General features: G+C 37.5%; 109 protein-coding genes, 2 tRNA genes, 1 pseudogene and 4 other annotated features (2 of these 116 running past the window's edge). Of the genes and pseudogenes, 89 read left to right on the top strand and 23 right to left on the bottom strand.

Annotated elements, in window-relative coordinates; all coding sequences use genetic code 11:
• The 3 genes from LRP84_RS03260 to pheT form a co-directional block, all read left to right on the top strand.
• A protein-coding gene (locus LRP84_RS03260; protein WP_230573765.1) for a TrmH family RNA methyltransferase crosses the window boundary here: on the top strand, positions 1-694 show its 3' portion. It extends 104 nt beyond the left edge of the window; the window shows 694 of its 798 coding nt (coding positions 105-798); its start codon lies beyond the left edge, outside the window; it ends in the stop codon at positions 692-694.
• Between the two features lie 192 nt (positions 695-886).
• Positions 887-1,115 (top strand) — a binding site (T-box leader).
• A 44-nt stretch (positions 1,116-1,159) separates the two neighbouring features.
• Entirely contained in the window at positions 1,160-2,194 is a 1,035-nt protein-coding gene (gene pheS / locus LRP84_RS03265) for a phenylalanine--tRNA ligase subunit alpha (protein WP_230573766.1), read from the top strand.
• An 18-nt stretch (positions 2,195-2,212) separates the two neighbouring features.
• The gene (pheT, locus tag LRP84_RS03270; protein ID WP_230573767.1) at positions 2,213-4,633 is read left to right on the top strand and encodes a phenylalanine--tRNA ligase subunit beta; all 2,421 of its coding nucleotides are present in this window, start codon (positions 2,213-2,215) and stop codon (positions 4,631-4,633) included.
• A gap of 120 nt (positions 4,634-4,753) precedes the next feature.
• On the opposite strand, the gene LRP84_RS03275 is transcribed toward pheT, so the two are convergent.
• Positions 4,754-5,467, bottom strand: coding sequence for a hypothetical protein (locus LRP84_RS03275; RefSeq protein WP_230573768.1), 714 nt, complete (start codon positions 5,465-5,467; stop codon positions 4,754-4,756).
• Positions 5,468-5,733: 266 nt separating this feature from the next.
• The gene (locus LRP84_RS03280; protein WP_230573769.1) at positions 5,734-6,303 is read right to left on the bottom strand and encodes a hypothetical protein; all 570 of its coding nucleotides are present in this window, start codon (positions 6,301-6,303) and stop codon (positions 5,734-5,736) included.
• Between the two features lie 253 nt (positions 6,304-6,556).
• Positions 6,557-6,810, top strand: a binding site (T-box leader).
• Positions 6,811-6,860: 50 nt separating this feature from the next.
• Here LRP84_RS03280 and asnS point away from each other — a divergent pair.
• Positions 6,861-8,252: an asparagine--tRNA ligase gene (gene asnS / locus LRP84_RS03285; RefSeq protein ID WP_230573770.1), complete on the top strand. Its 1,392-nt coding sequence runs from the start codon at positions 6,861-6,863 to the stop codon at positions 8,250-8,252.
• 125 nt (positions 8,253-8,377) lie between these two features.
• The gene (locus LRP84_RS03290; protein WP_230573771.1) at positions 8,378-8,854 is read left to right on the top strand and encodes a hypothetical protein; all 477 of its coding nucleotides are present in this window, start codon (positions 8,378-8,380) and stop codon (positions 8,852-8,854) included.
• A gap of 345 nt (positions 8,855-9,199) precedes the next feature.
• On the opposite strand, the gene rnhC is transcribed toward LRP84_RS03290, so the two are convergent.
• Positions 9,200-10,138, bottom strand: coding sequence for a ribonuclease HIII (rnhC, locus tag LRP84_RS03295; RefSeq protein ID WP_230573772.1), 939 nt, complete (start codon positions 10,136-10,138; stop codon positions 9,200-9,202).
• A gap of 272 nt (positions 10,139-10,410) precedes the next feature.
• Between rnhC and zapA the strand changes: the two genes are divergently transcribed.
• From zapA to LRP84_RS03325, 6 genes are all read left to right on the top strand, one after another.
• Positions 10,411-10,680 (top strand): cell division protein ZapA, encoded by a 270-nt coding sequence (zapA, locus tag LRP84_RS03300; protein ID WP_230573773.1) that lies wholly within the window; start codon positions 10,411-10,413, stop codon positions 10,678-10,680.
• Between the two features lies 1 nt (position 10,681).
• Positions 10,682-11,221, top strand: coding sequence for a CvpA family protein (locus LRP84_RS03305; RefSeq protein WP_230573774.1), 540 nt, complete (start codon positions 10,682-10,684; stop codon positions 11,219-11,221).
• Positions 11,222-11,275: 54 nt separating this feature from the next.
• The gene (polX, locus tag LRP84_RS03310; RefSeq protein ID WP_230573775.1) at positions 11,276-12,994 is read left to right on the top strand and encodes a DNA polymerase/3'-5' exonuclease PolX; all 1,719 of its coding nucleotides are present in this window, start codon (positions 11,276-11,278) and stop codon (positions 12,992-12,994) included.
• A 20-nt stretch (positions 12,995-13,014) separates the two neighbouring features.
• Positions 13,015-15,375 (top strand): endonuclease MutS2, encoded by a 2,361-nt coding sequence (locus tag LRP84_RS03315; protein ID WP_230573776.1) that lies wholly within the window; start codon positions 13,015-13,017, stop codon positions 15,373-15,375.
• 239 nt (positions 15,376-15,614) lie between these two features.
• Positions 15,615-16,700: a nitric oxide synthase oxygenase gene (locus LRP84_RS03320; RefSeq protein ID WP_230573777.1), complete on the top strand. Its 1,086-nt coding sequence runs from the start codon at positions 15,615-15,617 to the stop codon at positions 16,698-16,700.
• Between the two features lie 574 nt (positions 16,701-17,274).
• On the top strand, positions 17,275-18,474 hold the full coding sequence (locus LRP84_RS03325) for a class I SAM-dependent rRNA methyltransferase (protein WP_230573778.1): 1,200 nt from the start codon (positions 17,275-17,277) through the stop codon (positions 18,472-18,474).
• A 75-nt stretch (positions 18,475-18,549) separates the two neighbouring features.
• On the opposite strand, the gene LRP84_RS03330 is transcribed toward LRP84_RS03325, so the two are convergent.
• The gene (locus LRP84_RS03330; protein ID WP_230573779.1) at positions 18,550-18,744 is read right to left on the bottom strand and encodes a YwbE family protein; all 195 of its coding nucleotides are present in this window, start codon (positions 18,742-18,744) and stop codon (positions 18,550-18,552) included.
• On the bottom strand, positions 18,745-18,918 hold the full coding sequence (locus LRP84_RS03335) for a hypothetical protein (protein WP_230573780.1): 174 nt from the start codon (positions 18,916-18,918) through the stop codon (positions 18,745-18,747).
• A gap of 169 nt (positions 18,919-19,087) precedes the next feature.
• Here LRP84_RS03335 and LRP84_RS03340 point away from each other — a divergent pair, with 169 nt between their 5' ends.
• The 6 genes from LRP84_RS03340 to LRP84_RS03365 all read left to right on the top strand — a co-directional run bounded on the left by LRP84_RS03340 (position 19,088) and on the right by LRP84_RS03365 (position 23,559).
• Positions 19,088-19,786, top strand: coding sequence for a response regulator transcription factor (locus LRP84_RS03340; protein WP_230573781.1), 699 nt, complete (start codon positions 19,088-19,090; stop codon positions 19,784-19,786).
• Position 19,787: 1 nt separating this feature from the next.
• Positions 19,788-20,723 carry a HAMP domain-containing histidine kinase gene (locus LRP84_RS03345; protein ID WP_230573782.1) on the top strand — a complete coding sequence of 312 codons (936 nt, stop codon included), beginning with the start codon at positions 19,788-19,790 and terminating at the stop codon, positions 20,721-20,723.
• A gap of 126 nt (positions 20,724-20,849) precedes the next feature.
• Positions 20,850-21,773, top strand: coding sequence for an ABC transporter ATP-binding protein (locus LRP84_RS03350; RefSeq protein WP_230573783.1), 924 nt, complete (start codon positions 20,850-20,852; stop codon positions 21,771-21,773).
• Positions 21,766-22,461 (top strand): ABC transporter permease, encoded by a 696-nt coding sequence (locus LRP84_RS03355; RefSeq protein ID WP_230573784.1) that lies wholly within the window; start codon positions 21,766-21,768, stop codon positions 22,459-22,461. The genes LRP84_RS03350 and LRP84_RS03355 overlap by 8 nt, the downstream gene beginning before the upstream one ends.
• Before the next feature lie 32 nt (positions 22,462-22,493).
• Entirely contained in the window at positions 22,494-23,186 is a 693-nt protein-coding gene (locus LRP84_RS03360; protein ID WP_230573785.1) for an ABC transporter permease, read from the top strand.
• 214 nt (positions 23,187-23,400) lie between these two features.
• A complete protein-coding gene (locus LRP84_RS03365) occupies positions 23,401-23,559 on the top strand; it encodes a hypothetical protein (RefSeq protein WP_230573786.1) in 159 nt (52 codons plus the stop codon).
• A 218-nt stretch (positions 23,560-23,777) separates the two neighbouring features.
• Here the strand turns inward: LRP84_RS03365 and LRP84_RS03370 are convergent, their stop codons facing one another.
• Positions 23,778-24,236, bottom strand: coding sequence for an NUDIX hydrolase (locus LRP84_RS03370; RefSeq protein WP_230573787.1), 459 nt, complete (start codon positions 24,234-24,236; stop codon positions 23,778-23,780).
• 157 nt (positions 24,237-24,393) lie between these two features.
• Entirely contained in the window at positions 24,394-24,897 is a 504-nt protein-coding gene (locus LRP84_RS03375) for a DinB family protein (RefSeq protein ID WP_230573788.1), read from the bottom strand.
• Between the two features lie 524 nt (positions 24,898-25,421).
• Here LRP84_RS03375 and LRP84_RS03380 point away from each other — a divergent pair.
• The 15 genes from LRP84_RS03380 to uvrC all read left to right on the top strand — a co-directional run bounded on the left by LRP84_RS03380 (position 25,422) and on the right by uvrC (position 41,466).
• Positions 25,422-27,107 carry a long-chain-fatty-acid--CoA ligase gene (locus LRP84_RS03380; RefSeq protein WP_230573789.1) on the top strand — a complete coding sequence of 562 codons (1,686 nt, stop codon included), beginning with the start codon at positions 25,422-25,424 and terminating at the stop codon, positions 27,105-27,107.
• Positions 27,108-27,215: 108 nt separating this feature from the next.
• Positions 27,216-27,803 (top strand): fatty acid metabolism transcriptional regulator FadR, encoded by a 588-nt coding sequence (gene fadR, locus LRP84_RS03385; RefSeq protein ID WP_437438756.1) that lies wholly within the window; start codon positions 27,216-27,218, stop codon positions 27,801-27,803.
• Positions 27,804-27,819: 16 nt separating this feature from the next.
• Entirely contained in the window at positions 27,820-28,593 is a 774-nt protein-coding gene (locus tag LRP84_RS03390) for an enoyl-CoA hydratase (protein ID WP_230573791.1), read from the top strand.
• 78 nt (positions 28,594-28,671) lie between these two features.
• Positions 28,672-29,445 (top strand): electron transfer flavoprotein subunit beta/FixA family protein, encoded by a 774-nt coding sequence (gene etfB, locus LRP84_RS03395; RefSeq protein ID WP_230573792.1) that lies wholly within the window; start codon positions 28,672-28,674, stop codon positions 29,443-29,445.
• A gap of 31 nt (positions 29,446-29,476) precedes the next feature.
• Positions 29,477-30,454 (top strand): electron transfer flavoprotein subunit alpha/FixB family protein, encoded by a 978-nt coding sequence (locus LRP84_RS03400; RefSeq protein WP_230573793.1) that lies wholly within the window; start codon positions 29,477-29,479, stop codon positions 30,452-30,454.
• Between the two features lie 222 nt (positions 30,455-30,676).
• Positions 30,677-30,991, top strand: a complete 315-nt coding sequence (trxA, locus tag LRP84_RS03405; protein WP_098305183.1) for a thioredoxin — start codon at positions 30,677-30,679, stop codon at positions 30,989-30,991.
• A 170-nt stretch (positions 30,992-31,161) separates the two neighbouring features.
• Positions 31,162-32,334, top strand: coding sequence for a hypothetical protein (locus LRP84_RS03410; protein WP_230573794.1), 1,173 nt, complete (start codon positions 31,162-31,164; stop codon positions 32,332-32,334).
• An 86-nt stretch (positions 32,335-32,420) separates the two neighbouring features.
• The gene (locus tag LRP84_RS03415) at positions 32,421-33,368 is read left to right on the top strand and encodes an SDR family NAD(P)-dependent oxidoreductase (protein ID WP_230573795.1); all 948 of its coding nucleotides are present in this window, start codon (positions 32,421-32,423) and stop codon (positions 33,366-33,368) included.
• 16 nt (positions 33,369-33,384) lie between these two features.
• Positions 33,385-34,263: a lysylphosphatidylglycerol synthase transmembrane domain-containing protein gene (locus LRP84_RS03420; protein WP_302850566.1), complete on the top strand. Its 879-nt coding sequence runs from the start codon at positions 33,385-33,387 to the stop codon at positions 34,261-34,263.
• Positions 34,251-35,726, top strand: a complete 1,476-nt coding sequence (locus LRP84_RS03425; protein WP_230573797.1) for an alkaline phosphatase family protein — start codon at positions 34,251-34,253, stop codon at positions 35,724-35,726. The genes LRP84_RS03420 and LRP84_RS03425 overlap by 13 nt, the downstream gene beginning before the upstream one ends.
• Positions 35,723-36,469 carry a glycosyltransferase family 2 protein gene (locus LRP84_RS03430; RefSeq protein WP_230573798.1) on the top strand — a complete coding sequence of 249 codons (747 nt, stop codon included), beginning with the start codon at positions 35,723-35,725 and terminating at the stop codon, positions 36,467-36,469. The genes LRP84_RS03425 and LRP84_RS03430 overlap by 4 nt, the downstream gene beginning before the upstream one ends.
• A gap of 63 nt (positions 36,470-36,532) precedes the next feature.
• On the top strand, positions 36,533-37,288 hold the full coding sequence (locus LRP84_RS03435) for a hypothetical protein (protein ID WP_230573799.1): 756 nt from the start codon (positions 36,533-36,535) through the stop codon (positions 37,286-37,288).
• 18 nt (positions 37,289-37,306) lie between these two features.
• Positions 37,307-38,212, top strand: coding sequence for an FTR1 family iron permease (locus tag LRP84_RS03440; protein ID WP_230573800.1), 906 nt, complete (start codon positions 37,307-37,309; stop codon positions 38,210-38,212).
• Between the two features lie 47 nt (positions 38,213-38,259).
• The gene (locus tag LRP84_RS03445; protein WP_230573801.1) at positions 38,260-39,669 is read left to right on the top strand and encodes a glycosyltransferase family 39 protein; all 1,410 of its coding nucleotides are present in this window, start codon (positions 38,260-38,262) and stop codon (positions 39,667-39,669) included.
• A 15-nt stretch (positions 39,670-39,684) separates the two neighbouring features.
• Positions 39,685-41,466, top strand: coding sequence for an excinuclease ABC subunit UvrC (gene uvrC, locus LRP84_RS03450; RefSeq protein ID WP_230573802.1), 1,782 nt, complete (start codon positions 39,685-39,687; stop codon positions 41,464-41,466).
• 124 nt (positions 41,467-41,590) lie between these two features.
• Here uvrC and LRP84_RS03455 read toward each other — a convergent pair whose 3' ends face one another.
• The gene (locus LRP84_RS03455; protein WP_301287849.1) at positions 41,591-41,995 is read right to left on the bottom strand and encodes a YslB family protein; all 405 of its coding nucleotides are present in this window, start codon (positions 41,993-41,995) and stop codon (positions 41,591-41,593) included.
• A 346-nt stretch (positions 41,996-42,341) separates the two neighbouring features.
• Between LRP84_RS03455 and LRP84_RS03460 the strand changes: the two genes are divergently transcribed.
• The 4 genes from LRP84_RS03460 (at position 42,342) to LRP84_RS03475 (ending at position 46,169) form a co-directional block, all read left to right on the top strand.
• Complete coding sequence (locus LRP84_RS03460; RefSeq protein ID WP_230573803.1) at positions 42,342-42,968, top strand: succinate dehydrogenase cytochrome b558 subunit; 627 nt, start codon at positions 42,342-42,344, stop codon at positions 42,966-42,968.
• Between the two features lie 13 nt (positions 42,969-42,981).
• The gene (sdhA, locus tag LRP84_RS03465) at positions 42,982-44,775 is read left to right on the top strand and encodes a succinate dehydrogenase flavoprotein subunit (RefSeq protein WP_230573804.1); all 1,794 of its coding nucleotides are present in this window, start codon (positions 42,982-42,984) and stop codon (positions 44,773-44,775) included.
• Positions 44,768-45,529: a succinate dehydrogenase iron-sulfur subunit gene (sdhB, locus tag LRP84_RS03470; RefSeq protein ID WP_098305159.1), complete on the top strand. Its 762-nt coding sequence runs from the start codon at positions 44,768-44,770 to the stop codon at positions 45,527-45,529. The genes sdhA and sdhB overlap by 8 nt, the downstream gene beginning before the upstream one ends.
• A gap of 187 nt (positions 45,530-45,716) precedes the next feature.
• Positions 45,717-46,169, top strand: a complete 453-nt coding sequence (locus LRP84_RS03475) for an acyl-CoA thioesterase (protein ID WP_230573805.1) — start codon at positions 45,717-45,719, stop codon at positions 46,167-46,169.
• Positions 46,170-46,186: 17 nt separating this feature from the next.
• On the opposite strand, the gene LRP84_RS03480 is transcribed toward LRP84_RS03475, so the two are convergent.
• Positions 46,187-46,969 (bottom strand): M15 family metallopeptidase, encoded by a 783-nt coding sequence (locus LRP84_RS03480; RefSeq protein WP_230573871.1) that lies wholly within the window; start codon positions 46,967-46,969, stop codon positions 46,187-46,189.
• A gap of 379 nt (positions 46,970-47,348) precedes the next feature.
• On the opposite strand from LRP84_RS03480, the pseudogene motB reads away from it, so the two are divergent.
• A pseudogene (motB, locus tag LRP84_RS03490) lies at positions 47,349-47,513 on the top strand (flagellar motor protein MotB); the annotation flags it as partial.
• A 23-nt stretch (positions 47,514-47,536) separates the two neighbouring features.
• Here motB and LRP84_RS03495 read toward each other — a convergent pair.
• Positions 47,537-48,352 (bottom strand): 5'-nucleotidase, lipoprotein e(P4) family, encoded by an 816-nt coding sequence (locus LRP84_RS03495; RefSeq protein WP_230573806.1) that lies wholly within the window; start codon positions 48,350-48,352, stop codon positions 47,537-47,539.
• Positions 48,353-48,544: 192 nt separating this feature from the next.
• On the opposite strand from LRP84_RS03495, the gene LRP84_RS03500 reads away from it, so the two are divergent.
• Complete coding sequence (locus tag LRP84_RS03500) at positions 48,545-48,976, top strand: Rrf2 family transcriptional regulator (protein WP_098305153.1); 432 nt, start codon at positions 48,545-48,547, stop codon at positions 48,974-48,976.
• A gap of 131 nt (positions 48,977-49,107) precedes the next feature.
• Here the strand turns inward: LRP84_RS03500 and LRP84_RS03505 are convergent, their stop codons facing one another.
• On the bottom strand, positions 49,108-49,743 hold the full coding sequence (locus LRP84_RS03505) for an NAD(P)-dependent oxidoreductase (RefSeq protein WP_230573807.1): 636 nt from the start codon (positions 49,741-49,743) through the stop codon (positions 49,108-49,110).
• Positions 49,744-49,917: 174 nt separating this feature from the next.
• The gene (locus tag LRP84_RS03510) at positions 49,918-50,883 is read right to left on the bottom strand and encodes a DMT family transporter (protein WP_230573808.1); all 966 of its coding nucleotides are present in this window, start codon (positions 50,881-50,883) and stop codon (positions 49,918-49,920) included.
• Between the two features lie 92 nt (positions 50,884-50,975).
• On the opposite strand from LRP84_RS03510, the gene LRP84_RS03515 reads away from it, so the two are divergent.
• The gene (locus tag LRP84_RS03515; protein ID WP_230573809.1) at positions 50,976-51,551 is read left to right on the top strand and encodes a helix-turn-helix domain-containing protein; all 576 of its coding nucleotides are present in this window, start codon (positions 50,976-50,978) and stop codon (positions 51,549-51,551) included.
• A gap of 199 nt (positions 51,552-51,750) precedes the next feature.
• Entirely contained in the window at positions 51,751-53,202 is a 1,452-nt protein-coding gene (locus LRP84_RS03520; RefSeq protein WP_230573810.1) for an RNA-guided endonuclease InsQ/TnpB family protein, read from the top strand.
• Positions 53,203-53,260: 58 nt separating this feature from the next.
• Here the strand turns inward: LRP84_RS03520 and LRP84_RS03525 are convergent, their stop codons facing one another.
• Entirely contained in the window at positions 53,261-53,449 is a 189-nt protein-coding gene (locus LRP84_RS03525) for a PspC domain-containing protein (RefSeq protein WP_230573811.1), read from the bottom strand.
• 405 nt (positions 53,450-53,854) lie between these two features.
• On the bottom strand, positions 53,855-55,678 hold the full coding sequence (locus LRP84_RS03530) for an APC family permease (protein ID WP_230573812.1): 1,824 nt from the start codon (positions 55,676-55,678) through the stop codon (positions 53,855-53,857).
• A gap of 297 nt (positions 55,679-55,975) precedes the next feature.
• Here LRP84_RS03530 and gerE point away from each other — a divergent pair, with 297 nt between their 5' ends.
• Together gerE and racE are read left to right on the top strand one after the other, a co-directional pair.
• The gene (gerE, locus tag LRP84_RS03535) at positions 55,976-56,200 is read left to right on the top strand and encodes a spore germination transcription factor GerE (protein ID WP_020060005.1); all 225 of its coding nucleotides are present in this window, start codon (positions 55,976-55,978) and stop codon (positions 56,198-56,200) included.
• A gap of 137 nt (positions 56,201-56,337) precedes the next feature.
• Positions 56,338-57,192, top strand: coding sequence for a glutamate racemase (gene racE / locus LRP84_RS03540; RefSeq protein ID WP_367890485.1), 855 nt, complete (start codon positions 56,338-56,340; stop codon positions 57,190-57,192).
• 258 nt (positions 57,193-57,450) lie between these two features.
• On the opposite strand, the gene LRP84_RS03545 is transcribed toward racE, so the two are convergent.
• The 5 genes from LRP84_RS03545 to nirB are packed head-to-tail and all read right to left on the bottom strand — an operon-like array spanning position 57,451 to position 62,819.
• Positions 57,451-57,900, bottom strand: coding sequence for a precorrin-2 dehydrogenase (locus LRP84_RS03545; RefSeq protein WP_230573813.1), 450 nt, complete (start codon positions 57,898-57,900; stop codon positions 57,451-57,453).
• Positions 57,872-58,603: a sirohydrochlorin chelatase gene (locus LRP84_RS03550; RefSeq protein WP_230573814.1), complete on the bottom strand. Its 732-nt coding sequence runs from the start codon at positions 58,601-58,603 to the stop codon at positions 57,872-57,874. Before LRP84_RS03550 ends, LRP84_RS03545 begins: the two co-directional genes overlap by 29 nt.
• Positions 58,600-60,024, bottom strand: a complete 1,425-nt coding sequence (locus LRP84_RS03555; protein WP_230573815.1) for a uroporphyrin-III C-methyltransferase — start codon at positions 60,022-60,024, stop codon at positions 58,600-58,602. Before LRP84_RS03555 ends, LRP84_RS03550 begins: the two co-directional genes overlap by 4 nt.
• A gap of 59 nt (positions 60,025-60,083) precedes the next feature.
• A complete protein-coding gene (gene nirD / locus LRP84_RS03560; protein WP_230573816.1) occupies positions 60,084-60,401 on the bottom strand; it encodes a nitrite reductase small subunit NirD in 318 nt (105 codons plus the stop codon).
• 12 nt (positions 60,402-60,413) lie between these two features.
• Complete coding sequence (gene nirB / locus LRP84_RS03565; RefSeq protein WP_230573817.1) at positions 60,414-62,819, bottom strand: nitrite reductase large subunit NirB; 2,406 nt, start codon at positions 62,817-62,819, stop codon at positions 60,414-60,416.
• 510 nt (positions 62,820-63,329) lie between these two features.
• Between nirB and LRP84_RS03570 the strand changes: the two genes are divergently transcribed.
• The 8 genes from LRP84_RS03570 (at position 63,330) to LRP84_RS03605 (ending at position 68,615) form a co-directional block, all read left to right on the top strand.
• Positions 63,330-64,367: a GerMN domain-containing protein gene (locus LRP84_RS03570; protein WP_230573818.1), complete on the top strand. Its 1,038-nt coding sequence runs from the start codon at positions 63,330-63,332 to the stop codon at positions 64,365-64,367.
• 125 nt (positions 64,368-64,492) lie between these two features.
• A complete protein-coding gene (rph, locus tag LRP84_RS03575) occupies positions 64,493-65,230 on the top strand; it encodes a ribonuclease PH (RefSeq protein ID WP_230573819.1) in 738 nt (245 codons plus the stop codon).
• Positions 65,231-65,240: 10 nt separating this feature from the next.
• On the top strand, positions 65,241-65,852 hold the full coding sequence (locus LRP84_RS03580) for an XTP/dITP diphosphatase (protein WP_098305131.1): 612 nt from the start codon (positions 65,241-65,243) through the stop codon (positions 65,850-65,852).
• 16 nt (positions 65,853-65,868) lie between these two features.
• The gene (locus LRP84_RS03585; protein ID WP_230573820.1) at positions 65,869-66,375 is read left to right on the top strand and encodes a metallophosphoesterase; all 507 of its coding nucleotides are present in this window, start codon (positions 65,869-65,871) and stop codon (positions 66,373-66,375) included.
• A 101-nt stretch (positions 66,376-66,476) separates the two neighbouring features.
• Positions 66,477-66,550: transfer RNA gene (locus LRP84_RS03590), tRNA-Gly, on the top strand.
• A 1-nt stretch (position 66,551) separates the two neighbouring features.
• Positions 66,552-66,625: transfer RNA gene (locus LRP84_RS03595), tRNA-Arg, on the top strand.
• A 124-nt stretch (positions 66,626-66,749) separates the two neighbouring features.
• Complete coding sequence (locus LRP84_RS03600; protein WP_230573821.1) at positions 66,750-67,319, top strand: hypothetical protein; 570 nt, start codon at positions 66,750-66,752, stop codon at positions 67,317-67,319.
• 330 nt (positions 67,320-67,649) lie between these two features.
• On the top strand, positions 67,650-68,615 hold the full coding sequence (locus LRP84_RS03605) for a COG4705 family protein (protein WP_335379610.1): 966 nt from the start codon (positions 67,650-67,652) through the stop codon (positions 68,613-68,615).
• A gap of 517 nt (positions 68,616-69,132) precedes the next feature.
• Here the strand turns inward: LRP84_RS03605 and LRP84_RS03610 are convergent.
• On the bottom strand, positions 69,133-69,747 hold the full coding sequence (locus LRP84_RS03610) for a PH domain-containing protein (protein WP_230573822.1): 615 nt from the start codon (positions 69,745-69,747) through the stop codon (positions 69,133-69,135).
• Between the two features lie 302 nt (positions 69,748-70,049).
• On the opposite strand from LRP84_RS03610, the gene LRP84_RS03615 reads away from it, so the two are divergent.
• From LRP84_RS03615 to yihA, 7 genes are all read left to right on the top strand, one after another.
• Entirely contained in the window at positions 70,050-70,298 is a 249-nt protein-coding gene (locus LRP84_RS03615; protein ID WP_230573823.1) for a hypothetical protein, read from the top strand.
• A 225-nt stretch (positions 70,299-70,523) separates the two neighbouring features.
• Complete coding sequence (locus LRP84_RS03620; protein WP_230573824.1) at positions 70,524-71,528, top strand: protein-tyrosine phosphatase family protein; 1,005 nt, start codon at positions 70,524-70,526, stop codon at positions 71,526-71,528.
• A 328-nt stretch (positions 71,529-71,856) separates the two neighbouring features.
• Positions 71,857-73,140, top strand: a complete 1,284-nt coding sequence (gene tig, locus LRP84_RS03625) for a trigger factor (protein ID WP_230573825.1) — start codon at positions 71,857-71,859, stop codon at positions 73,138-73,140.
• A gap of 265 nt (positions 73,141-73,405) precedes the next feature.
• Positions 73,406-74,671 (top strand): ATP-dependent protease ATP-binding subunit ClpX, encoded by a 1,266-nt coding sequence (clpX, locus tag LRP84_RS03630; protein WP_230573826.1) that lies wholly within the window; start codon positions 73,406-73,408, stop codon positions 74,669-74,671.
• A 250-nt stretch (positions 74,672-74,921) separates the two neighbouring features.
• On the top strand, positions 74,922-76,592 hold the full coding sequence (gene lonB / locus LRP84_RS03635; RefSeq protein WP_230573827.1) for an ATP-dependent protease LonB: 1,671 nt from the start codon (positions 74,922-74,924) through the stop codon (positions 76,590-76,592).
• 208 nt (positions 76,593-76,800) lie between these two features.
• The gene (gene lon, locus LRP84_RS03640; RefSeq protein WP_230573828.1) at positions 76,801-79,131 is read left to right on the top strand and encodes an endopeptidase La; all 2,331 of its coding nucleotides are present in this window, start codon (positions 76,801-76,803) and stop codon (positions 79,129-79,131) included.
• Positions 79,128-79,724 (top strand): ribosome biogenesis GTP-binding protein YihA/YsxC, encoded by a 597-nt coding sequence (gene yihA / locus LRP84_RS03645; RefSeq protein WP_230573829.1) that lies wholly within the window; start codon positions 79,128-79,130, stop codon positions 79,722-79,724. The genes lon and yihA overlap by 4 nt, the downstream gene beginning before the upstream one ends.
• A 24-nt stretch (positions 79,725-79,748) precedes the next feature.
• Here yihA and LRP84_RS03650 read toward each other — a convergent pair whose 3' ends face one another.
• On the bottom strand, positions 79,749-80,165 hold the full coding sequence (locus LRP84_RS03650; RefSeq protein ID WP_230573830.1) for an organic hydroperoxide resistance protein: 417 nt from the start codon (positions 80,163-80,165) through the stop codon (positions 79,749-79,751).
• A gap of 2 nt (positions 80,166-80,167) precedes the next feature.
• Positions 80,168-80,620 carry a MarR family winged helix-turn-helix transcriptional regulator gene (locus tag LRP84_RS03655; protein ID WP_230573831.1) on the bottom strand — a complete coding sequence of 151 codons (453 nt, stop codon included), beginning with the start codon at positions 80,618-80,620 and terminating at the stop codon, positions 80,168-80,170.
• 679 nt (positions 80,621-81,299) lie between these two features.
• Here LRP84_RS03655 and hemA point away from each other — a divergent pair.
• The 8 genes from hemA to ysxE all read left to right on the top strand — a co-directional run bounded on the left by hemA (position 81,300) and on the right by ysxE (position 89,854).
• Positions 81,300-82,637, top strand: coding sequence for a glutamyl-tRNA reductase (hemA, locus tag LRP84_RS03660; RefSeq protein ID WP_230573832.1), 1,338 nt, complete (start codon positions 81,300-81,302; stop codon positions 82,635-82,637).
• Between the two features lie 16 nt (positions 82,638-82,653).
• Positions 82,654-83,487 carry a cytochrome c biogenesis protein gene (locus LRP84_RS03665; protein WP_230573833.1) on the top strand — a complete coding sequence of 278 codons (834 nt, stop codon included), beginning with the start codon at positions 82,654-82,656 and terminating at the stop codon, positions 83,485-83,487.
• Positions 83,488-83,502: 15 nt separating this feature from the next.
• Positions 83,503-84,432 carry a hydroxymethylbilane synthase gene (gene hemC / locus LRP84_RS03670; protein WP_230573834.1) on the top strand — a complete coding sequence of 310 codons (930 nt, stop codon included), beginning with the start codon at positions 83,503-83,505 and terminating at the stop codon, positions 84,430-84,432.
• A 4-nt stretch (positions 84,433-84,436) separates the two neighbouring features.
• A complete protein-coding gene (locus tag LRP84_RS03675) occupies positions 84,437-85,198 on the top strand; it encodes a uroporphyrinogen-III synthase (RefSeq protein ID WP_230573835.1) in 762 nt (253 codons plus the stop codon).
• A 35-nt stretch (positions 85,199-85,233) separates the two neighbouring features.
• Positions 85,234-86,223, top strand: coding sequence for a porphobilinogen synthase (gene hemB, locus LRP84_RS03680; RefSeq protein ID WP_230573836.1), 990 nt, complete (start codon positions 85,234-85,236; stop codon positions 86,221-86,223).
• Complete coding sequence (gene hemL, locus LRP84_RS03685) at positions 86,223-87,512, top strand: glutamate-1-semialdehyde 2,1-aminomutase (RefSeq protein ID WP_230573837.1); 1,290 nt, start codon at positions 86,223-86,225, stop codon at positions 87,510-87,512. Before hemB ends, hemL begins: the two co-directional genes overlap by 1 nt.
• A gap of 134 nt (positions 87,513-87,646) precedes the next feature.
• Positions 87,647-88,615 carry a stage VI sporulation protein D gene (spoVID, locus tag LRP84_RS03690; RefSeq protein ID WP_230573838.1) on the top strand — a complete coding sequence of 323 codons (969 nt, stop codon included), beginning with the start codon at positions 87,647-87,649 and terminating at the stop codon, positions 88,613-88,615.
• A gap of 213 nt (positions 88,616-88,828) precedes the next feature.
• The gene (gene ysxE, locus LRP84_RS03695; RefSeq protein WP_230573873.1) at positions 88,829-89,854 is read left to right on the top strand and encodes a spore coat protein YsxE; all 1,026 of its coding nucleotides are present in this window, start codon (positions 88,829-88,831) and stop codon (positions 89,852-89,854) included.
• Positions 89,855-89,952: 98 nt separating this feature from the next.
• Here ysxE and LRP84_RS03700 read toward each other — a convergent pair whose 3' ends face one another.
• Positions 89,953-90,147, bottom strand: coding sequence for a YszA family small membrane protein (locus tag LRP84_RS03700; RefSeq protein ID WP_230573839.1), 195 nt, complete (start codon positions 90,145-90,147; stop codon positions 89,953-89,955).
• 256 nt (positions 90,148-90,403) lie between these two features.
• Positions 90,404-90,635, top strand: a binding site (T-box leader).
• Positions 90,636-90,673: 38 nt separating this feature from the next.
• Here LRP84_RS03700 and LRP84_RS03705 point away from each other — a divergent pair.
• The 24 genes from LRP84_RS03705 to pheA form a co-directional block, all read left to right on the top strand.
• On the top strand, positions 90,674-93,316 hold the full coding sequence (locus tag LRP84_RS03705; protein WP_230573840.1) for a valine--tRNA ligase: 2,643 nt from the start codon (positions 90,674-90,676) through the stop codon (positions 93,314-93,316).
• Positions 93,317-93,433: 117 nt separating this feature from the next.
• Positions 93,434-94,744 carry a bifunctional folylpolyglutamate synthase/dihydrofolate synthase gene (locus LRP84_RS03710; protein WP_230573841.1) on the top strand — a complete coding sequence of 437 codons (1,311 nt, stop codon included), beginning with the start codon at positions 93,434-93,436 and terminating at the stop codon, positions 94,742-94,744.
• A 156-nt stretch (positions 94,745-94,900) separates the two neighbouring features.
• Positions 94,901-95,866, top strand: coding sequence for a stage II sporulation protein B (locus LRP84_RS03715; RefSeq protein ID WP_230573842.1), 966 nt, complete (start codon positions 94,901-94,903; stop codon positions 95,864-95,866).
• A 312-nt stretch (positions 95,867-96,178) separates the two neighbouring features.
• Positions 96,179-96,739: a Maf family protein gene (locus LRP84_RS03720; protein ID WP_230573843.1), complete on the top strand. Its 561-nt coding sequence runs from the start codon at positions 96,179-96,181 to the stop codon at positions 96,737-96,739.
• A 13-nt stretch (positions 96,740-96,752) separates the two neighbouring features.
• Positions 96,753-97,430, top strand: a complete 678-nt coding sequence (gene radC / locus LRP84_RS03725) for a RadC family protein (protein WP_230573844.1) — start codon at positions 96,753-96,755, stop codon at positions 97,428-97,430.
• A gap of 171 nt (positions 97,431-97,601) precedes the next feature.
• A complete protein-coding gene (gene mreB / locus LRP84_RS03730; protein ID WP_230573845.1) occupies positions 97,602-98,618 on the top strand; it encodes a cell shape-determining protein MreB in 1,017 nt (338 codons plus the stop codon).
• A gap of 48 nt (positions 98,619-98,666) precedes the next feature.
• Positions 98,667-99,521 (top strand): rod shape-determining protein MreC, encoded by an 855-nt coding sequence (gene mreC, locus LRP84_RS03735; protein ID WP_230573846.1) that lies wholly within the window; start codon positions 98,667-98,669, stop codon positions 99,519-99,521.
• 12 nt (positions 99,522-99,533) lie between these two features.
• The gene (mreD, locus tag LRP84_RS03740) at positions 99,534-100,076 is read left to right on the top strand and encodes a rod shape-determining protein MreD (RefSeq protein WP_230573847.1); all 543 of its coding nucleotides are present in this window, start codon (positions 99,534-99,536) and stop codon (positions 100,074-100,076) included.
• Positions 100,077-100,111: 35 nt separating this feature from the next.
• On the top strand, positions 100,112-100,798 hold the full coding sequence (gene minC / locus LRP84_RS03745; RefSeq protein ID WP_098305075.1) for a septum site-determining protein MinC: 687 nt from the start codon (positions 100,112-100,114) through the stop codon (positions 100,796-100,798).
• Between the two features lie 2 nt (positions 100,799-100,800).
• The gene (gene minD / locus LRP84_RS03750; protein WP_230573848.1) at positions 100,801-101,598 is read left to right on the top strand and encodes a septum site-determining protein MinD; all 798 of its coding nucleotides are present in this window, start codon (positions 100,801-100,803) and stop codon (positions 101,596-101,598) included.
• A 249-nt stretch (positions 101,599-101,847) separates the two neighbouring features.
• Positions 101,848-102,588: a M23 family metallopeptidase gene (locus LRP84_RS03755; protein ID WP_230573849.1), complete on the top strand. Its 741-nt coding sequence runs from the start codon at positions 101,848-101,850 to the stop codon at positions 102,586-102,588.
• Positions 102,581-103,441 carry a M50 family metallopeptidase gene (locus tag LRP84_RS03760; RefSeq protein ID WP_230573850.1) on the top strand — a complete coding sequence of 287 codons (861 nt, stop codon included), beginning with the start codon at positions 102,581-102,583 and terminating at the stop codon, positions 103,439-103,441. The genes LRP84_RS03755 and LRP84_RS03760 overlap by 8 nt, the downstream gene beginning before the upstream one ends.
• Positions 103,442-103,503: 62 nt before the next feature.
• Complete coding sequence (locus LRP84_RS03765) at positions 103,504-104,886, top strand: Rne/Rng family ribonuclease (protein ID WP_230573851.1); 1,383 nt, start codon at positions 103,504-103,506, stop codon at positions 104,884-104,886.
• A gap of 77 nt (positions 104,887-104,963) precedes the next feature.
• Positions 104,964-105,041, top strand: a sequence feature (ribosomal protein L21 leader region).
• A 14-nt stretch (positions 105,042-105,055) separates the two neighbouring features.
• Positions 105,056-105,364 (top strand): 50S ribosomal protein L21, encoded by a 309-nt coding sequence (gene rplU / locus LRP84_RS03770; protein ID WP_230573852.1) that lies wholly within the window; start codon positions 105,056-105,058, stop codon positions 105,362-105,364.
• Between the two features lie 11 nt (positions 105,365-105,375).
• Positions 105,376-105,720 carry a ribosomal-processing cysteine protease Prp gene (locus tag LRP84_RS03775; protein ID WP_230573853.1) on the top strand — a complete coding sequence of 115 codons (345 nt, stop codon included), beginning with the start codon at positions 105,376-105,378 and terminating at the stop codon, positions 105,718-105,720.
• Positions 105,721-105,723: 3 nt separating this feature from the next.
• On the top strand, positions 105,724-106,014 hold the full coding sequence (rpmA, locus tag LRP84_RS03780; RefSeq protein WP_017150650.1) for a 50S ribosomal protein L27: 291 nt from the start codon (positions 105,724-105,726) through the stop codon (positions 106,012-106,014).
• Between the two features lie 64 nt (positions 106,015-106,078).
• Positions 106,079-106,627, top strand: a complete 549-nt coding sequence (locus tag LRP84_RS03785) for a sporulation initiation phosphotransferase B (RefSeq protein WP_230573854.1) — start codon at positions 106,079-106,081, stop codon at positions 106,625-106,627.
• Positions 106,627-107,913 (top strand): GTPase ObgE, encoded by a 1,287-nt coding sequence (gene obgE / locus LRP84_RS03790; protein ID WP_230573855.1) that lies wholly within the window; start codon positions 106,627-106,629, stop codon positions 107,911-107,913. The genes LRP84_RS03785 and obgE overlap by 1 nt, the downstream gene beginning before the upstream one ends.
• 149 nt (positions 107,914-108,062) lie before the next feature.
• Positions 108,063-108,770 (top strand): response regulator transcription factor, encoded by a 708-nt coding sequence (locus tag LRP84_RS03795; RefSeq protein ID WP_230573856.1) that lies wholly within the window; start codon positions 108,063-108,065, stop codon positions 108,768-108,770.
• A complete protein-coding gene (locus tag LRP84_RS03800) occupies positions 108,760-109,842 on the top strand; it encodes a sensor histidine kinase (RefSeq protein ID WP_230573857.1) in 1,083 nt (360 codons plus the stop codon). Before LRP84_RS03795 ends, LRP84_RS03800 begins: the two co-directional genes overlap by 11 nt.
• Before the next feature lie 93 nt (positions 109,843-109,935).
• On the top strand, positions 109,936-110,712 hold the full coding sequence (locus tag LRP84_RS03805) for an ABC transporter ATP-binding protein (protein ID WP_230573858.1): 777 nt from the start codon (positions 109,936-109,938) through the stop codon (positions 110,710-110,712).
• A complete protein-coding gene (locus LRP84_RS03810) occupies positions 110,687-112,600 on the top strand; it encodes an FtsX-like permease family protein (RefSeq protein WP_230573859.1) in 1,914 nt (637 codons plus the stop codon). The genes LRP84_RS03805 and LRP84_RS03810 overlap by 26 nt, the downstream gene beginning before the upstream one ends.
• Positions 112,601-112,649: 49 nt before the next feature.
• The gene (locus LRP84_RS03815) at positions 112,650-114,557 is read left to right on the top strand and encodes an ABC transporter permease (protein ID WP_230573860.1); all 1,908 of its coding nucleotides are present in this window, start codon (positions 112,650-112,652) and stop codon (positions 114,555-114,557) included.
• Positions 114,558-114,653: 96 nt separating this feature from the next.
• On the top strand, positions 114,654-115,343 hold the 5' portion of the coding sequence (gene pheA, locus LRP84_RS03820) for a prephenate dehydratase (RefSeq protein WP_230573861.1). It continues 165 nt past the right edge of the window; the window shows 690 of its 855 coding nt (coding positions 1-690); its start codon is at positions 114,654-114,656; its stop codon lies off the right edge, out of view.

The following is a 115,343-nucleotide window of genomic DNA, read 5'->3' on the forward strand; positions in this document are numbered from 1 at the left end:
CGATAAAAAAGGTTTATTTTTTGTAGAAGGCTTTCATTTAGTTGAGGAAGCTTTAAAAGCAGGAGTTGTAACAGAGCTTATCGTTTGGGATCAAACAGATCTTCCGAAAGATTGGACAGTTACCAATGTTGAAATGTACATTGTGCCTGAAGCAATTGTAAAGGTGCTATGTGAAACAGAAACAACGCAAGGCGTATTTGCGGTTTGTGAGAAACAAGAAAAAGAAGTAACTTTGACGAATGGAAAGTTCCTGTTACTTGACGGTTTGCAAGACCCGGGTAACTTAGGAACAATTATTCGCACAGCAGATGCAGTTGGTATTCATGCCGTTGTGCTTGGAGAAGGATGCGTTGATATTTATAACAGTAAAGTACTGCGTTCTACACAAGGCTCTGTATTCCATTTACCGATTGTAAAAGGAAACTTAGAAGAATGGGTAGACAAGCTAAAAGAAAAGAACGTTCCTGTATACGGAACAGCTCTTGAAAACGGGGTTCCATACGGTCAAGTAACGCCGACGGGAAGTTTTGCATTAATTGTAGGAAACGAAGGAAATGGTGTACGCCAAGAGATTCTTTCCAAATGTGATCAAAACTTGTATATTCCGATTTACGGGGGAGCAGAATCATTAAATGTTGCTGTTGCAGCAGGGATTTTAACGTATTATTTACAAACTCCAGTTGCGAATCGATAAAAAACTTCTTATAATAGGTGGAAGTATATGTTCAAAAAGGAGGATAAAGAGAGCCGAGTAGTTCGAGGCACGGAAGCCGCGAGGACACGGAGTGTAGCTGGACTACATGAGTACCGGAGTGGCGACGTAACGAAGAAATACGACAGCTATCTTTACCGGACGTTTTGAACATCCAATAAAAGTGAAATAGTTTAAAAAACGATGATAGAGAAGAGTAGCTTGCAAAATCGCCATATAGGGAGAGAATGCCATAGACTGAAAGCATTCTTATGGTAGACGTGAGTGAATTCACCTCTGGAGTTGGCGCCAGGACCATTTGTATGTAAAGGCGTTCCGGTTTAACAAGCCGTTATAACTAATTGAGTGGGCAGACTCGTTCTGTCAATTTAGGGTGGTACCGCGAATTTACCTCGTCCCTTTTTAGGGAGCGAGGTTTTTTTATTTTTAAAATTAGGAGGGTTCCAAATGGAAGCACGTTTAAAAGAGCTAAAGCAAGAAGCGCTGCAGCTGATTGAAGAAGCGAAAGAGCTAAAGGGCTTAAACGATGTACGCGTAGCGTATTTAGGAAAAAAAGGTCCAATTACAGAAGTACTGCGCGGCATGGGGAAATTATCTCCAGAAGAGCGTCCGCGTATGGGAGCGTTAGTAAATGAAGTGCGCGAAGCAATTCAGACACGTTTAGAAGAAAAAATTAATCATTTAGAAAAAGCAGTAATTGAAGCAAAATTATCATCTGAAACAATTGATGTAACATTACCAGGCCGTCCTGTAAATACAGGCTGCCATCATCCGTTAACAGCAGTTGTTGAGCAAGTTGAAGATTTATTCATCGGTATGGGCTATGAAGTTGCTGAAGGTCCAGAAGTAGAAAAAGATTATTACAACTTCGAAGCGTTAAACTTACCGAAAGACCATCCAGCACGTGATATGCAAGATTCCTTCTACATTACAGAAGAAATGTTGCTTCGTACACATACATCTTCTGTGCAAGCAAGAACGATGGAGAAGAATACAGAAAAAGGCCCAATTAAAATTATTTGCCCTGGTAAAGTATATCGCCGCGATGATGATGATGCGACGCACTCTCATCAGTTCATGCAAATTGAAGGCCTTGTAATTGACAAAAACATTCGTATGAGCGATTTAAAAGGTACATTACAAGCATTTGCGAAGAAGATGTTCGGTGAAGACCGTGAAATTCGCCTTCGTCCAAGTTTCTTCCCATTTACAGAGCCATCTGTTGAAATGGATATTTCTTGTATGATGTGTCATGGAAAAGGTTGCGGCACATGTAAAGGAACTGGCTGGATTGAAATTTTAGGTGCAGGTATGGTTCATCCAAACGTTCTTGAAATGGCTGGTTATGATTCAAAAGAATATCAAGGCTTCGCATTCGGTATGGGTGCAGAGCGTATTGCGATGCTAAAGTACGGCATTGATGACATTCGTCATTTCTATACAAACGATGTACGTTTCTTACAACAATTCAAACGAGCGTAAGGGAAGGAGAGATAAAGAATGTTCGTATCATATCGTTGGTTACAAGAGTATGTAGATATTAAAGATGTAACAGCACAAGAACTAGCTGATAAAATCACAAAAAGCGGTATCGAAGTAGAAGGCGTTGAAGTATTAAATAAAGGCGTAAAAGGTGTTGTAGTTGGTCACGTATTAGAGTGCGAAAAACATCCGGAAGCTGATAAGTTAAGCAAATGCTTAATCGACATCGGTGAAGAAGAGCCAGTTCAAATTATTTGCGGTGCTCCTAACATTGCGAAAGGTTTAAAAGTACCAGTTGCAAAAGTTGGCGCTGTTCTTCCTGGTAACTTCAAAATTAAAAAAGCAAAACTACGCGGTGAAGCTTCTCACGGTATGGTTTGTTCTTTACAAGAGCTTGGCATTGACGGCAAATTAGTTGCAAAAGACTATGCAGAAGGTATTTTCATTTTCTCAAGTGATGTTGAAGTTGGTGCAGACGCACTTGAAATTTTAAACTTACACGATGAAGTACTTGAACTAGGTTTAACACCGAACCGCGCAGATTGCTTAAACATGTTAGGTGTTGCGTACGAAGTAGCAGCAATTTACGGCCGTGAAGTGAAACTTCCAGCAGCAGACTTAAAAGAAGCAGCAGAGAAAACATCTGATTACATTTCTGTAAGTGTAGAAGCAACAGAGCAAAACCCACTATACATTGCGAAAATGGTGAAAAACGTAAAAGTTGGTCCATCACCAATTTGGATGCAAACGCGCCTCATGGCAGCTGGCATTCGTCCAATTAGCAATGTAGTTGATATTACAAACTATATTTTAATTGAATACGGTCAACCGTTACATGCGTTTGATTATGATAAATTAGGATCAAAAGAAATCGTTGTTCGTCTTGCACAAGAAGGCGAGAAAATGACAACATTAGACGATCAAGAGCGTACATTACAAGCGCATCACCTTGTGATTACAAACGGTACAAAAGCGTTAGCTGTTGCTGGTGTAATGGGCGGAGCGGATTCTGAAGTAGATAATGATACAGTAAACGTATTAATTGAGTCTGCATATTTCGCAGGTCAAACAGTTCGCCGCACATCAAAAGACTTAGGTCTTCGCAGTGAATCAAGTGCACGTTTTGAAAAAGGCATCGACCCAACACGTACATTCGAAGCGATTCAACACGCAGCGGCGTTAATGGCAAAATATGCTGGCGGCGAAGCGTTAGAAGGCGTTGTAGAAGTTGATCACTTACAAGTGGAAGAGCGTACAGTATCTGTTACAGTTGAAAAAATTAACCGTGTGTTAGGTACAGACATCTCTGTGAGTGAAGTGAGCACAATCTTCACAAACTTAAAGTTCCCATTCACAGAAGTGGAAGGTGCATTCCATGTGAACGTACCGGCACGTCGCCCTGATATTACAATTCCAGAGGATCTAGTAGAAGAAGTAGGTCGTTTATATGGATACGATTGCATTCCTTCAACATTACCAACTGGTACAATTACACGCGGTAAATTAACAGAAGCACAAATAAAGCGTCGTAAAGTACGCCGTTATTTAGAAGGTGCTGGTTTATATGAAGCGATTACGTATTCATTAACAAGTGCGGAAAAAGCAAAACAATACATGGTGGAATCAAACGAAAAAACACCTGTGAACCTTGCACTTCCAATGAGTGAAGAACGCAGTCAGCTTCGTTTAAGCCTAGTACCGCAATTATTAGAAGCAGTAACATATAACAATGCTCGTAAAGTAGATAACGTTGCATTATACGAAGTAGGTTCTGTATTCTTACCAACAGTAGAAGGTGAACTTCCGAAAGAAGAACAACATCTTGCTGGGGTTATGACAGGGCTTACTCTTCATCATCAATGGCAAGGTGAGAAGAAGGTTGTTGACTTCTTCGTTATGAAAGGTGTATTAGAAGGATTATTTAACGTACTTGGCGTTGCTAAGAACATCACGTATGTACCAGCAAAACGTGAAGGCATGCACCCAGGCCGTACAGCTGACATTTTACTAGACGGTGAAGTTATTGGCTTCATCGGTCAATTACATCCAGAAGCACAAAAACAATTAGATGTAAAAGAAACGTACGTATTCGAATTGTCTCTTGTAAAAATATTTGATGCAGATGTAGAAGAAACATACTACACTACAATTCCACGTTTCCCATCTATGACACGTGATATGGCTGTTGTTGTAGCTACTGAAGTGAAAGCTGGCGAAATGAAGCAAATAATTGCTGAAGCAGGCGGAGCACTTCTAAAAGAAGTAACATTATTCGACTTATATGAAGGCGAAAAAATGGAAGAAGGCAAAAAATCACTTGCATTCTCTATGAACTACTTCGACCCAGAACGTACATTAACAGATGAAGAAGTAACAGAAGCACATAGACGTGTATTAGCAGCGGTAGAAGAGAAATTTGGTGCGGAGTTACGTAAATAATAAAAAAGCGGCCTTGTGGCCGCTTTTTTTTGTTGCGTTTTATACTTGTACAATTTTAACGGATAGTTACACTCTCATCTTAATAAAGAAGATCGGAGAGAGTTTTCGCTAAGAGTTTGATTATGCATACGGTGAAGGAGAGGTTACTTTTTCAGAAAAAGGAACTCCATTTACAGTACCTGAAGCTGTAAGAGTTATATTTCCAGGTCCAAAAGCAGTGACAGTAGTGTTAAAGAATCCGTCTGCATCTGTAAAAACCATGGTTGGAGAAACAGTTGCTGAACCTGCCACTGTGAAAAAAACTGGTATACCTGCAAATCCGATGCCATTGACTAATAAACGATCTGGTGCAGGAGCGTTATCATCTTCGCTTGTCGAACTGAACCCAAGATTTACTTCTATACTAGTAATTACTAATCTTTTAATACAAACTTTGATGATTTTTTTTTCTTTGAATGTAAAGGAAACACGTAATCCATCTATAATTCCGAAATTTTGTTCCTGGGCAGAAACTTCACCAAGAATTGCCACGCCAGTAACTTCAAAAAGGTCACCTTCGTTAGCATCTTCGCGGTCAATGACACATTGAAAAGGAATATCATCGGAAATTTGAAAATCTGGAACTAGAGTACCATCTTCCAAAACTGCAGTGTAAGTTAAAGTTTTATGAATGACCCCGCAAACTACAGCTTTTTCTGGGACTACATTTTCGATTTCAGCCTCAACTGTTTGTGTAAAGGTAACGGTATTTTCAAGTGCTGGGGGGACAAGTTGTGTTGAGCACTCAACAACAACTTGGCAACAAGTTATTGGGTTAATAAAAGGATCAGCCATTAAGTATTCCTCCTTGGTTTTATAGGACATATTTTTTTATATCTCTTGGAATCTTTTACTTCACAAATAGCTGTTTGAATAGGATGCTCTTTTTCTTTATTGTAGATTATGAAATATATAAGGAGCTTGTATAGGAGGATACATGAGGCTAGATTCCTATTTTAATTAATAAAGTAAGCTGTTTCATGTTAGAAAAATTCTGTAACTGCGAATTTAGCAACTGAAATAATCTACTTTTCTATTTGTAGTGAGAAAATATTTGTTTACTAAGCAATCATTTTTATGGAAATTTTTATGATATCTTTCTCTATCAAATTGAAAGCGAGGGTCTGGCCATACAATCGAGAATCATTTGGTTGTCCAAAATTAGCTTCATGAGAGAAAACTTCACTGAGTATTTTTTGCTCGATGATACTAAATTGATTGTTTTCTTTAATCTCTGTTGATTCTATAAGATCCTGGAAGGGAACATCATCTTGGATACTATGGTTTGGAATCTCCTTGTCATGAATTATTGCTGTATAAGTAATGGTTTTACGGATAAAACCAACGATGACAACTACTTCTGAACATACCTTTTCAATGGTAGCAAATATTTGTTTATCAACTTTGGTGGTTCCTTTTTTGGCAGGAGGAACTAACTGAATTTTATGTTCTACAATTTGTCTGCAGCACATAGTTTTCGGTTCAGGAGATGTTGATAATTCTACAGGTTTTTGAATTTTTGGAGATGTTGATAATTCTATAGGTTTGTGAATCGCAGGAAGTTCTGGTGGAACGATATAAGGAAAAAAAGGTGTGCCTGTAACGAAATCTTTTTTATAATCTGGATTCATTTACGCTTCCTCACTTTTTCATTAACATATTATAGAATATGTTTTTTAAATTGCAGATGCTTGTTTTTAATAATGGATTGAAAAAAATGAGCTATTGTCATGCGTAGATAAACTAAGATGGTTTTGTTTTTTTCCTAAGCTACTTTTCAGAACGTACATTACTAGATGACGAAATAATAAAAAGGCTTTTTAGTTTGAGGGACAACTTGCATCTTTCTCTCGAATGTAGTACATTAATTTTAGTTTAACAAAATGAAAGACGATGATAAGGAAAAGTAGTATATACTATAATCCAAAGCGAGTCAGGGACGGTGTGAGCCTGATGAGGCGGTATATGTGAAGAACACCTTGGAGTTGCTAACCGAAATTGAATGGTGTATTCAAGAGTAGACTTAGACGGGAATCCGGCCTGTTACAAACCGGGAAGTATGTGTAATACATACGAGTGAGAGTTGGTCTTTATGACAAATTGGGTGGTACCGCGAAGTTTAACCTTTCGTCCCTTTACGGATGAAGGGTTTTTTTGTATTTAAATATAAGTAAAGGAGAATTTCAATATGGAAAACACATTAGTAAAAAGTCTGTATAGAGAAACTGATAAGTATGTAGATCAAAAAATACAAGTATCCGGTTGGATCCGTAACTTACGTGATTCAAAAGTATTCGGTTTTATCGAATTAAACGATGGTAGCTTCTTCAAAAGCGTTCAAATCGTTTTCGATACAGAACTAGATAACTTTAACGAAATTGCGAAGCTTCCGTTAAGCTCTTCTATTAAAGTAGAAGGAACGCTAATCGCTACGCCAACTGCAAAGCAACCGTTTGAAATTAAAGCGGACAAAATCGAAGTTGAGGGATTATCAGATTCTGATTATCCATTGCAAAAGAAGCGTCACACGTTTGAATACTTACGTACAATCGCTCATTTACGTCCAAGAACGAATGCATTCTCTGCAACATTCCGAGTGCGTTCTATTGCAGCTTATGCAATTCATAAGTTCTTCCAAGAGCGCGGCTTTGTACACGTTCATACACCAATTATTACAGGAAGCGACACAGAAGGTGCAGGCGAAATGTTCCGCGTAACAACGCATGATATGAACAACGTACCAAAAGGTGAAGATGGAAAAGTAGATGATTCAAAAGACTTTTTCGGTAGAGAAACAAACTTAACAGTAAGTGGACAATTGAATGCTGAAGCTTATGCATTAGCGTTCCGCGATGTATACACATTTGGTCCAACATTCCGTGCAGAAAACTCGAACACAACTCGCCATGCAGCTGAGTTCTGGATGGTTGAGCCTGAGATTGCATTCGCTGAATTAGAGGATGTAATGGATCTTACAGAAGATATGCTGAAATATGCAATGAAATACGTGTTAGAACAAGCACCAGAAGAAATGGAATTCTTCAATAGCTTCGTTGATAAAACAGTTCTTGAGCGCATGAATAACGTAATCAACTCTGACTTTGGTCGCATCACATATACAGAAGCAATTGAAGTGCTTCAAAAATCAGGTGCAGATTTCAAATACCCAGTAGAATGGGGTATTGATTTACAGACAGAACACGAAAGATACTTATCAGAACAAATCTTTAAACGCCCTGTATTCGTAACAGACTATCCAAAAGATATTAAAGCATTCTACATGCGTATGAACGATGACGGTAAAACAGTAGCTGCAACGGACTTACTTGTTCCTGGCATCGGCGAATTAATCGGCGGAAGTCAACGTGAAGAAAGAATGGATGTTTTAGTAGACAGAATTAAAGAACTAGGCATGAACGAAGAAGACTACTGGTGGTACTTAGAACTTAGAAAATACGGCGGTACAAAACACGCTGGATTTGGCCTTGGTTTCGAACGTTTCTTAATGTACATCACTGGTATGGCAAATATTCGTGACGTAATTCCATTCCCAAGAACACCAGGTTCTGCGGAGTTTTAATAAAAAATAGGTATATCAACAGCAATCCAGCTGTCTGATATACCTATTTTTTTATTTTTCATTTGAGCAGGGGGAGAGGTGAGATAAGGAGAAACAATTATGAGGAAGAGAAGGGAGCTGAATTTGTGAAAAAAAGAATGATATGTTTCTTAGCGATCATGCTAATCAGTTTAAATGCATGTGGAAAGGAAAAAGAAAAACAAGAAAAAGCAGTTCCTACATCACAAGAGGCAGAGGTTGTTACGTTTCAAGGGAAAGAAATAAAGGAGATTCAGCTTACATCTACGAAAACGAAAGGTACGAAAGTATTGAAAAAAGAAAATGACATAAAACAACTTGTATCCGCGATGGAGCAGGTTGGATTGGCGGAAAACGGGGATGAACCTAAAACACTATTGCTAGATGAAGAAGCTAAATCTGCTATTCGCTACAATATGACTATGGATTATAATGATGGTTCGGTTGAAAATTACTTTGTTTGGGTAGAAGATGACGGGGAAGTTGTAATTGGGCATAAAGATAAGCCAGAGAAAGAACGTGTTGAGTTTTATGATTTGAAAGAAGTCTCAAAAAAGGTTGCAGAGACGTTTAAAACAGAGTAGTAAAAACAAAGGAGCTGACTAAAAAATCCACTTTTTAGTCAGCTCCTTTCACTTTTTGGGATGATCCAGTTCAGCGGCTCGACTACTCGCATGTCGAATATCGTCGGAAGGCCTTTGTATTCTGTCGAAGCGCCGATATATTCTAAAGAACGGTCGATATATTGTGAAAAGCGCCGATATATTCTAAAGAACGGTCGATATATTGTGAAAAGCGCCGATATATTGCAAAGAACGGTCGATATATTGGTGGACACGGAGAAAAGGACTGACCCAAAAGGCACCTATGTGCCTTTTGGGTCAGCTCCTTGTTTAGTCTATACGTATCCTGCCCATACTGAAAAATAGCTATTTCTTCAACAATCGAAACGCCTTTTCCGTATTTGCAAAATGTAATTTCACAAACTCAGGTAATCTGTCTTTTCCAAGCTTTTGAATCAATTTTGCTGCTGCAATATCGACTTGTTTCCCGGCGCCTTTCGGAAGCTTCATACCCGCTTTTTTGCTCAGTTCATCAAACTGTTTGACAAATGAATAACGGGCTAAAATGGAAGCTGCTGCAACGGCGATATGTACACTTTCGCCTTTTGTAGCGAAATATACGTTTTCACGCTGTACGTTTTTCTGTTTTGCTAAATATTTATAATATGTAGCCGGCTGTGTGAACTGATCAATTAATATGCCTTCTGGTTTCGTTGGCGCCATCTTAGCTAATAAGTTTGTAATGGCTTTATTATGAAGCATAGCTTTTAGTTGTCCTTGATTGTAGCCTTTCTCAAACATTTCGTTATATTTTTCGTTGTGAAGAACAAGGGAACTGTAAGGGACAACCGCCAGTAATTGTTTTGCAATTTCACAAATTTGTGCATCATTTAAGTTTTTTGAGTCTTTGACGCCGAGTTCTTTTAACAATGGAATTTGCGCTGCATCGACGTATACTGCAACAACTGTCATCGGTCCCAAATAATCTCCTGTTCCGACTTCATCCGAACCGAGAATAGACATAGTAGCGATGGAAGCTGGCGGTGCATAGGAATGGTCATTTACACTTTTCTTTACAGAAGCTGTCGGCGCTGCAGCATTTGCTTGCCAATGACTAGATTCTTCAGCTGCACGCCCACCCTGAAACATTACCTTTCCTGATTTATAGGCTGTAATTGTGCAAGATGGAACCTTTGCCATGAAGATACCGCCTTGGGGAACTTTTGGCTGCAATGCTTGTGCGTATTTTGTTTTCATGTCCTCTATAACAGCAGAACTTACTTGAATGACAATAGAATTTGACAAAATGATTGCTCCTTTTTCATTATTTACCTCGCGCTTACGGGCAGTAAGACTCCCACCTCAAAATTTTGAGAAATCAAAGAAGATAGGCGGGAGATAACTGCTAGCATGCGCCCGATTGATTCAATTAACCAGCAGTGGGAATAAAGCCTTCTCACTGCTGGAAGTTTCACCTTATATTTTTATCATATCGAATTGTTGTTTCTGTTTCCATATCATGTTTTTTCATGGTATGATAATCTGTAGGATTCTGTACGGGATTGGAGGACAGTAAGTTGTCACAACAAAAAGGAAATCGAAGTCGAATTAATGTAGAAATTTACGGTCAACAATATTCAGTTGTTGGCGATGAAAGTACAAGTCATATACGCATAGTCGCGGCGATTGTGGATGATAAAATGCGCGAACTGAATGCTAAGAGTCCTTCGCTTGACACAAATCGATTGGCGGTGTTGACGGCAGTCAATGTCGTGCACGATTACATAAAATTAAAAGAAGAAAATGAAAAATTGAAAGAAAGAATGAAACAAAAAGGAATTGAATAACATGGTTGATATTATAATCATTGTATTGCTTGTTATGGGTTTTCTTCTTGGTTTAAGAAGAGGACTGGTACTGCAGCTTGTAAAGTTAGCAAGCTTTATTATTGCCTATCTTGTGGCATATTGGTATTGCAAAGATTTAGCACCGGCACTGCAAAAGATTATTCCGTATCCATTTAAGCCAGAAACAAATGTGCCAAATTGGATCGATGCAAATAGTATGGAAACAGTTTTTTACCAAGCAATTGCGTTTATCGCATTATTTATCATTACAAAAATCGCGTTAACGTTACTGGGACAGCTTTTGAATATGTTTACAGAAATCCCTGTTTTGAAACAGGTTAACGCATTAGGCGGAGCAATCTTAGGTTTTTTAGAAGTGTATATTATATTGTTCGTATTAATTGTAATCGGTACGATACTTCCAGTTGAACAAGTACAAACGTCGCTTAATACATCAACAATAAGCAAAGTAATTGTAAATGATACACCGATTCTTTCTGAAAAAGTTAAGGAATTATGGCAGACAGGTAACAAGGTATAACTTCTCTTTTTTAGAAAGAGAAGTTTTTTTCTATGATGGGAAGGCGGGAGAAGAATGAAAGTAAATAAAAAACAAGTGATTCAACTACTTGAGACGATTGCACTTTTCATGGAGCTAAAAGGTGAAAACCCTTTTAAAATATCAGCATTTCGTAAAGCGGCAGCAGCGTTAGAAAGTGATGATCGCAGCCTTTCAGAGATTGAAGATTTTACGAAAATACCAGGCATCGGAAAAGGAACCGCAGCTGTTATTGCAGAATATATTGAACTTGGAACGTCAGAAGTGCTTGCGGAGCTAGAAAAAGAAGTACCGAGCAGCTTATTGCCCCTTTTAAAACTGCCAGGTCTTGGCGGTAAAAAAGTAGCAAAGTTATATAAAGAACTTGGCGTTGTAGATATGGAAACATTAAAGAAAGCTTGTGAGGAGAATCAAATTCAAGCGCTCGCTGGATTCGGTAAGAAAACGGAAGAGAAAATATTAGAAGCAATTGCTCAAGTTGGTTCTCGTCCAGAACGTCTTCCGGTGGCGATGGTGCTTCCTATTGCCGGGGAAATAGAACGGAAATTGTCGAATGTACCAGAAATTATTCGGTATTCCCGTGCTGGTAGTTTGCGCCGTGTTCGCGAAACAGTGAAAGATTTAGATTTTATTATTGCAACAACAGAACCAGAAAAGGTGCGCGAGCATTTACTGCAGTTTGATAATATGATCGAAGTCATTGCAAGCGGAGATACAAAAGTTTCTGTACGCCTTCAGTATGAGTACGATATTTCTATTGATTTCCGTCTTGTTAAGCCGGAAGAATTTATTACAACTCTTCACCATTTCACAGGTTCAAAAGACCATAATGTAAGAATGCGCCAAATTGCGAAAGATAAAGGTGAGAAAATTAGTGAATACGGTGTTGAAGACTTAGAAACGGGTGAAGTGAAGACGTTTGAAACAGAAGAAGCGTTTTTTGCACACTTTGGACTTCCGTTTATTCCGCCAGAAGTGCGTGAAGATGGGAAAGAAATTGACTTGATTGGGCAGTATCCGAATTTAATTCAGTTCTCTCATATTCAGGGTGATTTACATATGCATACGACGTGGAGTGACGGTGCTTTTTCTATTGAGGAAATGGTACAAGCATGCCGCGCTCGTGGATATAAATATATGGCAATTACCGACCATTCACAATACTTAAAAGTGGCGAATGGTTTAACGAAAGAACGTCTTCGTGAGCAAGGAAAAGAAATTGAACGCATTAATGAAAAGTATCCGGATATCACCATTTTACGCGGTATTGAAATGGACATTTTACCGGATGCAACGCTTGATTTTGATGATGAAGTATTAGCGGAGCTTGATTATGTCATTGGTGCTATTCATTCTAGTTTCTCACAAGATCGTGAAACAATTATGAAGCGCCTTCGCATGGCAATTGAAAATCATCATGTGACAATGATTGCGCATCCAACGGGCCGCTTAATTGGTCGACGCGAAGGATATGATGTCGATACAGATTTATTAATTGAGCTTGCGAAAGAAACAAATACTGTACTTGAATTAAATGCAAATCCAAATCGTTTAGATTTAAGTGCGAAACTGTTAAAACAAGCGCAAGATGCAGGCGTGAAAATCGCGATTAACACAGATGCTCATACGCTTGAAATGCTAGAGGATATGGAAATTGGTGTTGCTGCAGCGCGAAAAGGTTGGATTCAAAAAGATACAGTTATTAACACATGGGAAATTGAACGTTTATTAGATTATATTAAGCGTAATAAGTAACACAAGGGGGACAAGCAACTATGTTAGAACGAACGTTGCGGGTATTAGAATATGACAAAATAAAAGAACAATTGCTTGAGCACGTTGCTTCTTCACTTGGCCGTGATAAAGTGAAAGGGCTTATGCCAAGCACGAATTATGAGGAAGTTGTAGAACTTCAAGAAACAACAGATGAAGCAGCGAAAGTAATCCGTTTAAAAGGACATGTGCCGCTTGGCGGGATTTTTGATATTCGTCCAAATGTAAAGCGTGCGAAAATTGGCAGTATGCTAAGTCCGCATGAACTGCTCGATATTGCAAGTACGATGTATGGAAGCCGTCAAATGAAACGGTTTATTGAAGATATGATTGAGAACGGCGTTGAACTGCCGATTTTAGACACGTATGCGGGACGCATTATATCTTTATATGATTTAGAAAAGAAAATTACAAATTGCATTAGTGATGGCGGAGAAGTAGTCGATAGCGCGAGTGAAAAACTACGTGGAATTCGTCAGCAAATTCGTACAGCGGAAAGTCGCATTCGTGAAAAGCTTGAAAACATGACGCGTTCTTCTAATGCACAGAAGATGCTATCGGATACAATTGTGACGATTCGTAACGATCGCTATGTAATTCCTGTTAAACAAGAATATCGCGGTGTATACGGTGGTATCGTTCATGATCAGTCTGCTTCTGGGCAAACGTTATTTATCGAGCCGCAAGTAATCGTTGAATTGAATAACACACTGCAAGAAGCACGGGTAAAAGAAAAACAAGAAGTAGAGCGCATTTTAATGATGTTAACAGAAGAAGTCGCTGCCGAGGCTGATATTATTTTAGAGAACGTTGATATTGTGGCAGAGCTTGATTTTATTTTTGCAAAAGCTTTCTATGCGAAACGATTAAAAGCGACGAAACCGATTTTAAACAATGAGCGTTATATGAATTTACGCCAGGCGCGTCATCCGCTTATCGATCCTAAAGTTGTTGTGCCAAATGATATTGTACTTGGAAAAGATTTTACAACAATCGTTATTACGGGACCGAATACAGGTGGTAAAACCGTTACATTAAAAACGGTAGGGATTTGTATATTAATGGCGCAATCTGGTCTGCAAATTCCTGTTCTTGATGAATCAGAAATTTGTGTGTTTAAACATGTTTTTGCTGATATCGGTGATGAGCAATCCATTGAACAGAGCTTAAGTACATTCTCATCTCACATGGTAAACATTGTTGATATTTTAGAAAAAGCTGACTTTGAAAGTTTAGTACTGTTTGATGAATTAGGAGCAGGAACAGATCCGCAAGAAGGGGCTGCACTTGCGATTTCAATTTTAGATGAAGTATATAACCGCGGTGCGCGCGTTGTCGCAACAACGCACTATCCAGAGCTAAAAGCATACGGATACAATCGTGAACAAGTGATTAACGCAAGTGTTGAGTTTGATGTAAATACATTAAGTCCAACTTATAAATTGTTAATTGGTGTACCAGGACGAAGTAACGCTTTTGAAATTTCAAAACGTCTTGGTTTATCTGACCGCGTAATTGATCGTGCTCGTGGTCATATTAGTACAGAGTCAAATAAAGTAGAAAATATGATTGCTAAGCTGGAAGAAAGTCAAAAGAATGCTGAGCGTGAATGGAATGAAGCAGAAGAGCTTCGCAAGCAATCTGAAAAACTTCATAAAGAATTACAGCGTCAAATTATTGAATTTAACGAAGAACGTGATGAAAGATTATTAAAAGCACAAAAAGAAGGCGAAGAAAAAGTTGAAGCTGCGAAGAAAGAAGCTGAAGGAATTATTCATGAACTGCGTCAGCTGAGAAAAGCAAAGCTTGCTGATATTAAAGATCACGAGTTGATTGAAGCGAAAAGCCGCTTAGCGGGAGCAGCGCCGGAGCTTGTGAAAAAACAAAAAACAAAAGTGAAAAACACAGCGCCAAAACAAGTGCTAAAGCCAGGCGACGAAGTGAAAGTATTAACGTTCGGTCAAAAAGGTCAGCTTCTTAAAAAAGTAAGCGACAACGAATGGAACGTCCAAATTGGAATTCTGAAAATGAAAGTGAAAGAATCCGATATGGAATATATTAATACACCAAATCCTGTTGAGAAAAAAGCGGTGACAGCGGTAAAAGGAAGAGACTATCACGTTTCTTTAGAACTTGATCTTCGCGGTGAACGCTTTGAAGACGCGATGGCACGTGTTGAAAAGTATTTAGATGATGCGCAGCTCGCAAGCTATCCACGTGTTTCGATTATTCATGGAAAAGGAACAGGGGCACTGCGCCAAGGTGTACAAGATTACTTGAAAAACCATCGCGGCGTGAAAAACTTCCGTTATGGTGATATGGGCGAGGGAGGCCTTGGTGTTACCGTTGTGGAACTGAAGTAGGAAAACAAGCAAAGGGGAAACGGCTATGTTTATGGACAAACTTGCAAAAGTATTGTTAGCTTGTTGTGGAACGTTTTTTATTATTGGGGTTATATATTTGCTGTTTTTTGCGAAATAAGGGAGAGAACACCGTTTTGGTGTTCTTTTTCATTGCTTGTTTTCTAGATATTAGAGTATGGGCATGAGTAGAAGTGGTTATGTATAATAGAAGATGTTATACAGGAATAGAAGGAGACGTTATGATTAAAACGAAAAAACTGTTAGAAGAAGCAACTAATTTTATTACAGATTGCTACAATGAGCTAGAAAAATCTCATGAAATACAAGATAGATTATCACAAATTGAATCCGAAATACAGAACACAGGAACATATGATCATACTTTTGAGGAACTTGTTCACGGGGCACGAATGGCGTGGAGAAATAGTAATCGCTGCATCGGTCGTCTCTTTTGGAATAAGCTGCATGTATTAGATGCGCGCGATGTAAATGATACGGAAAGTATATATCAGGCATTACTTCATCATATACAATATGCAACAAACGATGGGAAGATTAGACCTACCATCACCATTTTTAAACAATATCAAGGTGAGCATAATCATATTCAAATTTATAATCACCAATTGATTCGCTATGCTGGATACGAAACAGAACAAGGAATAATCGGTGACTCCCATTCACTTTCATTTTCGGAGTTTTGTCAGGAGTTTGGCTGGAGTGGTGAGGGAACACATTTTGATGTGTTGCCGCTTGTATTCTCAATTGATGGAAATGAACCAGTGTATATACCAATTCCAGAAGAATATGTAAAAGAAGTGCCGTTAGAACATCCAGAATATCCATTCTCCTCTTTGGAAGCGAAGTGGTACGGCGTTCCGATGATCTCTGATATGCGTTTAGAAATTGGCGGTATTTCTTACACAGCCGCCCCCTTTAACGGCTGGTATATGGGAACAGAAATAGGTGCCCGTAATTTAGCTGATCAGGATCGTTATAACCTTCTTCCAGCTGTTGCTGAGATGATGGGATTAGATACGTCAAGAAATAGTACACTCTGGAAAGATAAAGCCTTAATAGAATTAAATATAGCTGTTTTACATTCTTTCAAAAAGCAAGGAGTAACCATTGTAGATCACCATACAGCGGCTCAGCAGTTTAGTCAATTTGAAAAGCAAGAAGCGGCATGCGGTCGTATGGTGACAGGGAACTGGGTATGGTTAATTCCGCCTGTATCTCCTGCAGCAACACATATTTATCATAAGCCTTATCCAAATCAAATACTTACACCTAATTTTTTTCATAAAAAGGGTAAGAATTTGTAAAGATTTGAGCTTGTTGTGTGGAGAAAGTGAAACTTCCATAAGTGGGAGTCTTACTGTCCACGAATAGCGGGATAAAAGAATAACGTGGTATAGTTAGAAGGGCCTGTTTATGGGCGATACTTATATAAAGTGAAACTTCCATCAGTGGGGGTTTTTTTCATCCCCCACTGATGGAAAGCTCTCACCAATCGGGCTCTTAGGGGCAGTTATCCTCCACCTATCTTCTTCGCTTTCTCCAAATCTTGAGGTGGGGGTTTTACTGCCCCTTAGTGCGGGATAAACAGCCCTATTTCATTTTGTGAATATATATGCTTCTAATATAGAGTGGTTTCATACATAAGACAAGTTGTGATAAAGTGAAACTTTCATCAGCGGGGGGCTTTATCCCCGACTGATGGAAAGCTCTCACCAATCGGGCATTAACGGACAGTTATCCCACACCGATCTTCTTCGTTTCTCTCTGAATCTTGAGGTGGGGGTCTTACTGCCCGTTAATGCGGGACAAAACTTCTGACTTCGTATAGGGCCTTTCTTAATAGCTAGAAAGCATTGGAATTGAAAGGTAGGATATGTGATGAAAACAGAAGTTGTTTTAAAGGTTAAGACGAAATACGCAAACGAATTAAAAAGTGGCTATCCACTTATTCTGAAAGAAGCGATTATAAATTTACATGATGTAAATGTAGAAGGTACAATCGTAAAACTTGTAGACGACAAAAATAAGTTTATCGGTAAAGGATATTACGGTAAGCAAAATAAAGGATATGGCTGGGTTCTAACAGGAAAAGAACAAGAACAAATCGACCAAGCCTTTTTTGAAAAAAAGCTGAAATCAGCATTAAATAAGCGTAAAAACTTCTATGAAGATTCGGATACAACAGCATTTCGAGTGTTCAATGGTGAAGGCGATGGAATTGGCGGCTTAATCATTGATTATTATGATGGGTATTACGTAATTAGCTGGTATAGTGAAGGAATTTATCAATTTAATAAAGAGATTATCGAGTCTTTGCAGAATGTTACAGAATTTAAAGCGATCTATCAGAAGAAGCGCTTTGATATGAAAGGTCAATATATTGAAGAAGATGATTTCGTAACAGGAGAACGCGGAGAATTTCCGATTATCGTTAAAGAGAATGGTGTAAACTTTGCAGTCTATTTAAACGACGGGGCAATGGTCGGTGTGTTTTTAGATCAACGCAATGTAAGAAAGCAAATTCGCGACAAGTATGCAGACGGTAAAACAGTCTTGAATATGTTCTCCTATACAGGTGCGTTTTCTGTCTTTGCAGCACTGGGCGGAGCGGCAAAAACGACAAGTGTTGACCTTGCGAACCGAAGCTTAAGTAAAACGATTGAGCAATTTAGCGTGAACGGTGTTGATTACGAAGCGCAAGATATTATCGTAGAGGATGTATTTCACTATTTCAAATATGCGGTAAAGAAAGCACTGAAATTTGATATGGTTATTCTAGATCCGCCAAGCTTTGCACGTTCAAAGAAATATACATTTAGTGCTGCTAAAGATTATAAAAACTTACTAAAAGAAGCAATTGCGATTACAGAAAATAACGGTATTATTGTAGCTTCTACAAATTGCAGTGCCTTCGGTATGAAAAAGTTTAAAGGTTTTATTGATACAGCATTTAAAGAGATGAATGGCAAGTATAAAGTATTAGAAGAACATTCATTACCAGAGGACTTCCAGACTATTTCACAGTTTCCAGAAGGAGATTACTTAAAAGTTGTATTCATCAAAAAAATCAAAGGCTAAATGTACAATATATCGACTATTCAACGAAAAGTCACATAAGAAAAGGAGCTCATATTCAAAAATGAGCTCCTTTTTTTATGAAATAATATTTTTCACACGACCAACTTGTCCATCTTGAAGTCGGACTTTAATACCATGTGGATGTGAAGGAGAATTTGTTAAAATATCCTTCACAATACCTCTTGTTAATTTTCCTGTACGCTGATCTTGCTTTAATACAATATCAACCTCAAGCCCGGGTGAAATATTTGCTCGCTGTTGTCCGTTCATTTATACACCTGTGCGTCTGCGTTGATTGTTTGGTTTCTTCGTTTGTTGATTTTGCAATTTCTTCGTTGCTTGGCTTTGATTTTTAGCAGTTGATCCATTTTCATTTCCTTGCTTTTTCTTCGCAAGTTGCTGTTGCATCAATTCAGCTAAGCTTACTTTTTTATTTTCTGACATATTAAATCTCCTTTTATATACAGTGAATTGTAAACATTCATAGTGAACTCAATCATATCATTGTTGAGGGAAGAAATGAAGTTACAGTATAGAGAAATATCTCGTTTACCAAATTAAACCATCAAGTTACAATGTAGATATAAATTCTTCTAGAAATTGGGTGATGGGCGTGCAACATAATATTTTATTAGTGGAAGATGATTTATCAATCCGTGAAATGGTGGAAAGCTATTTAACAAAAGAGGGTTTTACTGTAGCGACAGCTTCTGATGGAGAAGAAGGGCTTGCAAAGTTTTTGAGTGGTGGTCAGTTTGATTTAATCATTCTAGATCTCATGATGCCAAAAGTTGATGGTTTAGAGGTCATGCGGACGATTCGTGAAACAAGTGCGGTTCCGATTTTAATTATGTCAGCAAAAGACACGGATGTTGATAAAGCATTAGGACTTGGGCTTGGCGCGGATGATTATATTTGTAAGCCGTTTTCTATGATTGAATTGTCTGCACGGGTGAAGGCAGGTATTCGTCGTTCGACAAAATATTCTGCTCCGCAAAAGAAAGAAGATGAAATGATTGTAATAGGTGATTTGAAAATTGATACGACGAATTTTACCGTTCAAAAAAAGAGCAAAGATCTTAAACTCACTTCTAAAGAATTTGAGCTTTTAAAGCTATTTGCGACAAATCGAAATCGTGTGTTTACAAAGGCGCAAATTTATAACTTAATTTGGAATGAAGAATATTACGGTGATGAAAATGTCATTAATGTTCATATGAGAAGGCTGCGGGAGAAAATTGAGGACGATCCATCTCAGCCGCAGTACATTAAGACACTATGGGGCATCGGTTATAAGCTGGAAGTGATATAGAATGGTTTTATTTTTAACGGCTATTATTTTTATATTAATTGGTGTTATTTATTTTCAATATCGCACGGGGAAAAATCGAAGTGCAAATTTACGTTATACATATGAAAAGTTGCAGGATATTGTAGAGAAGCAAACGAGTGAAAACTTATTAGTGGTAACAGATGATAAAGAATTGAAATCATTATTAGTAGCAATTAATTATTTGCTAGATGAAAAGAAAAAAACAATTGCGAAGCATTCAAAACTGGAAATATCGATGAGGAAGATGCTTTCTAACATATCACATGATTTAAAGACGCCGCTTACTGTGATTCTCGGTTATGTTGAAATTTTAAGTATAGATGAAACGATTAGTGAAGAAGAGCGAAAGATATTACTAGAAAAGGTTCATATGAAAACGTTAGAAGTGTTAGATCTCATTCATAAGTTTTTCGATCTCGCAAAACTAGAATCCGGTGATAAAGATATTGCAATGACGCGGATTCATATGAATGAAATTTGTCAGGAACACATGTTATCGTTTTATGATTTATTAACAACGCAAGGATTTGACGTTCATATCGATATACCAGAAACACCAATATATGCGCACGGAAATACAGAAGTCATCGGAAGAATTATGAATAACTTAATTTCAAACGCAATTGCCTATGGGGGAGACGGAAAAACATTAGGGATTACACTGCGAAGTGATGATAAGCTTGTGTACGTTGACATATGGGATAAAGGAAAAGGAATCTCTGAATCTCATATTGATAAAGTATTTGAACGTATGTACACATTAGAAGATTCACGAAATCGTTTGTATCAAGGCAGTGGACTTGGGCTTACGATTACAAAGCGCCTTGTAGAAGCGTTAGGGGGAGAAATTCATCTGTCTAGTACGCCATATGAGAAAACAGTGTTTACGGTTATGTTAAGAAGAATCAATTTTTAGCTTGTAGAAAGAGCAATTCTACAAGCTTTTTTTCAACTTAAGAAATTTGTAAGAATGCAGTAAGAAAAAAGAGAACTTCGTTGCTTACAATGCAAATATGGAGCAATTGCGAAAGGGGAATGACCAATGACATATGTATTGAAAACGAATCAATTAACAAAAGTGTTTCATGGTAAAGAAGTTATTTCTAATGTGAATATGCATGTGAAGCAGGGTGAAATATATGGATTTTTAGGGCCAAACGGTGCTGGTAAAACAACAATTATGAAAATGATAACGAATTTAATCAAACCGACAAGTGGTGAAATTGAGATTTTCGGTGAGAAATTAACAAGTACATCATATGAAGTGTTAAAGCGAATGGGGACGATTATTGAATACCCAATCTTTTATGAAAAACTAACAGCGAGAGAGAATTTGTATTTACATTGTGAGTACATGGGCTATTATGACAAGAAAGCAATTGACCGAGCATTAGACCTTGTAAACTTACACAATGTGGACGACAAGAAGGTAAAAGACTTTTCACTTGGGATGAAACAGCGATTAGGGATTGCAAGAGCTATTACGACAAAACCAGAGCTATTAATTTTAGATGAACCAATTAATGGTTTAGATCCAATCGGCATTAAAGAATTACGAGAATTATTTAAAATGCTTTGTAAGGAATATGGGATTACTCTATTAGTTTCCAGCCACATTTTAGCGGAAATGGAGCAAATGGCAGATACAATTGGTGTCATTCAAAATGGGAAACTTATAAAAGAAGTTTCGATGAAAAGTATTAACGGTAAGCAAACAGAGTATATTGAGGTTACAGTTCAGGATGTAAACAAAGCAACTTACGTTTTAGAAAATAAACTACGCCTTACAAACTTTAAAGTGATGAATGAAACTATGATTCGAATTTATGAAACGACAATAGCACAGCAGGAAATCTCGAAAATGCTCATTATGAATGATGTCGTAATTGAAGGAATTAATAAGAAACATAGTTCACTGGAAGATTATTTCTTAAACCTTATGAATGGAGAGGGAATTCATGCTTAATCTGATGAGATTAGAATTGATAAAAAGCAAACTGGGTTCTTCCATTAGAGGAGCATTTATTGCGGCGTTTGTAATTTTTGGTTTTCTTCTACTAGTTGGATATATTTCAAAATCAGAAGGAGAAATTATTTTTACAAATTATAATGAATTATTTTCTGTCATAGATACTTTAGTACGGGCAACGTTTATTATTTTTGGAGCGAGTTTACTGGCAAAAATCATCGTTCAAGAATTTACAGATAAGACGATAACAGTGCTATTCATGTATCCAGTCAATCGACAAAAACTTATTATCGCTAAGCTACTCATTGTGATTGCATTTACTTTTTTCTCAATGATTATTTCGGAAACGATTGTGTTTAGTTTGTTTTATGTTGCTAATGCGTATAATCCAGTGCTTTCGGAAGCATTAACATTACCGATTGTTACACATAATGCAGCGAAATTAGTGATGAATGCAATCGCAGCAACGGGCATGAGCTTAATCCCGCTTTTCTTTGGAATGAGAAAGTATTCCGTTCGTACGACTATTATCTCTTCTATTATAATCGTGTCTCTCGTATGTTCGAATAATGGTGGAACTTCATTAAATGATATTATTATCATTCCGATTATATTAGCTTGTATTGGAGCAGTAATTGCTTATATGACAGTGCGAAAAGTTGAGCAGGCGGACTTGTTTAAATAAGCGAAGTAGATGAAATAGGAGGCGAGGCCATTATGCTACAGCTCATGAAGCTAGAAATGAAAAAGTTTAAATTTGGTTGGTATGTAAAAGGTGCGTTGATCGCCAACATCATTATTACAGCCTTATTCATTTCTATGAACTATATCCAGGAAGTGGAAAAGGATGTAATTATGACGAATTCTGAGGAGGCTTTTTTATTGATAGGGGCAATGGTGCGGGCAACATTTATTGTGTTTGCAGCAGTATTACTTGCGCAATTAGTTATTGAAGAATATAAAAATAAGACAATAATGCTTATGTTTTCTTATCCGATCAAGCGGAAGAAAATCATTGCCAGTAAATTAGCCATTATAGCCATACTGACATTTATAACAATTTGGTTATCTAATATAGTTATTACAGGTGCTGTCTTTCTTTTACAAGGATACTTCTCGTTTATATCATACTCTATAACATTTACTGAATGGATGCAGCAAGCTATCACCATGATTCCATTTGCAGTCGCTGCTGCAGGTACAAGTTTAATTCCACTATATTTCGGGATGCGTAAGCATTCTGTTCCCATCACAATTGTATCATCGTTGCTTGTCGTTTCATTCGCTTGTTCTTATAATCCAGCATTCTCAGTAGTTACCATTATTCCCATTCAGCTCGTCCTTGCAGCTGTTGGAATTATAATTGCCTACTTAGCAATTCGAGACATTGAGAAAGAGGATGCGATTTAGTTTTTATCATTGAAATTGGATTTGGATGACTTTAATTTTAATAGGACTCTTTAGCTTAAGAAATTTGTAAGGAATAGGTAAGAAAAAAGAGAATTTCATTTCTTATTATATAGATATAGAACGGGAGCGAAATGGGAATGAAATACGAAGTGCTGTTTTGATAGGAATGGCACTAGTATTCAGCATAATAAAAGTTAATTAGGGAGGAATGATTATGGATTTACTGGTACTTAATCTAGTAGGTGGGCTTATAGCACTTTTAATAGGAGTAATCTTATATTACAGAAATCCAGAGCAGAAGTTTTCTTTACTTTTAATGGTGATAGGGATAGTAGGCGTAAGTATAAATGGGATTAGAATGTTTTTTGAATAGGTGACGAATTGCAAAAATGTATCCCGCTATTCGAGGGCAGTAATACCCCCACCTCAAGATTTAGAGAAAAGCAAAGAAGATAGGTGGGGGGATAACTGCTGGCATGTGCCTGAGTGGGCGGGCTTTCCATCAGTGGGGGATGAAGAAAAACTCCGCTGATGGAAGTTTCACTTTATCATTGAAATTGAACTTGTATAACTCTAATCTACTAGAAAAAATTAATTCTTTATTTTCATAAACTCCAATAGATCTTCAAAAGCTGCTTGTTGGTCGCTCCATAATTCAGGCAATTCGTCTAAGGGGAAAAATTTTAGCTGTAAGCTTTCATCGTTATAAGTATGTAAATTTCCGTGGAAGTCTCTACAAATATAAGCTAACTTCACTAAGGCAAGTTGATCTCCGTTAGATAGCGTTTTTTCGTATTCTTTTCCAGAATACACATTAAAGAATTCAAGTTTTCCTAATTTTAAACCCGTTTCTTCTAACACTTCTCTTCTTACTGTATCTTCAACTGTCTCACCAATTTCCATAAATCCGCCAGGCTGTCCCCATTGTCCATTATCAGATCGTAATTGCAGAAGTACTTCATTTTTTTCATTAAATATAAAACAGCCTGCGGCCACCATGATTACTTTTTCATGCCCAACCATATTTCGTAAATAGCTTATATAATCCATACGTTTCAGCTCCAATATTAATTTACATCTATTATAAATGATTCCAGGGAAGTTCATTTTGTCCTTTTTTAAAAGAATAGAATAAAAGGATGGTGTATATAAAAAAACAAGGTTCCTCAAAAAAAGAGGGACCTCATTTTCATTTAGAAAGCGAATGTTACATCTTCGGAGCTTCCATCCCAGCTAGAGCCCACTCTTCTTTTGCAGGGCCGTAAATACCAGGAACCTTTAATCCGGCTTGACGCATGAGTACTGTCATTTGCCCGCGATGGTGGTTTTGATGGTTGATGACAGTCATTAAAAATATTGAATTTGGCATTGGTTTTCCGAAAAAATCATTTATCGTTGCTAAATCTTTATCTGTCCATTGTGTTTGTATTGCCTCAGTAAATGCCTCATTCATTTGACGGTAGCTGTTTGCGATATGCTGAGCTGACGTTGGGACAGGATGATCCTTTGTTTCTCCTCCAAACTTTAATCCTGTACCGGATGTAATGACAGGAATAGCAGTGACAATATGCCACGCAATGCGTCCTAACGTCCAGTTGTCCGGTGTAATTTCTTGTGTCAGTGATTTATCAGTTAGCATATCTAATACTTTTTGTGTTGATTCTGCTTCGTATTTCCAAGATGTTAAAAAGCCTTCAATTGTTTGGAACATAGAAAAAACCTCCTATGATTAGATTCAAATGGTAAATTCGTGAAAGTTTTATGGTTTCCTTCTAGTATGAAGAAAAATAAAGGAGTTGCATTGTTATTAGATTACTATGTCAATCCTTTCTCGCAACATTATAACAGTAAAAAAGAATAACTCAGAACATTTTGTTTCGCATAGCTGTAAGATTTTATATGTGTAGAGTTTAATGGTAAGGAGGAAGCTGGAGTTCTGAGTATATAGTTGCGGGTATTGTGGCATTTGGTATAGGGATATGGAAAAGGAAAGTTGTGTTTTCATTATTAACTGGAGTGATTACACTTGTTTGTTGGAGAATGCTTGTGGGATGGTAATAGTTATAAAGTAGTCTGAATATTATGATTGTAACGTGATAATCCCTATAATATAATAAAAATAATCAACATGAATACACATTCAGTTTTCCTTGTTTTAGAGGAAAGCAGACCGTTAGTATAGGAGAATGATACGCTGATGGTAGTTTTATAATGTAGAGAAGGGGGAGTTTTAATATGGAAAGGCCCTGGCTAAAAAGTTATCCAAAGGAAATTCCGCATACAATTTCCTACGATATGCAGCCTCTTCATGTGTATTTACAGCAAACAGCTTCACAATACCCAGATAAGAAAGCGCTTCACTTCCTTGGGAAAGATATTACATTCTCAGAACTAGATCGTAAAGTTAGGCAATTCGCCAACTATCTTCGTAAACTAGGGATAGAAAAAGGGGATCGAGTTGCCATTATGCTGCCAAACTGCCCGCAAGGTGTTATCGGTTATTATGGAACACTATTAGCTGGCGGTATTGTCGTGCAAACGAATCCGCTTTATACAGAAAGAGAGCTTGAATATCAGCTTCATGATTCAGGAGCGAAAGTCATTCTGTGCCTCGATTTAGTGTTTCCGAAAGTCAGCAATGTACAGTCCTCAACTGATATTGAGCATGTCATCATAACACGCATCGCAGATTTTTTACCATTTCCGAAAAATTTATTATATCCATTTGTGCAAAAGAAACAAACGAATCTTGTGGTGAATGTAAGAGAAAGTGAGAATATCCACGTTTGGAAGTCCATTGAACGTGCAGAGGATGAAGCAGTAGACGTTCCATGTGCTCCTGAAGAAGATGTAGCACTTCTACAATATACAGGCGGGACGACAGGATTTCCAAAGGGTGTAATGCTCACACATAAAAATCTTGTATCAAATACAATTATGGGCATGTATTGGCTGTATAATTGCAGAAAAGGAGAAGAAGTCATTCTTGGCGTACTTCCATTTTTTCATGTATATGGTATGACGGCAGTAATGAATTTATCAATTATGCAAGCGTATAAGATGGTGCTCGTTCCGAAATTTGATATTAAAATGGTATTAGAGGCAATTAAAAAACATCGTGTGACGTTATTTCCTGGAGCCCCGACCATTTATATTGCGCTATTAAACTATCCTGAACTTCATAAATATGATATTTCTTCCATTAGTGCATGTATTAGTGGATCAGCACCGCTTCCGGTAGAAGTGCAAGAACAATTTGAAAGTGTAACAGGTGGAAAGCTTGTAGAAGGATACGGCTTAACAGAATCATCCCCGGTTACACATGGTAACTTTTTATGGGCAAGGCGAGTGCCGGGAAGTATTGGGGTGCCGTGGCCTGATACGGATGCGCGCATTATTTCGTTAGAGACAGGTGAAGCATTGCCAATAGGAGAGGTTGGAGAAATTGTTGTGAAGGGTCCGCAAGTGATGAAGGGTTATTGGAATAAACCAGAGGAAACAGCAGCAGTTTTGCAAGATGGCTGGCTTTATACGGGTGATGTTGGATATATGGACGAAAACGGCTTTTTTTATGTGAAAGATCGTAAGAAAGATATGATTGTTGCCAGTGGATTTAACGTATATCCACGCGAAGTAGAAGAAGTATTGTATGAGCACGAAAAAGTGCAAGAAGTTGTCGTTCTTGGTGTGCCTGATCCGTACCGCGGTGAAACGGTGAAAGCTTTCGTTGTTATTAAAGATGGTGTAACATGTTCAGAAGAAGAATTAAATGAGTTTGCTCGTAAATATTTAGCAGCATATAAAGTTCCTAAAATATATGAGTTTCGGAAAGATTTGCCGAAAACAACTGTTGGGAAAATTTTACGTCGTGTACTTGTTGAAGAAGAGCTGCGAAAACAAGAAGATGAGCAGACGGGCTAAACGCCCTTTCTTTTTTGGATGAGTAGCATTGACAATATTTTAAATAGTCAGTATTATTAAAATGTGAATGAATCATCATTCAGTCATCTTCTTGAAGGGGATAGTACTGTGAAAAAGAATCGACCAAAATATAACCAAATTATTGATGCAGCGGTGATTGTCATCGCAGAAAATGGATATCATCAAGCGCAAGTTTCCAAAATTGCAAAGCAAGCTGGTGTTGCCGATGGAACTATTTATTTATATTTCAAAAATAAAGAAGATATATTGATATCTCTATTTCAGGAGAAGATGGGAGAATTTATTGAAACAATTCGGCAAAAAACAGCAGGAATTGAAAGCGCTGTAGAGAAGTTATTTATGTTGGTAGAAACGCACTTCTCTTTACTGTCGAAAAATGATCCTCTTGCTATTGTTACGCAACTAGAACTTCGTCAATCTAACCAAGAATTACGCATCAAAATTAATGAAGTGCTGAAAGGGTATTTGCAAGTCATGGATGAAATTTTAAAAACCGGCATACAACAGGGAGAATTTCGCACGGATTTAAATATACGCGTGGCAAGACAAATGATTTTCGGAACAGTAGATGAAGTTGTAACCAACTGGGTAATGAGCGATCATAAATATGATTTGGTCGCAATTTCAAAAACGGTGCATGAGCTATTAGTAGCAGCTTGTGGTTACCGCAATTAATGGGGAGGGAGTACATTTGAATTTCCTATCTTTAACGGTGGAAGATTACGTAGCGATTGTAAAGATCAATCATCCGCCGGCAAATGCGATGTCTTCACAAGTCATTAGTGAAGTTGGTGAACTTCTTGATGTAGTGGAAACGGACGAAAATGTGCGCGTTGTACTTGTTCATGGAGAAGGTCGCTTTTTTTCAGCGGGAGCGGATATTAAAGAATTCACTTCTGTTGAAGAAGCGAGAGAGGCGACGAAATTATCACAACATGGGCAAGTCATTTTTGAACGTGTTGAAAAGTTTTCAAAGCCAATTATTGCGGCTATTCACGGTGCAGCGCTTGGCGGCGGGTTAGAATTTGCAATGTCTTGCCATATGCGTTTTGTAAGTGAAACTGCAAAAATCGGTTTGCCGGAGCTAACGCTAGGGTTAATCCCGGGTTTTGCGGGGACGCAGCGCTTACCGCGTTATGTGGGGAAAGCAAAAGCTTGTGAAATGATGCTAACAAGCGATCCGATTTCAGGTGTGGAAGCAGTTGAATATGGACTTGCAAACCGAGCATTCCCTGAAGAAGCATTGCTGGAAGAGACGCTAAAACTAGCGAAAAAGATTGCTGGAAAAAGCTCAGCATCTACTCGCGCTGTGTTAGAGTTATTGCAAACAACAAAATCCTCTTCTTATTATGAAGGAGTGCAACGCGAGGCACAGTTATTTGGTGAAGTGTTTACAAGTGGGGATGGAAGAGAAGGCGTTGCTGCTTTCTTAGAAAAACGTAAACCTTCTTTTAGTGGCAGGTAGTTCTATATTTTTTTAATATAAATTAACGGAATATTGTAATTAACAAAATTTTTATAAAAAAACAAGGGGGTAAATAGAATGAACATCTACGTACTCATGAAACGAACATTTGATACTGAAGAAAAAATCGCAATTAAGAACGGTGCAATTTACGATGGCGAAGCGGAATTCATCATCAACCCTTACGATGAATATGCGATTGAAGAAGCAATTCAAGTAAGAGATGCACAAGGCGGTGAAATTACAGTCGTTACAGTTGGCGGTGAAGATAGTGAAAAAGAACTTCGCACGGCACTAGCGATGGGCTGTGATAAGGCAGTATTGATTAATATTGAAGATGATGTTGAAAATGGCGATCAATATACAACAGCAAAAATACTTACTGAATACTTAAAAGAGAAGGATGTCGATTTAATTTTAGCTGGTAACGTAGCGATTGACGGCGCATCTGGACAAGTTGGACCACGTGTCGCTGAAGCGCTTAATATCCCATATGTAACAACAATTACAAAGCTTGAAATTGACGGTACAAACGTAAAAATCGAGCGTGATGTAGAAGGAGATACAGAAGTAATTGAAACGACATTGCCACTTTTAGTAACAGCGCAGCAAGGATTAAATGAACCGCGTTATCCATCGCTTCCAGGTATTATGAAAGCGAAGAAAAAGCCGCTGGAAACATTGGAATTAGATGATTTAGATTTAGAGGAAGATGATGTAGAAGCGAAAACAAAAACAATTGAAATCTATTTACCTCCTAAGAAAGATGCTGGAAAAGTGTTACAAGGCGAACTGCAAGATCAAGTAAAAGAACTTGTATCGTTGTTGCATACAGAAGCGAAAGTAGTTTAAAAAATACTAGGATATCCAGGAGGGAAAACATATGGCTCGTAAAGTATTAGTAATGGGAGAAGTTCGTGACGGATCTTTACGTAACGTTTCATTTGAGGCTGTAGCAGCAGCAAAAACAATTGCAGAGGGCGGTGAAGTCGTCGGTCTTTTACTAGGTGAAAGCGTCGCTTCATTTGCGAAAGAACTGATTCATTACGGTGCAGATCGCGTTGTGACAGTTGAAAGCGATAAGTTAAGCTCATATACATCTGATGGATATGCACAAGCATTTCTAGCGGTGTATGAAGAAGAAAAGCCAGAAGGAATTGTCTTTGGACATACGGCGCTTGGGAAAGATTTATCACCAAAACTTGCAGCGAAATTACATGCAGGTCTTGTCTCTGACGTAACAGCGTTAGAAGTGGCTGGTGGAAACGTTGTGTTCACACGCCCGATTTACTCTGGTAAAGCATTTGAGAAAAAGATTGTAACAGACGGTGTATTATTTGCGACAATTCGTCCAAATAACATTGCGCCGCTTGAGAAAGATGAAGCACGTGAAGGCGATGTTTCTTCTGTGACAGTCGACGTAAAAGATTTGCGTACAGTTATCAAAGAAGTTGTTCGTAAAACAGCAGAAGGTGTAGACCTTTCTGAAGCAAAAGTTATTATCGCAGGCGGACGCGGTGTGAAGAGTGAAGAAGGTTTCAAGCCGTTAAAAGAATTGGCAGATGTGCTTGGCGGAGCAGTTGGCGCTTCTCGCGGAGCATGTGATGCAGAATACTGCGATTATTCACTGCAAATTGGACAAACAGGTAAGGTTGTAACGCCAGATTTATATATTGCATGTGGTATTTCTGGTGCGATTCAACATTTAGCTGGTATGTCTAACTCAAAGATTATTGTAGCAATTAATAAAGATCCTGAAGCGAACATTTTTAAAGTAGCTGACTATGGCATCGTTGGCGACTTATTTGAAGTGTTACCGCTTCTAACAGAAGAATTCAAAAAGTTAAAAGTACATTCTTGAGTCTTACGTTACGCATAATGGGTTCCCATTAAGTAATTACCCCTATATAAATAAAGGAAGGCGAGAGGTCCCCTGCCTCTCGCTTTTTCGTATGAAAAGCGATACTTTCTTATAGTATAAAGGCATGATTATTTGATACAATACTTAACGATACATATTATTCGCCACGTATATAAGATAATGATATACTTTGGTTAGAAAGTTCATAAAGGAGGAAATAAAATGGCAATTGTAAACGCAACTGACCAAACTTTCGCAGCTGAAACAAGCGAAGGTGTTGTATTAGTAGATTTCTGGGCACCTTGGTGTGGCCCTTGTAAAATGATCGCTCCTGTATTAGAAGAAATCGATGCAGAATTAGGCGATAAAGTAAAGGTAGTAAAAGTAGATGTTGATGAAAACCAAGAAACAGCTCGTAAATTCGAAGTAATGAGCATTCCATCTCTTTTCGTAGTAAAAGATGGTCAAGTGGTTGATCAAGCATTAGGTTACAAGCCGAAAGAAGCGTTAGTTGAATTAGTATCTAAACACTTCTAATTGATAAAAAGTCCAGCATACGATGCTGGACTTTTTATTTTGGTTATAATTCCCTTGTATCGATATGACAACGAATACAAAAATATTGTTGACACTCGTCTCTCCTACTTTTATAATCAATTTATCAAGAATGAAAATCAATATCAGTAGGGTGTAGGGGGACGTAATCCATGGCGTTAAAGTTAAAAGTATTATCTGCAGCAGCAGTAGCATCTTTACTTTTTGCAGGTTGTGCGAAAGAGGAACCGAAAAAGTCTGAAGCACAAGAGAAAAAGACAGAACAAACTGCAAAAAAAGAAGAAACAAAACAACAAGAAGTAGATTTTGTACAAGCTTACAAAGATGGAGTAGCTGAGCTTGAAAAAGCGAAAGACGGCAAAGAGGTTGACTTTGATAAAGTAACAAAGTTATACAAAGAAAAATTACAACCTCTTGTTCAACAACGCGATGGTGAATTTAGCGAGCAAATTGATCCAACTATTACAGCTGCATTAGAAGCAGGTAAAAATAAAGAAATGGAACCAATGGTTGTAAAGCAACTATTTGATAAATTAATGCAAAAAGAATTCTTCCAATCTATGCGCCATGATTTTAAAGAAGTAGATGAAAAATGGGGCAACAAAGATGATGTGAAAGAAGAAATGGAAGAAGCACTTGCGTTTTATAAAGGTTTAGAAGGTACAGTTGTAAAGCGTGATACGGCATACGGTACACAAATGGCCTCTACAATTAAAGGCGGCTTTGATGAAATGAATGCAGCAATTGATAAAGGCGACAAACTTGCATTTTCTCTTGGCAAGCAAGTTGTAGATAAAACGTTAATGAAAACATTCTACTTTGCAACAGGAGCTACGCCAAACGGCTATGCTACAAAAATGGTAGAAGAAGCAAAGAAAGATGAGAAAAATGCAAAAGTTGAGCAAGCTGAAGGCTGGGCATTTTACCAAGCTATCTATCCATATTTGAAAAAAGCAGCTCCTGAAGAAGCAGACTTTATTTTGAAGCAATTTGATTTAAAAACAGATGTGAAAACAGTTGATCCAAAAGCTGTAAATCAAGCGTTTGTACGTGGATTTGCAAAAGTTGCATTAGGTGAGTATAAAGAAAGCCAAGAAAACTTCGGAAAAGATAAAGGTCCTGTTACAGCATTAGAAGGTGCTCTATTCATTAACATGATTGAAAATGATTTAAAAACAGTACTTGGCGAGCAGCAAACAGCAGATTTAACAAAAACAGCACAATCTTATTTAGACGCAGTAAAAGCGAAGAACAAAGAAGAGGCAGACAAGTTATTACCACAAATTGAATCCACATTAAATAAAGTGGTTGAAACAGCGAAATAAAATTAAAACGTCTATATTCTTTGGAAGAAACCTTGTCTTGACAAGGTTTCTTCTTTTGCATAGGGTTGTAGAAGGTGGTGAAAGAAATGAAAGTATTAATTACTGGCGGAGCGGGTTTTATCGGAAGTCATCTTGCGTTGAAATTATTAGAGCAAGGTAAACAAGTTGTGCTTCTTGATAAATTTCATTCTTACTATGCAAAGTCTAGAAAGCTTTTTCAATTAGAGCGAGTGCAGAAAGCTGGAAAGATTCCATTTTATGAATGTGATATTTTGCAAAAAGATGATGTGAAAGCTGTTATGCAGCAAGAAAATGTCGATGCGGTCATTCATTTAGCGGGCTTTCCAGGTGTAAGACCATCGCTTGAAATACCAGGTGCTTACGTTGATATTAATATAAAAGGGACAAGCAACGTCTTAACATGTGCCGGAGAAGAAAATGTGAAACATGTTATTTTTGCATCATCATCTTCTGTATACGGGGAGCAGGCGGGGATGCCTCTGCAAGAAAACATGGCAAACGGCCGCGTTCTTTCACCGTATGCTGCATCAAAATACGGAGCAGAATCTCTTTGTCATGCGTATCAATATATGTACGGATTCCAAATGAATATTTTACGGTTCTTTACTGTATACGGACCGTGGGGACGTCCCGATATGGCAATTGCAAGCTTCATTCGAAAGCTATTAAAAGAGGAAGAAATTGTTGTGTACGGAACAGGAACAGGGCGTGATTATACGTACATCGATGATATTACAGAAGGAATCTCTCTTACATTGCAATCCAATCACAGTGATGTATATAATCTTGGGTCCAATGCTCCCGTGTTAATGACAGAATTACTGGCACAGTTAGAAAAGCATTTCCCGCTTATGCGTGTAAGGAAAGAAGCACACCGGAAAGGTGATGTAACATCAACTTGGGCGGATATTTCAAAAGCGAAAGAACAGCTTGGGTACATGCCGCGTATATCTTTTGCAGAAGGGTTGGAGCGAACCATTGCTTGGGCGAAAGAATATCCGAATATTGTTTAATGTTTTCGGTGTTTTCTTGCTATGCATCTTTTTTCTTTTGTCATGGCGGTCGTTTGAAGCATCTTCATTATTGAAACATCTTCAAACCTTATGGGAACAACCATACATGGTTATGTTTCTCATTATGATGTACGGTATTGCTTTTTTGTTACGTGCATACGCATGGAAACTATACCTTCATCATCGTATTACAATAAAAGAAGCGTTATATGGACTGTTGTATAGTTTGTTCATTAACCATGTTTCTCCGCTAAAAGTTGGAGATGCTGTTCGCATTGCTGTGATTACAAAAGAGAAGAAAGTAACATTAGGAGAAGCAACGCAATCTGTCATCGTTCTTCGTATATTAGACTTACTTATTCTTGGTATGTTTGGAGCAGTGGGTATGTTTCTATTATGGAGAAATATCTTACTCAATGTTCCGGTCATTCTTACTTGTATATGTATAGGAAGCGTGATGGGATTGCTTATCTACAAGAAAGCGCCACAATTTGTAGATAAGCAGTGGAAGCAATTGAAAGGGGCGCTATTTACAGCAAAAGGCGGAATCATTCTGCTCCTTATTGCGCTGAGCTGGATTTGTGAAGCATTTGTCATTTATGAAATTGCTAAGCCGCTCTCATTTGTGCAAGCAGTTTGGGTAAATAGTGTGACCATTGCTGGACAAGTGTTTCAACTAACGCCAGGCGGGATCGGTACGTATGAGACCGTTATGACATTTGCATTGCAAGCAGTAGGAGCTGGGCAATCTGATGCATATCAATGGTCGTTAATGAGTCATGGTTTTAAATTTATATTTTCTTATGGTGTGGGCGTAATGCTATTATTCGTGTATCCTATGGAATTACGCTCATTTTTCAGTCAGAAGGGAGAAGGTATCCGTTGGAAGAAGTAAAGAAAGCGTCGAAATTTGAAAAAGTAGCGGCGCGCTGTTGGAATCTACTAAATGAAGGGAAACCATTTACACCGATTTTTGTATTCGGTACATTTTTGTTGTTTTCTATTTCACAGTTTGGGAATCCAAATTTTGTGTCTGCTTTTTTTAGTAGCTTTTTATTCATTGTTCCGCTACTCGTTTTATATTATTTGTTTGATTTTCCATTGTTTTTGCGAAATTATTTATGGTTGCCGTTCGTTGCCTATTTAATCGTATTTAAAACGGTGCATGTACCGTTATTATTATTTGCATTAGGATTATATTTTTTCTTTACGATCCTATTTTGGGGAACGTTATATTATCATTTGCGTATTGGAACGTCTTGGTTAAACTTTACACGTTTTTGGAAACTCGTGCTAAAGAACAGTGATTCTACAAGCGGAAATGCACAGGAGCAAATGCCGAAGTTTTTACTGTTGTTATCACTTTGGTATTATTACTACCATTTCTTCCAAGAAGGTGGTACGCTCGGTGCAGTAGATTGGAAAACACTGCTTATGTTTTATGGTGCTCTTGCACTATACACAATCATCTTACATCGTAATTTATTTGACTGGCAGCCAAAAGCAATTTCAACTTATACGAATAATATGCCGGAAAATAAAGAGGCACTGAATGAAAAAGTAGTTGTAATTGTTATTGATGGTATGCGTAAAGATCGCTTTGAAACAGCACATACACCGTATTTAGATTCTCTTCGAAAAAAAGGGACGGAGTTTTTAAATATGGAAACGGTATATCCAGCTCGAACCGTTGTATGTTTCTCTTCTATGTTTACAGGAACATATTCATTTGAGCACGGCATTAAATCGAACATGGTTTGGAAGCACGGTGTGAATGTAGAAAGTATTTTTGATTCCCTTCGAAAAGTAGACAAAACAGGGAAAATGCTAGCCGTTGCGCATTTAGTTGACGCGTTTGGTGAAGATGTGGAAACATTTACAGCTGTTATGAAAAATGATGTTGTGGATGGGAAGATTATGGAGAAAGCGAAACAAATAATGGATGAACAAGACCCAGATCTCTTTATTGTACAGCTCATTTCAACAGATCAAACGGGACATAGTCGTGGTGTGTTATATGATGAGTATTTACAAAAAATTCATGAGGCAGACCAGCATGTAAAACATTTTATCGAGCACTTAGAGAAAACAGGAAAAACAGAGAATACGACGTTTATCATTTGTGCTGATCATGGACAGGCAGATGGGATTGGTGGTCATGGCCATTTAGATGAAGGAGAACGATTCGTACCATTTTTTATGTACGGCCCTCATATTAAACAAGGTGTTAAGGTAGAAGAAAGGAAAAGTCTTGTCTCTATGGCGCCGACACTTGCTTATTTACTAGGTGCACCGTATCCATCTCATAGCCGTGGTCCTGTGTTAGTGGAAGCGTTAAAGGAGCAGGAAAAGAAATGAAAGTAATTGTGTTTATACCAGCCCTAAATGAAGAAGACTCCATTGCACATGTTATTCGAAAAGTGCCGCGTCATTTTCATCCGAGTGTAACGGTAGAGGTTCTTGTGATTGATGACGGTTCAACAGACAGAACGGTGGAAGTTGCAAAAGAAGCTGGGGCGGATCATATCGTTTCATTTTCAAAAAATGGTGGTCTTGGTGCAGCCGTTCGAGCAGGACTAAAGAAGAGCTATCACCTTGGGGCAGATATTAGTGTAATGATTGATGCAGATGATGAATATCCAGCAGATGAAATTCCAAATGTATTGCAGCCAATTTTGGAAGGGAAAGCTGATTATACAATGGGGTCTCGTTTTCGCGGAACCATTAGCGGCATGAAGCTGTACAGACGCCTTGGAAACTATTGTTTTACAATGCTGCAATGTATATTGCTACGTAAATGGATTCGTGACGGACAATCAGGGATGCGTGCTTTTTCGAGACAAGCGATGGAACACGGAGAAATTATTCATGATTACAATTATGCACAAGTAATTACATTAAATTTAGTACGAAAAGGCTTTCGAGTTCTGGAAGTACCCATTACGTATAAAGTGCGTGAAACAGGGGATTCTTTCATTTCATTTCGTAAATATATGACGAATGTTCTTCCTGCAATTTGGAAAGAGATGAAACGTCCGGTGGAGAAAGTTACGATTGATTATGATGCGCATGTAGTAGTAGAAGATAAGAAATGCTCGTAGCGAGCATTTCTTATCTTGACAATGAAAGTGATAATTATTATCATTTTTTTAGGAGGAGCGTTTATGAAAAAAATAATTACTTCATTATGTGTTAGTATTTTTTTAATATTCTCGATACATACGAGTGCATTTGCTTATTCGTACGGAAATCCGAACGAAGAAAAGGTTGCAGAGGCGTATAAGCAAATGGTCGCAAAGCTAGATGAAAATCCAGCAAACTTTACAGAAGCAAAGAAAGCATATGAAAATGTGCAAGAAGAAATTGATCAGCACATGGGAAAAGAACCTTCTAAAGCAATTATGAAAGACTTTGATAAGAAAAATAAAGAAGCTATTATTACAGATATGCAAAAAATTCTTGCCCTTAATATTAATCGTCGTTTAACGAATGTCGATGAACAATTTAATGACTATGATACAAGTAAACGTCTATTAGCAAAAGCATTTGCAACATATGATGCATTATCGCCAGTTATTGCAGAACATAATAAAGAATTAGATGCAAAATTAAAAGATGAGTTTAACAAGGCGTTGGAATCACTTGGAAACCCTGGATTATTTGGAGTAGGACAAAAGGAACCAAATCATGATGCTTTCAAGGAAAGTAAAGATGTCATTTTAACAAGTTTGCAAAAAGAATTGAAAATTAAAGATTTTAGAGTTGGTCATTTTGATGTTAGTGGAAAAGAAGAAGCTTCAGCGAACAAAGGCCAAACAGAGTGGACAGATTTAAGCAGCTTAAAAAACTGGGCTCCAATTGCGATAATTGTACTTGTACTTGTTGGAGTCATTGTATATGCAGTAAGAAAACGCAAGTAAAGATGAGGAGGAAGAGCGATGCAACTGCAGGCATTTCTCATTACATTTCGTGAAGTATTAGAAGCATTGCTCATTGTTGGAATTATTACTACGTATTTAAAACGTACGGATAATAAGCAATTTGTGAAATATGTTTGGATAGGAGCAGGCCTTGCGGTTGTAGCAAGTTATATTGTCGCTCTTGTCTTCCAAGTTGTGTTTACTGGCTTTGCCGCAATGGGAAGTGAGATGTATTTAAAGATATCGATTATGTTCATTTCCGTTATTTTGCTTACACAAATGGTATTTTGGATGGCAGAACATAGCAAAAATATAAAAGGCAATGTGGAAAGTAAAATGAGTCATTATATTACGACTGGAAACGTAATTGGAATGGTCGTACACTCCTTTCTTGTTGTGCTGCGAGAAGGCGTTGAAACAGTGTTCTTCTTTGCAGCGATTACAGGTGGAAATATTGAAGCGGCAATGCAAGGCTGGGGAGCAATTTCAGGAGTTCTTGTTGCAGCTCTTGTCGCCTACTTATTCTTTAAAGGAACGATGCGTATTTCACTAAAAGTATTCTTTAAAGTAACGGGAGTATTTATTGTCTTCATCGCAGCCGGGCTTCTTGTGCAAGGTATTTCCATGCTGCAAGATTTAAAAATAATTGGTAGCGTAATGCCGCACGTATACGATATTACGTGGCTACTTCCGGAGCATCCGATTGATTATGCTCACTACTTGCGTGATCATGGTACTGCACCAATTTTTTCCGGTGATATCGGTGTTTTCTTAAAGGCATTTTTAGGATATTCTTCAATGCCATCGCTTGAAGAGGTGCTTGCATATATCGGTTATTTTGTTGTCATTTATATGTTAATTGTCTTTAAAAAACCTGCGAAAAAAAAGGAAACAGTAGTCGAAGTAAATAAATCAGTAAGCTAAAAGTACAAGGAAGATTCCTTGTACTTTTTTTACAGAAAGGAAATCAGATGAAACAAGTATTACGTATATGGGCAATCATTCTTTTTTCTAGTGCGATTCTCATTCGTTTTTTTTATGCAAGCCCGTTTGCTGCAACGTGGGATGAAGTAGATTTTTCGCTTGCGTTAAAGCAATATGACATATTAACGATGCAGCCTCATTTCCCGGGTTATCCTTTTTTTATTTTAGGGGGAATGACGACACATCTTTTTATAGAAAATCCTGTGCAATCGTTAGGGATTTTTAATGCAATTATGGCACTTACCGCTGCTTTTCCGATGTATTGGATTGCACGCCGTTATGTAAGTAAAACGAGTGCTCTTATTGTTGTAGCTGTATTGCAAACGAGCGGTTATTTTTCCATTTTAGTGACGCAGCCGATGTCAGAGGGAGCGGCGATAGCTGTACTGTGGTGGTATATGTGGAGCGTAGATCGAGCATTTCGGACAAATGAATTTCGTGCTCAGTTTTTGCCGGTAATCTTATTTGCTCTATTAATGGGAATCCGTTTATCGTATGCGCCGTTTGGGATAGCTCTTATTTTATTAGTATGGCAGCAGTGGCATGAAGAAAAATGGCGGTTTATTATTATATGCTGCACAGCTGTTCTTTCGCAGCTCGTATGGGTCGGGGCGCTTATTTGGAATATCGGCGGCTTAGCGGGATTATGGAAAATTTCTTTCGGATTTGTAAAAGGGCATTTTACAGAATGGGGCGGTGCGGTTACAGAAACAAGTGAACCGATTATATCACGTCTGTTTCGTTTACTTTCCGAGAATATTGTATTTGCAGGGATTGGTGTTCATTCATATGTTCTTGTAGGTTTCTTTCTTTTCTTTTTGTTTCTTTTTGTTTTACAATGGAAGAACATACGTTGCTATCCGAAATTATTTATAGCGCTTGGCAGTGTATATTTTCTTTGGAATTTACTTGGACAAAATATCGATAAGCCACGTCATTCTTATCCAATTGTAGCAATAGTACTTTTCGTACTGGCTATTTCATGGTTACAAAAACATAGCGGAATCTTACTGCTGTTATTTGCAACACTTCAACTTGTTGTCAGCATACCGCTTATGCAGGAACAAAAAGAAGCTGTGCCCGCAACGTACCAGCTAGCGTCATATTTAGAAGAAAAACAGCAGCCGTTTATCGTATATACATGGGAAGAGACACGCGTTATGGAATACTTACATGTACCATATGAACATAAACGTTTTTACACATATGACTATTTTTTACAAGATAAAAAATATCATAAGAATGATACAATATACGTTACGAATCACCTTATTGAAGGATTTCAAAAACAAGGGATTGATATAAAAGGACAGGTGGAAGAAGTTGCCGCCTTTCATTCTAATCCGTTATTTGATCCTGTTTATTCTAAAATAGTGTTATATAAGTGGAAAAAGTAAGAGAGGAGAAAGCGAGTGCACGAGTATTTAAAAGAAAAACTAGCGATTTTACCGGATCAACCGGGCTGTTATTTAATGAAAGATAAGCAAGGAACAGTTATATATGTTGGGAAGGCAAAGGTGTTAAAAAATCGTGTGCGCTCGTACTTCACTGGTTCACACGATGGGAAAACACTACGCCTTGTCGGAGAAATTGTTGACTTTGAGTATATTGTGACCTCCTCGAATCTGGAGGCTCTTATTTTAGAATTAAATTTAATTAAAAAATATGATCCAAAATATAATATCCAATTAAAAGATGATAAAACATACCCATTTATTAAAATTACAGCTGAAAAACAGCCGCGTTTGCTTATTACGAGAAATGTGAAAAAGGATAAAGGGAAATATTTTGGCCCGTATCCAAATTCGCAGTCAGCTCATGAAACAAAAAAATTGTTAGATCGTATGTATCCGCTTCGGAAATGTACAAATATACCAGATAAAGTTTGTTTATATTATCATATGGGACAATGTTTAGCTCCTTGTGTGAAAGAAGTAACGGATGAACAAAATAAAGAAATTGTAGAGGGGATTATTAAGTTTTTAAATGGTGGACATAAAGAAATTCGTTCAGAATTGGAAGCGAAAATGTATGAAGCGTCGGAAAAATTAGAGTTCGAACGAGCGAAAGAATTGCGAGATCAAATTGCTCATATGGATGCGATTATGGAAAAGCAGAAGATGATTATGAGCGATCTAGTTGACCGTGATATTTTTGGTTATGCGGTAGATAAAGGCTGGATGTGTGTGCAAGTTTTCTTTGTTCGAAAAGGAAAGCTAATCGAGCGAGATGTTTCGATGTTTCCCATTTATGATGATCCAGAAGAAGGTTTCCTGACATTTATCGGGCAATTTTATGAACAAAATAATCACTTTAAGCCGAAAGAAATTGTTGTACCAAGCAGCATTGATAATGAATTGATCGAAAAATTTTTAGAAGTAGAAGCGACGCAGCCAAAACGCGGTAAGAAAAAAGAACTCGTTGATTTAGCGAGTAAGAATGCTAAAATTGCGCTGAATGAAAAATTTTATTTAATTGAACGTGACGAAGAACGTTCAATTAAGGCTGTAGAAAACTTAGGAGAACATCTTGGAATTGAAACACCGCACAGAATTGAAGCATTTGATAACTCTAACATTCAAGGGATAAATCCGGTTTCCGCCATGATTGTCTTTATTGATGGAAAACCTGGGAAAAAAGAGTATCGAAAATATAAAATTAAAACGGTGCAAGGACCGGATGATTATGAATCGATGCGCGAAGTTGTGCGCCGCCGTTATACACGTGCTTTAAAAGAAAATTTGCCTCTTCCCGATTTAATTGTAATCGATGGCGGAAAAGGTCATTTAGCTGCAGTATGTGATGTGTTAGAAAATGAACTCGGTCTTTCTATTCCAACAGCAGGACTTGTTAAAGATGATAAGCACCGTACGTCACATTTAATTATCGGTGAACCTCCTGAACCTGTTATGTTAGAGCGTAATAGTCAAGAGTTTTACTTATTGCAGCGTATTCAAGATGAGGTGCACCGCTTTGCAATTACGTTCCATCGTCAAATTCATGGGAAATCTGTCATTCAATCGGCATTGGATGATATACCAGGAGTCGGAGAAAAACGGAAGAAAACACTTTTAAAACATTTTGGTTCTCTCAAGAAAATGAAAGAAGCGTCTGTTACAGACATTATAGAAGCAGGAATGCCGCAAAAAATAGCAGAGACGATTCATTCGTATTTAACGGGGAAGACATTGTAGTTTACAGTGTCTTTTCTTTTTTGTTATAATTTCAGAAGATTTAAAATAATAAAAACGAATGTTTATACATAAATAAAAAAGTCAACTGGACATTTTTATGTCTAGTTGACTTATAAAATAAGCATTACACTTCGACAGGATCTTTTACATCCCATTTTACGAGAAACATAATAGAGTCAGAACGCTTCTTTTGTTCTTCGTAGGATTCAGCAACTACACCACGCTGTTTTTGAATTTGCTCTGCAATAAACCCAGCTTCTAATTGGTAAGAAGAGTGTCTATTTTGTTGTTGGCGTTCCTTAATAAGAGCACCTGTTAGTTTAAATTCCATTTCACGGCGTTTATGTTCAATGATGGTTAAGTCACCCCATCCAGCTTTTACGAAAAATTGAATCACTTCATCAATTGTTTCTAAAGGATATTTTCGTGCTAAGTTTCTGCCAGCCCAATATAGAATAGCATCTAATTCTTTCCCTATTAAGTCTGGGAGTAATTCTTCACGCAGCAATTCGTAGGCAAAAGCACTCATTGAAATATTTTGTAAAGATTCGCTCTCGATTTTTTTTGTACTCACAATATTCCCCACTTTCTATACTGCCAATATTATATACCATTTTATATATATAAACCCAGCTATTTCTTGGCAAAAAATCTGAATTAGAGAATGAAAAAAGAATATAAAAATTATATACAGATTATGTATACGTTTTCTTGACGCTTCGACAAAAATAGGAGTAAAATGAACTTGGTATCAAATTATGCTGAAATATTGCGAATAATTTTTTCAGTTTTTCTTATAGCAATAGTGGAAAAATGCTATTGTTATAAAGTAACGTGACAAACAGTAGTCAAACATTCGAGGGGGTAATGGGGACATGAAAGGCCGCGAGTATACGTTTCGCAAGTGGCATTCATTAATGGGTGTCATTCCAATTGGTGTCTTTGTGACACAACACTTAGTAGTAAACCACTTTGCAACACAAGGGGCAGAGGCTTTCAATAGCGCTGCTCATTTTATGGAAATGCTTCCATTTCGGTATGCATTGGAAATCTTCGTGATTTTCTTGCCGTTGTTGTATCATGCTGTGTACGGTTTATATATCGCTTTTACAGCAACGAACAATACAACATCTTATAGCTATTTCCGTAACTGGATGTTCGCTCTGCAACGATTCACAGGAGTGTTTACGCTAATTTTCTTAGCTTGGCACGTTTGGCAAACGCGCCTTCAAGCTGCAATGGGACAAACGGTAGACTATGATATGATGGCAAATATTTTAAGCAATCCGTTTATGTTTGGTTTCTATTTAGTAGGGGTTGTATCGGCTATTTTCCACTTTGCAAATGGATTATGGACATTCTGTATTAGCTGGGGTATCACGGTATCACCACGTTCGCAGCGTATTTCTACGTATGTAACATTAGCAATTTTCTTAGCGTTATCTTACGTAGGGGTGAGCGCATTACTTGCGTTCATTAATCCGAATCTAGCAAACATGTAAGGAGTGGGAGAGCATGAAAGGGAAACTTATTGTAGTTGGCGGTGGATTAGCCGGCTTAATGGCAACGATTAAAGCAGCGGAAGCAGGCGTGAATGTAGAACTATTCTCTTTAGTACCGGTGAAACGTTCTCACTCTGTATGTGCACAAGGCGGCATTAACGGTGCTGTAAATACAAAAGGTGAAGGGGATTCTCCGTGGATCCACTTTGACGATACAATTTATGGAGGGGACTTCTTAGCGAACCAACCTCCTGTAAAAGCGATGTGCGATGCAGCGCCTGGTATTATTCATTTAATGGATCGCATGGGTGTTATGTTTAACCGTACGGAAGAAGGTTTACTAGATTTCCGTCGCTTTGGTGGAACACAGCATCACCGCACAGCATTTGCTGGTGCGACAACAGGACAACAATTATTATATGCATTAGATGAGCAAGTGCGCCGTCATGAAGTAGCAGGTCTTGTTACGAAATATGAGGGTTGGGATTTCTTACGCGCTGTTGTGGATGACGAAGGCGTATGCCGCGGAATCGTAGCGCAAGACTTACAATCTATGGAGATTAAAAGTTTTCCAGCAGATGCTGTAATTATGGCAACAGGGGGCCCTGGTATCATATTTGGAAAATCTACTAACTCCATTATTAATACAGGTACAGCAGCATCTGCTGTGTATCAGCAAGGTGCATATTATGCAAATGGTGAGTTTATTCAAATTCACCCAACAGCAATTCCGGGTGATGATAAATTACGTCTAATGAGTGAATCTGCACGTGGTGAAGGTGGCCGCGTTTGGACATATAAAGACGGTAAACCATGGTATTTCCTTGAAGAGAAATATCCAGCATACGGAAACCTTGTACCTCGTGATATTGCAACGCGTGAAATTTTTGATGTGTGCGTTGAGCAAAAGCTTGGTATTAATGGTGAAAACATGGTATATCTTGATCTTTCTCATAAAGATCCGAAAGAGCTTGATATTAAACTAGGTGGTATTATTGAAATCTATGAAAAATTCATGGGTGATGATCCACGTAAAGTACCGATGAAAATCTTCCCTGCTGTTCACTATTCAATGGGCGGTCTATGGGTTGATTATAAACAAATGACAAATATTCCAGGATTATTTGCAGCAGGTGAGTGTGATTACTCTATGCACGGTGGTAACCGACTAGGTGCTAACTCATTATTATCAGCGATTTACGGCGGTATGGTAGCGGGACCAAATGCAATTGAATATATGAAAGGTCTTTCAAAATCATCAGATGCTGTTTCATCTGCTTTATATGAGCAAAATGAATTAATCGAAACGGAAAAATTTAACAATATTTTAACGTTAGATGGTAATGAAAATGCCTATGTTCTTCATAAAGAGCTTGGAGAATGGATGACAGATAACGTAACAGTAGTTCGTGAAAATAAAAAATTATTAGAAACAGATGCGAAAATCCAAGAGTTAATGGAGCGTTATAAACGCATTAACATTAACGATACAGCGAAATGGAGTAACCAAGGTGCTTCGTTTACACGTCAACTGGCAAATATGTTTGAATTAGCTCGTGTTATTACAATTGGTGCATATAACCGTAATGAAAGTCGCGGTGCACATTATAAACCAGAATTCCCAGATCGTGATGATGAGAACTTCTTAAAAACAACAATGGCGAAGTTTGAGGGAGCAGGAAATGCACCAGCATTCCATTACGCAGACGTTGATATTTCATTAATCGAACCACGTAAGCGTGATTATTCTTCAAAACATGAAGTAGCTGCTAAGGGAGAAGAGAAGGGGGATAAACAGCATGTCTGAGAAAACAATCCGCCTTATTATTACAAGACAAGATGGTCCGAACTCACAGGAGTATGATCAAGAATTTGAAATTCCATATCGCCCAAATATGAATATCATTTCGGCATTAATGGAAATTCGCCGTAACCCTGTTGATGCAAAAGGGAATCATACAACACCTATTGCTTGGGATATGAACTGTTTAGAAGAAGTGTGCGGAGCATGTTCTATGGTGATCAACGGAAAACCACGTCAATCATGTACAGCACTTATTGATCAACTTGAACAACCAATTCGCTTAAAACCGATGAAAACATTCCCGGTTGTTCGCGACCTGCAAGTGGATCGCAGCCGTATGTTTAATGCGTTAAAGCGCGTTAAAGCATGGATTCCGATTGATGGTACGTATGACTTAGGTCCAGGTCCAAGAATGCCAGAGAAAAAGCGTCAGTGGGCATATGAATTATCAAAATGTATGACTTGTGGTGTATGTTTAGAATCATGTCCAAACGTAAATAGCAAATCTGACTTTATCGGTCCGGCACCGCTTTCACAAGCACGTTTATTTAATGCACATCCAACAGGTGAAATGCATAAAGCGGACCGTTTACGTGCAATCATGGGTGATGGAGGACTTGCAAACTGCGGTAACTCACAAAACTGCGTACAATCTTGTCCAAAAGGAATTCCATTAACGACATCGATTGCGGCTTTAAACCGTGATACAACGATTCAATCATTTAAAGACTTCTTTGGTAGTGACAATAACTATTAATCTAATCTATATTGCCTCTTCAGTTTGAAGAGGCAATATTTATATCATTCTTATTTAAGTTACTTAATTATATGTTTACATCTGAGTATACTTATTCTTACTTTAATAGATCGTAATTTTATAGGTTTTTAATTCAGAAAAATCAAATAATATAAAATGAGAGAAATTTTAAAGGAGATGAATAGTTGTGAAGAAGATTCATTATATTGAACACTTTGAGCAATGGGAAAGTACATTTTCATTCTACATCCCTATAAAGGTTCGTTTTCGTGAAACAGATATGTTTGGACATATGAATAACGGTGTTGCGTTTACTTATTTTGAAGAAGCTCGTATTGAGTTTTTTAAAGAGCTTGGCTTTATGCAAGAGTGGGTACATGAAGCATCGGAAACAATGATTGTAGTGGCGGACTTACAATGTAATTTTTTGAAGCAAGTGTTCTTTGATGAGAACTTGAAAGTGTATGTAAAAGCTGAGAACGTCGGAAATTCTTCTTTGGATTTGCATTATATGGTAAGGAACGAAGCGGGAGAGATTTGTTTGATGGGGCGAGGGGCACTGGTGCAAGCTTCTAAAAAAACAGGAAAAGGAGTACCTTGGCCAGCGGAATGGAAACAACGGTTATTAGACAAAAAATAAGAGGGCGCGTCGCCCTCTTATTTTTTGTCTCCCATTGCTTCTTCTAATGTCAGATGATGCTCGTATAAATATGTAGCCTGCGGATTGCCGACAAAACGAAGATGCCACGGTTCATAATCATATCCTGTAATGTCTGTTTTATCTTCTGGATAGCGAATGACAAATCCGAATTCGTGAGCATGCTCTGCTACCCACTTTCCTTCAGGTGTTTCTCCAAATATCGGCTCCAATTGAAATTTTGCTGATTTAGAGCTAATATCCATGGCAAGTCCAGTTTGATGTTCGCTTGTCCCTGGAATGGCGCTTAATGCATCAGCAGCCTTTTTTCCTTGACGATTTACATATGTATTATGCAATGACTCTTGTCGTTTGTAAGAGCGAAATCCAGATACTGCAGTAAGTTCAATCCCTTGCTGTTTTGCAGCTTTAAACATTTCTTCTAGGGCATCCGCTGCCGGTTTACGAAGTAATGTTTTTTCTTTATCTTCCAGACTGAGAAATGGAACATTTGGTTTTGTTAAATCGCGTGGTGTGTAGGAATCTGGGAGTTTGCGATGTTTGTTTACTAAAACGAGTAATGAATCAGTGTTATTTACAAGTGCGTATTGTTCATCGGTTTTTTTAGCTGTTGCACTTGCTTTTGGAAATGGAGGAATCTCCTCTTTTGGATGTTTAGCCTGCTTATTTGTTTCAACTGCTTCTGCTTGATTATGTATATTTCCTGTAAAAGCTTTGGAACCAAAATTTATTAAAGAAATAACAATGAGCATCATAATTGAAATTAAAATTGTTCTTTTTATAGTTGTTTTTTTCATAATTTTCAACCAGTTTATTCCTTTCTAAAATACTAGTACTTTATTATCTTTTTATATTATAAGTCTATCGTATATGAAAAGAAATAAAGGAGTTCCGATGTAACGAAATTGAAAAAAATTTGTAAAAAATAGTCGTTTTTTATGTTTTTTTAAAATTAACATATTTACAATCTTTCATAATTTTTCTTTTTATGTAATATATATTCATAGGACGATGTAACGATTATCTTGTGATATGTAGCTTGTTATTGTATCGAACAATCTAGGAGGGAACAATAATGGATTTGGCATCAATCATTGGAATTATCCTTGCGATAATTGCTGTTGTAGTAGGAATGGTTTTGAAAGGAGCTGCACTTAATGCGCTGTTAATTTTATGAAAGTATTGCTCCAAAATAAACAATTACTTCCGGAAAAATTTAGTGCAATTGGCTACGGAGAATATCGTCCTGTCGCACCGAATGATACACCGGAAGGAAGAGCGAAAAATAGACGAGTAGAAATATTTATTTTACCTCTTATAAAAAATAAAGGGTGGCGTAGTGCCGTCCTTTATTCTTTTACTTCGAATAATTTTAAGTTGTCCCTGCGAATTTTATCTTTTTCTGCATCTGATTTTTTTAAGTCATAGTTATATAAAGCGCCTTCCCAATCGCCGTACATTGGATTTGGGAAAATAATGAATTTCTCGCCAAATTGATCTTTCGTTTCTTCTACTGCTTTATTACGATCTTGTACGGATTTTGCATCAAATCCACTGAAATCTGATAAATTGTCACCAAATAATAAGACGATATCATGCGTTGTTGAAACGAGTTCTCTACGCTTTTCTTTTCCTTCTTCTTTCGGTTCTTGTAGTAAAATGTGCTCTGTCTTTGCTTGCGGGGCACCAATGCGTTCTAAATTTTTAACGGTTGCATCGAGTTGGTTTGTTTTACGATTTGAAATGTAGTAAATGTCCACACCTTTTGATTCTGCATATTTTAAGAAATCAAGTGCACCAGGAAGAGCTGCTGCATCTGCTTGATTAACCCATTCATCCCATTTATAAGGATAGCCTTTTCCTGTTTTTATTGTCATTGCTTGGTATGGACTATTATCTAAAACGGTTTCGTCTAAGTCTAGTACAACAGCTGGTTTCTTGCTTGTCCCTTTTGCAAGAGCAGCATCTAGCTTAAGTGTGCCGATGTTGTAGCCTTGATGGTATAATGCTTTTGCTTCACCAGCTGTTTGATACCATAAATTAGCCATTATTTGTTGATCTGTTAATTTGACTGTTGCTTCTTTTGCTGTAACCTCGTAAGTTGTCAAGGATGTTGATAATAATACAACAGATAGTAGAGTTGCAAACTTTCGTTTGTTTTGCATATGTATCCTCCTAGGTGTGTATGTGGAATATATTCAAGGGACTTCAAATATATTTTTCTGTTACAATTATGAGTCTATACATAGTATGTATAATGTTTTTTACTTTATATGATGAAGGAAAATAGTATATAATAAAGGATACGTTATTTTTAAATAGATGAGAGAGAATGAACATAAAGGAGGGGGATACAAGTGGGGATTAGTAGTCGTTTTACAGTAGCTGTTCATATGTTAACATTGCTAGAAGTCGATAAAAAATCTCGATGTACATCTGAATGGATTGCTGGCAGTGTCAATACAAACCCAGTCGTTATTCGCCGAATTACAGGAATGTTAAAAAAAGCGGGATTAGTTGATGTACAAGCTGGAAAAGGTGGTACTTCCTTAGCTCGTGATTTAAATGAAGTTACGTTACTTGATGTATATAAAGCGGTTGAAGTTGTAGAAGAAGGGCATTTATTTTCTTTTCACGATAATCCAAATGTGGAATGCCCAGTTGGAGCTAATATTCAAACTGTGTTAGAAATTATATTGTTGCAAGCGCAAGACGCGATGGAAAATGTCCTTGCAAATGTAAAGGTAAAACAGCTCGTTACAAATTTAGAAGAGAAGATACAACAATAAAAGAACCTAGCCTTGTATTGATGGAAGGCTAGGTTCTTTTTTATCCCACTATTCGTGGGCCAGTAAGGTCCTCTCAAGATTCAGAGAGAAGAAAAGAAGAGAGGAGGATAACTGCTGGAAGTTTCACTTTATTAGGCGTTACGTACTGTAAAACGTTGACGAGAAAATTGTGGGTTTTCTACTTCGTCTAATAAAGCAACAGCGTAGTTTGGAATTGTAATTCGGCTCTCACCGTTTTCGTCTGTTAATAGTTGATCTGTTCCTGTGACATATTTGCCTGTACGCTCACCAGGTTCAATCATCGCAGCAGGACTTAAATTCGTCCAGTTGAAATCGGATTGTTTATACACCTGTAATGCATCGCGGTGTGCTAATGCGATTGGTTTCCACTCTGCTGGGAAGTCTGGTGTATCAACAACTTGTAAACCAGGTGCTACTTCTAAGCTACCTGCACCCCCAACTGCTACAAGACGAGAAACGCCAGCTTGTTTTGCTGCTTGTAATAAAGAGTGTGTTGCTTCTACAAGTTTCTCATCCTCACCATGTTTAGGACCAAATGCACTAATTAAAACATCATGATTTACTGCTTCTTTTGCAATACTGTCTGCATTGAAAATATCACCTGTTACAACATGTAAATTTTCATGTGCTGTTTCTACGCGAGATGCATCGCGAACAATCGCTGTTACCTCGTGTCCACGTGTTAAAGCTTCTTCAATAATTTGTTTTCCGATATTACCAGTTGCGCCTACTACTGCAAGTTTCATAATCATTCTCCTTTTCTACTTTGTTTTATATAAAAATGTATTTACTTTCAATTTAGTTGTAATACGTTTGGTTACAACTTCATGTAACCATTATAGTTACAACCTTAATTCTTTGTCAACATAAAAAACAAGTTGCTTTTTATATGGAGTAAAAGCAACTTGCAGAAAAGAAAATTATGCTGTTTTCTTTTGTTTTGTAACAGGGACAGAGCGGTTTAAAATGCTGTTTGCTATCATTCCAAGTATGATAATGATCATCCCAATTAAAGATAATCCAACAGGCCAAGAACCGTTTAAAAATAGAATTTCACCGAGAACAGTAAATATCATTGTTCCTGCTTGTGTCGCCTCTACCGCTCCTAACAAGGCAAAATTGTTTTTTGCAAGGTCAGTAGCAAAGAAGAATGTCATTGTGGCAATAACGCCAGAACATAGTGCCAATAAGAAACCTTGCATGATTTGTCCAGATGTTGGTATGCCAGTTGTAGACCATCCGTAAATTGCCAATATAATACTGACGGGAAGACTGCCGATTGCCATACCTAACACACGTTGAAATGTATCTAAGCGTCCCTCGACAACCTCCATCATTTTTCTGTTACCGAAAGGATATAAGAATGCAGCGATAACTACAGGTAGGAAACCGGATAAAAATTGAGAAACAGTAATATGCCCAGCTTCTGTTGCTTGCATGCAAATGACACCTACTAAAATAAATAAGGAAATGAGCAAGCTTCGTATTGGGATTTTACCGCGAACTCGTTTTGTTCCTGATTTCGTTTCAACTGTAATAAAAAATAGCGGAGACAATAATAAGCCAGCTAGGACTGTTATTTGCCATGTACCTGCAACGAGCCATGCAGGACTAAATACAGCGGCGAAGCTTAATAAGGAATAAAATCCAACGCCGGCTAATGTGCCGAAACTAATCCATGCCAAAGGGTGTCTTCGCATTTCTGTCCATAATGAACGAAGGTTTTTGCGAAATAAGACGATAAAGAATAAAATAGGTAAAGCAAATAAAAATCGGAAAGAAGCGGTCCAAGCCCAGCTTGTGCCCGATACGTTCATAGTCCGGTTTATAATAAATGTAGCGGAAAAAAAGGCAGATGACAAAATGCCTAATAAAATAGCGCGCATTACGTTCGCTCCTTTTTATAAGAATGCATACTATACTATACTTTATTAACGAAAAAGTAAACTATATTTTATTAGGTGGTGTGAATATACATATGCGAGAACAAGAAGATATACAGACGAAAGAAGTTATTCAGCAAGTTGGTCAGTTGTTGAGACAAATACGAAATGAACAAAAATTAAGTTTAGAAGAATTAGCGAAAAAAACTGGTGTTAGTAAATTAACATTAGGAAAAATTGAAAGGGGGGAAACAAACCCTACATTAGGCGTGATTTGGAAGATTACAAAGGGATTATCCATTCCGTTGTCACGGCTTATGGTTGTAGGAGATACAATAAATGTTTCACGCTGTGGAGAAGGGTTTACTGTAGAGGAAGAAAATCCAACGTGGCGATTAGAGACTATATTTCGCTATGCAAAAGAAACAGGGGTGGAAATGCATCGTGCCTGTTTGCAGCCGAATAGCATATATGAAACAGATCCTCATCATGAAGGAGCCATTGAATTTGTAACAGTAATGAAAGGGAAAGTTTCCATTCAAGTTGAACAAGAAGTATATAAATTAAACGAATTTGATTCTATTCAATTTGAAGCAAATCGAAAGCATAGCTATGAAAATAAGGGAAATGAAGTGGCAGTTTTACATTTAACAATGAAATATTCATCGTAAAATAATAAAAAGGCACCGATGGCTTATCGGAAAATGGGCAAGAAAACCCCACCTTCAAAACACGCAGGGCATAGCCCGGTTTAAGGTGGGAATGAATTGCCCCAGCATTCGTAAAAAATTTTTGGTATCGATACGAATGTATGTTCTTTTTTGCTGTTTTGTAGTATCATGAAGGTGAGAAGAGAGGGAGGTGAAAATCATGACAAAAGAAAAAGAATATGCAACCTATCAAGTTTGGATTAAGAAAGGTCATAAGTTATACTCTTACTTCCTAGAAATGTGTCAAAACGCAAAAAATCTCTACAATACAACAAACTTCTATATTCGCCAAGTGTATACGGCCTTACGTACGGATCAACCATTACAGCCCCTTCAACAAGAAGTGCTTCGTACATTACAAGCGCATATTGAAATCATGAATGAAAATCAACTTCATGCGTATCAAAAACGTGTACAAAAACAAAAAGAAAAACCTGCTAAAGAACAGAAAGATATAAAATGTAACTTGTTTACATTCCCGACAAAAGAAAAATCATTCCTATCGTATCATTTCTTAGATTGCTTGTTTAAAGCAATGAAACAACAAGATTATATAAATTTGCCAGCGCAAACGAATCAAGCGATCATGAAAAAACTCTATCAAAACTGGAAATCATTCTTCGCTTCCATCAAGGCATACCAAAAACATCCTTCCACTTTTACTGGCAGACCTCGCATTCCAAAGTATATCAAATCTTCTATGACAGAAGTTGTATTCACCAATCAAGTATGTAAACTTCAAGAGAAGTACATTCGTTTTCCAAAAACAAGTATAAAGTTAAATGTTGGTAAATTGTTTGGGTGGATTGGCAATCTCAAAGAGGTACGTGTTTCTCCTACTTACGGAAAGTTTAAAGTAGAAATTGTGACAGAAAAATCTGAGCCAGCATCTGAGTATGTAGACAACCATCGCTACATGAGTATTGATTTAGGAATCAATAACATTGCAACTATCATAACGAATACAGGGGCTACTCCTGTGTTAGTAAAGGGCAATGTGATCAAAAGCATCAATCAATACTACAACAAACAAAAGGCTCATTTACTGGGGATTCTTCGTCATGGAAAAGAACCAAAAGAAGGACCACATACATCAAAGCGTTTAGAGAGGCTTCATGAGAAACGGTTTCTCAAAATAAAAGATTTCTTTCACAAAATCAGTTACCACATTGTTCATTTCGCTGTTCAATATGAGATTTCTATGATTGTGATTGGGAAAAATACATCATGGAAACAAAACAGTGATATGGGAAAACGACAGAATCAATCCTTTTGCCATATCCCACATAATCTACTCATTGGAATGATCAAGTACAAGGCGGATCGGCAGGGAATTACGATACAAGTTGCGGAAGAATCGTATACAAGTAAAGCATCCTTTTTAGACAATGATGATATCCCAACATTTGGTGAAGAAGACATTCCTGTATTTAGTGGTAAACGAATCACGCGTGGCTTGTATCGAACGAAAGAAAACAAATTATTAAACGCAGATGTGAATGGTTCCTATAACATCTTAAAAAAAGCAGTTCCAAAGGCGTTTGTCGATGGAATAGAGGGGTTGTGCCATCAGGCAGCTGTGTCAACTCCACTCGTGTTAAGCATCTTTTGAAGGTGATACACGAGAAACCCCCACTTCAAGATCCTAAGGAGATAAGTGGCGGGAGTTTTCATTCATAAGATTGTGGCATAATTAACATAAGAATAAAATAAGCTAAAAAGCCTGTTCCGAAAAATAAAATTGCAATCAGCCAAAGAATACGGATCATATTTGTGTCCACACCGAAGTATTCCCCTAAGCCACCACAAACACCGATAAACACTTTATCTGTTGAAGATTTACATAATTTTTTATCCATGATGAAATCCTCCCCTTTTCGCGATTCAACATTTTCCTATGTAGTAGTGAATATCTATGTTTTTATCCTATATGAAAAGAAATATAGGAACTATCGAATTATATTACGTTTTTTGGGGAAAGATTACAGTTTTATCTCGCATTAACGGGCAGTAAGCCCCCCTACCTCAAGATTGAGAGAAGGGAAGAAGATAAGTGGGGGATAACTGCCTGTAAAATCTCGATTGGTTCAACTAACCATCAGTGGAGGATGAAAAACCCCCACTGATGGAAGTTTCACTTTATATGATTACTGTTTTTTATTATTTCGTGTGTTTGCATGGGAAATATAAACATAAATAATAAACCAAAAGCAATGATCTATTTTTAATCATTGCTTTTGGCCTTCTATAAGGATAAAGCATCTTTATTTCTTAAATCGATACGGGACAGTTGAAACAATAACATTCTTTTTATACAAAAGATATATCCTTAGTAAAACACTCGATTGGTTATGCAAAAAGTTATGCCAATTTTTTTTCGTAATAAATTGCGGAATGAGAACGGTAACTGCATAATGTTCCTCTTGTGCTTTATCTTGAATTGTAGTTACTAATTTTTTTATGGGTCTCATCAAGCTTCGATAAGAAGAAACTATTGTAACAAGACGAATGTTGGGTTTCCACGCCTTCCATTTCTCCTGCATTTTAATCTCGCTTTCTTTGTCGAAGGCCACGTAAACAGCGATAACAGTATCTCCAATAGATTCAGCGTAATTGAGCGATTGTTCCACTACCTTTGTAATTCCAGCAATAGGTACGATGACGACGTTTCCCTCGATTTTTTGAGGTGATTCATTAGGGTTTATACGTAGTTGTTCACCTACTGCGTCATAATGTTTATAAATGCGATGGAAGATAAACACAATAATGGGTAAAAATATAAAAATAGCCCAAACTTGCATAAATTTTGTAACAAAGAAAATGAGCAGTACGGTTAAGGAAATAAGTGCTCCTAATAAGTTAGTGAGTAATTTTGGTAACCACCCTTCTGGTTTTTCCCGAATCCATTTTATAATCATACCTGTTTGTGACAAGGTGAAAGGGAGAAATACACCCACTGCGTACAATGGAATTAAATGTTCGGTTTTCCCTTGAAACGTAACAATTAAAATAATGGAAGCAAAACTGAGTGTGATAATACCGTTTGAATACCCTAAGCGATCACCACGCATCAAATACATGCGAGGCATATATTTATCTGACGCTAAGTTGTAAGCTAATAACGGAAATGCTGAGAATCCGGTATTGGCAGCTAACACTAAAATAAGAGCAGTTGCTCCTTGAATAAAGTAGTAAACAAAGTTTCTTCCAAATACATTGGAAGCGATTTGAGAAACAACAGTTTCAGCATGTTTAGGAGCAATGCCGTACCAATATGCTAAAAAGGTAATGCCAGTGAATAAAACGGCAAGAATTGCTCCCATCATGACTAATGTATTGGCAGCATTTTTAGCAGCTGGTTCTTTAAAGTTTGGAATGGCGTTGGAAATTGCTTCAACACCTGTTAATGCAGAACACCCGGATGAGAATGCCTTTAATAAGAAGAATAATGTAATTCCAGGTACTGCCGTACCAATAGGTATGTGCAAAGTGGCCGGTGCTTGTCCAGATGTAATTTTAAATACCCCAACAATAATTAAAATAACGAGCGCTAGCACAAAGAGATAGACAGGATAAGCTAATACAGAGGCAGATTCCGTTACTCCTCTAAGGTTGAGAATTGTAATAAGAATAACGAGTATAACAGCGATGGGAATGGTGTACCGATGTAAAGTCGGAAACGCAGATGTAATGGCATCCGTTCCTGCTGATACACTTACTGCTACGGTAAGGATATAATCTACCAACAATGACCCACCGGCGATGAGGCCTGCATTTACGCCTAGATTTGTTTTAGAAACTACATAAGCTCCGCCCCCGTGTGGGTAAGAATAGATAATCTGTCGGTATGATAAAATAAGTGCTGCCAATAGAACTAAAACACCGACAGCGATAGGAATGGAGTACCAAAATGCAACTGCTCCAATTGTTGCAAGAACAATTAATATTTGTTCTGTTCCATACGCAACAGAGGAAAGCGCATCAGAAGACAGGATAGCCAGCGCTTTTAATTTATTTAACTTCTGCTCTCCTAATGCTGTTGATTTTAAAGGTCGCCCAATTAAAAATCTTTTGACTGTTGAAAACATATTTACACCACCAATATGTAGAATTTCCAGGGACAGATACTATGTAGTATGAGCGTCTTGTAGCTAAATATTTAGTAAGGAAAGAGGTAATAAGTGGGTAATTTTTATTTAATGAAACATTGTGTAGAACAGAGAAAAACAAAAATGAAATCCAAACAACTTTTTTATAATTAATATATGGAATTTCTCTTTGTTTTTATTCACCACCACTTGCCTCTATTCATACAATATCATGACTAAATAAACACCCAACTTACACATATACAGCTCTGGCTTAAGCAAGGAGGGTTATACCAATTGAAGGAAAAAGAATATCAATCCAAACCGTTGCTCACAAAAAGAGAAAGAGAAGTGTTTGAGTTACTTGTTCAAGATAAAACAACAAAAGAAATTGCAAGTGAACTTTTTATTAGTGAAAAAACCGTACGTAACCATATCTCAAATGCAATGCAAAAGCTAGGGGTTAAGGGACGTTCACAAGCGGTTGTTGAGCTCCTTCGTATGGGAGAGCTTGAATTATAGGGATGAAGCCGGCTTTTATATAAGGAAAAGCCGGTTATTTTTGTATCTTGCAAATTACTAGAAAAAGGAGGAGAATAAAAAGGTCTAACATGTACATAAAGTAAACCTTCTATTAGTCTATGTATGTTGTACTGATGATGAGTGCACAATTTTGGAATGTACGCTTAGATTATGAAAGAGAAAACGGGGCGATTGTTTTGAATAGAGCGATTGGTGTAATTGATTCAGGTGTTGGTGGATTAACAGTAGCGAAAGAGTTAATTCGGCAATTACCGAAAGAGCGAATTATATATTTAGGAGATACAGCACGTTGCCCGTACGGTCCGCGATCGCGTGAAGAAGTAAGACAATTCACATGGGAAATGACAGAGTATTTATTGGCGCAGGATATTAAAATGCTTGTCATTGCTTGTAATACTGCAGCAGCAGTTGTACTTGAAGAAATGCAAAAGAAATTGTCTATCCCAGTGGTAGGGGTAATCCACCCCGGTGCGCGCACTGCACTTAAAATGACAAATACGTACCATGTTGGTGTAATAGGCACGATTGGAACAGTGAAAAGTGGTGCGTACGAAGAGGCGCTAAAATCGATTAACAACCGCGTATTTGTAGAGAGTTTAGCTTGCCCACCGTTCGTTGAGCTTGTAGAAAGCGGGAATTTTGAGAGTGAAATGGCGTATGAAGTGGTGAGAGAAACGCTGCAACCACTGAAGCAAACTGAAATCGATACGCTGATTTTAGGATGTACGCATTATCCGATTTTGGGGCCGGTTATTAAACGGGTCATGGGCGATTCTGTGCAATTGATTAGTTCAGGTGATGAAACAGCTCGTGAAGTGAGCACCATTTTATATCATAGTAAGATGCTGCATGATAGAGAAGAGCAAAGTGATCACCTTTTTTTAACAACAGGAGAAATTGATGTGTTTAAAGAAATTGCTTCCAAATGGTTTGGGCAACCAATTGAAAATGTGAAGCATATTGTTTTATAAAGAGGCTGTCTCTGTAGCTATCAAGTTAAGAAAATATATATATATAAAGGCCATTCTTATTCAGTGTGTATCTGAAAATCAAAAGAATGGTCTTTGATTTTACTGAATTGTACCCTGAATAGTAGCCGCTTTGAGGGGGAAATCATTATTTGGACTGTAGTGTAGTTCAAGGGTGAATGAAAGTTACTGCTCATAAGAGCCCAATTGGTTCAACTAACCATAAGTGGGGGATGAAGAAAACCCCCACTTATGGAAGTTTCACTTTATAAGTTGTGAAAGTACAGCTGTTAGTTTTTGTTTGATTTGTTTTGCAAATGCTGGATCTTTACCTGAAGTAGATATACTTACAATATACTCGTTATTTCGAATAATTGCGGGCGTGTGAAAAGATGATTGCGTGACATCACTTACGATATTAACCCACTGAAAATCATGCGCTGCTTGCTTGACCATCATATTTACATCGTGATGATTTGTTGCAGCATAAATGAGATGAGCATCTTTTATATCTTCCTCTGTAAATGCTTTTTGCTTCCATGTAATATAGGAGAGCTTCTTCATTTCTTCGCAAATGTCTGGGCTCACAACAGTGACAATGGCTCCTGTATCTTTTAATCCAACCGCTTTTCGGCATGCAATTTTGCCACCGCCGATGATGACAACGGTTTTTCCTTGTAGATTAAATATAAGAGGATATAGGTTGCACATCTACATATTCCTCCATTCGTTCTAATAATGCGGACTTCATATAGGGATCAAATTGAAGACAGTTACATGTTGTAACGTTCGTATATGTGTGTGCATGGCGCTCAATTTTCCGAAGTAGTAATCCAGTAAAGAGAAGGTATGGCATGACATATACATGTTGAGCTGATGATGCTATACCATTGAGTTCTTCGGTAAAAGAAGGTGCTCCTTTTGTTAAAAAAGAGCAGGAAACGGGCATGCCAATTTTTCGCTCAACTGCTGCTCCGAGTTGCTGCAATTCATGTATAGGCTGAGAATCACTACTGCCTCGACCGACGAGTAGAATTTCGCTACCTTGTGTGGGCATCGCTTCATGTATTCTTTTGATTACAAGTTCAATCATGAGCGGGTGTGTACTAAAAGGTGGTACAACTGAAAATGTAATATGCGGATAGCGCTTTTGTATTTGCTCAATTTCAAAAGGAATGTCACGTTTATAATGAGCAGCTGCAAATAATAGAACAGGGACAAGTAAAACTTCAGTTGCTCCGTCTAGAATCGCTTCTGTAATCGCATCCTGGACATTTGGTGTTATGAGTTCAAGAAAGCCAATTTTTTGGATATTTTCACTCCGCTTCTTTATAACGGACTGGACAAAGTGAATGAATTGTTCATTTCCTTCTTGTAATCGGCTACCGTGCCCAATATAAACAATCCCTTTCATTGTGCCGCCACTTCTTTCTCATTAAAAATAGCTTGTAATTCATAATCAATGTTCTGTAATCCGACTTTATTTGCATACTGCAAAGTGAGTTCATCTGTATACGAGAATGGTAAATTGAAAATATCGATGAAACCAAGGCGTTTGACCTCTGCTATAAATGTATCAATTGCGGCACGCCCTTCAAATACAATGCTATCCCATGTAAATTCAGAGAGCATACGTGTATGAATTTCATCAAAACGATGATCTATTTTATATTCATGTGTCATTATATAAGAACCGGGGCCAATTTTTTCTTGAATAACGGCAATTCGATTGATGTTTCGCCCTAAATATACAGTTGATTCTGTAGAAAGTTTTGCTGGTTCACTGAAGAGTCCATATTGCATGAGTGCCTCTTGAGCGCCGTTATTCATATACTGCAGTTCCCCCTGCAAGGAACGAATATCTTTACGATGCTGTGCACATGATTGCAACAAAATTGCTACGCTTTCGGCTGAACAAAAAACAAGACGTTCAGCGTCAAATATTTCACGGAGCTGTTCATGTGTTAATGTGTATTCTTGTTTTTTGAAAGTTGGAATTTGATATGTTTCTGCTCCGGCTTCTTGTAATTTTTGCTCTGCTTTACTTGTTTTATTTGATGAAGAGGCAAGCAAAATTTTTTTTCCGTGTAATGGCTTATGTTCTTTCCAAGCAATTTGCTTTCGCAAGGATACGACATCCCCAACAATTGTCATTGAAGGATTTGAAATATGTTCCTTTTTGATGCTATCAACAATTGTGGATAGAGTACCTGTAACGACTCGCTGTCTTCCTGTTGTACCCCATTCAATGACTGCTACTGGTGTATCTTTTTTCTTTCCTGTTTGTAATAAGTTTTCACAAATGATTGGTAAATTTTTGATGCCCATGTAAAAGGCAACAGTATCACTATTTAAGAGTGAATTGTAGTTTACATGATCCTGAATCGGTCCCTTTGTATGACCAGTTAGTAATGTCACGCTATTACTATAGTCACGATGGGTGAGAGGGATGCCGGCATACGCACTAGCGGCAATGCTAGATGTAATACCTGGTACAATCTCATATGGAATGTTTTCTGCTGCTAAAGCGGTTGCTTCTTCACCGACGCGGCCAAAGATAGAGGGGTCTCCGCCTTTTAAACGGACAACGGTCTTACCTTCTTTGGCACATTGAAGTAAATGAGCGTTAATCATTTCTTGGCGCATAATATGATTTGTTGGCATTTTTCCGCAATAGACAAGTTCACATGTTGGCTTTGTATAGCGAAGTAAATTTTGATTTAATAAGCGGTCATATAAAACAATATCTGCTTTTTGTAAACATTCTATCGCTTTTTTTGTAATAAGCCCTTCATCACCAGGTCCTGCACCGACTAAATATACGTATCCGTTCATCTCTACACCTCATCTATTTTTACTTGAAAGGAAGCCAAGAAGAGGCTTCCTTGTGTAAGTTACATGTATATATAAATATCACCATCAATAACTTGTACTTCATACGTTTGAATACAACCATCATCGGGTTTTTGTACTTCACCTGTTAGTAATGAAATTTTCCAATCGTGCAGCGGACAAAAGACAAATTCACCGGAAACAATTCCTTCCGCTAAAGGTCCATTTTTATGAGGGCACCGATTTTCTACAGCACGAATGTTGCCGTTTGCAAGGCGAAATAAGGCAATAGACATGTCCTTTATTCGCACTTCCTTACCGATTTGTACGGGAAGATCTATAGCACGCATAATTTTTATTTTTTCTTTCGTTTGTAACATATGAATCGCTCCTTACTTTACAATCTCTACTTCATACATCGTTTTTAATGATTGAGTTTCTAGCGCTTGTCCCCAAGCTTCTTCATATGTGCTACGTGCTTTTTGAAAACGTTCATTTAGCATAGCGACCATACTTTCATCTTGCAGCACTTCTTTTATGTGATGTAAGCCCATCCGTTCTACCCAAGGAGCTGTACGTTCACCGTAAATACCAGTTTCACGATAGTGTTGTACGTAAGCTATGGCAATGCGAAGTACATCTTCCTCCGAAGGGACAATCATTACAAAATCAGCTTCACGTACTTCCGTACCGCCATTACCACCGATGTAAAGTTGGAAGCCATTTTCAACACAAACGACGCCGAAGTCTTTCGTTAATGCTTCTGCACAGTTACGTGGGCAACCTGTTACACCCATTTTCATTTTATGTGGTGTGTCCACCATTTCTAATGACTGTTCAAGTAACATGCCGAGTCCTAATGAATCTTTTGTACCGAAGCGACAGAAGCGAGATCCGACGCATGATTTTACATTGCGAAGGGATTTTGAGTAGGCATAGCCAGAGTTCATGCCAAGGTCGGCCCACACTTTTGGTAAATCTTCTTTTTTAACACCATATAAACCGATACGGCTTGCACCTGTTATTTTCACGAGTGGAACGTCGTATTTCTTCGCGACTTCTGCAATTTTCATTAAATCCTCTGCTGTTGTAACGCCGCCGTACATGCGTGGAATAACAGAAAATGTCCCGTCATGTTGAATATTTCCATTCATTCTTTCGTTAACGAAGCGGGATGCTTTATCATCGGCATACTCTTCCGGGCAGGCCATGCGTAAATAGTAATTTAATGCAGGGCGGCATTTTGAACAGCCTTCTTCGTGCGCGAATTCAAGGACATTTCGCACTTCTTTCGGTGATTTTAGACCTTTCTCATGAATTGCTGCTACAACTTCATCGCGAGATAATGTTGTACACCCGCACATACCTGCAGCCTGAGCAGAAGCATCAAAACTATCTCCAAGTGTATGAGATAATATTTGTTCAACAACTGGGCGACATTTCCCGCAGGATCCTGCAGCTTTTGTACATCCTTTTACTTCTTCAAATGTCGTTAAGTCTTGTTCTAAAATAGCGTGAACAATGGCTCCTTTTGTGACACCGTTGCACCCGCAAACAGTTTCATCAGCACTCATACTTGCAATATCAAGTCCGCTATCTTCACCAGCTTTGTGAAGAAGAGAAGCTGGTGTATATTCTTGTATATCTTCTTCTTTTTTTAACATGCTGAAGAGGCGTGTGCCGTCAGCTGTATCACCATATAAAACAACACCAACGACCTTATTGTCGCGGATTAGTACTTTTTTATAGGAACGTGTACATTCGTCAAATATGGAGATTGCTTTCGTGACATCATCTTCATAAATTTGACCTGCAGAGAATAAATCGCATCCCGCAACTTTCAGTTGTGTACCAACGAAGCTGCCTGTATATCCATCTGTTTGTGTATTTGTAATCTGTTTTGCTAATACAGCACCTTGCTCATAGAGTGGTGCAACAAGACCATAGGCAATTCCTTTATGTTCTGCACATTCACCGATCGCATAGATTGATTGATCATTTGTTTGCATATAGTCATTGACTACAATGCCGCGGTTCACAAGTAAACCAGCGTCTTTTGCTAACTGTGTATTTGGCCGTATACCAACCGCCATGACGATTAAATCACAATTTACAATATCGCCATCTGCAAATTGAATGCCCTCAACGTGGTCTGTACCAAGAATTTTTACCGTTTTCTTTTCCATAAGGAACTTCATACCTTGTGATTCTAAGTCTTCACGCAGTAATGAAGCTGCCTTAGCATCGAGTTGTTGCTCCATTAAGTGTGGCATTAAATGAACAACATGCACGTCCATCCCTAAGTCAATAAGCCCTCGTGCGGCTTCTAAACCAAGTAATCCACCGCCAATGACAACTGCTTTTTTATATTGCTTAGCCGTATCCATCATAAATTGTGTATCTTCGATTGTGCGAAATCCTGTTACACCAGGGAGATTTGAACCTTCCACAGGTAAGATAAAAGCACTGGAGCCTGTTGCGATAATGAGCTTGTCGTACATAATAAGACGATTCTTTTCTGTAACAATGACTTGTTCTTCCCGATCAATATGAAGTACTTTTTCATTTGTATACAACGTAATATCATTTTCTTCGTACCAACTGTATTCGTTCATAATGATATCTTGCATATTTGTTTTTCCTTGTAGGACGTGGGAGAGCATAATACGATTGTAGTTCGGGTGCGGTTCATCTCCAAAAATGGTAATGTCGTATAACGTATTGTTTTGTTTTAAAATTTCTTCGATGCAGCGTATTCCAGCCATACCATTCCCAATCATGACTAAACGTGTTTTCATATTCATGTCCCTTCTTATATGTGAAATGTTTAACAAACTTTTATACTTGTATTATAAAAGTTTTAGAAAATAAGGAGATGTGATATTTATCACAACTTTGGAGGATTCATAAATTGTTCAAATTTGTATGTAATTTGCAGAAATCTCCTTTTACATTTAATAATTTTATCTTGCTAGTCGTAGGTAGTAAGACCCCACTTCAAGATTCAGAGAGAAGCAAAGAAGATAGGTGGGGGAACTGCCCGTAAAAGCCCGATTGGTTCAACTAACCATCAGTGGGGGATAAAACCCCCACTGATGGAAGTTTCACTTTATCGCGAAATAATAATACGGAGACGTTAGTAAAGAGACTGAAAATATTCCAATAGAGGTAAGGAGTAAGTTTTTGATCATGATATAAAACTTTGTGCAGGTATTTTTTAGAAGAGATAAGTTGTCATCGCTTGTTCTAAAGTGAGGGTCGGGCTCGTATACATGTAGTACAAACTTAGATTTTTAGGAGGAAAGCGTATGCCTAAATCGACTTTCAAATGGCTTGTTTTTGCTACATTAAGTACAGTTTTATTAGCAGGATGCGGTTTGTTTGGTAAGGAAAAAGGAACAGAGCAAATTGATCCGCCTAAGAAAGTTACCTATACAGACGGTGAGAAGAAAGAAACAGCGAAGCAAGGGGAAACGGTAAAACAAGATTTATATCTCGTAGATAAAAATGGTTATGTTGTGCCGCAAACGGTGCAGTTACCTGCTCCGAAAAATAATGCGGTCATTAAGCAATCATTACAATATTTAGTGAAAGATGGACCAGTAACAAATTTATTGCCAAATGGATTTCAAGCTGTACTTCCCGCAGATACTGAAATGACAGTTGATGTGAAAAACGGGACAGCAGTTGTTGATTTTTCTAAAGAACTGAAAAATTATAAAAAAGAAGAAGAACGCCGCATTGTAGAAGCAGTTACTTGGACATTAACGCAGTTTAAAGAAGTGAAGAATGTGAAGTTTCGTATGAATGGGCAAGATTTAGCGAAGATGCCTGTTGGCGGTATACCAATTGGTGATGGTTTAAGCCGAGCGAATGGCATTAACTTTGATGATGAGCAAGTTGCTGATATTACAAACACAAAGCCAGTTACGCTGTATTTCTTAGCACAAAATAATAAACAAAATTATTATGTACCAGTAACGCGCCGCGTTGCAGAAGGAAAAGAAAATGAAGTCGCGACAATTGTAAATGAACTTGTAAAAGGACCAGCGCACCAATCAGCGTTAACATACGACTTTAATCCAGATGTGAAGCTAATCAATGAGCCGAAACTTGAAAAAGGAACGGTGACGCTAAACTTTAATGAAAATATTTATGGGAATAAAGGTAAAAGTATGATTTCTGACTATGTACTCCAGTCTCTTGTATTGACTTTAACGGAAAAACAAGGAGTAGAAAATGTGTTAATTCAAGTGAATGGAAAAGCGAATCTTGTTACAGAAAAAGGCGATAAATTAATAAAACCAGTCGCTCGTCCACAAAACGTGAACACAGGTAGTTTTTAAACAGAAATAATTTGATATACTTAATTTATGAAAAGAAGGGGAATCCCCCTTCTTTTATTGTCATACATAACATAATTTTTAAATGGGCTATACTAACATGTAGCAGTTACAAGGGGGTTATTTTTATGCGAGTAGATGGTAGACAAGCATCAGAGCTACGCCGTATACATATTCATACGAATTATTTAAAACATCCAGAAGGATCAGTACTAATTGAAGTTGGTGATACGAAAGTTATTTGTACAGCAACGATTGAAGAAAGGGTTCCTCCGTTTATGAGAGGCGAAGGAAAAGGATGGGTTACAGCTGAGTATTCCATGATTCCTCGTGCAACAGAGCAGCGTACAATTCGTGAATCGAGTAAAGGGAAAGTAACGGGACGCACAATGGAAATTCAACGTTTAATAGGACGAGCATTACGTGCTGTTGTTGATTTAGAAGCGCTCGGTGAAAAGACGGTTTGGATTGACTGTGATGTCATCCAAGCTGACGGCGGAACGAGAACTGCTTCTATTACCGGTGCTTATGTTGCGATGGTATTAGCGTTTGAGAAGCTTGTAGCAGCAGGGAAAGTATCAAAAATTCCAGTGAAGGATTACTTGGCAGCAACGTCTGTTGGAATCGTTGATGAGCATGGTGTTGTGTTAGATTTAAATTATGCAGAAGATTCTAAGGCGAATGTCGATATGAATGTCATTATGACAGGAAAAGGGCATTTTGTTGAAGTGCAAGGTACAGGAGAAGAAGCGACATTTAGCCGCGGTGAATTGAATGAATTGCTTGATGCAGCGGAACATGGAATTTTACAGCTTATTGAAATGCAAAAAGAAGCGTTAGGCGATATTGTAACTCATATGGAATAGAGGTAAAAATATGAAACAAGTTGTAGTAGCGACAAAGAATGCAGGGAAAGTACGTGAATTTGCGGAGCTATTTGAAAAGTTTGATTTAGAAGTAAAATCACTTTATGATTTTCCTCATATTGAAGAAGTAGAAGAAACTGGTGAAACGTTTGAAGAGAATGCCATTTTAAAAGCGGAACATCTGTGTAAACAGCTAGATGAAATTGTTATTGCGGATGATTCAGGTTTAATTGTAGATGCCCTGCAGGGGAAACCAGGGGTTCGCTCGGCTCGTTATGCAGGAGAGGAAAAGGATGATCAAGCTAACATTCAAAAGGTTCTAGAAGAATTAAAGGATATTTCAATGGAGAAACGGACAGCACGTTTTTATTGCGCATTAGCCGTTGCGTTTCCACAAGAAGATAAAAAACCATTGATTGTAAACGGAACGTGTGAAGGGAAGATTTTAGAACAACAGCGCGGGGAAAATGGCTTTGGTTATGATCCAATCTTTTATGTAGAAGAATACAAAAGCGCAATGGCAGAATTGTCATCCGATGAGAAAAATAAAATTAGTCATCGCGGGCGTGCTCTTCGTAAATTAGAAGAAAAAATTCCAGTATGGTTTTTAGGAGAAGAATAATAAGGGAGCGAAACCGATGAAGGCGTTAATTGTGAGCGACAGTCACGGTTCTGTGAAAGAGCTAAAGCAATTAAAAGAGCGGTATGAGGGAAACGTAGATGTGATGATTCATTGCGGTGATTCTGAATTAACATCTCATCATTCCGAACTAGAAGGGTTTCATGTGGTGAAAGGAAATTGTGATTTTGCTGGTGATTTTCCAAATGACATCATCACAGATGTGCAAAGCACACGTTTTCTTGTAACGCATGGCCATTTATACAATATTAAAATGACGCTGCAAACACTTTTATATCGTGCGAAAGAAGCTGAGGCAAATATTGTTTGCTTCGGTCATTCGCATATATTAGGAGTAGAAATCATAGACGATATATTGTTTATCAATCCAGGAAGTATTCTCTTGCCGCGCTCGCGAAGAGAAAAAACATTTGCTTTATTAGAAATACAAGAAAGCGAAATAGAGATTCGTTTTCTTACGTTAGACGGTGCAATTGTAGCCCAAAAAACGTTTCAAATAGAGTGAAGAATTTTTCTTCACTCTATTTGAAAAAAATGTTGACTTTAGTTATTGGTAATAATATAATAAAGACTGTCGATGAGACATTAGAAAAAATTTCATATCATGCGGGTGTAGTTTAGTGGTAAAACAAGAGCCTTCCAAGCTCTGGTCGAGAGTTCGATTCTCTTCACCCGCTCCATGTCCCAGTAGCTCAGCAGGATAGAGCAACGGCCTTCTAAGCCGTCGGTCGGGAGTTCGAATCTCTCCTGGGACGCTAAAAAAACCTTGTTATCTTTTGATAACAAGGTTTTTTATTTGTTTTAAACGCATTCTTTTTTGCGTGAGACAGTAGAATGGTAATAATACGAGTATAGGGATGGTTAAAAGGGGGATTTGAAATGAACCGATTTATAATGCTTTTAGGCTTTATAGCGTTTTTTACTCTTTTGACAGCTTGCTCGTCTAAACCATCTTTAGAACTTGTAAATTCAAAAGTTGATATAATTACCGATAAAAATAAGGTTGGTGCCATAGGTATAACAGAAGGTGATAAGAAAGGGCAGGAGCTTGTACCAACGACATTATATTATGAGTTTAAAATTAAAAATAATGGGAAGCAAAAAATTGGAGGGATTGGTGATAAAGGTTTACAAGTGAAAATTGAGCCTAATGATAAATTAGTGGATACCTCCAAAGAAATAGTAGGTTTTAATATTTTTGACCCCTCTGCATATGAAGGAACGGGTGTAGGTTTTGGAAGTTCCTTTGACGGAGAAATCAAACCTGATAAAAATGGGGAATATATTTTAACTTTCGATTTAGGTGTAAGCGAAGAAAACTCTCAAGTTCCACTAAGAGTTCCACCAAAAGAAACATTGAAAAAACTTGAGAATTATGCTTTATATGCTTCTCTATTAGTGATGTTAGATGGTAAAGAAATAGCTCGATTTGACTTAAATAAGAAATAGTAATTGTGTTATTTAATATAATAAAAAAGTAAAAGCATAGGTGATAAAACCGATGCTTTTTTTAGTGTTAAATGATTGTTATTTTATTTGTTTTTATAACTCCCTTAGAAGAGAACTTGTTATAAAGAATGCTTTCCTTTTTTATGATGCTACAGTAATTTTTAATAAATTTCTCATTTAGATTTAATTAGATTTTCAGACGAATTTCATTAAAAGATATTAAAGTAGGGACTAGGTCTTGTGATAATCATTAAATGAATAAACGAGAATCATGAAATGGTTTGAGACATTGATTATCGGCTTAAATGCAATAAAAAGGAGATGAGTTCATTGGCAAAAAATTTATCCTTTTCTGATGAAGTCGCTGCCGCCCCGTCACTAGACCGGCAGATGTTGAATAAGGTTCCAGAAGTCACGATCTTCTTCTGGATAATCAAAGTTTTATGCACAACTGTCGGTGAAACATTTGCTGATTTCCTAAATTTCAACCTTGGATTTGGTTTAACTTTCACTACCATAATTATGGGAATAGCGTTTTTCGTTGTATTGTATCTTCAATTCAGAGCAACTAAATATGTTCCAGGCATTTATTGGCTAACTGTTGTTCTTATAAGCGTATTTGGAACGTTGGTAACTGATAATTTGACAGACAGTATGGGAGTACCTCTTGAGTTTAGTACGGTAGTTTTCTCCGTGCTGCTAGGTTTAACTTTTCTTTTTTGGTATCTCAGTGAAAAAACACTCTCGATACACTCGATTTATACAAGGAAAAGAGAAGTTTTCTATTGGCTGACCATTCTTTTCACATTTGCACTTGGAACAGCAGTCGGAGATTTATATTCCGAACAACTCGGTCTTGGTTATCTTTACACAGGAATAATAGTCGTTATTATAATTGGTTGTGTATTTTTGGCATGGAAATTTTTGAAACTTGATGGGGTATTAGCGTTTTGGATTGCGTATATTCTTACTCGTCCACTCGGAGCGTCATTAGGAGATTACCTATCTCAACCAAAAATGAATGGCGGGTTAGGTTTGGGGACAACAGTTACTAGTGTAATTTTTCTTATAGCTATTTTAGCGATAATCGTTTTTCTTGCTGTTACAAAAATTGATACAAAGGCAAAAAGTGATACAGCAGAAACAAACCAAGCAAATGGAAACAAGAAAAATGTTTTGACACAAACCATTGTGGCACTGTGCATTTTCTTAGTTGTTGGCATAGGCGGTTATGTTTGGCTCAGTAATAATATAGCACCGCAAACCGATTCTGCACAAACTACATTAGTTGGATAATTAACAGATTTTGTTAAAATTGAAAGTGATATGCTAAACCATGTAAACTCAAATGACTTTACTTCGGCGAAAAAAGAGGCTGACGATTTGGAACATGAAAGGGACGCGTCGGAGTCTAAACTTAGGAAAATAGATGGCACAACATGGACTAAAGTTGATGGAACTATTGACGTTGTATTAGCAGCAGTTCGTTCATCGAACCCTGATGCCAACAAGTGCAAATCTGCACTTAACAATTCGCTTAGTGTCATAAACGGAGCAAATAAATAAAAATTTTAGGAATCGCAAATCTGAACTGCACCCCAATTGTTAGACACAATGAACAATTGGAGATGCAGTTTTTTTTATGACCAAATATTCTTTGGAAACGAAATTAGATGCTATCCATGCCTATCTTAACGGTGTAGAATCCTTTCATGGATACTCCATGAAAGGATGGCTATTTTTATGTTTTCAATGAATTTTACAGAAAAACTGTAGTTATTAGAAAAAGAATTAAAAGCAAAATTAGTTTAGGTTAATTGTTAATAAACTTCTCAAATACAAAGCCAAAATCTTTTACATTATATTGTTTCTTTGTATCAACAAGCCAATTGAACGCAATTTGATTAATTTCTTTAAACTGTGCTGCTACATCTACTTCGGCATTTCTTACGTTGCCTAATGTAGAGGATGCCATTTCCAGGCTCTTATGTGCGTATTGCGTTGCGATATCATTTTCATGAGTGATTTCTGCGATCTTCAGAAGCGCCTTATATAAATCTTTTACTTCTTCAATATGTTTTTTATGTATGTCGATGGAGTAATGCTCTCCGCCCATATTAAATTTAATCTCAATATCTAAGTCTACTGTCCCTGCTGTTTCAAGCAGAACGTTAGAAATTTTATGAGTGTTGTAATTATAACGGCGAAGTGTACGTTTCTTACTTACCGCACTTGTTCCGTCAACATGAATAAGAGCTGTATTTGTAAAGCAATACTCATCTGTTTTTGATTTGATTAAAAAATAAATTTTTTCGTTTTCTTCATGCATGACATAATCATCAGCATCTACTTTATCATAATCAGCAGGGGTAATAACGGACCCAATATCACTTAAACCAAGCATATCAGCTGCTACTTTTTTAAACATTGTATATCGCCCTTTCGTTTTGAAATTTCTGAATCATTTCGAGTTTATTATAACATGAGAGAAGTGTTTTTTGAGAAATCTTACAATTATGTAAGGTATATGTAAGAAAATTCGATGGTAACTATTTCTAAAAATTTTATAATAAAGGCAACATAGACGAAGCGAGGGGAAGAAATAGTGAAAGGTTTAGCTATAACAGCCTTATCAATTGCTTTTGGAGTTGTTGCCTATGATAAATTGATGGATATGATTAATGTGATAAAACAATTAATTGCATAAATAAAGATTTAAGGGGATAAGGGATGGAATGGTTACTTGGTATTATTGGAATTTGTAGTGTTGTTTTATTATTTATGTTTCCAATTGGATTATTAAGTTCAAGCATAAGTGTATTTTTTATGTGTTTGATCATCAGTACGATAATGATTATTATAGTATTAATGAAACGTAGTAAGTCTATTTTCTTTTTTAGCATTATTGTGATGACAATTATTGTTCTTCAAATGATAACCCTCTTTATATACCCTATTATTATAAAAGCTTTCCATTAAAACTCTTCGCGCCGGTAGCTGAGAGTTTTTTATTTTCTCTTGTAGAATCCTCATTTGCTATAAAAGTTTTATTTTCGTATTTCTAGGCAATATATTCGATTTTTATATAGCAAAAATCGGTATTTTCTCAGTAAAAACGAACAGATTCCAAAGATTGTGTTCTGAACTATCATTTGTTATATTAACTTTGAAGTGTATTGAAAATCTAAAAAAAGAGGCGAGCGTATGGATAAAAAAGAAAGTACGGTCGTATTATTTCCGCAGTTGTCAGCGCGATTTATCGACGAAGGATTTATTGCATTGCGTGAACGTCGGTTTGAAGAAGCGTTAACATGCTTCGAAATGTTGCGCCAGTACGGGGCACAGACAGAACAATCAGAATTGGCTTCAGTTATTTGTTTACTAGAATTAAAGGAAACGAAAGAAGCGAAAGAGCGATGCGAGGAATTGCTTGAAACAGGGGGACTCTTATTTCAAGATATTCTCGAGACATATGTTACGATTTTAGTGCAAACAAATGATTATGAAGGCATTATTGAAACGGTACATTCCGTTTTACAAACGAAAGAAATAACAGAAGAGCAAAAAGAGAAATTAGCACAACTTGCATTGTTTGCAAAGAGCATGCTAGATGGTGAAGAAGTAGTAGAAATAGACAATGATGTATTTTTTGATGAATCTGCGTTTGCAGACGATTTGCTTACAGGTGATTATGGAAAGCAATTGCGGGCGATAAATGGGCTTGCGAATAGAAATGTCGAAAGCGCGTTGCCGGCGCTGCGTACATTTTTACTAGATGAAACGAAACACCCGTATATTAAAACTTCTATCTTATACATATTAATGGAAAATCGAATACAAGAAAGCATAGATGTGGAGAAATTCGGTGAGACAATAACGGTCATACCGGCTAATTTATCTTATAATCCATATGATACAGAAGAAGTGTTACATATATTGTCTGATCGCTTAGAGCATGATAATCCAACGATGTATGAGGCGATTGTTGCATATTGGAAAGAAATGCAAACAAGCATCTTTCCGTTTCCTTTCTTAATAGAGAAAGACAAGTTATGGGCAGCTGTTTTAGAGAGAGTTGGAAGAAAACGATTTGGAATGCCGATTCATGAGGATGAGCTTCTTCGAGAGTATGATATTACACTTGAAGAATATCATGTTGCATATCAGTGGTTTTTACGTATTGAGAAAGAAGGATTTATGCCAGTATAATGAAAAAGAATGTTTCGGTTATTGAAACGAGAGTATTCTATGTTATAATGTAAGGGTTGCAAAAGGCTGAAATCTGCCTTTTTATAAGAGAATAGAAACAAATATTCTCTTACTTATATGTTTCATATTATTCTCGAACAAAATATACCGTATTTGTCTTTTTGGCAAATAGTAGATTGAGAATGATACGTCCGAAGTTTTCATAACGGATGGAAAAGCTGAATACATCAGCTTTTCAGAGTGTTTGTTGTTTCTTTATTAGAAATGATAAATGCCTCGATCTTTAAAGGTATGTGCATACATTATTATAGTTGGAGGGAAAGAATAAATGGCTGCAAAATGGGAAAAATTAGAAGGTAACGTTGGCGTTTTAACAATCGAAGTTGATGCGAAAGAAGTAAACAACTCTTTAGACGATGCGTTCAAAAAAGTTGTAAAAACAATTAATGTACCGGGCTTCCGTAAAGGAAAAATGCCTCGTCCTCTATTCGAACAACGCTTCGGTGTAGAATCTTTATACCAAGATGCTTTAGATATCATCTTACCAAAAGCATACGGAGAAGCAATTGATGAAACTGGTATCTTCCCAGTTGCTCACCCTGAAATCGACATCGAGAAATTCGAAAAAGGGGAAAACTTAATTTTCACTGCAAAAGTTACTGTAAAACCTGAAGTGAAATTAGGCGAGTACAAAGGCTTAACAGTAGAAAAAGTTGATACTACTGTAGCTGATGAAGATGTAGAGAATGAATTAAAATCTTTACAAGAGCGTCAAGCTGAGCTTGTAGTTAAAGAAGATGGCACTGTAGAAAACGGTGATACAGCTGTAATCGACTTCGAAGGTTTCGTTGATGGCGAAGCATTCGAAGGTGGAAAAGGCGAGAACTACTCTTTAGCAATCGGTTCTAGTACATTCATCCCAGGATTTGAAGAGCAATTAGTTGGTCTAAAAGCTGGCGAACAAAAAGAAGTGGAAGTATCATTCCCAGAAGAATACCATGCAGCAGAACTAGCTGGTAAACCAGCAACATTTAAAGTGACAGTTCATGAAATTAAGGTGAAAGAACTTCCTGCTTTAGATGATGAGTTCGCGAAAGATGCAAACGAAGAAGTAGCAACTCTTGACGAGTTAAAAGCAAAACTTCGTGAAAACTTAGAAGAGAACAAAAAACAAGAAGCTGATAACAAACTTCGTGACGAAGTAGTAGAAAAAGCTGCTGCAAATGCAGAAATTGACATTCCAGAAGCAATGATCGAAACTGAGTTAGATCGCATGGTTCGCGAATTCGAGCAACGCTTAAGCTACCAAGGCATGAACTTAGAGCTTTACTACCAATTCACAGGTACTGATGAAGCAAAATTAAAAGAACAAATGCAAGAAGACGCAGCAAAACGCGTAACAACTAACCTTGTTCTTGAAGCAATCATCAAAGCTGAAAACATTGAAGTAACAGAAGAAGAAGTAAATGCAGAAGTTGAAAAAATGGCTGAAATGTACAACATGCCAGTAGACGCTGTGAAACAAGCTCTTGGTAACGTTGAGGGTGTAAAAGAAGACCTTCAAGTTCGTAAAGCAGTAGATTTCTTAGTAGATAACAGCAAGACTGCATAATAAAATAACAAGGCGCGACATTGCTCGTGCCTTGTTTTATAAATATATATATATTTGTAAATCATTTTTATTATGAAGAAGGAAAAGATTCTTCGAAAGTCGAATATACATATTTCAAAAGTTTCAAAATTTTTTCAATTGTACATAACTAACCGTATTATTTGTATTTCTCGCCACGTAGTGACATAATATGTATTTACATACGATACATTTATCGTGTACATACGAAGGCAAGGTATTAGCACTTTGTAAGGGGTGTGAAAATATGTTTAAATTTAATGATGAAAAAGGGCAATTAAAATGTTCTTTCTGTGGTAAAACACAAACGCAAGTTCGAAAGCTTGTTGCAGGTCCTGGTGTTTACATTTGTGATGAATGTATAGAACTTTGCACAGAAATCGTGCAAGAGGAGCTTGCAAAAGATGAAGAAGTAGAATTCAAAGATGTACCGAAACCAGTAGAGATTCGTGAAATTTTGGATGAATATGTAATCGGACAAGATCAAGCGAAAAAGGCTTTAGCGGTAGCGGTATATAACCATTACAAGCGCATTAATTCTAACAGCAAAATTGATGATGTAGAATTAGCGAAAAGTAATATTGCTTTAATTGGACCAACTGGTAGCGGTAAAACGTTACTGGCACAAACGTTAGCACGTATTTTAAATGTTCCATTTGCAATTGCTGACGCAACATCTTTAACAGAAGCTGGATACGTTGGGGAAGATGTAGAAAACATCCTACTAAAACTTATTCAAGCAGCTGATTATGATGTAGAGAAAGCGGAAAAAGGGATCATTTACATTGACGAGATTGATAAAGTGGCACGTAAGTCAGAAAATCCGTCAATTACACGTGACGTATCTGGTGAGGGTGTGCAACAGGCACTTCTTAAAATTTTAGAAGGTACTGTAGCAAGCGTTCCTCCGCAGGGTGGTCGTAAGCATCCACATCAAGAGTTTATTCAAATTGATACAACAAACATTTTATTCATTTGTGGCGGTGCATTTGATGGCATTGAACCAATTATTAAACGCCGTCTTGGTGAAAAAGTGATTGGTTTCGGTTCTGAGAAGAAAAATGCTGATGTAACAGAAAAGCATGTTTTATCGCATGTATTGCCAGAAGATTTATTAAAATTTGGATTAATTCCAGAATTTATTGGTCGTCTTCCGGTTATTGCGAATTTAGAGCCGCTTGATGAAGGTGCACTTGTTGATATCTTAACAAAACCAAAAAATGCGCTTGTGAAACAGTTCCAAAAGTTATTGGAACTTGATGATGTTGAATTAGAGTTTGAAGAGGGTGCCCTTGTTGAAATTGCGAAAAAAGCAATTGAACGTAAAACGGGTGCGCGTGGACTTCGTTCAATCATTGAAGGTCTTATGCTTGATGTGATGTTCGAACTCCCATCTCGTAAGGATATTGAGAAATGTGTGATTTCAAAAGAAACAGTAGCAGAGAATGCCACGCCAAAATTAGTGCTTCAAGATGGTACTGTACTTGAACAAGATACAAAAACATCTGCATAAAGTGAAACCTTAATCAGTGGGGATTTCATCCCTGCTGATTATGAGTGGAACGAATCGGATATATACCAGTAATTGATCCCCACCTAACTTTTTTGCTTTTTGCTGAATTTCGAGGTGGGGATATTGCTGTCCGTGAATAGCAGCATAAACGATAAGAAACAGCAATTGTATAATTGCTGTTTCTTATTATGTTTAGCGTGTTTCCTCCCAGGGGATACTGATAAGTAAAACATAGCGGGAGGAAATGAGTATGAGCTGGACAAATATTTTTTTAATCGTTCAACTTGTCTTTGGTGTAATTGTCGGATTATATTTTTGGCATTTACTCAAAAACCAGCGAACACAAAAAGTTTCAATTGATAGAGAATCAAAGAAAGAGCTAGAGCAACTTCGAAAAATGCGGGAAATTTCTTTAACAGAACCCCTTGCTGAAAAAGTTCGTCCGGCGTCTTTTGCTGATATTGTTGGACAAGAAGACGGTATTAAATCATTAAAAGCTGCGCTATGTGGCCCAAATCCGCAACATGTCATTATATATGGACCGCCAGGAGTTGGGAAAACAGCAGCGGCTCGACTCGTATTAGAAGAAGCAAAGAAAAACTCGAAATCTCCATTTCGAATGACTGCAACATTTATTGAGCTGGATGCCACAACGGCTCGGTTTGATGAGCGGGGGATTGCTGATCCGTTAATTGGTTCTGTTCATGATCCGATTTATCAAGGTGCTGGAGCGATGGGACAAGCAGGTATTCCGCAACCGAAAAAAGGAGCGGTCACAGATGCGCATGGAGGTATTTTATTTATTGATGAGATTGGGGAGTTGCATCCAATTCAAATGAATAAAATGTTAAAAGTGTTGGAGGATCGTAAAGTATTTTTGGAAAGTGCATATTATAGTGAAGAGAATTCTCTCATTCCAACGTATATTCACGATATTTTCCAAAAGGGATTACCAGCTGATTTTCGCCTTGTTGGCGCAACAACACGTTCTCCAGATGAAATTCCTCCGGCTATTCGGTCACGCTGTTTAGAAGTCTTTTTTCGTGAACTAGATACAGGAGAAATCGAAGCAGTAGCTAAAAATGCTGCTGAAAAGGTGGATATGGAGCTAGGTGAACAGGGTATAGAAATGATTGGAATGTACGCACGGAATGGAAGAGAAGCCATTAATCTTGTGCAAATTTCTGCTGGAATGGCAATTAATGAAGGGCGATCTTTTATAAAGGATGAGGATATTGAATGGGTCATTCATTCAAGTCAACTGACGCCGAAATACGAAAAGCGGGTATATCCAATTCCGAAAATTGGTCTTGTAAATGGCCTGGCTGTATATGGGCCAAATACAGGAGCACTACTCGAAATAGAAGTAACAGCAATTCCAGCAAAAGAGAATGGATCCGTTGTGGTAACAGGGATTGTTGAAGAAGAAAGTATCGGTAATCAAACGAAATCAATTCGCCGTAAAAGTATGGCAAAAGGTTCTGTTGATAATGTTGTAACTGTCCTTCGTTCGCTGGATTTGTTACCAGAAGGATATGATATACATATTAACTTTCCAGGCGGTATTCCAATTGATGGACCATCTGCCGGCATTGCGATTGCAACAGGCGTATATTCTGCTGTTCATCGCATGTATATCAATAATGAAGTAGCGATGACTGGAGAAATTAGTATTCACGGAGAAGTAAAACCAGTTGGTGGCGTTTATGCGAAAGTAAAAGCAGCGAAAAAAGCTGGGTCAAAGAAAGTGCTAATCCCAGCAGAAAATATGCAGCCTTTTCTTTACACAATCAAAGGTATTGAAATCGTTCCTGTGAGAAAATTAAAAGAAGTATTTGCATTAGCATTTGTAAAAGAGAAAATTGAGCCAAAAGGCGATACATTGCTTTCCTTAGATGAAGGTGACGTGCAATCGATGTAAAGGGTTAGATGAACCAATCGGGCTCATATGGGAGAGACGCTAACTTTACTGCCTGTTAGAGCAGGATATCCTAGACTTCGTTTAAGTTGTTATATGCTTAAGCGAAGTCCCTTTTTCTTTAACGAGTAATAGAGTATCGAGTCTCTGAGATTGCATAAGGCTTTATTGTAATATAAAATAGGGAAACAAAGATATTTATGGAGGTGCTATGTCTAATATGAATGCGAACGAAAGAATCGTGCCCCTCCTACCATTAAGAGGCGTTCTCGTATATCCGACGATGGTTCTGCATCTTGATGTAGGACGTGATAAATCGATACAAGCGCTCGAGCAGGCAGCTGTAGATGAAAATATAATTTTTTTAGCGATGCAAAAAGACGTGAATATCGATGATCCGAAAGAAGATGATATTTATAAAGTAGGTACGTTAGCAAAAATAAAGCAAATGCTCAAATTGCCAAACGGGACGATGCGTATCCTTGTGGAAGGTTTACATAGAGTAGAAATGACAGAGTTCATCGAAGAAGATGATGTAATTACAGCTAATGTCTGTACGTTAATGGAAGAAGAAGAGGGCGATTTAGAAGAAAAAGCACTCATGCGTACATTAATTGAGTATTTTGAGCAATATATTAAGCTGTCTAAGAAGGTTTCAGATGAAACTTTTGCAACAGTTGTTGATGTTGATGAACCAGGTCGATTAGCTGATCTCGTATCATCTCATTTGCCTCTCAAAATGAAGCAAAAGCAACAGATTTTAGAAATCACTGCGGTGAAAGAACGATTACATACACTTATTTCTTTTATTCAAGATGAAAAAGAGTTATTGAGCTTAGAAAAGAAAATTGGTCAGCAAGTGAAGCGTTCTATGGAGCGTACACAAAAAGAGTACTTCTTACGTGAGCAAATGAAAGCTATTCAAAAAGAACTTGGCGATAAAGAAGGAAAAGGCGGCGAAGTAGAAGAGCTTCGTGAAAAGATTGAAGAATCGGGAATGCCAGAAGAAACGCAGCAGGCAGCTTTAAAAGAGCTAGATCGTTATGAGAAATTGCCGGCAAGTTCAGCAGAGAGCGGTGTGATTCGCAATTATATTGATTGGTTATTATCTCTTCCTTGGACTGTGGCAACAGAAGATCGTATAGATCTTATGCGCGCTGAAAAAATTTTAAATGAAGAGCATTATGGACTTGAAAAAGTAAAAGAGCGAGTACTTGAATATTTAGCAGTGCAAAAGCTGACGAATTCATTAAAGGGACCTATTCTTTGTTTAGTCGGTCCTCCAGGGGTTGGGAAAACATCGTTAGCTAAATCGATTGCGACATCATTAAATCGTAATTTTGTTCGTGTCTCACTTGGCGGTGTCCGTGATGAATCTGAGATTCGTGGCCATCGTCGTACGTATGTCGGTGCGATGCCGGGTCGTATTATTCAAGGAATGAAAAAAGCAAAGACAATCAATCCGGTCTTTTTATTAGATGAGATTGATAAAATGTCGAATGATTTTCGAGGAGATCCTTCAGCAGCATTATTAGAGGTATTAGATCCAGAACAAAATCATAACTTTAGTGATCATTACATCGAAGAGCCATACGATTTATCGAAAGTTATGTTTATTGCAACAGCTAATACGCTGGCAAGCATTCCAGGTCCTCTTCTTGATCGTATGGAGATTATTTCAATTGCTGGTTATACAGAACTTGAAAAAGTACATATTGCCCGTGAACATTTGCTTCCGAAACAATTGCAGGAACATGGTTTGAAAAAAGGGAATTTACAAGTGCGTGATGAAGCGCTTCTTGAAATTATCCGTTACTATACACGTGAAGCGGGTGTTCGTACGTTAGAGCGTCAGCTTGCGAAGCTTTGCCGAAAAGCAGCGAAGATTGTTGTAACAGAAGAGCGTAAGCGCGTTGTTGTAACGGAAAAGAATATTACAGAGTTGCTTGGAAAGCGTGTATACCGTTATGGTCAAGCTGAAACGAAAGATCAAGTAGGTATGGCAACAGGTTTGGCATATACAGCAGCTGGAGGAGATACGCTTGCAATTGAGGTATCTGTATCTCCAGGAAAAGGGAAATTAATTTTAACAGGAAAACTTGGAGATGTGATGAAAGAATCTGCACAAGCGGCATTTAGTTATATTCGTTCACGTGCAGAAGAATTGTATATTGATCCTGATTTCCATGAAAAACATGATATTCATATTCATGTTCCTGAAGGTGCTGTGCCAAAAGATGGGCCATCTGCGGGGATTACGATAGCAACAGCTCTTATTTCAGCATTAACAGGAATTCCTGTTAGTAAAGAAGTAGGGATGACGGGTGAAATTACACTTCGTGGTCGTGTATTACCGATTGGTGGATTGAAAGAGAAAACGTTAAGTGCGCATCGTGCAGGTTTAACGAAAATTATTTTACCAGCAGAAAATGAAAAAGATTTGGAAGATATTCCAGAAAGCGTAAAGGAAAACCTTACGTTTGTGCTGGCCTCTCATTTAGATGAGGTACTAGAGCACGCATTAGTAGGAGTGAAAAAATGAAAGTAACAAAAGCGGAGATTGTCATTAGCGCAGTTAAACCAGAACAATACCCTGAGGGTGATTTACCAGAAATCGCATTAGCCGGTCGTTCCAATGTTGGAAAGTCATCCTTTATTAATAAAATTTTAAATCGAAAAAAATTAGTACGTATTTCTTCTAAACCAGGAAAAACGCAAACACTAAACTTTTTCATTATTAATGATATGATGCATTTCGTGGATGTACCAGGTTATGGATATGCGAAAGTATCGAAGTCAGAACGAGCAGCATGGGGCAAGATGATTGAAACGTATTTCACAACGAGAAAGCAGCTAGATGCAGCTGTTCTTGTTATTGATTTACGTCACAAGCCGACAAGTGACGATGTGATGATGTATAATTTCTTAAAGCATTATGAAATTCCAACAATCATTATTGCAACAAAAGCCGATAAAATTCCAAAAGGAAAATGGCAAAAGCACTTAAAAGTTGTGAAAGAAACGCTTGATGTAGAACCAGAAGATGAAGTTGTATTATTCTCTTCAGAAACAGGTCTTGGGAAAGAAGAAGCGTGGAAAGCGATTCATAAGTTTACAAATACAAAAAACGTGTGACATTCGTCACACGTTTTTTATGTATTATAGTACGTTTAATGTCACTTTCATATTTCCTCTTGTTGCTTTAGAGTATGGACATACCCCGTGTGCAGCTTCTACTAATTGTGTTGCTTCTTCGTGAGATACACCAGCTACACGTACATCTAATGTCGTAGCTAACCTAAATCCACCATCTGTATCTTTGCCAATTGATACGTGAGCCGTTACTTCCGTACTTTCTATTTTTACGCGTTTCGTACGAATGACAAGCTGTAATGCACTATCAAAGCAAGCTGCATAACCTGCTGCAAATAATTGTTCAGGGTTTGTTGCTTCCCCGCCCATACCGCCTAATGCTTTGGGCATTTTTACATCAAGGTTTAATACACCATCTTCAGAGATTACTTTTCCGTTTCGTCCACCTATTGCTTTTACAGTAGCAGTATATAATGTTTCCATGTTTATTCCTCTTTTCTATCATTTATTGTTTTCATTGTTTCAATTAATTTGTTTAATTGAATTAATAAAGTTGTATAATCTTCAGTTGTAATTCCTAAATGTGATGCCATTGTTTGTGGCAATGAACATGCTTTTTTCTTTAAAGCAGATCCTTGCCCTGTTAGTTCAATACATACTTTTCGTTCATCTTTCTTTGAACGAACACGCTTAACAAGTTGTAACCCTTCCATTCTTTTTAACATAGGCGTTAATGTTCCGGAATCTAAAAATAATCGTTCACCAATTTCTTTTACTGTTATTCCGTCTTGTTCCCACAATACTAACAAAGTAATGTACTGCGGATACGTAATGCCCATTTCTTCTAAATAAGGACGATAAAAACGTGTGACTTCTCTAGAACAAGCGTAAATAGAAAAACAAAGTTGATTATCTAGATGTAAAGGATTCTCGTGCATGAGTATCCCCTCCTTTTTAAATTGTTCACAATTTAATTTTGTAAAATTAATATAAAATAAAACCAATAAGATGTCAAACAAAAAGAAAATCAATCATTTGGAATGATCATACATATTTTCTTTCAATTGAAAGAAGCTAGTAAAAGATATTCTTTCAGCATGTATGGAATAGTTTCCATTACTTGATTCCGACAATTTTTTTTGATAACGTACAGATAGAGTTATTATTTTATAATTATTTTAAAGTGAAATATCTCTTCTCTAGATGAGGGAGGATTTTTTACTGTCCTTTTGAACGGAAAATAGGATTTTTGTATTCTTCACCGATGGTTAGTTGTATACATCGGCTTTTATGAAAAGTTTTTCTCACCTTTTTTCCTTTCATTCTTTACTTATTCCAGTGAATGTCTTACTGTCAGTTAAGGAAGGGATAAAGTGAAACTTCTCTTTTAGGAGTGTTTTTCTCCTAAAAGGGTTAGTTGAACCAATCGGGCTTTTACGGGCAGTTATCCCCTACCTATCTTCCTCGTTTCTCTCTAAATCTTGAGGTGGTGGGGCTTACTGCCCGTTAATGCGGGATAAAATGAGACGATGTTCACATGATTGTCAGATTTAAAAGAGGAAAGTTGTATTATGATAGTAGATAAGATGAAAAATCGGTTGAAGGGGGACATGCTGCGTGCATATTCTTGTTGTTGGTGTTAACTATCGAACAGCCCCTGTAGAAATTCGTGAGAAACTAACGTTCCAGGCAGCAGAGTTAGAGCAAGCAATGACAACGTTACAAAAACAAAAAAGTGTATTAGAAAATGTCATTGTATCAACATGCAATCGAACGGAAATCTATGCTGTGGTAGATCAGTTACACACAGGACGCTATTATATTAAGAAATTTATGGCTGATTGGTTTCAGCTTGAAATAGAAGAAATTTCACCATATTTGTCTATATTTGAACAAGATGGTGCTACCGATCACTTATTCCGCGTAACATGTGGGTTAGATTCAATGGTAGTTGGAGAAACACAAATTTTAGGTCAAATTCGTAATAGCTTTTTACTAGCACAAGAAGTAAAAACGACAGGAACGATATTTAATGAATTGTTTAAACAAGTCGTTACACTAGCAAAACGTGCCCATTCTGAAACAACAATTGGCGGCAACGCCATGTCAGTAAGTTATGCGGCTGTTGAACTTGGAAAGAAAATTTTTGGTGATTTGAAAGATTGCCATGTTCTTATTCTAGGTGCGGGGAAAATGGGCGAATTAGCATTGCAAAATTTATACGGAAGCGGTGCTCATAAAGTGACTGTTATGAATCGTACGTTTACAAAAGCGGAAACGATGGCAGAAAAATATATGGGACGTGCAAAGCCATTAAATCAGTTACAATGTGCATTGTTAGAAGCTGATATTGTAATTAGTTCAACAGGTGCTTCTCAATATGTGATTACGAAAGAAATGATGTCCAAAGTAGAGAGTATGCGCTCTGGTCGTCCGCTCTTTATGGTAGATATTGCGGTGCCGCGGGATATTGACCCAGCAATTGATGCGTTAGAAAGTGTTTTTTTATATGATATTGATGATTTACAAGGCGTTGTGGAAGCGAATCGTGCCGAGCGATTAAAAGAAGCTGAAAAAATTCAAATTATGATTGAAGAAGAAATGATGCTATTTAAATCATGGCTGAATACGCTTGGTGTCGTGCCGTTAATTTCGGAGCTTCGTGATAAGGCATTAGCGATTCAAAGTGAAACAATGCAAAGCATTGAACGAAAAATTCCAACGTTAACAGAGCGTGAGCGAAAAGTGATTAGTAAGCATACGAAAAGTATTATTAATCAATTGTTAAAAGATCCAATTTTAATTGCGAAAGAGTTGGCAGCTGAAGAAGATGCACAAGCAAAACTTGCTCTATTTGCGAAAATTTTTGATTTAAATGCGAAAGAAGTAGTAGAAGAAAACGCAGCAGAATGGAAACAGACAGAGAAGTGGACAGTATCCGCTCCATCTTTGTAATGGAAAGGATAATCGGATGAGTGTTTTAAACAATAGCATTATTTATCATATTGCCATTATTTTATATGCCTGCAGCGTGAGTTTATATTTCATAGATTATTTTCAAAGTAACCGAAAGGCAAATCGGATTGCCTTTTGGTTACTTTCGGTTGTATGGGTATTATATTCTATATTTATGTTACTTCGAGCAACAGAAGCAAAAATCAATCCTCTTTTAACGTTGCTATCGGGTATTTATTTTTATGTATGGCTATTAATTACATTATCATTAGTTATTAACCGATTTATGCGTATTGATTTTTTAGTCTTTTTTACAAATATGATTGCATTTGGTGTAAGCGCTGTTTCTATTTTTACTCCGCTTGGAAAAATGTCGCCGGTGTTGGCCGATCAATTGGTATCGGAGCTTGTCTATGTGCATGTTGGTATGGCGATTATTTCCTATGCAACATTTACAGTTTCCTTTATTTTTTCCATTATGTATTTAATTCAATATCGTTTATTAAAACAAAAAAAATGGAATGCAAGATTAAGGCGTTTAGGAAATTTACCAAAGCTTGATTCTATGTCATACGGTTTGAATTTATTTTCTATACCATTCTTTTTATTAGCTATTTTGCTTGGGTGTATATGGGGATATACGAAGTTAGATAATTTTCATTGGTATGATACAAAGGTAATCGGATCTTTCGTTGTTTTATTTGTGTACTGTGCGGGTATTTATTTGCGCGGATCAGATACATTGCAGGGGAAGAAAATTGCAAGTTGGAACATCGGGGCATTTCTCGTCATGTTAATTAATATTTTTCTATTTAGCAGTTTATCGAATTTCCATTTTTGGTACTTATAATGAGGAGAGAAAAATATGCGCAAAATTATTGTAGGCTCAAGAAAAAGTAAATTGGCATTAACACAAACACATTGGTTTATCGATCAATTGAAAGCACTAGGGTTGCCATATGAATTTGAAGTGAAAGAAATTGTAACGAAAGGTGACGTTATTTTAGATGTGACACTTTCGAAAGTAGGCGGAAAAGGATTGTTCGTAAAAGAGATTGAACATGCGCTGCTTACAAAAGAAATTGATATGGCTGTTCATAGCATGAAAGATATGCCGGCAGTACTTCCTGAGGGATTAACAATTGGATGTATTCCAAAACGTGTGGATCCACGTGATGCGTTTATTTCCAAAAATGGTGAATCGTTTGATGAGTTACCAGAAGGAGCCGTTATCGGTACAAGCAGTTTACGTCGTAGTGCGCAGTTGTTAGCAGCGCGCCCGGATTTACAAATAAAATGGATTCGTGGAAATATTGATACAAGGCTTCGTAAGCTAAAAGAAGAAAATTACGATGCTATTATTTTAGCAGCAGCAGGACTAAAGCGAATGGGCTGGGCGGATGATGTGATTACAGGATACTTAGATGAAATGGTATGTGTACCAGCTGTTGGACAAGGTGCGTTATCCATTGAATGCCGAGAGGATGATGCTGATTTATTACAATTACTAAGTCATCTGAATGATAGTGTAACTGCGAAAACAGTTGAAGCAGAACGAGTATTTCTTCATAAGTTAGAAGGCGGCTGCCAAGTGCCGATTGCTGGATATGCAACGCTGAAAGAAGATGACCAAATTGAATTAACAGCTCTCGTTGGATCTGCAGATGGAACTGTCTTATTGAAAGAAGTTGTGATTGGTGAAAGTTCCCAAGGAGTTGGAGAACAAGCAGCAGACTTGTTAATCGGACAAGGAGCGAAGGAACTTATTGCTTTAGCAAATCAGGGGCAAAACTAGCACTATGACTTCTCTTTGTGGAAAAACAGTGCTAATTACGAGAGCTAAGCAACAGGCGAAGCAAATGAGTGTAGAAGTGCAAAAGCAGGGCGGAATTCCATTAGAAATTCCGCTTTTGCATATAACAGCAGCCGCGCATGAACAATTTCAACAAGTGCGTGATGAATTAATCACGTATGACTGGATTGTTTTCACAAGTAAAAATGGTGTGAATTTCTTTTTAGATGGTATGAAGCAACCGTTACCACATCCCCTTAAAATTGCTGCAGTTGGTGTGAAAACAAAGAAAGAATTAGAGAAACGCGGCTATACTGTCCATTTTGTACCAACAGCATTCGTAGCTGAAGCATTTGCGGAGGAATTTGTGAGTCATATAGGAAGCGGGACGCGTGTATTACTGCCAAAAGGAAATCTTGCAAGAGATGTGATACCGGATGCATTACGAGATCATGGTGCTATTGTACGTGAGCTTGTTGTATATGAAACTGCCGTCTATGTACAAAAGCGCGGGCAACTTATTGATGCACTGCAATCAAGAGGAATTGATGTGATTACCTTTACAAGTCCATCGACTGTGCAGAGTTTTATCGCATTGCTTGAGGGTGAAAACTGGAGAGAATGGATAAAAGAATGTACAATTGCTTGTATAGGCCCCGTTACAGAACGAGAAGCGCGTAAACATTTTCAAAATCTTCTCATTCCGAAAGAATATACAATTGAAGCTATGTTACAATGCATTTCAGAATATTATTATAAAAATGTATAATAAAGTGAAACTTTAAGAATTGGAGATGGAAAGTTATGAATCCTTTACAATTTAACCGTCATCGTCGTTTACGACAAAGTGCAAGTATGCGTGCTCTTGTGCGTGAAACACATTTACATACAGAAGATTTCATTTATCCAATTTTTGTTTTAGAAGGAGAAAACAAGCGTAATGAAGTTTCCTCTATGCCGGGTGTATATCAAATTTCTTTAGACCATCTGCAAGCAGAAATGCAAGAAGTTGTCGATTTAGGTATTCGTTCAGTCATCGTATTCGGTTTACCTGCTGAAAAAGATGAAGTTGGTTCTTCTGCGTATTGTGAACATGGTATTGTACAGCGAGCAATTATGCAAATTAAAGAGAAATTCCCAGAATTAGTTGTAATCGCAGATACATGTTTATGCCAATATACGAGTCATGGCCATTGCGGTGTAATTGAAAACGGAATTATTTTAAATGATGAATCGTTAGAGGTTCTTGCAAAAACAGCAGTAAGTCAAGCAAAAGCAGGTGCGGATATTATTGCACCATCTAATATGATGGATGGATTTGTAGCGGCTATTCGTCATGCGTTAGATGAAAACGGCTTTGCGCATATTCCAGTTATGTCATACGCAGTAAAATATGCGTCTGCCTTTTATGGGCCGTTTCGCGATGCTGCACATGGTGCGCCGCAATTTGGTGATCGTAAAACGTATCAAATGGACCCGGCGAATCGCTTAGAAGCGTTCCGCGAAGCTGAGTCAGATGTGATGGAAGGGGCAGACTTCTTAATTGTGAAGCCAGCACTTTCTTATTTAGATATTATTCGTGATGTGAAAAGTAACTTTAATCTTCCAGTTGTTGCGTATAATGTGAGTGGTGAATACTCAATGATTAAAGCGGCAGCGCAAAATGGCTGGATCAATGAAAAAGACATTGTTCTTGAAAAATTATTAAGTATGAAACGTGCCGGAGCAGACTTAATACTTACATATCATGCAAAAGATGCAGCGAGATGGTTACAAGAAGGGAGCGCACGATAATGAAAAGTTTTGATAAATCGATTGAAGCGTTTGAAACGGCAAAAGATTTAATGCCAGGCGGTGTAAATAGCCCAGTGCGTGCATTTAAATCTGTCGGTATGAATCCATTATTTATGGATCGTGGAAAAGGCTCTAAAGTTTATGATATTGATGGAAATGAATACATTGATTACGTATTGTCATGGGGCCCTCTTATTCATGGCCATTCCAACGACCGGGTTGTTGAGGCGTTAAAAGCGGTAGTAGAAAAAGGGACGAGCTTCGGTGCGCCAACAGAAATTGAAAATAAATTAGCGCAGCTTGTAATCGACCGTGTACCGTCTATTGAAATTGTACGTATGGTTAACTCTGGAACAGAAGCGACAATGAGTGCACTTCGATTAGCACGCGGTTACACAGGGCGTAATAAAATTTTGAAATTTGAAGGTTGCTATCATGGGCATGGCGATTCTCTTTTAATTAAAGCTGGTTCTGGCGTTGCTACGCTTGGTTTACCAGATAGCCCTGGTGTGCCAGAAGGTGTTGCGAAAAATACGATTACTGTTGCGTATAACGATTTAGAGAGTGTGAAATATGCTTTTGAACAGTTCGGTGATGATATTGCGTGCATCATTGTAGAGCCGGTAGCTGGAAATATGGGCGTTGTACCGCCGCTCCCAGGATTTTTACAAGGACTTCGTGATGTTACAACAGAATACGGTGCACTTCTTATTTTTGATGAAGTTATGACGGGCTTCCGCGTAGCTTATAATTGCGGGCAAGGATATTTTGGTGTAACACCTGATTTAACATGTTTAGGTAAAGTAATTGGCGGGGGACTTCCTGTTGGGGCTTATGGTGGTAAAGCTGAAATTATGAAGCAAGTAGCACCAAGTGGACCGATTTATCAAGCTGGTACACTATCTGGTAACCCATTAGCGATGACAGCTGGATATGAAACGCTTATCCAATTAACACCAGAAAGTTACAAAGAATTTGAACGTAAAGCGGAAATGCTTGAAAAAGGTTTACATGAAGCCGCGGTAAAATATGATATTCCACATTGTATTAATCGTGCTGGATCCATGGTTGGTATTTTCTTTACAAGCGAAAAAGTTACGAACTATGAAACGGCAAAAACATCTAATTTAGAATATTTTGCAGCATATTACCGTGAAATGGTAGAACAAGGTGTATTCTTACCACCTTCTCAGTTTGAAGGACTGTTCTTATCAACAGCACATAGTGATGCTGATATTGAAGCAACAATTGCTGCTGCAGAAATGGCTATGTCTAAATTAAAGGGATAATTTGTTAGCTCTTTTATTCTTTTAAATAGGTGGTACTAAAATCGCTCTCAAGTGAGAGCGATTTTTTTATTCATAAAGTCCCTATTCCTCACATAAATCTGTAATGACATATAGTTTGAGAGGGGGAATACGAAGTGGCAGCAGATCACCAAACTTCATTGCGGTTTTCGTTAAAAGAATCTGTCTGGTTTCAAAAAGGACAGGAAGTCAATGAGTTACTTTCTATTTCGTTAGATCCTGATGTTGTTATAGAAGAACGTGAGTATGAAATTGTTGTATGCGGACAGCTTGATTTAACAGGGGAATATATTGCTAAGGAAGAAACAGAGGTTTTCTCATTGCGAGAATTATCACCAGTCCGCACTATAGATTATGTGGAAACACGCGAAGATGGTATAAATGAATTAGTACATTCGTTTCCATTGGAGATTTCTATTCCAAGAGGACGCGTGAAGCAAGTCGAAGATTTATATGTGGATATTGAAGAATTTGATTATGAATTGTTGGACAATGGCTGTTTGCAGCTTTTAGCAGATATTTCAATTCATGGATTGTGTAATGAAGAGCGTGAAGAGGAAGAAATATACGAAGAGGAAGAAATACAAGAAGAGGAAGAGGGAGAAGGAGAAGAAATAAGAGAAGAGGACGAAGAAGAAGAAGCGGTAGAGACTGATGAGTGGGAAGATTATGCTTTTGAGCCATTTCAGTTAGAAGCTCGTCAAGAACCAGAACTTGATCTAGAAGAGGAAGCAGTCGAGGAAGAGGAGGAAAAACAAGAAGAAGTCGCACCGCAGCTGTTTTTTGGACGTAAGGAAACGAAAGTAAAACAGGAAGCTGCCAATGAAGAGGCGCAAGAAGAAATTTCATACTCACAGCGAGATGAAAATGCGTTATATTTAACAAAATTATTTGCAAAGCAGCCGGAAGATGAATTTACAAAGCTGCGATTGTACTTTGTACAAGAAGGCGATACGATTGAATCCGTTGCAGAGCGCTATGATACTTCCGTACAACATTTACACCGTGTAAATCAAACGGATGATATTTATTTAACAGCAGGACAAATTTTGTATATACCAGTGCCAAAAGTGAAAACAAAGTGAGTGAAGAGAAATCTTCCTCACCTCTTTTCTTTTTTATCCCGCTATTTTTGGGCAGTAAAATCCCCACCTCAAGGTTCAGAGAGAAGCGAAGGAGATACGCGGGAGATAACTGTCCGTAAAAGCCCGATTAGTTCAACTAATCATCAGTGGGGGATGAAGCCCCCGCTGATGGAAGTTTCACTTTATGCTCTTGGAGAAAGGGTCGTTGTTCGTATGGACATGGAATTGCGAGACCGTTATGCTTCTATTTTGCAGCTATATCAATTAGCTCCTGAACATATTGAGGAATATGGGAATGTAACAAAAATTTATACGAACCAAGGTCCATATGCGTTAAAAAAATTACCATCTCGGAAATTAGAACGAAGTAATCTTATGTATCATGTTCAATTTTTACGGGAAAAGGGCTTTACGAATTTTGCACCGATTTATCATGCGAAAGATGGAAGTCACGTGTTAAATGCTGGTGAACATAGTTATTATTTAATGCCTTGGCTAGGAAGTGCAGAAGGACAAGGTGAAGAGAATGATCAGTATCATAAAATGTTTCAAACACTTGCCTTGATGCACAAAAAAACGGTGCGAGAGGAAGAATTGAAGGAAGAAGCGCTTCAAGAACATTTTGATACTATTTCAAACCGCTGGGAACAAGATGGGGTCTTATTAGAGCAGTTTTTAGTTGAATCTGAAGCAAAGTGGTATATGTCTCCGTTTGAATTGCAGTATTGTACGTACTTTCATCAAGCGCTGCGTGCTCATGAATTTGCGAAGAAACAGTTTACAGAATGGCATGAAGCGATGAAAGAAAAAGAAAAAACACGTATTTCATGTATTCATGGCAATATTTCCATGAATCACTTTTTATTTGACTATCAGCGGAACGGCTATTTTATTAGTTTAGAAGATGCGCAGTTTGCTACCCCAGTTCAAGATATCGTTCAGTTTTATTCACGTTCCTTTAACACATATCCAATTGCAAGAAATGATCGATATGAATGGTACCAAATCTATCAAAAGAATTTTACGTTTACAAAGGAAGAAAAGTTACTTATGTTTGCATATTTAGCTTATCCAAAAACATTTATAAAGCAAGTGCATTCATATACAAATGCTCGAAATGCCCGTAATGAAACAAAGGAGCTAAATGATGTGAAAATGCTTCAACAAGCGCATTGGCTTATAAGTAATATTGAGTATTTTGTTGCACAGCTTCAAGCTGCTGAGCAACAAGCGCAGTGAAATTGGCTGAAGGATTTGGAATAAAGTAAAACTTCCATCAGTGGGGTCTTGCTGCCCGCGAATAGCGGGATAAAATTAGCCGTAACCTCAAGAAGAGGTTACGGCTGAAAATGTAAGCGAATCGTTACTGCTATGAAAATAACAAGTATGACGAAATCTAAAAACGTAGGCAGAAGTAAAGTGCGAATGCCTTGGAAAATCGTGAGCGGGATTGCAAAGTCAGCAAACATCGTTTGTAAATTTCTTAGCCATGAAGGGGCTGAAAAGTTGTACGTGCGTCGAAAGCGTCGCATAATGGTCCTCCGTATTAGAAACTCCTCTAGTATGGAATTATAAGAGAAGAATAAATGTGATATTACATTATGCAGGATAAGCGTCTAATGTGCTTGTGCTGCACTTTTTTCATTTTCTTTGCATATGTGATAAAAAACTTGGTTAAGCTGATTGAAAATAGAACGTAATAATTGTAGATGTAAGTCGAAAAAAATTTTTATCTTGACGAATGTAGTTTCGTTTTTTACACTATTGTATATAATAAATAGCAATCATATAAATGCGTTGAAGGGGAAGAGTATAACATTAAACGTCTGCAGAGAGGAGAATTATTAGCTGTGAGATTCTCTAGATAGTCATGTTAGAAGGTAGCCCTGGAGCATCTTTTCTGAACGGAGTCATTCTTATTAGGAAAAGACGGATCTGTCCGTTATCAAATTAAGAGTATAAGCAAATTTTGAATTTGTTTGTAAATAAAGGTGGTACCACGATGTCCCTCGTCCTTTTTGGATGAGGGACATTTTTTATTTTGAAGGAGGGAAAATAATGTCAAACACGGAAAAAAATTTACCAACTAAATATGATCACATGTCCGTTGAAGAAGGCCGTTATAAATGGTGGCTTGACGGCAAATATTTCGAAGCAAAAGGAGATGCGGAAAAACAACCGTATACAATTGTAATCCCGCCTCCAAACGTAACAGGTAAACTACATCTAGGTCACGCTTGGGATACAACGCTTCAAGATATTTTAACTCGTACAAAGCGTATGCAAGGTTACGATGTATTATACCTTCCTGGTATGGACCATGCAGGTATTGCAACGCAAGCAAAAGTAGAAGCGAAACTTCGTGAAGAAGGTATTTCACGTTATGATCTTGGCCGTGAGAAATTCCTTGAAAAAGCATGGGAATGGAAAGAGGAGTATGCTTCTCACATTCGTCAGCAATGGGGGAAAGTTGGTTTAGGATTAGATTACTCTCGTGAGCGCTTTACATTAGATGAAGGTTTATCTGATGCGGTTAATAAAGTATTCGTTCAATTGTACGAAAAAGGTTTAATTTACCGCGGTGAATATATTATTAACTGGGACCCAGCAACGCGCACTGCCCTTTCTGACATTGAAGTAATTCATAAAGATGTTCAAGGTGCATTCTACCATATGAACTATCCGTTAACAGACGGTTCTGGTCACATTCGTCTTGCAACAACTCGTCCGGAAACAATGCTTGGTGATACAGCTGTAGCTGTTCATCCAGAAGATGATCGTTACAAACACTTAATCGGAAAAACAGTTACACTTCCAATCGTAGGCCGTGAAATTCCAATTATTGCTGACGAGTACGTAGAAAAAGATTTCGGTACAGGTGTTGTAAAAATTACACCAGCTCATGATCCGAATGACTTTGAAGTAGGTAACCGCCATGACTTACCACGCATTCTAGTAATGAATGAAGATGGTACAATGAATGAAAAAGCTGGTAAATATAACGGTATGGATCGCTTTGAATGCCGTAAGCAATTAGTAAAAGACTTGCAAGAAGCAGGTGTACTAGTAGAAATCGAGCCTCATATGCATGCAGTTGGTCATAGTGAGCGCAGCGGAGCAGTTGTTGAGCCTTATTTATCAACACAATGGTTCGTAAAAATGGCACCACTTGCAGAAGAAGCAGTTGCATTACAACAAAAAGAAGAAAAAGTAACGTTTGTACCAGAGCGTTTCGAGAACACATACTTACGCTGGATGGAAAATATTCATGACTGGTGTATTTCTCGTCAATTATGGTGGGGACACCGCATCCCAGCTTGGTATCATAAAGAAACTGGTGAAGTATACGTAGGTACAGAAGCACCAGCAGATATCGAAAACTGGAACCAAGACAATGACGTACTTGATACATGGTTTAGTTCAGCATTATGGCCGTTCTCAACACTTGGTTGGCCAAATGAAGATGCTGAAGACTTCAAGCGTTACTATTCAACAGACGTTCTTGTAACTGGCTATGATATTATCTTCTTCTGGGTATCTCGTATGATTTTCCAAGGTTTAGAGTTTACAGGAGAGCGTCCATTTAAAGACGTATTAATTCACGGTCTTGTTCGTGACGAGCAAGGACGTAAAATGAGTAAGTCTCTTGGTAACGGTATTGATCCAATGGATGTTATCGAGAAGTATGGTGCAGATGCAATGCGCTTCTTCTTATCAACAGGAGGTGCACCAGGTCAAGATTTACGCTTCAGCATGGAGAAAGTAGAATCGACTTGGAACTTCATTAATAAAATTTGGAATGCGTCTCGTTTCGTATTAATGAACATGGAAGACATGAAATATGAAGATATCGATTTAACTGGTGAAAAATCAGTTGCAGATAAGTGGATTTTAACTCGTTTAAATGAAACAATTGAAAGTGTAACACGTAATATTGATAAGTATGAACTAGGTGAAGTTGGCCGTGCATTATACAACTTCATTTGGGATGATTTCTGTGACTGGTACATTGAAATGGCGAAGCTTCCACTATACGGTGAAGATGAAGCGGCGAAGAAAACAACTCGTTCTGTTTTAGCATATGTACTTGATCAAACGATGCGCCTATTGCATCCATTCATGCCATTCGTAACAGAAACGATTTGGCAGCACTTACCTCATGAAGGTGAATCTATTACAGTAGCAGCATGGCCGACAGTTCGTGAAGATTTACAAGACAAAGAAGCAGCAGCAGAAATGCACCTTCTAGTTGATATCATTCGCTCTGTTCGTAACATTCGTGCCGAAGTAAATACGCCAATGAGCAAAAAAGTTCAATTGCAAATTAAAGCAAAAGACGAAGCAGTACTAGCGCAGCTTACGAAAAATAGCTCTTACATCGAACGTTTCTGTAATCCAAGTGAATTAACAATTCAAACGGATTTACAAGCACCGGAAAAAGCGATGACTGCAATCGTATCAGGTGCAGAGTTATTCTTACCATTAGCTGACCTTATTAACCTTGAAGAAGAAAAAGCACGTCTTGAAAAAGAACTTGAGAAGTTTGACAAAGAAGTAGAGCGTGTACAAAAGAAACTTTCAAATCAAGGATTCGTAGCAAAAGCTCCAGCAGCGGTTATTGAGGGAGAACGCGCAAAAGAGCAAGATTACCTAGAAAAACGCGAAGCAGTTCGCCAACGTTTAGCTGATCTTCAAAAATAAAGTCATTCGAAAGAGACTCACTATATTGGTGAGTCTCTTTTATTTGCGTATAATAGAGCTGAGACAATCTGTTGTCTTGGTTCGTTTTTTTGTTGATTTGAAAGGGGAATAGCATACATGATACATACATATGAGGAAGCAATTGACTGGATTCATAGTCGTTTAAAATTTGGCATTAAGCCTGGATTAGAACGCATGCAATGGATGTTAGGGGAACTTGGAAATCCAGAACGTCATATAAAATGTGTTCATCTTGCAGGGACGAATGGGAAAGGTTCTACCTTAACATATATGCGTTATATGTTACAGGCGGCAGAGTATAAAGTGGGAACATTTACTTCACCGTATATCGAAACGTTTAATGAACGGATTAGCACGAATGGAATGCCAATTACAGATCAAGAAATTGCAGATCTCGTAAATATAGTCAAACCTATTGTGGAGAATTTAGATAAAACGGATTTAGGCGAAACGACAGAATTTGAAATCATTACTGTTATGGCGCTTTATTATTTTGGAAAGATAAATCCGTGTGACATCGTTTTATTTGAGACAGGTCTTGGAGGGCGTTTTGATTCAACAAATGTTATTCACCCTGTACTTAGTATCATTACAAATATTGGTCATGATCATATGCATATTTTAGGAGATACGCTAGAAGATATCGCATTTGAAAAAGCGGGAATTATTAAATCAGGTGTTCCTGTTATAACAGGTGTGCAGCAAGGCGGCGCGTTAGAAGTAATCCGTACTATCACGAATGAAAAACGTTCTAACATATATGAACTTGGGAATCAATTTAAAGTGGAACATCTTTCTGCAGATAAGCAAGGTGAACAATTTACATTCTCGTCTCCATTCCATACATATGAAGACCTTCTCATTTCCATGAAAGGCCAGCATCAAGTGCAAAATGCTGCACTTGCGCTTATGGCGATTACGTACTTAAAAGTGTATCAGGCGTTCTTAATTGATGAGGAGCATATTCGAAAAGGATTAGCTGAGGCATACTGGATTGGACGTTTTGAACAACTATCTACTCACCCACATGTCATTATTGATGGCGCTCACAATCCAGAAGGAGTGCATAGCCTTGTAGAAACTGTTCGTGCCCACTATAGTGAAAAGCGAATTATTGTTTTATTTACAGCGCTTGGGGATAAACAATTGGATGAAATGGTTGGACAGCTAGAAACAATTGCAGATGAAATGATCTTTACGACGTTTACGTTTGATCGTGCAATTTCAGCTGAAGCTCTTGCTGCTTATTCAAAACGAGAATCGAAACATATTTTTGAGAATTGGCAGGAAGCGATTGATACAACAATAGCTTCTCTGCAAGAAGATGATGTTTTCTTACTAACAGGTTCTCTTTATTTCATATCAGAAGCTCGTAAATACGTTATTCAAAAAACTAGACAGAAATAAACTGTCTAGTTTTTTAGTTCTACAAATAAAGACGTAAGCATACATATAAGATAACAATATAGGATAATTTGACGAATCTCTTTGACAAATATCTCGTTCTTTTTTGAAACGAGTATGATACGATGCTGGCAATGATAAGAAGTAAGGAGTGGGGGTATGGACAAGCAATCGCGAACAATTTCAATTAAAGTGAATGGAACGGAAGCAAATTATGTAGAAAAGAAAGAACATGAGCAAAAGAAAGAAGAGTTTGAGTGGATGCTGCCAGAGAATACAGTGACAAATAATGTTGTGCCGTTTCAAAAAAATGTATTATCTTCCATGCAAAAAGGGAAAAAAGGATGGAGTAATACCTTCATTTTGACAGTATCCACAGCGATTGTAATTGGGACAGGATTTGGAATGGGAATGCTCCACCTGTTAACAGGTCAAGAAACAGTTCGTGAAACTACAGCCCCAGTAGCGAATGTTACAGAGGAAAATGAAACAAAACAATCAACAAATGAGAAAAAAGAAGAAAAGAAAGCATCAGCAGCTTTATCACCGCTTACTATTTATTTTGTGCAGGGCGGGGTATTTTCTACGAAAGAAAAGGGACAGGCATCTTTAAAGGAGTTACAAGAAAAAGGGATCCCTGGAGCAGTTATGCAGTCAGGAGATAAATATTTACTCGTTCTTGGAATGGCACATGATGAACAATCTGTTATGCAGATGATGGAGCAATATAAACAAAAAGATATATCAGTGATGAAAAAGAAATGGGAGATTGCGGATCAAGCACTTCTAAAACAGGACCAAGACTACGGATCGTTTTTTGAAAAGCTACAATCATTGTATGGGAAATTGCTGCAACAAGCAGCTGCGATGCAGTCTGGGAATAAAATAAATAAAACAAATATAGAACAAATTGAAAATGAGTGGAAGGCAATAAAAAAAGAGGAAACGGCATTGAAGCGGGATGATATAAAAAAAATGTTTACGTATGCATCAGTGGCTGTGCAGACAATACAAGAGGGAAAACAAGATGTGACAACAATGACAAAATTGCAGCAAGTTTTAGTAGATAGCTTTCTTTCTTATGAAAAAATAGTTTCGCAAAAAACAAAAACGTATAATAATTAGATAAGGTTTAACTCATTATCCCGCTATTTGCGGGCAGTAAGACCCTCACCTCAAGATTCAGAGAGAAGCGAAGAAGATAGGTGGGGGATGAAAAAATCCCCCACCTATGGAAGTTTCACTTTATCAGAAGATGGTTTTATTTTTTCTTATCATCTGTTTGAGTCGAAGAAAGGGAAGGAGAGTTTAAGCTTCTTTCCTTTCTTTTATATTTTTTTTAAGAAAAACGATATTTTCAAAATTTGAGGAGAATATATACATTTAGTATGGTTATGTTGTATCTTCCTGCTAATTTGGAAAACGAAAGGAGAACGTATGAATAAACTTATTTTAGCGTCCGGTTCACCGCGACGTAAAGAATTACTTGAGCTAGTAGATGTGCCGTTTGACGTTGTAGTTAGCGATGTAGAAGAAATAATTGGAGCATATTCATCACCGCATGATATCGTGATGTCGCTTGCATTGCAAAAAGCATCTGCTGTAGCAAAGAATTACGAAGACTGTGTTGTACTTGGTGCTGATACAATTGTTACGTACGAGTCGCGTATTTTGGGAAAACCAGTAGATGAGAATGAAGCGAAAGAAATGCTGCAGCTTTTATCAGGGAAAACACATGAAGTCTATACAGGAGTCGCTCTTATTTTAAAAGAAAAAACAGTGACATTTTATGAGCGTGCAGAAGTAACGTTTTGGGAATTAACAGAAGAAGAAATTAAGGCATATGTACGAACGAAAGAGCCACTTGATAAAGCTGGTAGCTATGGTATACAAGGAAAAGGCGCTATTTTTGTTCATCATATACAAGGTGATTATTATGCGATTGTCGGCCTGCCAATTGCACGTGTTGTGCGTGAATTAAAACAATTTAATATATAAAGGAGGCTGAGGTATGAGCTGCATTCGTGACGTTGTGAAAGAAGATCAACCACGGGAACGTTTATTGCTAGAAGGAGCAAGCAGCTTATCAAACACAGAACTTCTCGCTATATTACTTCGAACGGGTTCAAAAGAGGAGTCGGTTTTAACATTAGCGAATCGAATTTTGCATCATTTTGATGGATTACGAATGTTAAAAGATGCAACAATCGAAGAAATGACAAGCATTCACGGCGTTGGGATGGCAAAAGCATCCCAACTTATTGCTGCTTTTGAACTTGGACGAAGAATGGTACGATTAGAGTATCAGAATAGATATAACATTCGTAATCCAGAAGATTGCGCACGCTACATGATGGAGGAGATGCGTTTTTTACAACAAGAACATTTTGTGTGTCTATATTTAAATACGAAAAATCAAGTGATGCATCGGCAAACGGTATTTATTGGAAGTTTGAATGCCTCAATTGTGCATCCGCGCGAGGTTTTCAAGGAAGCTTTCCGCCGCGCTGCTGCCTCTATTATATGCCTTCATAATCATCCTTCAGGCGATCCTGCACCAAGCCGAGAAGATATTGAAGTAACGAAACGACTTGTAGAATGCGGGAAGATTATCGGGATTGAAATTCTCGATCATATTATTATTGGTGACCATAAATTTGTTAGTTTAAAAGATAAAGGTCATATTTAAGACTATTTTTTTTCTTTATTTTGTTTTATAATGTGAGTTATGGGTTTTTTGTAGGCTTTCGTCTACACTATAACAAAGAACATGTAAAAACGTTATGTTTTATATAAATATAATAGTATTTAAAAGAACAAATAAAGTACTTTTGTTAAATTAGAAAGGAAGATACATGATATGTTTGGAATTGGTGGTTTTACTCGTGACCTTGGAATAGACTTAGGAACAGCGAATACGCTTGTATACGTAAAAGGGAAAGGTGTCGTTGTACGCGAGCCATCTGTTGTGGCTTTGCAAACAGATACAAAACAAATTGTTGCAGTTGGTAACGATGCAAAACAAATGATTGGTCGTACACCTGGAAATGTTGTAGCACTTCGTCCGATGAAAGACGGTGTTATCGCTGATTATGAAACAACAGCAACAATGATGAAATATTATATTCAACAAGCACAAAAATCAAACGGCTTCTTCTCTCGCAAGCCTTATGTAATGGTATGTGTGCCATCTGGTATTACAGCTGTTGAAAAACGTGCAGTAATTGATGCGACTCGTCAAGCAGGCGCACGTGATGCATATCCAATTGAAGAGCCATTTGCAGCAGCAATTGGTGCGAACTTACCTGTTTGGGAACCAACAGGAAGTATGGTTGTTGATATTGGTGGTGGTACAACAGAAGTTGCAATTATCTCGCTAGGTGGTATTGTAACAAGCCAATCTGTTCGTGTTGCTGGTGATGAAATGGATGATGCAATTATTCAATATGTTAAGAAAAGCTACAACGTAATGATTGGGGAACGAACAGCAGAAGCATTAAAATTAGAAATCGGCTCTGCTGGTGAAGTAGAAGATGTTGAACCAATGGACATTCGCGGTCGTGACTTAGTGACAGGATTACCAAAAACGGTATCAATTCGCCCAGAAGAAATTGCATCAGCTTTAAAAGATACAGTAGATGCGATTCTTGAGTCTGTGAAAAATACATTAGAAAAAACTCCGCCAGAATTAGCGGCAGATATTATGGACCGCGGAATTGTTTTAACAGGTGGTGGTGCTTTGCTTCGTAACTTAGATAAAGTAATTAGCGAAGAAACAAATATGCCAGTTCTTGTTGCAGAAAATCCATTAGATTGCGTAGCAATTGGAACAGGTAAAGCGTTAGACAACATCCATCTTTTCAAAACTGCTCGATAAAATCCATTATTTCAGCATAAAAATTAGTAAATTTAAGAGGGTGTGAACGTGCCACAGTTTTTCTTAAACAAAAGATTAATTGTTTTGTTAGTTAGTATTATTCTTCTCGTGGCATTGATCGGAATCTCATTGAAAGAACGGAAAAATTTAACATGGCCAGAGCAGTTTGTAAAAGATACCGTAGGAGTTGTAGAACGTGTATTTCAAAAGCCAGCGAACTATGTTGCCGGATTCTTTGAGAACGTAGAAGATGTAAAGCGCACGTATGAAGAAAATAAAGAATTAAAAGCAAACTTGGACAAGTATGCAGAATTGTCCGTAAAGGTGAAAGACTTAGAGAAAGAAAATGCAGAGCTTCGTGAAATTGTTGGAAAAAAAGATTCGCTTCGTGATTATAATCCAATTCAAGCAACTGTCATTTCTCGCAATCCAGATAAATGGTATGACCTAATTGCAATTGATAAAGGGGCACAACAAGGTATTCAAAAAGATGCGGCTGTTATTACATCAAAAGGTTTAGTCGGAAAAGTAAAAAGCGTTTCACAATTCACTTCAACAGTTGAGTTAGTAAGCTCATTAAATAGAACAAATCGTATTTCAGCTGTTGTACAAGGGGATAAACGCGTTTTCGGGTTAATTGAAGGATACGATAAAGAGAAGCAACAGCTTATCTTTACAAAAATCCCATCTGGTGTACCAGTAGAGAAGGATCAAATGGTTGTAACTTCTGGCTACGGTGGGGTGTTCCCGGAAGGACTGGTTATTGGACAAATCGTCGATGTGACATCAGATGAATACGGATTAACACAAACAGCTTATGTAAAACCTGCGGCGGATTTAAATGATGTAGATAATGTTATGGTCGCACAACGAGTTATGCCGTCAGTGGATCTAGGGAAATAGGAGGGGGAAGAGATGGAGATTATAAAAAAAGCAATTCTTCCTCTTCTACTTCTTTTCGTATTTGTACTTGAGAATATGTTTTCCACCATTGTGCCAACAAGTCTTTTTTGGAAGAATACAATTGCAGCTCCGCATTTTTTTCTGATTGTTTTATGCTTTGTTACAATTTACTTTAATTCTGTACAAGGTATTTACTATGGACTATTATTTGGATTTTTGTTTGATATGGTGCATACAGAGCTAGTTGGTGTGTATATATTTGCTTATCCGATTTTAGCTTATCTTGTATATCATGCAATGCGAATTTTACAACTTAACCTTTTTATTGTGTTCTGTATTGTATTAGCGAGCATCGCCGCGCTGGAATATTATGTGTATGGATTTTTGACGCTAATTGGTCGTGTTCATATGCCAGCGCATATCTTTTTCACAGATCGTCTTCTTCCAACGTTGTTATTAAACGGAATTTTTTTACTACTGTTTTGTTTCCCACTGAGACGATATATTTTACGTCTTTCAGAAGCCATGGAAGAAAAAGAAAAAAGGATTTTCTGATTTTATGTCGAATTGAATCGGTGGGGTGAGCATTGGTGACAGAAAAAAAGCAACAATATGTGACTATAAAAGGAACGAAAGATGGTTTAGCATTACATCTTGATGATTCCTGTTCATTTCGCGAATTGCTGCAAGAACTTGACGAAAAGCTTTCAACCCATTATTACGAGGGGGATGGACGCTCGTTAATTGAAGTACAGGTCAAAGTTGGGAATCGTTATGTGACAGAAGGACAGCAGGAAGAATTGCGTACATTAATTCGCAATAAAAAGAATTTAGTTGTAGATTCTATTGAGAGTGATGTTGTAACGAAAGAACAAGCATTGGCATGGAAAGAAGAAACAGAAATTGTTTCTGTTTCAAAGATTGTTCGTTCAGGTCAAATATTGCATGTAAAAGGCGATTTATTATTAATTGGAGATGTAAATCCAGGCGGGACGGTTATCGCTGGAGGAAATATTTTTATTATTGGAGCATTACGAGGTATTGCACATGCTGGATATTATGGGGATGCAGAAGCTGTTATTACAGCTTCTGTTATGAATCCAATGCAGCTTCGGATTAGCGACGTAACAACGCGCGCTCCTGAAGAGAAAGAAGACGGGGCGGAAGGGGCAGAATGTGCCTACATTAATGAGAACAATTACATTGTTGTCGATCGCATTCAACTTCTCACTCATCTTAGACCTAATTTAACAAGGTTAGAAAGGGGAATTGTATAGCTGTGGGAGAGGCAATAGTTATTACATCTGGAAAAGGCGGAGTAGGAAAAACTACAACGTCTGCAAACATTGGAACAGCCTTGGCGTTATCTGGGAAAAAAATATGTTTAATTGATACAGATATCGGTCTGCGAAATTTAGACGTAGTAATGGGGCTGGAAAACCGCATTATATATGATCTTGTTGATGTTGTTGAAGGGCGTTGTCGTTTACCCCAAGCTCTTATTAGAGATAAGCGTTTTGATGAACTCTATTTATTACCTGCAGCGCAAACGAGCGACAAATCAGCGGTAACACCTGAACAAATGGAAGAATTAATACAGCAATTACGTCAAGACTATGACTACATATTAATTGACTGCCCAGCTGGCATTGAACAAGGTTTTAAAAATGCTGTGGCAGGTGCCGATAAAGCGATTGTTGTTACAACACCAGAGGTATCTTCAATGCGTGATGCCGATCGGATTATCGGACTATTGGAAAAAGAAGATATCGAGCCACCGAAGTTAATTATTAACCGTGTGCGTAGTCATATGCTACATGAACAGGATATGTTGGATGTAGATGAAATTGTGCGTACTCTTTCAATCGAGTTACTCGGTGTTGTAGAAGATGATGATGCAGTTATTCGAGCAACGAATACAGGAGAGCCTGTAGCATTGCAACCAAATGGAAAAGCATCAATTGCTTATCGAAATATTGCAAGACGTTTACTTGGGGAAAATGTACCATTACAGCCGCTTGAAAATGAAAAAGAATCGGTCTTCACGAAAATGAAAAAATTCTTCGGAATACGTTAAGAGCACTTCGCATATATGCGGAGTGCTTTCTTTTTGTCCCGCTATTTTTGGGCAGTCTCCACCTCAAGATTTAGAGAGAAGCGAGGAAGAAAAGAGGGGGACAACTGCTGTGTGCCCGATTGGTTCAACTAACCATCAGTAGGGGATGAAAAAAACCCCACTGATGGAAGTTTCACTTCATTCCCATGAATATCTTCCCCGGACAACTCATACATATGTACAAATTGATTGAAAGAGGAAGGGGACAGAATGAGAAATAAACGAGTAGAAGAAATTAAAAAACGCATTGCTAAGAGGAAAGCACAGCAGGAAAGAAAAGAAGAAGATGAGTTATTTTCATATGAAGAGCAAGGGTATACACCGCTTCTTATTGAAGAAGGAGAAGAAACACACCCGATTTTTCGAAAAGAGGTATTTCTCTTTAAGTTACTACTATCTGCAATTCTTGTTCTTGCCGTAGCGATCTTATTTAAAAATACAACGAGTTCTCTTGAAGGAACGCGTACAACTGTCAAACAAGCGATGGAAAAAGAATTTCAGTTTGCATCTGTTTCTAAGTGGTATGAATCGCAATTTGGAAAGCCTCTGTCTTTTTTACCTTCTAGTGAAAAGAAAACGGTTCAGAAAGAAAAGGATTATGCTGTTCCTGCCTCAGGGAAAGTGATGCAAAGTTTTCACGCAAACGGACAAGGTGTATTTGTACAAACAGCAGCAAATGCAATTGTGGAATCAGTGAATGAGGGAATTGTTGTTTTTGTTGGTCAAAAAGAAGAATTTGGAAATATCGTTCAAGTTCAACACGCAGATGGTACGGAATCATGGTATGGAAATTTAGGAGAAACATCAGTTAAGTTATATGATTATGTAGCGAAAAAACAAAAAATTGGAACAGTTGCGAATGAAACAACTGGGAAAAATGGGAAATTTTATTTTGCTTTTAAAAAGAATGAAAAATTTATTGATCCAATTCAGGTGATTTCATTTGAGTAAATACAGTGAGGTTTTATCAAAAATTACCATTCATCCATTGTTTTGGGGAATTATGGCGATTGCAATTTTTACAGCTCGTTTTAAAGAATTATTAATTTTATTTTTCATTGTCTTTATTCATGAGTTAGGTCATGCGATAGCGGCGGCCCATTATAAATGGCGTATTAAACAAATTCAGTTATTGCCATTTGGCGGGGTGGCTGAGCTTGATGAGCATGGAAATAAGCCGTTAAAAGAAGAATTGATTGTCATTATAGCGGGGCCTATTCAACATGTATGGATGTTAGCCGCTGCTTATTTGTTGTATAAAGTAGGTTGGATGGGAGAAGACTTCTATCATTTTTTTATGTGGAATAACATGATTATTTTGTGCTTCAATTTATTGCCGATTTGGCCTCTTGATGGAGGGAAGATTGTGCTGAATATATTGTCATATCGCTTTCCATTTTTACAGGCACATAACATCATGATGAAAATATCAATTGCTTGTTTTAGTGCTGTATTAGGACTGCAACTTTTCTGGAATAGCAAGAATGTAATGATGTGGACATTACTTCTTTTTTTAGTATTCTCTTTATTTCAAGAATGGAAACAACGCCGTTATGCATTTATGAGATTCTTATTAGAGCGCTACTACGGGAAAAAACGAGAAATTGCAAAAGTTACAGCTATTACAGTTGAAAAAGAAACGAGTCTATATCATATTTTCACACAGTTTCGAAGAGGATATAAACATTCGATTATCATACAAGCAGATCATAAAAATCAATATACACTAGATGAAAATGAATTGCTTTACGCATATTTTACAGAAAAAAGAACAACATCATCTATAGAAGAGTTAATTGGTTAGTGTTGACGATAACACTAACCTTTTATTATGGTATAAAAAAAGGATAAAGAGAGGAATATACTTTGAAGAAGTTATACATAAACTACATCGGTTCGGAAAAACGAGTTGCTGTTGAAGAAGAGAAAGAGATTGTAGAACTTTTATGGCAACGAAATGAACAAGAACAAATTGTTGGAAATATATATATTGGGCGTGTTATGCGAACGATAGCTGGTATGAATGCTGCCTTTGTTAATATTGGTTTGGAGAAGCAGGCTTATTTGTCGTATGAAAACGTGCCATCATCTACGCGGTTACATGAAGGACAAGCGCTTCTCGTGCAGGTTGTGAAAGAAGCAATTGATACGAAAGGGCCAAAAATAACAGCGAATATAGAATTTACCGGGAAATATGTCGTGTATATGCCCTATGACACAGTTTTTGCCGTTTCCCGGAAAATAAAAGATACGAAGAAACGAGAACAACTTCTTGCGCTTGAAGAAAAAGGAGGATTTATTTTCCGTTCTGCATGTGAGAAAGTGCAAATAGAAGAAGTACAGGCGGAGATGCGCCATCTCCAATCTCAATTTGAACTTGTGAAAAAGCAAGAACAAAAAGGAAAAGCACCGCTTCTTGTTCATTCTCCTTCTAGTTTTTTAGATCGTATCCTTCAAGAGATACCAGTAGAGACTGTTTCAGAAGTGATTGTAGATCAGCGCAGTATGATACAAGAATTCGAAGAGAAAATAGGTGCGGAGAAAGTCACTCTTTTTAATGAGAAGACACCCTTATTTTCCCGCTATGGAATTGATCGTGAAATTGAAAAAGCACTGCAAAAGGTTGTGTGGCTTCCAAATGGAGCCTATTTACTCATTGAACAAATGGAAACGATGACTGTAATCGATGTGAATACGGGTAAATTCACTGGGAAACAGAATTTACAAGATACAGTACTGCGTACAAATGAAATGGCAGCGAAAGAAATTGCACGGCAACTGCGACTTCGCGATATTGGCGGGATGATTTTAATAGATTTTATTAATATGAAGCGCCGCGAAGAAAAAGAAAAAATAAGAGAAATCGTAAAGTCACACTTAGAAAAAGACCATACTTATACGAGAGTATTGGGATTTACAGAGCTTGGTATTTTAGAAATGACACGAAAACGAAAAAAACAATCGCTTCGTGATGTGTTATTAGCAGATTGTACGATTTGTCAAAATAGCGGTTATGTTTTATCGCATGAAACAGTAGCATACGAGCTAGAGAGAGAACTGATTGCTTATAATGGAACAGATGACGAAGCCGTTCTTATCGCTGCTCATCCTAATGTACAAAAAATCTTTTTTGAGAAGGAATTGCAACGTAATGTATCGTTTCAAATTTATTTTATTGATGAAGAAGCAGTGCGTTACACAATTCAACGCTTTGGAACACAGGAAGAGATACGTGCACGGAAAAAATAGTTAGTAGAACATTCATTGACAATAGGCGGTGTTTCGTGATAACATCTCTATGTTATAGTTTATAGCACCTAAACGGCTATATGCTACAACCGCACAGGACAGGTTACAAAATGACATTGTATGTCTACCTCGTTTTGGCGAGTCTTAGTAATTATGAGGAGGTGCAATTATGTACGCAATTATCGAAACAGGTGGAAAACAAATTAAAGTTGAAGCTGGTCAAGCAATCTACGTAGAGAAATTAGACGTAGAAGCTGGTGAAACTGTTACTTTTGACAAAGTTCTTTTCGTTGGTGGCGAAGCTGTTAAAGTTGGTAGCCCAGTTGTAGCAGGTGCAACGGTTACTGCGAAAGTTGAAAAACAAGGTCGCGCTAAGAAAATCATCGTTTTCAAATACAAAGCGAAAAAGAACAATCGTAAAAAACAAGGTCATCGTCAACCATACACGAAATTAGTGATTGAAGCAATCAACGCTTAATTCGGGTTGTCATGATTAAAATTACGATTAACCGCACGAAATTAGGAAGTATCCAATCATTTAAAATGACCGGACATGCCAATTTTGCGCCGCATGGACAAGATCTTGTCTGTGCTGGAACGACGGCGGTTGTGTTTGGTGTGATAAATGCTGTGGAATCACTTTGTAATGTGCAAGCAACTATTGAACTTGGAAAAGATGGCGGATTCTTGATGTATGAATTGCCTAGTGATCTAGATGATTCTACAAGGGAAAAAGCTTGTTTTCTATTAGAGGGCATGGTTGTTTCGCTTAAGACGATCGAACTTGATTACGGAAAATATATCCGATTAATAGAAAAAGTGCAGGAGGTGTAACGTATGTTAAGATTAGATCTTCAGTTTTTCGCATCTAAGAAAGGTGTGGGTAGTACAAAGAACGGTCGTGACTCTCAGTCAAAACGTCTTGGTGCTAAACGCGCAGATGGTCAAATGGTTTCAGGTGGTTCAATTCTTTACCGTCAACGCGGTACAAAAATTTATCCAGGTGTTAACGTTGGTCGTGGTGGCGATGACACATTATACGCGAAAGTTGACGGCGTAGTACGCTTCGAGCGTCTTGGCCGTGACCGCAAACAAGTGAGCGTATATCCTGTTGCTCAAGAAGCATAAGAAACTCACGGAAAGCTCTAACCTGGGTGCAGGTTAGAGTTTTTCTATATTAAGGGGTATATGGATGAAGGAAAAATGGACAATTATAGATGCGCTGCGTCACTCGAGACATGATTGGCTCAATCGTATGCAGATGATTAAAGGAAATCTTTCGCTTGGAAGAGTGGAAGAAATTCATGAGCTCATCAATCGTTTTGTCCAAGAAGCGAGACAAGAATCGAATCTGATGGGGCTTTCTATGCCCAAGTTTTCAGAATGGATTTTAACATATAATTGGAAACAGCACCCGTGCTTGTTGGAGTACGAAGTATTAGGAAAGATACATAATTTATCACATCTAGATGAGAGCGTTTCTATATGGACGGCTCAATTTTTCCAAATGCTTGAGCATAGTTTAGACGTTTATGTTGAAAATTATGTTTGTATCACAGTTGAATGTGAAGATGAGGATGCTCGTTTCTTTTTTGATTTTCGTGGCAAGCTAACAGATGTACAAGAAATACAAGAATGGCTTGCTCATCAACATAATAAATGGTTTTCCATTTCTTATACAGTACGAGATGAAGAAATCTCGGTTATATTACAACTACTAGAAAAAAGTGTGGTGAGATAATGTTTGTAGATCAGGTCAAGATATATGTAAAAGGCGGCGATGGCGGAAACGGAATGGTTGCGTACCGTCGTGAGAAGTATGTTCCAAAAGGTGGCCCGGCAGGCGGTGACGGTGGTAAAGGTGCCGATGTTGTTTTCGTTGTAGACGAAGGATTACGTACATTAATGGATTTTCGCTATCAGCGTCATTTTAAAGCAGATCGCGGTCAACATGGAATGAGTAAAAACCAACATGGCCGCAAAGCGGATGATTTAATTGTAAAGGTTCCACCGGGAACAGTTGTAAAAGATGAAGCTACTGGTCAAATTCTTGCGGATTTAGTAACGCATGAGCAATCAGCCGTTATCGCAAGAGGTGGCCGCGGTGGTCGTGGTAACTCACGTTTTGCGACGCCAACGAACCCAGCTCCAGAAATCGCTGAGAACGGGGAGCCAGGTCAAGAGCGTGAAGTAGTACTAGAATTGAAAGTGTTAGCTGATGTTGGACTTGTTGGTTTCCCAAGTGTTGGTAAATCAACATTATTATCCGTTGTATCATCAGCACGCCCGAAAATTGCCGAATATCACTTCACAACAATTGTTCCAAACCTTGGAGTAGTTGAAACAGGTGATGGACGCAGCTTCGTTATGGCAGATCTTCCAGGATTGATTGAAGGTGCACACGCAGGTGTTGGACTTGGACACCAATTTTTACGTCATATTGAGCGTACACGCGTTATTATTCATGTGATTGATATGTCTGGTTTAGAAGGACGTGATCCATATGAGGATTACGTAACAATTAATAATGAACTAAAAGAATACAATCTTCGTCTAACCGAGCGTCCACAAGTTGTTGTTGCAAACAAAATGGATATGCCGGATGCAGAAGAAAATTTACAAGCGTTTAAGGAGAAAGTAGGAGATGAGGTTAAAATCTTCCCAATTTCTGCGGTAACGCGTCAAGGTGTTCGTGATTTACTATTTGAAGTAGCAAATCTAATAGAAACAACACCAGAATTCCCAGTGCATGAAGTTGTAGATGAATCAGATGCAAGTGTAATGTACAAATTTGAGGCTGAAGGTTCTAAATTTGAAATTACACGTGAAAGCGATGGTACATTTGTCATTTCTGGTTATGATATTGAGAAAACATTCAAGATGACAGACTTTACTCGTGATGAATCTGTGCGCAGATTCGCTCGTCAAATGCGCGGTATGGGTATTGATGAAGCACTTCGCGCGCGCGGTGCAAAAGATGGCGATATTGTAAAAATTCTTGAATATGAATTTGAATTTATCGACTAAAGACTGCCGAAATACGGCAGCCTTTTTTTATTTGTCAAAGTAAAAAAATCTCCTCAAATGGAAGTTTACCCTTATAATGGAAAAAGGGTAGATGTGAGACACATAGTAATGGTGTCTGCATGTACTTCTTAAAAGGGAGTGGGAATGATATGTATAAAATATTGATTGTAGAAGATGATCTAAAAATTGCTGATATTTTAGAAGGGCATCTCGATAAATATGGTTATCAGTCGTTTCGCGTGCAAGATTTTCGTCATATAAAAGATGAATTTGCAAAAGTGAATCCTCATTTAGTTTTACTTGATATTAATTTACCATACTTTGACGGCTTTTATTGGTGCCGTCAAATTCGTACTGTTTCAAATGCACCAATCATTTTCGTGTCCGCACGTACGGGAGAAATGGATCAAGTGATGGCAATTGAAAATGGTGGTGATGATTATATTATAAAACCGTTTCATTTAGATATTGTCATGGCAAAAGTAAAAAGTGCACTGCGCCGTGTGTACGGTGAATATTCTTCATCGACAGAAAGTGATTACTTTGGAGTCAGTGGGTTACTTTTATTTCCAGCACAGCATATGGTAGAGTGGCAGGGAAAGCAAGTGGAGCTTACAAAAAATGAGTATTATTTATTAGAATGCTTAATGAAGCAAGCGGATCAATATGTAACAAGAGAAGAATTATTAGAGGCGTTATGGGATGAAATTGCTTTTGTTGATGATAATACTTTAACTGTAAATGTAAAGCGTGTTCGTAAAAAGTTAGAGGAGATTGGTATTAGCGATGCAATTGTTACGAAGCGGGGCTATGGATATGCGCTCCTAACGAACTGGGTGAATGAACATGAATCTTAAAAAGTATGTGATGGACCGCATAGCATTGCTTGTTTCTTACATCATGAGTGTGGTTCTATTTGGTCTTGTCTTGCAGCTGCAAGCTTCTTTGCAGAAACAATCTATAAATTGGACTACTTGGCTATATGGATTGTCATTATCAATCGTCGTTTTTGCTTTCTTTCTTATGTATGATTATCGGAGAAGACAAGCTTTCTTACAAAAGGTAGAGCATTACATTGCAGAGGGACACGAGTTACATCATTCTTTATCGATCAGTTCGTCATACTCATACGAACAAGAAGCGATTGTGGAAGCCTTTTCTCTCCTGAGACAACAATATATGAATGAAGTACATGAACAACAGGCAAAAGGAGAGCAGCAAACGATCTTCATGAACCAGTGGATTCATCAAATGAAGACGCCGGTATCTGTCATTGAACTATTGCTGCAAAAGCTTGGACAAACGCACCGCGAAGCAAGAGATACGATTGAAAGTATTCGTGAAGAAAATAATCGTATTTTACAGGGGTTAGATTTAGCACTTCATATGGCACGTCTCGAACAGTTTGGGAAAGATTATAAAATAGAAGAAGTTAATGTGGTGGACATTGTTCGTGATAGCATTAACCAGCATAAAAAAACCTTTATTCAGTATTCTGTATATCCGAAAGTTATGTTTGATAAAGAACAGTATATGGTAGCTTCGGACCAAAAATGGCTCAGTATTGCGATCAATCAAATTGTGATGAATGCACTGAAGTATACAAGAATTACAGAGAAAGAGAAAAAAGAGATTACATTTCACATAGAAGAAACAGAAAGCGTTATTACACTACATATTCGTGATAGCGGAATAGGCATTCCAAAACAAGATATAAAGCGAGTTTTTGAACCATTTTTTACAGGGGTCAATGGACGGAAAACAAGAGAAGCGACAGGTATGGGATTATATATTACAAAGCAAATTTGTAATCATCTTAGCCATGGAATTGCTGTGCAGTCGATAGAGAATGAGGGGACAACATTTACGTTTCAGTTCTCAAAAGATAAAGGATATCATCAAATGATGAGGAAAATGACAAAACTGTAAGATAACAAACCGTTTTGTAAGGGAAATCACTCGTTACTTTCCCTCGTTTTTTCTATAGTAAAAGTAAGAAGAAAATACATAGGGGGATGTAAAATGAGTGTTCTTGAAGTAAAAGGTTTAACAAAAGTATATCAATCAAAAGGTTCGGTAACGACGACAGCGCTGAATAATATTAACTTTAAAATTGAAGAAGGTGAATTTGTCGGTATTATGGGACCATCAGGAAGTGGGAAAACAACGCTTCTAAACTTACTAGCAACAATTGATAAGCCAACATCTGGTCATGTATATATGAACGGTGAAGAAATTAGTCAAATGCGTGCTGCTAAGCTTGCAGCGTTTCGTCGTACACATTTAGGATTCATCTTCCAAGATTTCAACTTACTTGATACGTTATCAATTAAGGAAAATATCATTTTGCCGCTTGTGATGGCAAGCCGTCCTGTGAAAGAAATTGAAGCGAAAGTATTAGAGATTGCAAAATTTTTAAATATCGAAGAAATTTTAGATAAAAAAGTGTATGAAGTATCAGGTGGTCAGCAGCAACGTGCGGCAGCAGCGCGGGCTATTATTCATCAACCAACTTTAATTTTAGCTGATGAGCCAACAGGAAACTTAGACTCCAAATCAGCAAAATCATTAATGGGTGCTCTGCAAGAACTTCATGAAGAGAAGAAAGTGACGATTGCGATGGTAACGCATGATCCTGTCGCTGCAAGCTATTGCGAACGTATTTTGTTCATTCGTGACGGCGAAATTTTTTCAGAGATTCATAAAGGAGAAACAAAGCAAGCCTTTTTCCAAGAAATATTAGATGTACTTGCGATGTTAGGAGGAGAGCATCATGAACTTTCGACAGCTCGCGTTTAATAATGTCAAAAGTAATTGGCGGAATTATAAAGCGTTTTTAATTAGTAGCTGTTTATCGATCATTGTGTTCTTTATGTATGCTTCGTTTATTTATCATCCTGATGTGGTAGGCGGTAACATTAGTCAGAAAATGCGTGTAGAAACAGGGTTAGAAGCATCGAATTATATTGTTGTTATTTTTTCAGCCTTGTTCATTTTATATTCAAACTCTATCTTTTTACGGGCTCGAAAAAAAGAATTGGGGTTATTAACATTAATGGGTGCGACAAAAGGGCAATTAGGAAGAATGATTATACTAGAGCAAATGATACTAGGATGTATTTCTCTTGTCATTGGTATTGCTCTTGGTATGCTCGGCTTACCGCTCTTTTTTAAAGCCGTAAGTGTTGCGGTGGGAATTGAAACATCATTGCCATTTGTATGGAATGGAAAAGCGATTACGATTACAGCTAGTGTGTATCTCGTTCTCTTTTTCGTATTATCACTACTAGGGTTATGGACGATATGGAGATTACAAATTGTTGATTTAATCCGGGATGCGAGAAAACAAAGAGTGGAGCCGTTTTCTTTCACATGGTTATTCTTAGCCGGTTTACTATGTATTATTGTCGCTTACGTTCTTTGTTTCCGCGTAACATTCATGAATTTTATTACATACTTCCTACCAATTGTCGGGTTAACAATTGTCGGAACATATTTTTTATTCACACAAGGAAGTGTTGTTTTGCTAAAAGCGCTGCAAAAAAGAAAGGCTCTTTTTTATCAGCAGCCAAACTTGTTTGTATTAAGTAATTTAATTTACAAAATGAAGGATAATGCTCGTTTTCTATTTGTCATCTCGATTATTACAGCAGTTGTAGCGTCAGCGTTAGGTACGCTATATGTTTTTTTTGAAGATATGACCCAAAAAGTGGTTTCACAACATCCGCATGCGGTTGCGTATACCGAAAAAGGTATTGGATCGAACGAAATCATTGATGAGAAAAATGTACAAGCATTGTTGCAGAAGCATGGATTTGAAAATGCGCGAAAAGCTACACTTGAGATCGTACCAGGGAAAATGAAAGTAAATATGATGGACCAAGAGCGAGAAGTTGGCTTATCGATCATATCTGAAAAAGAGTTTAATAAAGAAGCAAAGGCGCAAAAGAAGGAAGAAATCCATAATGCGACTGGAACTGGCACCCTTGTTATGGAAGGGATGATCAATGACTTTATACAAGTAGGTCCGAATAAACCGTTTGAATTTACGGTTCAAAATCAACCGCATAGCATCAAATTAAATCAGCTTTATACAGAAAATGTATTTAATGAGGTTGGCTTTTTAGTACTGAATGAGAAAGATTATGCAAAGTACGCGGGTGTCGTTCCAGATGAAGAGAAAGAGAAATATTACGGATATGGAATCGATAATTGGAAGGCAACAGAGGGGCTTGCGGCAGATATAAAAAATCAAATTGCTCCGGAAAAACAAAGAGCATTTTCGAGTGCCAGTTTAATATATAAAGAAGTAAAAGAAAATGCTTCAATCACTATGTTTATTGGCTTCTTCGTAACAATACTGTTTTTCTTTTTCGCTTGCAGTATGACATACTTTAAATGGTTTAATGATAAAGAACAAGACCGTATTCAGTTTAACTCTTTAAAACGAATTGGTATGACAGATCAAGAGATTCGTAAGATTGCAGTTCGGCAAATGGGGGCAATCTTCTTTATTCCGATTTTGATAGGTGTTCTGCACAGCGGGTTTGCATTATATACGTTAGGGAACATGTTGTATTTAGACTTATGGAAGTCAGGAGCAGTTATTATTACAGCATACGTACTAGCATCAGCATTATATTTTGCAATTGCACAAAGAGGATATTTAAAGCATGTAAAAAGCTAGGAGTCCCTAGCTTTTTACGTATGTAACGGGTTTTAGAGGGGGTGAAAAGGTGAAGTTTTACCAACTTACTTTTCAAAATGTTAGAGGAAATTGGCACAACTACAAAATATTTTTCTTAAGTAGTTGTTTTTCTGTATTTGCCTTTTTTATGTACACATCTATTATTTTGCATCCTCACATGAGTGATTTGTATAAGGGGGTACAATCGGGCCTTATTGTATGTGATGTGATTGTAATTGCTTTTTCCATTATATTCATTCTTTATTCTAGTTCGATCTTTATACAATCTCGTAAAAAAGAATTTGGGCTATTTATATTAATGGGAGCTACGAAAGCGAATGTCATATGTATAATGATGATGGAGCAAATGGCAGTTGGGCTCATTGCAAGCTTTGCCGGGATTGGGATTGGTCTGTTATTTTTAAAGCTATTTTTTATGATTTTTAGTTTATTGCTTAATATGCCGAATCAATTGTCATTTATTTTTAGTCTAAAAGCTGTTGTTATAACGATTATCGCATATAGTACTATGTTTCTTTTTTTATCGATTTTTAGTGCACTACGTATATGGAAAATCGAAATTATTCATTTATTAAAGGAAATTCAGGAAGGAAGGAAGGAAACAAAAAGTAAGAGGTGGCTTTGTTGGTTCGGTTTCGTCTGTATAGGAATTGGCTATGGTTTAACAACAAAAGTGACGATGATGAACATTGCTGTGTATTTTATACCTGTTTCCATTTTAACGACAATCGGTACGTATTTTGTATGTACACATGGTACGATTCAAGTATTACAATGGATTAAAAGTAGAAAGAGTGTGATGTATCAATATCCGCATTTATTCGTTGTCAATCAGTTGTTACATACAATAAAAGATAATCGACGTTTTTTCTTTATTTTATCTATGTTAATAACGATAGTAGTAACAGCTACAGGCTCTGTCTATTTATTTTTTTCAAGTATGAAAGAACAATTTCGTTACAATCAGCCTCATGCTTTCTCGTATGTTGAAAAAGGAATTGGTTCTAAGGAAGTAATGGAGAAAGAAACGGTTGAAAATCTGTTCCGTAAGCACGGTGTCAATGATTTTCGTTATGTAACGTTTGTTGGAATCCCGGTAACATTTCAGTTAGATTCTGATAAAGAGTCTTATGCAACTGTGATCAGCGAAGACGAGTATAATAGAGAAGCAAAAAGGCAGTCGAAGCCGCAGATTCATCCGAAAGAAGGAACTGTAACATTTATTTATTATAGTAATTATGATGTTCCGCCCCGGCATCATAAGAAGTATATAAATTTTAAAGCGCTAGGAGAAACATATCAATTTGCATATAACGGAGCATATGAAGGAAATGTATTTAATACAGATACTAACCAGCGTAGTGGAAGGTTTCTTATTATGCATAATCAAGATTTTCAGAAGCTTTCTCGTCAGGTTCCTGACCATGAAAAATATGTATATAGCGGATATGAATTAAGAGATTGGGAGAATACAGAAGCGTTAGGTGAAGAATTACAAGCTCACCTTTCAAAAAGCACGGAAGGGATAACGCGCAATAATATGCTCATATATAAGACGACGAAAGACGGAGGGAATCTCGTATTATTTATCGGTTCATTCATTAGTGTTCTCTTTTTTCTTGCATCCTGCAGTACAGTTTATTTTAAATGGTTTCATAATATTGAATATGACCGCATGCAATATCAAGCTCTTTTAAAAATAGGGATGACAAAGCAAGAGATATATAAGATTTCACGTTGGCAACTAGGAATTCTATTCTTTTTCCCCGTTTTATTAGGAAGTATACATAGTGCAGTTGCCTTGCATACGTACTATGTTGCCTTTTTTATATCTAAATCATTAGGGCTCGTTTTAGAGGTCATTGCAGTTTATCTTATCGCGTGTATACTCTATTTCTTCTTTGCGCAAAAAGAATATATGAAACATATAGGCTAGCTCTCGCTAGTCTTTTTGTTTTAATATTCTAAAAATAGGTAGAAGAATATAGATGTTTATGGTATAACAGTAAGAAAACGAAAAAGAGGGGACAAGATGACGATTCGAGTTGGCTATTTAGGACCAGAAGCAACATTTACAAATATGGCGGTGAGTCGCTTCTTTCCTGAAGCTGAACATGTACCATATCGAACAATTCCAGATTGTATAGATGCAGCAGCAAGTGATGTTGTAGACTTTGCAGTTGTACCGCTTGAAAATGCGATTGAAGGCTCCGTAAATATTACAATTGATTATCTTGTGCATGAGCAAACATTGCCGATTGTTGGTGAAATTACAGTACCTGTACGGCAACATTTGCTCGTTCATCCGCAGCACGCACAAGTATGGCAAGATGTATATGCGGTATATTCTCATCCGCATGCGATTGCGCAGTGTCATAAGTTTTTAAATCAAGAGTTAAAAGGTGTGACAGTGCGTGATATGACATCAACGAGTGCTGCTGCGCAGTTTGTGATGGAACATCCAGAAGAAAAAATTGCGGCAATTGCCAATGAGGCTGCAGCTGAAAAATACGGATTATCTATTGTCCAACGTGATATCCATACGCATAAAAATAATCATACACGTTTTCTCGTATTGCATAAGAACGAACAAGTTGAATTACCGAGAAATGGGGAGCACCGCGGGACGAAAACAACGCTTATGGTAACGTTACCTTCAGATTATGCAGGGGCATTATATCAAGTGTTATCCGCATTTGCATGGAGAAAATTAAACCTTTCC

This window comes from Bacillus rhizoplanae, assembly GCF_917563915.1.
GTDB lineage: Bacteria > Bacillota > Bacilli > Bacillales > Bacillaceae_G > Bacillus_A > Bacillus_A rhizoplanae.

Excerpts from the sequence above, each read along its gene's own strand:
- mreB (WP_230573845.1), top strand. The coding sequence starts at position 97,602 with ATGTTTGGAATTGGTGGTTTTACTCGTGACCTTGGAATAGACTTAGGA.
- mreD (WP_230573847.1), top strand. The coding sequence starts at position 99,534 with ATGGAGATTATAAAAAAAGCAATTCTTCCTCTTCTACTTCTTTTCGTA.
- LRP84_RS03580 (WP_098305131.1), top strand. The coding sequence starts at position 65,241 with ATGAAACAAGTTGTAGTAGCGACAAAGAATGCAGGGAAAGTACGTGAA.
- rplU (WP_230573852.1), top strand. The coding sequence starts at position 105,056 with ATGTACGCAATTATCGAAACAGGTGGAAAACAAATTAAAGTTGAAGCT.
- racE (WP_367890485.1), top strand. The coding sequence starts at position 56,338 with ATGAGTGCACAATTTTGGAATGTACGCTTAGATTATGAAAGAGAAAAC.
- ysxE (WP_230573873.1), top strand. The coding sequence starts at position 88,829 with ATGGACATGGAATTGCGAGACCGTTATGCTTCTATTTTGCAGCTATAT.
- LRP84_RS03655 (WP_230573831.1), bottom strand. The coding sequence starts at position 80,620 with ATGCACGAGAATCCTTTACATCTAGATAATCAACTTTGTTTTTCTATT.
- LRP84_RS03315 (WP_230573776.1), top strand. The coding sequence starts at position 13,015 with ATGTTAGAACGAACGTTGCGGGTATTAGAATATGACAAAATAAAAGAA.
- LRP84_RS03705 (WP_230573840.1), top strand. The coding sequence starts at position 90,674 with ATGTCAAACACGGAAAAAAATTTACCAACTAAATATGATCACATGTCC.
- rpmA (WP_017150650.1), top strand. The coding sequence starts at position 105,724 with ATGTTAAGATTAGATCTTCAGTTTTTCGCATCTAAGAAAGGTGTGGGT.
- LRP84_RS03435 (WP_230573799.1), top strand. The coding sequence starts at position 36,533 with ATGAAAAAAATAATTACTTCATTATGTGTTAGTATTTTTTTAATATTC.
- LRP84_RS03445 (WP_230573801.1), top strand. The coding sequence starts at position 38,260 with ATGAAACAAGTATTACGTATATGGGCAATCATTCTTTTTTCTAGTGCG.
- LRP84_RS03775 (WP_230573853.1), top strand. The coding sequence starts at position 105,376 with ATGATTAAAATTACGATTAACCGCACGAAATTAGGAAGTATCCAATCA.
- LRP84_RS03325 (WP_230573778.1), top strand. The coding sequence starts at position 17,275 with ATGAAAACAGAAGTTGTTTTAAAGGTTAAGACGAAATACGCAAACGAA.
- LRP84_RS03810 (WP_230573859.1), top strand. The coding sequence starts at position 110,687 with ATGAACTTTCGACAGCTCGCGTTTAATAATGTCAAAAGTAATTGGCGG.
- LRP84_RS03515 (WP_230573809.1), top strand. The coding sequence starts at position 50,976 with ATGCGAGAACAAGAAGATATACAGACGAAAGAAGTTATTCAGCAAGTT.
- LRP84_RS03525 (WP_230573811.1), bottom strand. The coding sequence starts at position 53,449 with ATGGATAAAAAATTATGTAAATCTTCAACAGATAAAGTGTTTATCGGT.
- LRP84_RS03505 (WP_230573807.1), bottom strand. The coding sequence starts at position 49,743 with ATGAAACTTGCAGTAGTAGGCGCAACTGGTAATATCGGAAAACAAATT.
- LRP84_RS03550 (WP_230573814.1), bottom strand. The coding sequence starts at position 58,603 with ATGAAAGGGATTGTTTATATTGGGCACGGTAGCCGATTACAAGAAGGA.
- LRP84_RS03350 (WP_230573783.1), top strand. The coding sequence starts at position 20,850 with ATGACATATGTATTGAAAACGAATCAATTAACAAAAGTGTTTCATGGT.
- LRP84_RS03305 (WP_230573774.1), top strand. The coding sequence starts at position 10,682 with ATGGTTGATATTATAATCATTGTATTGCTTGTTATGGGTTTTCTTCTT.
- LRP84_RS03675 (WP_230573835.1), top strand. The coding sequence starts at position 84,437 with ATGACTTCTCTTTGTGGAAAAACAGTGCTAATTACGAGAGCTAAGCAA.
- asnS (WP_230573770.1), top strand. The coding sequence starts at position 6,861 with ATGGAAAACACATTAGTAAAAAGTCTGTATAGAGAAACTGATAAGTAT.
- pheT (WP_230573767.1), top strand. The coding sequence starts at position 2,213 with ATGTTCGTATCATATCGTTGGTTACAAGAGTATGTAGATATTAAAGAT.
- nirD (WP_230573816.1), bottom strand. The coding sequence starts at position 60,401 with ATGTTACAAACGAAAGAAAAAATAAAAATTATGCGTGCTATAGATCTT.
- LRP84_RS03375 (WP_230573788.1), bottom strand. The coding sequence starts at position 24,897 with ATGTTCCAAACAATTGAAGGCTTTTTAACATCTTGGAAATACGAAGCA.
- LRP84_RS03415 (WP_230573795.1), top strand. The coding sequence starts at position 32,421 with ATGAAAGTATTAATTACTGGCGGAGCGGGTTTTATCGGAAGTCATCTT.
- LRP84_RS03570 (WP_230573818.1), top strand. The coding sequence starts at position 63,330 with ATGCCTAAATCGACTTTCAAATGGCTTGTTTTTGCTACATTAAGTACA.
- LRP84_RS03615 (WP_230573823.1), top strand. The coding sequence starts at position 70,050 with ATGGAATGGTTACTTGGTATTATTGGAATTTGTAGTGTTGTTTTATTA.
- LRP84_RS03755 (WP_230573849.1), top strand. The coding sequence starts at position 101,848 with ATGAGAAATAAACGAGTAGAAGAAATTAAAAAACGCATTGCTAAGAGG.
- hemC (WP_230573834.1), top strand. The coding sequence starts at position 83,503 with ATGCGCAAAATTATTGTAGGCTCAAGAAAAAGTAAATTGGCATTAACA.
- LRP84_RS03345 (WP_230573782.1), top strand. The coding sequence starts at position 19,788 with ATGGTTTTATTTTTAACGGCTATTATTTTTATATTAATTGGTGTTATT.
- polX (WP_230573775.1), top strand. The coding sequence starts at position 11,276 with ATGAAAGTAAATAAAAAACAAGTGATTCAACTACTTGAGACGATTGCA.
- LRP84_RS03380 (WP_230573789.1), top strand. The coding sequence starts at position 25,422 with ATGGAAAGGCCCTGGCTAAAAAGTTATCCAAAGGAAATTCCGCATACA.
- LRP84_RS03530 (WP_230573812.1), bottom strand. The coding sequence starts at position 55,678 with ATGTTTTCAACAGTCAAAAGATTTTTAATTGGGCGACCTTTAAAATCA.
- LRP84_RS03710 (WP_230573841.1), top strand. The coding sequence starts at position 93,434 with ATGATACATACATATGAGGAAGCAATTGACTGGATTCATAGTCGTTTA.
- LRP84_RS03440 (WP_230573800.1), top strand. The coding sequence starts at position 37,307 with ATGCAACTGCAGGCATTTCTCATTACATTTCGTGAAGTATTAGAAGCA.
- LRP84_RS03545 (WP_230573813.1), bottom strand. The coding sequence starts at position 57,900 with ATGTGCAACCTATATCCTCTTATATTTAATCTACAAGGAAAAACCGTT.
- LRP84_RS03665 (WP_230573833.1), top strand. The coding sequence starts at position 82,654 with ATGAGTGTTTTAAACAATAGCATTATTTATCATATTGCCATTATTTTA.
- trxA (WP_098305183.1), top strand. The coding sequence starts at position 30,677 with ATGGCAATTGTAAACGCAACTGACCAAACTTTCGCAGCTGAAACAAGC.
- pheS (WP_230573766.1), top strand. The coding sequence starts at position 1,160 with ATGGAAGCACGTTTAAAAGAGCTAAAGCAAGAAGCGCTGCAGCTGATT.
- LRP84_RS03430 (WP_230573798.1), top strand. The coding sequence starts at position 35,723 with ATGAAAGTAATTGTGTTTATACCAGCCCTAAATGAAGAAGACTCCATT.
- radC (WP_230573844.1), top strand. The coding sequence starts at position 96,753 with ATGAGCTGCATTCGTGACGTTGTGAAAGAAGATCAACCACGGGAACGT.
- LRP84_RS03400 (WP_230573793.1), top strand. The coding sequence starts at position 29,477 with ATGGCTCGTAAAGTATTAGTAATGGGAGAAGTTCGTGACGGATCTTTA.
- LRP84_RS03275 (WP_230573768.1), bottom strand. The coding sequence starts at position 5,467 with ATGGCTGATCCTTTTATTAACCCAATAACTTGTTGCCAAGTTGTTGTT.
- LRP84_RS03335 (WP_230573780.1), bottom strand. The coding sequence starts at position 18,918 with ATGTCAGAAAATAAAAAAGTAAGCTTAGCTGAATTGATGCAACAGCAA.
- LRP84_RS03620 (WP_230573824.1), top strand. The coding sequence starts at position 70,524 with ATGGATAAAAAAGAAAGTACGGTCGTATTATTTCCGCAGTTGTCAGCG.
- yihA (WP_230573829.1), top strand. The coding sequence starts at position 79,128 with ATGAAAGTAACAAAAGCGGAGATTGTCATTAGCGCAGTTAAACCAGAA.
- LRP84_RS03320 (WP_230573777.1), top strand. The coding sequence starts at position 15,615 with ATGATTAAAACGAAAAAACTGTTAGAAGAAGCAACTAATTTTATTACA.
- LRP84_RS03785 (WP_230573854.1), top strand. The coding sequence starts at position 106,079 with ATGAAGGAAAAATGGACAATTATAGATGCGCTGCGTCACTCGAGACAT.
- LRP84_RS03650 (WP_230573830.1), bottom strand. The coding sequence starts at position 80,165 with ATGGAAACATTATATACTGCTACTGTAAAAGCAATAGGTGGACGAAAC.
- LRP84_RS03715 (WP_230573842.1), top strand. The coding sequence starts at position 94,901 with ATGGACAAGCAATCGCGAACAATTTCAATTAAAGTGAATGGAACGGAA.
- nirB (WP_230573817.1), bottom strand. The coding sequence starts at position 62,819 with ATGAAAACACGTTTAGTCATGATTGGGAATGGTATGGCTGGAATACGC.
- clpX (WP_230573826.1), top strand. The coding sequence starts at position 73,406 with ATGTTTAAATTTAATGATGAAAAAGGGCAATTAAAATGTTCTTTCTGT.
- LRP84_RS03585 (WP_230573820.1), top strand. The coding sequence starts at position 65,869 with ATGAAGGCGTTAATTGTGAGCGACAGTCACGGTTCTGTGAAAGAGCTA.
- LRP84_RS03610 (WP_230573822.1), bottom strand. The coding sequence starts at position 69,747 with ATGTTTAAAAAAGTAGCAGCTGATATGCTTGGTTTAAGTGATATTGGG.
- LRP84_RS03455 (WP_301287849.1), bottom strand. The coding sequence starts at position 41,995 with ATGAGTGCTTTTGCCTACGAATTGCTGCGTGAAGAATTACTCCCAGAC.
- LRP84_RS03495 (WP_230573806.1), bottom strand. The coding sequence starts at position 48,352 with ATGCAAAACAAACGAAAGTTTGCAACTCTACTATCTGTTGTATTATTA.
- lonB (WP_230573827.1), top strand. The coding sequence starts at position 74,922 with ATGAGCTGGACAAATATTTTTTTAATCGTTCAACTTGTCTTTGGTGTA.
- LRP84_RS03365 (WP_230573786.1), top strand. The coding sequence starts at position 23,401 with ATGGATTTACTGGTACTTAATCTAGTAGGTGGGCTTATAGCACTTTTA.
- etfB (WP_230573792.1), top strand. The coding sequence starts at position 28,672 with ATGAACATCTACGTACTCATGAAACGAACATTTGATACTGAAGAAAAA.
- sdhB (WP_098305159.1), top strand. The coding sequence starts at position 44,768 with ATGTCTGAGAAAACAATCCGCCTTATTATTACAAGACAAGATGGTCCG.
- LRP84_RS03410 (WP_230573794.1), top strand. The coding sequence starts at position 31,162 with ATGGCGTTAAAGTTAAAAGTATTATCTGCAGCAGCAGTAGCATCTTTA.
- LRP84_RS03355 (WP_230573784.1), top strand. The coding sequence starts at position 21,766 with ATGCTTAATCTGATGAGATTAGAATTGATAAAAAGCAAACTGGGTTCT.
- LRP84_RS03700 (WP_230573839.1), bottom strand. The coding sequence starts at position 90,147 with ATGCGACGCTTTCGACGCACGTACAACTTTTCAGCCCCTTCATGGCTA.
- LRP84_RS03795 (WP_230573856.1), top strand. The coding sequence starts at position 108,063 with ATGTATAAAATATTGATTGTAGAAGATGATCTAAAAATTGCTGATATT.
- LRP84_RS03360 (WP_230573785.1), top strand. The coding sequence starts at position 22,494 with ATGCTACAGCTCATGAAGCTAGAAATGAAAAAGTTTAAATTTGGTTGG.
- LRP84_RS03720 (WP_230573843.1), top strand. The coding sequence starts at position 96,179 with ATGAATAAACTTATTTTAGCGTCCGGTTCACCGCGACGTAAAGAATTA.
- hemL (WP_230573837.1), top strand. The coding sequence starts at position 86,223 with ATGAAAAGTTTTGATAAATCGATTGAAGCGTTTGAAACGGCAAAAGAT.
- LRP84_RS03510 (WP_230573808.1), bottom strand. The coding sequence starts at position 50,883 with ATGCGCGCTATTTTATTAGGCATTTTGTCATCTGCCTTTTTTTCCGCT.
- LRP84_RS03600 (WP_230573821.1), top strand. The coding sequence starts at position 66,750 with ATGAACCGATTTATAATGCTTTTAGGCTTTATAGCGTTTTTTACTCTT.
- hemB (WP_230573836.1), top strand. The coding sequence starts at position 85,234 with ATGAATCCTTTACAATTTAACCGTCATCGTCGTTTACGACAAAGTGCA.
- LRP84_RS03330 (WP_230573779.1), bottom strand. The coding sequence starts at position 18,744 with ATGAACGGACAACAGCGAGCAAATATTTCACCCGGGCTTGAGGTTGAT.
- sdhA (WP_230573804.1), top strand. The coding sequence starts at position 42,982 with ATGAAAGGGAAACTTATTGTAGTTGGCGGTGGATTAGCCGGCTTAATG.
- rph (WP_230573819.1), top strand. The coding sequence starts at position 64,493 with ATGCGAGTAGATGGTAGACAAGCATCAGAGCTACGCCGTATACATATT.
- tig (WP_230573825.1), top strand. The coding sequence starts at position 71,857 with ATGGCTGCAAAATGGGAAAAATTAGAAGGTAACGTTGGCGTTTTAACA.
- LRP84_RS03800 (WP_230573857.1), top strand. The coding sequence starts at position 108,760 with ATGAATCTTAAAAAGTATGTGATGGACCGCATAGCATTGCTTGTTTCT.
- obgE (WP_230573855.1), top strand. The coding sequence starts at position 106,627 with ATGTTTGTAGATCAGGTCAAGATATATGTAAAAGGCGGCGATGGCGGA.
- LRP84_RS03460 (WP_230573803.1), top strand. The coding sequence starts at position 42,342 with ATGAAAGGCCGCGAGTATACGTTTCGCAAGTGGCATTCATTAATGGGT.
- LRP84_RS03805 (WP_230573858.1), top strand. The coding sequence starts at position 109,936 with ATGAGTGTTCTTGAAGTAAAAGGTTTAACAAAAGTATATCAATCAAAA.
- lon (WP_230573828.1), top strand. The coding sequence starts at position 76,801 with ATGTCTAATATGAATGCGAACGAAAGAATCGTGCCCCTCCTACCATTA.
- LRP84_RS03555 (WP_230573815.1), bottom strand. The coding sequence starts at position 60,024 with ATGAACGGATACGTATATTTAGTCGGTGCAGGACCTGGTGATGAAGGG.
- LRP84_RS03520 (WP_230573810.1), top strand. The coding sequence starts at position 51,751 with ATGACAAAAGAAAAAGAATATGCAACCTATCAAGTTTGGATTAAGAAA.
- LRP84_RS03280 (WP_230573769.1), bottom strand. The coding sequence starts at position 6,303 with ATGAATCCAGATTATAAAAAAGATTTCGTTACAGGCACACCTTTTTTT.
- LRP84_RS03370 (WP_230573787.1), bottom strand. The coding sequence starts at position 24,236 with ATGGATTATATAAGCTATTTACGAAATATGGTTGGGCATGAAAAAGTA.